This window comes from Novosphingobium sp. BL-S-21 (assembly GCF_055521655.1).
In genome coordinates this window covers 1355019-1469994 of sequence record NZ_CM145495.1, presented here as the reverse complement: position 1 = coordinate 1469994, position 114976 = coordinate 1355019, and the positions used below count along the sequence as shown (strand labels likewise).

Below are 114976 nucleotides of genomic sequence, written 5' to 3'. Positions count from 1 at the left end.
CCGACAGCGCGAAGCTGAGCGGTCGTTCGTCACCCCAGGGGCGGAAGTTCACTTCGGCATTGACCATGGTGAAGCCCGGCGTGGTGGTTTCGAACTCCGAGATGCGCTTCTGCGCCCAGACATGTTCGATTTCGCCGCGCACGTCGACCTTGGGGGTCTGAACCCCGAGGCCACCGAGAACTCGGAGTGGTGGTATGCGCGGGGCGGCGCCGACGTTCACGATGTTGGCGTGGACATAGTCGCCCAGCGCATCGGCCACGATCCGGGTGCTGCCGATCTTCGCCAGCGTCAAGGTGCCCTGCGCCTCGAAGCCGTAGTAGCGTGCATCGGCCTGGCGGAAGGCGTAGACGGGCAGCCCGTCTTCGACATCGCCGGTAAGGTCCTCATAGATGAAGTTCGAGAACCAGGTGTGATAGGCCGAGGCTTCGAACGTGTAGTTCTCGCCGCTGCCGCGCAGGACGGCTTCCACGCCCCATGACTTTTCCAGCCTGAAATCGGGATCGCCCAGTTCGTAGGCCTCGGTGCCGGCATGGGGTCCGTTGGCGAAGAGTTCCTCGGCGGCCGGTGCGCGTTCGGTGCGGGAGAGGTTCAGGCCGATGCGCCAGTCTTGCGTGAGGCCGTAGGAGGCGCCGAGCGAGCCGGAGAAGGCATCGAAATTACGCTTGCCGCCGAAGAACTGGGCCTGATCGCCCACGGGCTGGGCAGACAAGGCGGTGTGCTCGAAGCGGGCGCCGGCCTCGAACTTCAGCGCGCCATAGTCGAGCTGCTGGAGCGTGAAGAGGCCGACTTGCGTGGTCGAGTTCTTCGGCAGGAAAGCCTCTTCGCCGATCACGTTGAAGTCGCGGTTGAACAACTGGATGCCGGTGGCGCCGCGCCAGGCGCCGTGCTGGGCCTGGGTGAATTCCAGGCGGCCTTCCATGCCCTTGTTGTAGAAAGTGGTGCCGACCTCGCCGTCTTCCTCCAGTTCGGCATGGGAATAGTCCGCATAGCCTAGCCGCAGCGAGACCTTGTCCAGGATCTTGCCGTCGCCATCGACTTCCGCGCGCAGGTCCACGCGGTCCTGTTTCATGCTGAGCCGCGGCGCTTCCTGTTCCTGGCCGGCCTCTGTCGCGAAGCGGATCGGAACGCCGTAGAGGCTGTCGTAGTGGCTGTAGGACAGGCCGATGTTACCGCCGTCGCCGATATAGGCGAGCCCGGCACCGGCGGTCCAGGTCTTGGCGCCCGAATTCGGGAGCTTGCCCTTGACGGCGGCGTTGGCTGCGAAATCGATGGGCTCCTCATCGCTCGGATCGGCAGGCAGGAGGCTGGAGGCGAGTGCCTGCCGGCGCAGCGCCGGGGTGAGCGCGTGGCCACCGATGCGCATGTCGTCGCTCTTGAGGTAGCTGCCGTCGACATGGGCAACCCACTGGCTGGAGAGGCGCACGTCGGCGGATCCGGCGGTTGAACGCTCGTCGGCGGCCGATCCGTATGTCGCGATGGCGCCCAGGTGGATCGCCTCGTCGGGGACCGAGGTCGGAATGCGCTTGTCGATCACATTGACGACACCGCCGATGGCTGACGAGCCATAGAGCAGCGACTGCGGCCCGCGCAGCACCTCGATGCGCTCGGCCAGCAGCGGATTGACGACGACGGCGTGATCGACCGAGGTGTTGGAGACGTCGATCGAACCGAGGCCGTTGGTCAGCACGCGCACCCGCTCACCCTGCAGCCCGCGCAGGATCGGACGCGAGGCGCTGGGGCCGAAGGAACTGGCGGAAACGCCCGGTTCGTGCTGGAGCGTTTCGCCGATAGAGGGACGGATCGCCTGGGTAAGTTCCTTGCCTTCCACGACGGCGACGCTCGACAGCATGTCCTGGCGCTTCGTCGGCAGCACGCCGGTCACGACGATGTCGGAGCCGGTGCTGTGATGGTAGCCGTCTGCGTCACCGTTCGTGCTGCGGTCTGCAGGTTCGGCTTGCGCATGTGCGAGCGCGGGGAGCGCGAAGAGGGCGAGGGCGCTGCTGGAAAGCAATCGAAGTCTCATGGCGGGGCCTTTATGCTGTCAATGATATGGTACGGTATAACGTACCATTACACCCGCGGACGGTTCCGTGCCCGGGCGGCCATCGGGTAGCTCCGCTAACGACATGTTACAATATCACATCGAACTGTTGCGGGATTTTGTCCGGAGCGACCCACAGACCGATGCCGATTTGCTACACTTTGGAAGGTCGCCTGCTCTGTGCGAGCCGCCTTGCCGGGGTGCTTTCGGCGTCGCGGGGGCGTGTGTTTGCATGTAGCGCGTAGGATCAGAGGACCTGCCTGCACGCGTATTCTTGCGCCGATGTCCTACGCTGTCGCGGCATATTCCGGTTCGAAGTCAAAGACCTGCGGCCACCCTATGCGGCCGAACACCGCAAGGGGTGGCCGCATCGGGCGGTTTAGAAATAGTAGCCGAAGATCATCATGAAGGCCGCCTTGAACCTGTCGTCGCCGCCCTGGGCTGCACCGGAAATGAACTGGCCGGCGCCGACGTAGGGATCGTTACGACCGAGCAGGAACTCGGAGAAGACCTTGATCCTGCCTTTGTCCTTGGCCGTCCATACGGCGCCGAGATCGAAGCGCTCGCTGTCGCGGAAGCCGGCGGCGTCCTTCATGAAGCGGCCGTAATTGGCGTAGACGAGCAAGTCGAACGGCAACTTACCGGTGTCGATCGTGCGGCCGATCTCGCCGAAGGCGTAAGTGCCTTTGGCGGCGATGTTATAGCTTCCGTCGAAGCCGCCGACCGAGATCATGTCGTTGCGGCCGGGGTTGCGCGGGTCGATATCCTGCCGCGCGACCAGGGCCTTGGCGCTCCACGGGCCGTGGCTGCCCGTCAGGCTGAAGGCGAAGAGGTGCTTGCTGCCCTCCTTATCGGTGTCGAAATTGTAGATGCTGGAAATCCAGGCCGAGGCGGTCGCTTTCAGCGTGGTGTCCTGGTTGTTCACAAGCGCGTACTGGACGTTGCCGATGATCATCTTGCGCTCATCATTGCGCGAACCGTCCGGAACGTAGCTGTCGGCCTTGGCGATGTTCGTGGAATAGCGCGAGGAATCGGTGCTGATGCCCATGCCATTGGGTCCGCTCGACGGGAAGAAGCCCAGTTCCACGCGGTAGTCCGCGGTCTGGCGCTTGAACTTCATGCCAAGGTTGTAGGTTTCTTCCATGCCGTAGACGAAGCCGAGATCGTCGAGGATCGATGAGCCCCAGTAGCGGTCGTCGAAAGGCACGGGCTGTACGCCCACGGTCACGCTGTCCGTGGCGTTGAGCTTGGCGCCGGCATAGGCGTACATCAGGAAGTTCACTTCGCCGACATGGCCGTCGTAGCCGCCGTTCTTGCCGTAGATGAAGCTGCCGCCGTAGACGCGGTACTGGGCCGCGCCGAAGAAGCGTGTGGAATCGTAGTCGGCCGTCAAGGCCAGGGTGTCGAACGACAAGTGGCTGGACGTCCGGCGCTGGCCCGCGCTGCCGACATCGTTGAAGCGCAGGTCATAGCGGCCGCGCAGGGCGGCACCGATCTTGAGCCTGGCCTTGGTTGCGGCGTCAGCCGGAGGTGCGGGTGCCGGGGCGGGCGGCGCCGCCTCGACCTTCGGCGTTTCCGCAGCGGCAACTCCGGGGGCGGGCCCAGGGGCAGGCCCGGGGGTGGCCGAGGAGACGGCGACCTGTGCGGCACAGCTGTCTGCGGATGCAGTGCAGTCGGCAGGCGCATGATCGAGGGTGCCCGGCGCGGATGCGGCCAGGACGACGGGAACGAGAACGGGGAGCATGACTCTTCCTTGGCGACAGGGCGGCCGCAGCGAGGATGACGGGAATGTCGAATATGCGTTTTAGGCGGCGCCTGGGCGCTCCGGCTTCAGAGTCCCGGTTTTATTGGCCGCTCGCCTTCGATGGAGAGGCCGTAGCCCGCCAGCGCCACCGGAGTTCGGTGCGTGTTGGTCAGCAGCGTCATCTTCTCGATGCCGAGGTCCGTCAGGATCATGGCGCCCACGCCGTAGTCGCGCAGTTCGTCCATGTCGGCGGGCGAGAGCGTGCCCGCCTGCGCTTTCAGGGCCATGGTGAAGCGATCGTTGCGCGCCCGGTTGATGGCGATCACCACGCCCGCACCTTCTTCGGCAATCGCCTGCATGGCGCTTTCGAGCACGCCCGATCCGCTGCTCTGCGCGGCGAAGATGTCGGTGAGCGTGGAAATTACATGCATGCGCACGAGCGTCGGCCTGGCTGGGTCGATCCTGCCTTTCACGAGCGCGATCTGTTCCGTGTCGGTGGCGCGGTTGCGGTAGGTGATCGCCTGCCAGTCTCCGCCCCAGCGGCTGTTGAAACTGGCCTGCGCGGTACGCTCCACTAGGGTGTCATGGCGGCGACGATAGGCGATGAGGTCGCGGATCGTTCCGACCTTGAGGCCGTGGAGCCGGGAAAAGGCGATGAGGTCGTCGAGCCGTGCCATCGTGCCGTCCTCTTTCATGATCTCGCAGATCACGCCCGAGGGGTTGAGGCCCGCCAGCCTGGCGACATCGACGGCCGCCTCGGTATGGCCCGCCCGGACCAGCACACCGCCTTCGCGGGCGATGAGGGGGAAGACGTGGCCGGGCGTGACGATTTCGTCGCTGCCCTTGGTCCCGTCGATGGCGACGGCGATGGTCCGCGCGCGGTCCGCCGCCGAAATGCCGGTGGTGACGCCGACGCGGGCCTCGATCGAAGTGGTGAAGGCGGTGCCGTGCTTCGTGCCGTTGCGGGCGCTCATCAGGCCGATGCCGAGCTGGCTGACGCGGCTTTCGGTCATGGCCAGGCAGATCAGTCCCTTGCCGTAGCGCGCCATGAAGTTGATCTTCTCGGGCGTGGCCATCTGCGCGGGGATGACGAGGTCCCCCTCGTTCTCGCGGTCCTCGTCATCGACGAGGATGAACATGCGGCCGTTTCTGGCCTCGTCGATGATTTCCTCCGCAGTCGAGAGGAAGCTCTTGTTCTCATGCTCCAGGGCTATCGTGGCCATGTCGCTCTCCCAGGTGTGCGTGTTCATTCGGCCGGGCAGGGGGCGGCGGCGAGATCCGCCTTCCGTCCCGCGCCGAGTGCCAGGTAGACCGCCGTGGTGACGGCCGGTGCGATCAGCCAGCCCACGTCCACGCCGTCCAGCGCCTTGGCGAAGGGGCCGGTGTAGATGCTGCTCGCCAGGAAGGGCAGCTGCACCGCGATGCCTGCGACGTAGGCCGCGGCCGCCCGCAAGTCGATCAGGCCGTAGATGCCGCCGTCGGCGCGGAAGAACGAGTCGATGTCATAGCGGCCCTTACGGATGAAGTAGAAGTCGACGATGTTGATCGTAGCCCAGGGCGCCAGGACGACCATCAGGCCGATGACGAAGCCGATGAAGCGGGGCACGAAATCGTCCGCAGAAGTCGTCGCCACGGCCAGGCAGCCGGCCAGCACCAGGGTGGACAGCACCACGCGCGCCTTGCGGCCCGGCTGCCAGGAGGCGAAGAACGTCTGCGCCATGGTGATGAGGGACAGTACGGCGCCGTAGATGTTGAGGGCGTTGTGGCTGATGATGTTGAAGACGAACAGCGCCATCAGCACCGGTGCCAGCATGCCGGTGGCGCCGCTGACGATGGCCATCGGGTCGGCGTTCGCCGGCGCACCGGCCACGGCTACCGCGCCCAGGGTGAACGAGGCGCCCGCGCCAAGGGCGGCGCCTGCGAAGCTGGCCAGGAAGGGCGCGCGAATGCCGACGCTGGGCGGCAGGTAGCGCGAATAGTCCGAGGTGTAGCAGGCATAGGAAATGTGCCAGACCGCGGCGAGCGAGAACATCGCCAGCCAGCCGATCGCCGAGCCCTGGCCCTGGGTCCAGAGACCGGCCGGCATGAGGGCCACGAGGTTGACGAAGGCGAAGATCAGGCCGGCCCCCATGAACCACATGCCGACACGGTTGAGCATGTGGATCACGTTGTAGCCCAGGATGCCGATCCCGGCTGCGGCCAGGGCGCAAAGCACGGCGCCGACCGGCAGACCCACCGCGGGCTGCAGCGCATGGACCGACTTTGCGGCCAGCACGATGTTGGAGATGAAGAAGCCGACGTAGAGCAGGGTGGCGAACGTTACCACCAGCAGCGCGCCGTAGCGGCCGAACTGCCCGCGGCTCTGGATCATCTGCGCCAGGCCCATCTGCGGGCCCTGCGCGGAACAGGCACCCAGTACCAGAGCGCCCACGAGGTGGCCCAGCACGATCGCGGAAATGCCCCAGGTCAAGGGCAGGTGATAGACCTGCACCGCCATGGCGCCCGTCACCACCGGCAGCGGCGCGATATTGGTCGTGAACCAAAGCGTGAAGAGATCGCGCACTTTTCCGTGCCGTTCCGCCAGCGGCACGAAGCCGATGCTGTTTTCCTCGATCACCCCGGCCGAGGTATCACCCGCTTTACCCATGCTTCAGTTATCCTCTTGCACCATCGTTTTTGTGGTATACCATCGGACGGTATTCTTGCTTCGAGCGAGTCGCAAGAGAAATTTTAAGCCCCGCCACGAGCGAGGCTGGGAAAAGGATGGATGATGAAGTTCTCGATCTTTCTGCACATGGAGCGTTACGACGCCTCGGTCTCGCACCATAAGCTCTTCGAAGAATTGCTTGAATTGTGCGACATGGCCGAGGCTGGCGGCATGGACAAAGTCTGGATCGGCGAGCACCACGCGATGGAATATACCATCTCGCCGAACCCGATTCCGCTGCTCTCGGCCGTAGCCGGGCGAACCAGCCGCATCCGCCTGGGCGCGGGCACCTTCATCGCGCCGTTCTGGCACCCGATTCGCATGGCCGGCGAAGCCGCCCTGCTGGACGTGATCAGCAACGGCCGTGCCGAAGTGGGACTGGCGCGCGGCGCCTATCAGTTCGAATTCGATCGCATGCTCAACGGCGTATCCGCGACGGACGGCGGCAAGTACCTGCGCGAGATGGTGCCGCTGCTCCAGCCCCTTTGGGAAGGCGATGTCGAGCATGACGGCGAGATCTGGAAGTTCCCCACTTCCACCAGCGTGCCCAAGCCGATCCAGGCCCGCCCGCCGCTGTGGATCGCCGCGCGCGATCCCGATTCGCACAAGTTCGCCGTCGCCAACGGCTGCAACGTGATGGTGACCCCGCTCGCCAAGGGCGATGCCGAAGTGGCCGATCTGATGACCAAGTTCGAGAACGCCATCGAAGCTGCGCCGCAGATCACCGAGCGCCCCCGGATCATGGTGCTGCAGCATGCCCACGTCCATACCGGTGATGATGACTGGCAGGCCGCGGCGGAAGGCATCTCGTTCTTCTTCCGCTCGTTCGGCGCCTGGTTCGGCAACAAGACGCCGCCGGTCAACGGTTTCCAGACTGCCGTTCCGCCGATCAACCCCGAGAAGTTCCCCGAGTACGTGCCCGAGACGCTGCGCAAGAACGTCATGATCGGCAAGCCGGACGAGTTGACCGAGCGCCTGAAGAGCTACGAGGCGATGGGCGTCGACGAGTACAGCATCTGGGTCGATAACAGCCTCTCGTTCGAGGAAAAGCGCGAATCGCTGCGCCTGTTCATCGACCACGTCCTTCCGGCCTTCGCCTGACCGCGATGGCCAAGGCCTACTGGATCGCCCGGGTCAATGTGACGGACCCGCAGGCTTACGCCGGTTACATGGCCCTTGGACCGGCCGCCCTGATCGCCAATGGCGGAAAGCTGTTGTCGCGGGGCGGTCGTTCGGTGGCGCTCGAAGGGCCGGAGCCTTTCGAGCGCACGGTCGTGATAGAGTTTCCCAGCATGGAGGCTGCGCTGGCCTGCCATGCCTCGCCCGAATACAGCGCCGCCCGCGCCGCGCGCGGAGGCGCGGCCGAAGTGGAAATCGTGATCGTGGAAGGACTGGAACAGGATGACCGATAGACCGCAGGACGAAAAGTTCGAACGCGGCCTCGCCACCCGGCGTGAAGTGCTGGGCGATGCCTATGTCGACAAGGCGCTCGACGGCGCGGACGATTTCAACTGGGCCATGCAGGAACTGACGACGAAGTACTGCTGGGACGAAATCTGGAACCGGCCCGGTCTCGACCGCCGCAGCCGCTCGATCCTCAACCTGGGCATGATCGCGGCGCTCAACCGCAGCCACGAGTTCAAGGCGCATATTCGCGGCGCGCTGACCAATGGCCTGACGCGTGAGGAGATTCGCGAAGTGCTGTTGCAGATCGCCGTCTACGTGGGGATCCCGGCCGGGGTGGACAGCTTCCGCCTCGCCCGCGAGGTCTTTGCGGAGATCGATGCGCAAGGCTGACGCACGGCGTTGATGCGCAAAGGCATCCAGTTCAAGATGTCATGATCCGGGAAACGAAAAAACGCCGGCATCCTCATGGATGCCGGCGCTTCTCTGTTGCGACCCAAGGGTCCGTAACGTGGGGGTTAAAGCCCGCCCATCATCACGTATTTCAGTTCGAGATAGTCGGTGATGCCGTGGCGTGAGCCTTCGCGGCCCATGCCTGAGGCCTTGATCCCGCCGAACGGGGCGACTTCGGTGGAGATCGCTGCCTCGTTCAGCCCGACCATGCCGTATTCCAGGGCTCCGGCGACGCGCATGGCGCGTCCGATGTCGCGGGTATAGGCATAGGCGGCCAGACCGAACTCGGTGTCGTTGGCCAGACGGATCGCCTCTTCCTCGGTCTCGAAGCGGATTACGGCTGCGAGCGGCCCGAAGGTTTCCTCCGAGGCGACCAGCGCATCGCGCGGAACGTCGGCGATCAGCGTGGGCGGGAAGAACAGGCCTTCCTGCCGCGTTCCACCCGCCAGCAGACGGCCGCCGCGGGCGACGGCATCCGCCACATGCTGCTCCACTTTCTCGACGGCGCGCGCATTGATGAGCGGACCGATTGTCACGCCCGCATCCGTGCCGCGGCCGAGGACCAGGCCCTCGACCCGCTGCCGAAGCCGCTCGACGAAGGCGTCATGGATGCCGTCTTGCACGAGGAAGCGGTTCACGCAGACGCAGGTTTGCCCGGCATTGCGGTACTTGCCCAGCAATGCCCCTTCCACGGCCGCATCGATATCGGCATCGTCGAACACCAGGAACGGCGCGTTTCCGCCCAGTTCCAGCGAGAGCCGCTTCAACGTGGGCGCGGACTGTTCGTAGAGCTTGCGGCCCACCCCGGTAGAGCCGGTGAAGGAGAGCTTGCGCACGACATCGCTGCTCATGAAAGCCTCGCCGATGGCAGCGGCTTCACCGGTGATGACGCTGAGCAGTCCGGCGGGCAGGCCCGCTTCCTCGGCCAGCGCCGCCAGGGCGAGCGCCGTCAGCGGGGTTTCCGGCGCGGGCTTGACGATGATCGCGCAGCCCGCCGCAAGCGCCGGGGCGACCTTGCGGGTCACCATGGCCGCCGGGAAGTTCCACGGCGTGATCGCGGCGACGACGCCCACCGGCTCGCTCCAGACCAGGATGCGCTGGTTCGAACGGGGCGCGGGGATCACTTCGCCCTCGATCCGCCGCGCTTCTTCCGCGAACCAGCGCACGAAGCTGGCGGCATAGAGCACTTCGCCGCGCGCTTCTACCAGCGGCTTGCCCTGTTCGGCGGTGAGGATGGCCGCGAGTGCTTCCTGGTGCTCTAGGAGCAGCGCATGCCAGCGCAGCAGCAGGTCGGCACGCTCGCCTGCGGGCCGGGCGCGCCATTCGGCTTGCGCCTGCTCCGCCGCCTCGATGGCGGTCCGGGTCTCGGCCGCGCCGAGGTAGGGCACTTGCGCGATGACCTCGCCGGTCGCCGGGTCGGTCACGGGCACCGTATCGAGCGATACGGTCCAGATCCCGCCGACGAAAGCCTGATCGCGGAAGGGGTGAAGATCCCGGATCGTCATGCGCCCGCGACCTCCTTTTCCAGGTGAGCGTGATTGCTCATCTGCCCGCGGTGATAAAGCAGCACGCCGCTTTCGCAGCGGTCTATGCGCAGCACTTCGCCCACGAGAATGGCATGGTCACCGCCTTCGTATTCGCGCCAGAGGCTGCATTCGAGCACGCAGCTGGCGCCCTGGAGCAGCGGGTTGCCGAGATCGCTCAGCGTCCATTCCAGTGCCGCCACTTTGTCCGTGCCCTTCGAGGCGAAGGCCATGGCCAGCGCCTGCTGCTCGGCCGCGAGAATGTGTATCGCGAAACGCCCGCCGCGCACGAGGTGCGGATAAGTGGCGGAAGTCAGGGCCGGGCACACCAGCACCAGCGGCGGGTCCAGCGACAGCGAGGTGAAGGCGCTGGCGGTAAAGCCCACCAGGGCGCCTTGCTCGTCGAGGGCGGTCACGACCGTGACGCCCGATGGGAATTCGGCCATGGCCTTGCGGAATTCGGCCGGATCGATTGCGCTTGTCGTCATGTGGATATTTCCTCTCACCGCATCACGAAGGGGTCGCCCATCGGCTGTTCCGACAGGTTGACCCAGACGGTCTTCAGTTCGGTGTAGTCGAGCACGGCATGGATGCCGCCCTCGCGTCCGTAACCGCTTGCGCCGAAGCCGCCGATCGGCGCCATGGCGGAGACCGCGCGGTAAGTGTTCACCCAGACGATCCCGGCATGGACGTCGCGGGCGAAGCGGTGTGCGCGGCCGATGTCGCGCGTCCAGATGCCCGCGGCCAGGGCGTATTCGGTGCCGTTGGCCAGCGCGAGCGCTTCGGCGTCGTCCGAGAAGCGCATGATCGCGGCGACGGGACCGAACACTTCGTTCTGCACCACGTCGAGCTGGTCGGAGCTGCACGCCAGCAGGGTCGGCTCGTAATACCAGCCCTCGCGGCCGGCGTAGCGCTGGCCGCCGGCCAGCACTTCGGCGCCTTCCTCGCGGGCGCGGCCGACCATGCTCTCCACCACGCCGAGCTGCTGTTCGGTGGCCATGGGGCCCATGTCCGAATCCGGGTCGAGCGGATCGCCGATGCGGATGCGGGCCATCCGCTCGGTCAGCGCGGCAACGAAGCGATCGTAGATGCTGTCCTGTACCAGCAGCCGCGAACCGGCGACGCAGCTCTGGCCCGAAGCGGCATAGACGCCCGCGACGGCGCCGTTCACCGCGCTCTGCAGGTCGGCATCGTCGAACACGATGTTGGCCGACTTGCCGCCCAGTTCCAGCGACAGCTTGGCGAAGTTCTCGGCACTGGCCTTGATGACGTGGCGCGCGGTCGAAGGTCCGCCGGTGAAGGCGATGCGGCGCACGAGCGGGTGCCGGGTGAGGGCGGCGCCCGCGCTGGGGCCAAGGCCGGTCACGACATTGACCACGCCTGCCGGGAACCCGGCCTGCTCGACCAGCGCGGCGAAGCGCAGGATGCTGGCGGAGGCATGTTCCGAAGGCTTGATGACCAGGGTATTCCCGGCGGCGAGCGCAGGGGCCAGCTTGATCGCGGTCAGGTAGAGCGGGCTGTTCCAGGGAATGATCGCGGCAACGACGCCCAGCGGCTCGGGCACCGTGAAGGCGAACATGTCCGTCTTGTCGATCGGCAGGGTGCTGCCTTCCAGCTTGTCGGCCAGACCGGCGCTGTAGTGGAAGAATTCGGGGAGATAGGCCAGTTGGCCACGCGTCTCGCGGATGAGCTTGCCGTTGTCCTGCGTTTCCAGTTCGGCCAGTTCGCCCGCATGCTCGGCGATCAGGTCGCCCAGGCGGCGCAGCAGCTTGCCGCGCGCGGTGGCAGTGAGGGCGCGCCATGCCGCGCTGCGGAACGCGGCATCGGCAGCGCGCACGGCGCGGTCGGCATCGGCTTCGTCGGCATCGGGCAGGACCGACCAGACCTGGCCGGTCGCGGGATTGCGCGATTCATACGTCCGGCCGGAAGCAGCGTCGATCCACGCGCCGTCCACCAGCATCTGGAATTTCCGTGTCGTCATGAAGCCTCTCCGGCAGTTATGGGCGCCTGGGTGATCGTAGCGAGGTAGCCCAGGAGCAGGGCATTGGTTTCTTCCGGCATTTCCACCGGCATCATGTGGCGCGCATGGGCGATGACTTCGGCTTGCGCGCCGGGGATGCGGGCCGCCAGTTTGCGGGTCATCTCGGGCGTGGAGCCGACATCGAACTCCCCGGTGGCGACCAGCGTGGGCACCGCGATCTCGCCGAGGCGGTCGGCGCCGAAGTTGTCCTGGCTGGCGAAAAGGCCATAGGACGTGAGGTAGCCGTGATGGTCGTTGCCCGCCATATGGGCGCGCAAGTGGGCGATATAGCCGGGCTGGGCAGCACGGAACTGCGGCGTGAACCAGCGCTCGATCGCGGCATCGGCATTGGCGGCGGGGCCCGCCTGCCGCACTTCGTCCACCCGGCCCAGGATCGTGGCGCGCACGGCCTCGGACCGGTCGAAGACGCCGTTGAGCAGGATCAGGCCCGAAAGGCGGCCGGGAAAACGAAAGGCGAAGGCGCGTGCCACCAGGGCGCCCATCGAGAACCCGATCAGCACCGCCTTGTCGATGGCCAGATGGTCCATCAGCTCGGCCACCTGGTCGGCATAGTCGTCCAGCCTGGCATCGGCGGCCGGCGCGGCGCTTCCGCCGTGCCCGAGCATGTCCAGCGTGATGACGCGGTAGGCATCCTGAAGCGCGGCCTTCTGCGCGCTCCACATGGCCTGCGACAGTCCGACGCCGTGGATCAGGATCACGGGCGGATTGTCTCCGCCCGTGTCCTCATAGGCCGTCGGGAAAGGGTTCGCGCCCACCGTCAGCCCTGCTGCGCGGCCTTCTCCGCGGCAATGGCTTCCAGGTCGAGGTAGCGATTGCCGATGCGCGGATGCACGCGGCCACCATCGGCAGCGCCGAGCACGATCACGATCTCGTCATCGAGCGGGGCGTCGGAAATGGCGAATTCGGCGGTGATGTAGTGCGAACGCTGGCCTTCGTCGTCCTTGTGCATCATCGGCACCTGGATCGAGGTGTTCTGGCCGCCGCGCTTGTTGGTGAAGCTGAGGTAGGACTTCGCATTCACCGCCTCGCGGTAGTGGTTGCCGAAGCGCAGGGTGTGGATCAGCGCCGAGGCATGCTCGATCTCGCCCGCGCCGCCGACGACGGCCGCCTTGCCATAGGCCTCGATCTTGTCCGCGCCGCCGATGGTCGCGGTCAGCTTCTCGACGATGAGCGCGCCGAGATCGGAGGCATAGGCGCGGATCTCGGGCTGAAGGTCTTCCACGAAGTCACGGCCGGCCCAGGGGTTCTTCACGACAGCGGCCACGAGAACGGTGGTGACGGGACGTGCGGCGTCCTTGCCGCCTTCGATGCGGACTTCCTCGACATAGGACACGAGCTTGCGAATCTTCAGAGCCATCGGGCAACCTCCTTGGAATGTTGTATGGTGGTATACCAGAAGACTAGACACATGCAACGGTTGTTGTCATGAGAGTTTCAAGAGTAACGAAACCCTTTGTGGAGGATGATTTGGAACGGATCGAAGCGCGGCCGCAGACTTTGAGGCTCATCGCGCTGGATCGTGTGCGCGACGCCATCATGCAGGGGCAGATAGCGCCCGGCGAACGGCTGGTGGAACGCAGCCTGGGAGACCGTCTTGGCGTCAGCCGCTCGGTGATCCGGGAAGTCATCCGCAATCTGGAATCCGAAGGACTGGTGGAAAGCACGCCATCCGGTCCGCGCCTTTCCACGATATCGCCGGAACAGGCGCAGCAGATCTACGAGATCCGCATGCAGCTTGAATCCTCGGCGGCGGCCGCCTGCGCGGACCGGTCCTCGGCGGAAACCGTCGCCTTGCTGCGGGAGGCGCTGGCGGCGATCGAAGCGGCGCACAATGACAAGAACGCGATTGCCGCGCTCAATGCCTCCACGCATTTCTATGAGGTGATCTTCACCACCGGCGGGCATGAGATCGCCTGGGAAATCGTGCAGCGCCTCAACAGCCGCATCAGCCAGATGCGCGCGATGACGCTGTCGGTCGTCGGCCGCCAGGCTGCGGGGCTCAAGCGGCTTTCCAAGATCGTCGATGCCATTGCCAACCGCAATGCGGATGCCGCCGCCAAGGCATGCCGCGAACATGTGCACGAGGCGTCGCTGATCGCCATCGAGATGCTGAAGAACAAGTAAGGCCGCTTCGGCGCACAAAAAAAGGCCGGTCCCGAAGGACCGGCCGGAATAGGTTTTGGGAGAGGATGCCTGAAAGGCAGGGGCGATATGTCCCCGCTGCGGCCATCCTGCAATTGCAGATTCTGCACTTTCAATTGCCTTTTTGCGACATTTTCGGGTGCAAGCCGCGCAATCCGGCCAAATCGATCGTTGTGTCCGATCTTTGGCATACCATCCTATAATAAGACTGCCTTCCCGTCCGAGCAGAGGACCTCGATGCCGTCTTGCGCTTTTGCAGCACTGTTCCTGGTTTGCGGTCGGGAGTCTTCCGCGCGGGAGGCGCACTTTCCGTGCCTCGCAGCCGCCGCGGCCTGCCAAGACATTCCTGGAGCTGGAAAATGAGAGACGTGTTCAACCGCATGCATATCGCGGGCAAGCTGATGACGGTCGCCGGACTGGCCATCGCCGTGCTGCTCGTCATCGGCTTTACCGCCGTGGTCTTCGAGACGCAGTCCGCCGTCGGCACGCTGTCGGACCAGTCGGCCATCGCCCAGGCCGATGCCGAGGGTAACCAGGTGAAGACGGATATCGCCACGTTCGAGGCGACCGCCCGCACCCTGGCGGCCACCATGGGCAATCTGCACGCCGGCAATGCGCGAGATCGCGGCACCGCCACGAACGTGCTGAGGACGGACCTTCTCAAGTCGAAAGTCGCGCTTGGCGCCTGGACGATGATCGCGCCCGGCCAGTGGGATGGACCGGACGCGGGCAAGGGCGGCCAGCCCGGATCGAGCAGGGACGGCAACTTCCGCCCCTATTGGGTCAAGACCGACGGCACGCTTGCCCAGATCCCGAACAACGAATTGGAAGGATACGGCAAGCCCTTCTTCCGCCAGTCGTTCGAGAGCGGAGAGGGCGCGATCCTCGACCCCTATACTTTCGACGCGGGCGGCCGGACGGTGCTGATGACGTCGATCACCCAGCCGGTGCGCTCGGGAGACCGGGTGATCGGCGTGGCGGGTCTCGACATGGAACTGGGCAACATTTCCGAACGTCTGTCCAGGCTCAAGCCTTTCGGTACCGGCCGCGTCATGCTGCTTTCCGCGGGCGCGATCTGGGTGGCCAACCCGGATGCCGCCCGCCTTGGCAAGCTCTACGCCGATCCCGGTCTCGACGAGGTGAAGGCAGCCATCGCCAAGGGCGAGACGCGGGTGCTGACGGATATCGAGGTGGACGGTGTGGCGACTCGCCGCGTGGTCCGACCGATCGCGTTCGAAGGCCTGAACACCACCTGGGCGCTGGTTCTGGACGTTCCCGAGGCGACGATTGCCGCGCCTGCACGCAGCATGGCCTGGCAATTGGTGATCGGCGGCCTGGTGATCGTCGCGGCGGTGCTGGCCACGCTGTTCTATGCGGCCGGCGGGATCATCGGCCGTCCGATGGCCAAGCTTTCGGGCGCGGTGGACCGCCTGGCCAAGGGCGAGCACTGCGCCATTCCCGAACTGGGCCGCGAGGACGAGATCGGCACCATGGCCCGCGCCGCCGACGTGTTCCGCCAGGCCGCGGCCGACCGCGCGGAAGCCGACCGCCGCTCGGCCGAGGAGCAGAAGATCGTCACCAGCGCCGTGGGCGACGGGCTCGACGCCCTGCGCCAGGGTGACCTCACGCGCGACATCACCGAGGCCTTCCCGGCCGGCTATGCCGCGCTGAAGGACAATTTCAACGCCGCCCTGGCCGAACTGCGCCGCATGATCGGTGCGGTCGCGGGCAGCGCCAGCGGCATCCAGACCGGCTCGGCGGAAATCGCCCAGGCTTCCGAGGATCTCGCTCGCCGCACCGAGGCCAATGCCGCCAGCCTGGAGGAAACGTCCGCCGCGCTGGTGCAGATCGACCAGCGCCTCAAGGCCTCGGCTTCGGCCTCGACCCGGACGGTGCGCCGTGCCGACGAGGCGCTCTCCACGGTCTCGGGCGGACGTGCCGTGGCCGGTGAGGCGGTGGCGGCGATGGACCGCGTCAGCCAGAGCGCCAAGGGCATCGATTCGGTGATCGAGGGCGTCGACAAGATCGCCTTCCAGACCCGCGTGCTGGCCATGAATGCCGCTGTCGAGGCGGGCCGGGCCGGCGATGCCGGGCGCGGCTTCGCGGTCGTGGCCGATCTCGTCTCGGCGCTGGCCATGCGCTCGGAAGAGGAAGCCAAGCGCGCCCGCGAGCAGCTGACCGCCACCCAGACCGACATCGGCACCGCGGTCGATGCCGTCCAGCGCGTCGATGGCGCTTTCGAGACGATCTCGGAAGGCGTGGGCGAGGTCCATGCCCTGCTCGGCCAGATGGCGCAGGACAACCAGGCGCAGTCCACCGCGATCACCCAGATCAGCGTGGCGGTCTCGACGATGGACCATTCGACGCAGCAGAACGCGGCGATGGTGGAGGAAACTTCCGCCGCCGCCCGCAATCTCACCACCGAAGCCGGATCGCTCAACGACCAGGCCGCCCGCTTCGATACCGGCGCGCGCAGGCAGGAGTTCCGTCTCTCCTCCGTCGCCTGACGGCGTATCGCCCCGAATGCCTGCCCGGTTCGATGATCGGGCAGGCATTTCGATGTGCGCCGGTCAGTCCGGCAGGGCTTCCGTCTGCCGCAGCGCCTCGCCCAGCGCGAGCGCTGCGGAGGTCGCCAGGTTCATGGAGCGGACCTGCGGCCGCATCGGGATGCGCAGCCGGGCGTCGCAGATATCCGAGACATCGACGGGAACGCCCGCGCTCTCCTTGCCGAACAGCAGGATGTCGTCGGGCCTGAACGTGAACGTGTAGGGCGATTGTTCGCTCTTCGTCGTGAAGAGGACCAGCCTGCTCGCGCCGATCGTGCTGCGGAAAGCCTCGAAATCGGCGTGGCGCGTGATGGTGACGTGGTCGATGTAGTCCATGGCAGTGCGCCGCACGCGGCGGTCGTCCCAGGCGAAGCCCATCGGCTCGACAAGGTCCACGGCCGCGCCGAGGCAGGCGCTCAGGCGCAGGATGGCGCCGACGTTTCCAGCGATTTCCGGTTCGAAGAGTGCAATGCGCATCGAGGCTCATTGGCCCCGGTCGATGCACCATGCAAGCCCGCGCATGATGCATGCCGACCGGCGTTTCAGCGAAGCCCCAGGTTGGCGGCGAAAGTCCGGCCTTCGTAGTCTGTGCGGAACACCCCGCGTTTCTGGAGGATCGGCACGACCTCGTCGACGAAGTTCGTGACCGAGGAGGCCATGACCGTGGGCGTGAGGTTGAAACCGTGGCACCCGGTTTCGCGCCAGATCTCCTCGAGCCTGGCAGCGACCTGTTCGGGCGTTCCGACGATCTGCGGCATGCCCACCGCAAGGCCCCACTTGATCGCGACTTCGCGCAAGGTGAAAGGACGATCGCCCAGAACCGAGGTGAAAGCCTTCATCAGGCCCTGCGAAGCCTGCGTCGCCTGTTCCTGCATCGGCTGATCGAGTTCGATGCCGGAAAAATCCACGCCCATCGTCCCGGAGAGGCGGGAGAGGCAACCGTCCAGCGGCAGCCGTTCGATGAGATCGTCCAGGTGTCGCTGCGCTTCTTCCTCGGTGCCGCCGAGGATCGGTTGCACGCCGAACAGCACGCCCGGGGCCTTGCGGCCGAGCCCGGCGGCGGCTTCGTCAAGCTGGCGCATGGTGCGCTGCATGCCGGGCAGGTTGGGCTGGATCGCGAAGACCACGTCGCCATGCTCGATGCCGAAGCGCATCCCGCGCCCGGAGGTGCCGGCCTGGAACAGCACCGGCCGTTTCTGAGGGGAGGGCAGGACCGGCCCGACCGTCTGGCACTTGTGGAACTCGCCCTTGAAGTCGACGAATGCGACTTTGGCAGGATCGGCATAAACGCCCGCGTTCCGGTCGGCGAGCACGGCGCCTTCGCCGATCGAATCCCAGAGGCGGTAGCAGACCTCCATATATTCGTCGGCCGCGTCGTAGCGGCGGTCGTGCTCCAGCTGTTCCAGGCCGAGCGCGCGATGCTCGCCGCGCAAGTGCCCGGTCACGATGTTCCAGCCGACGCGCCCGCCCGAGAGATAGTCGAGTGTGGAAAGCTGCCGCACGATCGTCCAGGGGCGGTAGGAACTCGTGGACATCGTGGTCGCCAGGCCCAGATGCTCGGTGGCGGCGGCGAGGGCGGAGAGCAGGACCACGGGATCGTGATTGGGCCAGCAGATGCCGTACTTCACGGCGTCCTCGTGGCTGTCGCGGTAGCGATCGAACACGCCGGGCGTGTCGGCGAAGAACAGCCCGTCGAACCGGCCGCGCTCCAGCGTGCGGACAAGGTCCTGCCAGGCCTTCAGGTCGGCCATGGCATCAAGCCGGTTGTCGCCGGGGGCCGCCCAGCTGAGCACGGTGTGGTTGATCGGGGAATGGATCTGGAAGCTGACCAGATGCATTCGCCGGTCTGCAGCCTTTGCGGTCATTGGCTCTCTCCTCGCAGCTCAATTATGCCGGTTTCCCGGGGGGCGGTTTGCAGGAAGCACCGAAGCCGACGATCGCCGGCCTCGGCACTCCCTGCAAGACCCTGCCGGACCGCTAGCGGTCCCCTCCCCAGGTGCAGTCGTGAATTTCGATGCCGAGTTCGGCGACGATCCTGTCCATGCCGAGGATCCCGAAAAGCACTTCGCCTTCGCCGATGCGGCGGCGGAATTCGACTTCGGCCGCGGCGCGTGCCTCCGCCCTGTCTACAGTCTGTTCTATCAAGGCGCGCGGGATCACCAGCACCCCGTCGGAATCGCCGACCACGAGGTCTCCGGGCTCCACCCGCACCCCGTCGGCCACCACCGGCACGTTGACGGCGGCAGGCCCGCGTTTCTTCGGGTGCTCCACCGAGACGGCGGTGGACCAGACCGGATAGCCCAGCGCGCGGATGGCATCGACGTCGCGCATGGCGCCATGCACCACGGTCCCGGCCAGGCCCTTGCGCTGCGCATATGTGCAGGCGACATCGCCCCAGAGGGCCCCCTGGTGCCCCCCGCCATTGGTGAGAACCAACACGTCGCCCGCCTCGGCCACCCAGAGGGCGGCGTGGATGGCGAGATTGTCGCCGGGGAAATTCCATGCGGTGACGGCGGGGCCACAGAGTTTCTGTCCGGGCGCGATCGGCGTCATGGCAGGGCTCATCAGCCCCATGCGCCCGGCGATTTCACCCAGGCCCTCGTGCAGGTCGGCCACGCCGAACCGGGCGGCGCGGGCGACCAGGGCGGGATCGGGTCTCGGGATCTGACGATAGATGACGGACTTCAGCGGCGCGGTCATGCAAGGGCCTCCGGATTGAGCAGGGTCTTCGGCCGCTCCCCGCGGCTCAAGTCTTCGACGACTTGCGCGATGTTCAGGGCCATGTCGCGCATGCCCGCCTCGGTCACGCCGGCGACATGCGGAGAGAGCAGGCAGTTCGGCAGAGCGAACAGCGGATTGTCGGGCGCGGGCGGCTCCGCCTCGAAGACGTCGATGCCGGCGCCGGCGATCTGTCCCGCCTTCAAGGCATCGGCCAGTGCCGCCTCGTTGACGATGCCGCCGCGAGAACAGTTCACGAGGATCGCGTGGCGCGCCATCATGCCCAGTTCCACGGTGTCGATCAGGCCGCGCGTGGCTTCGGTCAAAGGCGTGTGGATGGAGATCACGTCGCGGCGCAGGATCTCCTCCAGCGGCAGCGGTTCCGCCCCGGCCCCGCGGATCTCCGTATCCGGCACCATCGGGTCATAGGCCGCGACTTCCGCGCCGAAGCCGGCTGCGCAGATCCTTGCCACGCAGCGGGCAATGCGGCCGAACCCGATGAGGCCCACGCGCGCGCCGGTCAGGTCGCCCAGCCGCACCGTCCATCGTTCGTTCCAGCGACCCTCGCGCACCAGGCCGTCCATGTCACGCGTGCGGCGCAGCAGGGCCAGCATCATGGCCACGGCGCCTTCGGCCACGGCAGTGGAATTGTTGCCGCCGGGGGTATTGGCGACGATGACGCCGCGTGCGGACGCGGCGGCCATGTCGATATTGTCCACCCCGGCGCCGTGCTTCACGATCGCCTTCAGCCGCGGCATCGCCCCGAAAATCTCCGGGCCGAGCGGGCTGGTGCGGATCACGATGACGCTGGTTTCGGCGAGCCGGGCGTCGTCCCGCCAGTTCGCCGGTGCGATGATATCGTGTGCCTGCGACATCCGCTCTACGCCGATGGCATGAATCGGGTCGATGATGCAGACGAGCTCGCGAGAACCCATGGGACCTTCACCTCTCCAGCGATATGTATACGTGTTGTTGCTGTTTGGAAGGGTAGGTCCTAAAAATCAGCCGTCAAGCGGAGGGCGGTCTGTTTAATGTATCCAATAAGTGCAAACCGTCTGGGCGATTTCAGGAGAGGATAGGAAGCATGTTCGCAGCGCCGCCCGCCGTCATGGCGCAAGTTTTCTGCCGCATTCCCGACACGCTGCGCCGGTTCGGCGAAACCACCGAATGGGCGCGCGTGCAGCTTCATGGCGCCGCCGCGCCGGTCTTCCTCGAAGGGCCGGTCTTCGACGCAGAGGGCAACCTCTGGGTGACCGACATTCCCTGGGGCCGATTGTTCCGCATCGATCCCGAGGGCCACTGCGAGGTGGGTTTCGAATACGATGGCCAGCCCAACGGCATGAAGTTCCTGGCGGACGGACGGCTGCTGGTGGCGGATCATCACAAGGGCATGGTGATCTGCGATCTGGCCAGCGGTCAGTCCGAGGTCTGGTTCGATCGCTATCTGCTGGAGCCGTTCCTGGGCTGCAATGACCTGACCATTGCGCGTAACGGCGATATCTATTTCACCGATCAGGGCCAGTCGGGCTGGCAGAACCCCAATGGCCGCCTGTTTCGCGTACGCGCCGGCAGCGGGCGGCTGGAACTTCTGCTCGATGGCATTCCCAGCCCCAATGGCCTCGTGCTCAACAAGGCCGAGACCGCGCTCTTCCTGGCCGTTACGCGCGCGAACGCGGTCTGGCGCTGCCCCTTGATGGAAGACGGCGCGGTGGTGAGCAAAGTCGGAACCTATATCCAGATGTCGGGAGGTTCCGGCCCCGACGGGCTCGCCATCGACGAGGACGACAACCTGGCGGTCTGCCATGTCGGCTTCGGCGCCGTCTGGCTGTTCAGCAACCGGGGAGAGCCGATGCTGCGGATCGACGTCCCGGAAGGGCGCTATACCACTAACGCAGCCTATGGCGGGCCGGACAATCGCTGGCTCTATTTCACGGAATCAAGCACCGGCACCATCTATCGCACCGAGATGCCGGTGCCGGGGCGCCCGATCTTCACTGCAAGCGTCTGAAACGTTAGGACGCCATGACTGCCGGGTGGCAATCATGGCGTCCCGTCGATGGGCTCTGGATCAGAAGCGGAAGCGGACGCTGCCCTGGACGGTGCGCGCCAGAGTGCGGACGCCGAGGGGAAGCAGGTCCTCGCTGCCGTGATAGCGGTAGACATCGCTGCCCAGGATGTTCGAGGCTTCCAGCGACAGCGTCATGAACGATATGGGCGTATAGTTGATCGCCGCATCGAGCCGGTCGGTTGCGCCGTTATAGGGCGAATACCGGGCGCGGTCCGAGCCCTGGCCGTCGAGCCAGAAGCCGATGCGATAGGACGAGCGGTAGTTGTAGGCCACGCGTGCGCTGAAGCTGGGCGTGTCGTAGAACAGGGTCGCGTTGGCCGTCCACTTCGAGGTGTTGGGGGAGTCGAACTCGCCCGGGAAGCTCTCCTCATCGTCGTATTCGACCCGGGCCTTGAGAATGTGCGAGGCGTTCAGGCTGACGCCGAAGTTGCTGAGAATGCCCGGCAGGAAGTCGAAGAACGACTGGACCGTGCCTTCAAGGCCCACGAAAGTACCGTCGCCTGCGTTCCGCTGCTGCTCGACATAGCCGAACGCGGCGCCATAATCTGCGAGGTTGACGCCGTAAGCCGCCATTTCGGCCGCCGATGCCTGTTCGCGGCTATAGAGCAGGAAGCCGGTGGCCTTCTTGTAGTAACTTGCCAGCGAGATCTGGCCGCCGCGACCGAAGTAGTATTCGGCGCTGACGTCGAAGGCCTGGTCGCGTTGCGCCTTGAGGCTTGGATTGCCGGCATAGACGATCGGCGGATTGCTGGTGAGATTAAGCGAATAGAACGGACGCGCGTCGGCAAAGGTCGGGCGTTGGACGTTCGTGGAGTAGGACAGGCGCAGCTGTGCTTTCGGCGTGAAATGGATAACGGCCGAGACGCTGGGCAGGATGTCGGCGTAGTTGCCCTTGCCCTCTGCGGCCTCGACGATATCCTGATTGCCGTTGGAGGCGTCGCCCGGCCGGTAGCTGAAGCTGCTCGACGTGCCCCAGGTGTTGGTGAAACGAGCGCCGATTAGCCCTTCGACGGGAATGGTGCCCATGTCGAAGCCGTAATTGATCTGCGCATAGGCCGCGAAGTTCTTTTCGTTGGAGCTGAAAGTCTGGCCGCGGTCGCTCGGCGGATCGATGGTGGAGAAGCGCGCGGCATTGGCGGGATCGTACTGCTGGATGAAGGCGCGAACGTCGTCGATCTGGCTCAGCACCAGGGAGCCGGGGATGCGGTACCACTGCATCGTCGATCCGCCGATGTCGGGGCCGACCTGGGATGCCATATCGTAGCCGGGGAACAGGCTGAGCGGAGCGGGCGCGCCGTTCACCCGGGGCAGGCCGTCGCGGTAGCCGTAGTAATTGCTCGTACGACGCTGGTTGAAGCGGCCACCGACCTGCAGGCTGCGCAGCAGCGAGGTTTCGCTGAGCTGGATCGTCAGGTCTGCCTGGGCTGCGAATTCCTTGTTCTTGGAGCCGCCGAGATTGTCCTGGAAACGGTCGACGCCGTAGGACGAGACGTCGTTCAGGTCGGCGCCGTTGAGCGTGATCGAAGGCGCGCCCTTGCTGTAGATGTCCGAGGCGAAATCGACGGAGGCGGAGGTCAGGCCCTGAGGCTTGAGAATGCTTTCGACGAAGTAGTTACCGGTCTTCGACCAGTTGTACTGCACGCCGGTATTGATCTGGACCTTGTCCGAATGCCAGTGCGCTTCGAAGTTCGTGGTGTAGAGATCCGAGTGGATCGAGTTGTACAGGGAATCGATGCCGGCATTGACGCCATTGGCGTTGCTGACGGTCAGCGATTTCACGGTTCTGCCGTCGGGCATCAGCACGATGTCGCTGTAGTTGCTGGCGTAAGGCATGTCCTGGACGTAGAGACGCTCCACCGAGCGCTTTTCGCGGGATCCGACGTAGCCGCCTTCCAGCACGAAATCGAGCTTGTCGCTGGCCTTCCACTGCAGAACCGCATTGATCGAAGGGCGCTTCACGTTGCCCTGCTCGATGCCGTACTGCGCGCGATAGGGGATGACGATGGTATTGCCGCCGACGACAGTCTGCGTGGGCGACTCGCTCTCGATGAAGTTCTCGCGGTAGTTGGTCTTGGTCCAGGAACCGTTGAGCAGGAAGCCGATCTCACCGATACCGGTCTCGATACGGTCGGCAATCAAGAGACTGCCGTAAGGACTGACTTTCTCGGACTGATCGTCGTAGGAGCCGCGAATGCTGCCCGCGACCGTAAGGCCCTTCTTGAGATCGAAGGGGCGGCGCAGTTCGACGTTCACGGTGCCCGCGATGCTGCCTTCCACCTGATCGGCCGACCGGGTCTTATAGACGTCTACCTGCTTCAGCAGTTCCGCCGGAACGTCGGAAAGGTCGATCGAGCGGCCAGCACCGAGGTTGGTGTTGTTGCCGTTGATCGTCGTCTGCACCTGGTCGAGGCCGCGGATGGTCACGCTCTGGCCTTGTCCGCGGGCGCGTTCGATCTGCACGCCGGTGACACGCGCGAGGGCTTCGGGGACATTGTTGTCGGGCAGCTTGCCGACGTCTTCCGAGACGACGGAATCGACGATCTGCTTGGAATTCCTCTTCTTGGTGGCGGCGGCTTCAACACTGCCCCGCACGCCGGTAACAAGGATATCTACGGGGGCGGCCTGGCTCTGGTCCGACAATTCGGAAGCGGTGCCCAGCGTGCCCTGTGCCCATGCAGGAGCAGCCATCCCGACCGCGACGATCGAAGTCAGTGCCGTCGAAAGCTTCAAGACTCTCAATGATTTCATCGAAAAACCCCCTGTTTTGATCCGCGGCACCTTCGATCCGATGCCCTTACTTATATCGTATACGTCCTACGATATTCGTAACGAGTCAAGGCGATTGTGACGGTTTGGAAACATTTTTGTCCGACTAGATGGGGTTCGGCGACAGATCTGAAAAGCGGATGGCAAAAGAGGCGCGGGTTTGTAACCCGCGCCTCTCCTGAGCTTTTTGAAGGTTTGCTGACCCGTTCGGTAAGATCAGGAGCAGCTATCCAGTGGCGAATTGTCCGAGCGGACGGCAATGGGCTGAGGTTTCGGAGCCAGGACTTCCCATTCCTGGACGGCCAGTGCGGCATGGGTCTTTCCGTCCGTGGAGGCGTCCATCACCGCGCGGAGGCAGCGGGTCGTGATCGCAGGGAACGAAACATCCTGGAACGCGCCGGGGGTCGTACCGTAGGCGCTGGCCCTGGGAACGGTTTTCCAGCCGCGCTTGCCGGTAGAATTCCAGTATTCGAGATGCCAGCTCGCAGGCGGCGCCACACCCACGCCGGATCCGGCCGGCTGGTCGTTCCAGAACCACAGGCGCGACCCGTCGATCGTCACCGGCTTGTCCCAGCGATATTCGATCCACTGACGCGGCGGGTTGTTCGGTGACCAGCTGCCCCACATGTCGGGCGGGAGCGGTGCTTCCTTGACGGCGCCGTTGTTCAGGGCCTTGATCCAGAACTGCACCGGCACGGGATCGTTCGAGGCGGTGGCCCAGGCCGCGCGCGCAATGTTGCGGCTGGGCGGCAAGGGGGGCTGCGGGCGCAAGGTCGGCACGACGGTGCGAATGCGCGCGGGGACAACGCTGTCGTCCCATTCCATCCTGTCCAGCGCGACGCTGCGGCGGAAGTGTCCCCCGCCTTTTGCATCCGCCGTGTGATAGGCAAGGTACCACTGCCCCTTGAACTCCACCGCGCCCGGATGGGAGGTGGTGGAGGATACGGGATGCAACATGACGCCCCTATAAGTCCACGGTCCCATTGGAGAGGGCGCGCTGCCATAGGCGATGCAGGCATAGTAGACGGCCTGCGTGCAGTCGGATTTCGGGCCGGCGTTGTTGCCGGCGTAGAGCATGTAATAGGTGCCCTTGCGTTTCATGATCCACGGGGCTTCGAAGAAGCCGGTCAGGCCGGTGACGGTCTGCTCGGGTCCCTTGGGCGTGATCATGTCGCGCGCCAGTTCCATCCCGCGAAGCTGGCCGAACGTGCCCCAGTAGATATAGACCCGCTGGTCGTCGTCGACGATCACGGTGGGGTCGATGTTCTGGATCTTGTTGGGGTAGGGCACCTTCTGCGAGATGATCGGACCGGCTGGATGGGCATCGCGCCACGGCCCCAGCGGACTGTCGGCCACGGCCACGCCGATCGCGAACTTGTCCTCGGCATCGCTGTCCCGCTCCAGCACGGGGGCATAGAGGTAATAGCGCTTCCTGCCGTCTGCGGCGCGAGTACCCTCGACGATCTGGCCGGCGTAGGCGCGGGCCTTCTCGGCCCAGGCGAAGACATTCTCCGGCTTGATGATGGCAGGGTAATGCGTCCACTTGCCGGAGGCGGGATCCGCGGTCTTCAGCAGTTGCCATTCGGGCATGATGAAGTCGTTGACGTCGCTGGCCGCCTCGTCGCGACCCGTGAGGATCCAGAGCTGGCCATCGGCGACGAGCGGTGCTGGGTCGGTGGAATAGTAATCGCCGTCGGCGAGAATGGGATTGCCGGGAACCGCAAGCTCGCGGCTGACCGGGGCGGCTTCCTGAGCGCCGACCGCCGCCGGCGAAAGGCCGATTCCAAGGATCGCCGCCCATGCGCAGGCCTGGGTTCGGGCCGAGGCGGCACCGCGGCCGAGGGGAAGGGCAGGGCGCCGGCCAGTTCCACGCCTAGTTGATTGCACGCTGATACTCCTATCGAATATCGTATACAGTGGAGGCGTTCCTGGCTTTCAGTCAATAGGTTCCTGCGCAAGTTCTGGGGTAGCGCTCTCAAACAGCGCATTAAGACAAAACTGATTATATATCGTATATTTTCCTTGATTATCGATTGGCCGGAGGTCATGACACGATGGTCTTCCGAAACAACCGAGCGATTTCAGCCGTGCGTGCTTCGACCTTACCTTTCGCGAAATCGATCAGCCTCGTTGCCCTGGCCTGGGCGGTGCCGATGCTCACGGTCACGGCCGAAGCGCGTGACGCGCGCGGCGCGGTCGCAGCCGTCCCCAGCATCGACGCGCGTTATGCCGATGCCGAGAAATACCTGGGCAGCGCGCTGGGCGACCTCATCGACAATGCCGATGTCGCGCCTCGCTTCGTGGAGGGCGGGTTGTTCTACCGCACCGGCAACCGGCTGGAGCAGCATTACCACTTGCTGGACCTTGCCAGCCAGCAGAGCCGGGAGATCACCTCCACCGCAGCGCTGCTGGCGGCGCTGACCGCTGCCAAAGGCGCTCCGGTCTCGATCGACGATGCCCGGATCGCCGATGTCGACTACGATCCCGCGCAGGGCGAAGTGCGGTTCCGCGCCTTCGACGGTGCGCTCTGGAGCCTGGATGCGGCGGGCAAGGCCCTCCAGGTCGAAGCGGCGGATCATCGCGAGATGGATCTTGCTTCGCCGGACGGCAAGACGAAGATCGTCGCCCGGGATTTCAATCTCTACGCCGTGGATATCGCCAGCGGCCGCGAAGTGGCACTCACCACGGACGGTACGCGGGAGCAGCCCTATGGCCGCTCGATCCCGGAATTGTCCGATATCCTGCGCGAAGGGACCGAGGAACCGGCCATGCCGGTATCGGCGCAGTGGTCATCGGACGGCCGCTACCTGCTGAGCTGGCGGCTCGACACGCGTGCGGTGAAGAAGCTTTCGATCACCCAGCAGAACCCGCCCGGCAGTTTCTACCCGCGCAGCTTCAGCTACGTCTATCCGCTGGCGGGGGCCGAGAAGCTGCCGCAGGCGACGCGCTTCGTGGTGGATGTCAGGCAGGCCCTGCGCAAGGGCAAGGCGCAGATCGTGCCGATCCAGATGCCGGCGGAATCGCTTCTCTACCCCGCGCCGCCGGACATGGGCTGGCTGGATGGCAAAGTCCGCGCGCTCTGGACCGAACGCGGTTACGGGCAGCAGGCCGTCTACCTCGCCGATCCGCAGACCGGCGTGGCCCGGATCGTCGTGCACGAGGCGGTGAAGCCGGTCGTCACCGTGACTTCGAGCATGATCTTCCCCGCGCCCGAACTGGGCGGCGAACTCTCGATCTCCGAGCGGACCGGCTGGGCGCAGCTTTACCTCGTCACACCAGACCTCGGTCCGGATGGCGGGAAGGCGCTGACCACCGGAGCCTGGGAAGTGCTCACCGTCGATAATGTGGCGGAGGACAAGGCGTCGCTGGTCGTCACCGGCGTCGGCCGCGAAGCATCGGGGGAAGGCGCGCGCAATCCCTATTGGCGCGCGCTGTACCGGGTTCCGATCGCGGGCGGCGAACTCACCGAACTCACGCCCGAGCCGCTCGATCACAATGCCCAGGTCTCGCCCGACGGCAAGTGGATCGTCGATCAGATGTCGAGCCCGACAACGCCCACACGTGCGGTGCTGCGCGAAGGCGCGACCGGACGGATCGTCAAGGAACTGGCGCGGGCGGACGACAGCCGCTTGCGCGGCACCGGCTATACCCCGCCCGAACCGTTCAAGGGTGTGGCCGCGGACGGCACGACGCCGATCTACGGCATGATCTATCGCCCGGCGCATTTCGATCCCGGCCGCAGCTATCCGGTGATCGACAACGTCTACACCGGCCCGACCACCACGGATGTGCCTGCCACCTGGAGCGATGCGCGGCGCGTGGCCGGCAACAGCGTGGCGCAGATCGGGGCGATCGTCGTGATGATCGACGGCACCGGCACCTCGCGGCGCGGACAGAAGTTCCGCCTGCCTGCCTTCCAGAACCTCGGTGAGGTGGGGCTGGACGATCACATCGCGCTGATCCGCCAGATGGCCGCGAAATACCCCTATATGGACGTGAACCGCGTGGGCGTGTTCGGGGGTTCGGCCGGGGGCTATGACACCGCACGCTTCGTGCTGCGCCGCCCGGACTTCTTCAAGGTGGGCGTCGCCTCCTCGGGCAACCACGACTTGCGTCTCGACAAGACCTGGTGGCCGGAAGTCTCGATGGGCTATGCCGACGAGGCGACCTGGGAGCGGAATTCGAACATGGCGGTAGCGGGCCAGCTCAAGGGCCACCTGCTGCTTGTCCACGGCGACATCGACGACAACGTGCCCATCACCGAGAGCTACCGGCTCGCCAAGGCGTTGATGGATGCCGGGAGGGACGTCGATCTCATCGTGATGCCCAATGCCACGCACAACGTCTACCGGCCCTTCTTCTGGAAGAAGCTGCGCGACTATTTCACCCAGTACCTGCTCGGCGAAACGCCGCCTGCACTCGGCCCGGTACAGCCGGCCAAGCCCGCCGTCGCCACGGCCGCCCACTAATTACCTTCAAGGATCAGAAATGAAGCGTCTCCTGAAGCCCCTTCCGCTCATTGCCCTGGTGCTCGGCACTCTGCCGGCGGCGTTGCCCACGAGCATCGCTCACGCGGAGGAGGGCGAGGCGCCGAAGCCGAAGAAGGTATTCCCCCCGATCCGCAAGACCGAGATGGAGACGGCAACCTTCGATCTCGCCTTGCGTGCGGATACCCAGACGCTGGCCCATCTCTCGCCCAAGGGTGACACCGCCTTCGACTTCGTGCCGGCCGGCCGCGAGGCCGAACGTGCAAGCGATGGCTACGTCCACATCGGCGACATCCACATCCGCCTCAAGACGGCCGGTTCCGAATGGCAGGACTATTCTTCCGCCCATGCGCGCCAGCAGATCACGGCGCTGCCGGGCGGCAAGGACGTGCTTGCCGCCGCCGACATCACCGCGTCGATGGGCACCTCCGGAAATGGCGGGGCAATGCCGCTGCGCGTCGAGCGCCGCTGGGTGAACGAGGCGGGCGTGCTCGCCATGCGGTTCACTCTGGTCAACACCAGCAGCGCCGCGATCGAGATCGGCGGCCTGGGCATGCCGATGGTGTTCGACAACATCATCCTCGACCGCGACCTGGACCAGGCCCATGCCGAGGCGAGCTTCGTCGATCCCTACATCGGCCGAGACGCGGGCTATCTTCAGGTCACGCGCCTCAACGGACAGGGGCCGGCGCTGCTGGTGCTGCCCGAGAAGGGCACACCGCTCGAAGCCTATCGCCCGATCATCGAGGCGCGCGCCGCCAGGAATGGCGATATCTTCACCGACAAGAGCCAGCGCAGCCAGGTCTCGGAAGGGTTCTACGACTGGACGGTGGCCAGCAAGGGCTTCGCCGAGAAGGAATGGGCCAAGGCCGGCCAGCAGTGGAACGCGCCGACCAGCATCACGCTTGCTCCGGGTGAAAGTCGCACGATCGGCCTCCGCTTCGTGACTGCCCCTGATATCCGCAAGATCGAGGACACGCTGGTGGCGAACAAGCGCCCGGTCGCGGTGGGCATTCCCGGCTATGTCGTGCCGACCGACCAGACCGCCAGCCTGTTCCTCAAGACGCCGAGCAAAGTGGCGAAGATCGAATCCTTCCCCGAAGGCGCGCTCACCGCGATCGCCGGGAAGAGCGGCAGCTACAAGAGCGGGGGGGGATGGTCCCGCTATCAGGTCAAGGCTTCCGGCTGGGGCCAGGCGCGGCTGACCGTGACTTATGCCGATGGCCAGAAGCAGACGGTCAGCTACTACATCACCAAGCCGCTCGAACAGGTGATGGCGGACATCGGCCACTTCACCACCACCGACCAGTGGTTCGAAGGCAAGGGCGATCCCTTCCACCGCAGCCCTGCGATCCTTTCCTACGACCGCGAGGACAACAGGATCCTCACGCAGGATGGCCGTGTCTGGGTGTCCGGAATGAGTGACGAGGGCGGCGCCGGTTCGTGGGTTGCCGCGATGATGAAGCAGCTCGACAATCCCAATGCCGAGGAAGTCGCCAAGCTGGAGCGCCTCGTCAACGAGACCGTGCTCGGCACCCTGCAGGTAGAGGATGGCCCGCAGGCGGGCGCGGTGAAGAAGAGCATCTTCTACTACGATCCGGTCGAGTTCCCGAACTACTACGATCCCAAGATCGACTGGAAGAGCTGGACGGCCTGGTCGAAGAAGGATTCGGACGATCTCGGCCGCTCCTACAACTATCCGCATGTCGCCATCGGCCACTGGGTGCTCTACCGCCTTGCGCGTGACAACCAGGGCCTGGTCAAGCAGCACGATTGGAAGTTCTACCTGGAGTGGGCCTACCGCACGTCCGTGGCGATGATGCGCGATGCGCCGTACTATGCGCAGTTCGGGCAGATGGAGGGCGATGTCTTCATCGACATCCTCAAGGACCTCAAGCGCGAGGGCCTGAGTGCCGAAGCCACGGAAATGGAGGGCCTGATGAAGGGCCGCGCCGACCACTGGCGCACGCTCAAGTTCCCGTTCGGCAGCGAGATGGCCTGGGATTCCACCGGCCAGCCCGAAGTCTACGCCTGGATGCGCTATTTCGGCTATCAGCCCCAGGCGGACGAAACGCGCGAGGTCATCCTCGCCTACGATCCGACCATTCCGAGCTGGGGCTACAACGGCAATGCCCGCCGCTACTGGGACTTCCTCTATGGCGGCAAGGTCTCGCGCATCGAGCGGCAGATCCACCACTACGGTTCCGCGCTGAACGCAGTGCCGCTGTTCGACGCCTATCGCCAGAACCCCACCGACCTGCACCTCCTGCGCGTCGCCTACGGCGGCATGATGGGCGGCGTGACCAATATCGACCAGCAGGGCTTCGGTTCGGCCGCGTTCCACTCCTGGCCCGACATGATGAAGTGGGACGCCATCACCGGCGACTACGGCATGGGCTTCTACGGCCACGCCATCACCTCGGCGACTTACATGGTGGACGATCCGCAGTTCGGCTGGCTGGGCTTCGGCGGCGAACTGACGGCCAAGGGCGCCCGGGTTCATGTCGAACCGAAGGACGGAGCCCGCCGCCGCCTCTTCATCGCCCCGGCAGGCCTCTGGATCACGCTGGAATCGGGCCGCATCAAGAGCGCCGATTATGACGCGAAGACCGGCAAGGTCGTGCTGAAGCTCGATCCGGCCACGGCGATCGCCCCGCGCGCGCGTCTCCTGTTCGAGACGACCACGGCTGGCGGCAAGACTTACGCCGCGGACACCGGCACCGCCGATCGCGGCGGCTATGCGATCGCGCTGGGCGATGCGGAAACCACCGTCACGCTAAGCCCGCGTTGACGATGAAAGTCCTGCTTCAGGCTTCGGTGCTGGCTGTTCTTCTTTCGGGAGGGGCCTTCCCGCCAGCGCCGGTGCTTGCCTCCCCGGTCACCGGCTCCACACCGAGTGCGGCCTGCGTGGCCGGGGACTGGAAGGTGGCGGCTACCGACCCTTCGGACGCGGCGAATTCCGCGCTGCCGCTCCAGATGGAAAGCCCGCATTTCGCGCTTCACTGGAAGGCGGGCACGGTCGACCCCGAAGTGGCCAGGGCTGCCGCGAAGCATCTGGAATATGTCTGGGACTATTTCCTCGGCACCCTGAAATTTCCTGAGCCGCATTGCGGCTCTGCGGGCAAGTTCAAGGTCAACGCCTATATCGGCGTGGGTTACGGCCTTACCGGCGGCGCCGATGAGCTGGGCCACATGGGCATGTGGATCGATCCCGGTGCCCTCAGGGACCGCTTCGGTCTTGCCCATGAACTGACGCATGCGCTTCAGGCCGCCACCGGCCGCCTGATGGATTCGCCCTACACCGGCTGGATGTTCGAGAGCCATGCCAACTGGATGACGGTGCAACTGCCCGAATTCCGCGAGAACACGCATTGCTCGGTGCTGCTCAAGCAATATCCGCACCTCTATTACGGCTCGACCCGCAGCCGTTATTGCAATTGGCAGTTCTTCGAATACCTCAAGGACACATACGGCTTCGAGGCGGTCAACGCGATCTGGCGGACCGCCCCCGGCAAGGACGACCCCGCGCGTCTCACAGCCGATCCCTTCTCCGTCCTCCAGGCGAGCCGGAACTGGACCCAGGCGCAGCTTAACGACGTGTTCGGGAACTGGGCGCTGCGGAACGCCAATTGGGACTACACCAATCCCGATGGCAGCGATCAGGGCGCGGTTTTTCGCCGGAACTACGGGACTTACGAGCAGACGACCGACGCCGGCATTCTTTCCGCGACAGTGCTCGATCCGGTGGACCTGCGCCGCCGCCGCTTCGCCGTGCCGGACATGTGGGCGCCGCAGCGCTGGGGCTACAATGTGGTCAGGCTGCATCCCGATCCCGGCAGTGCGCGGGTGACCGTGACGTTCCGGGGTATCGTCCAGCAAGCCAGCGCGACAAACGCGCTGCCGGGGCTGGCGGACGAGCCGGAAACGATCCCGCCGCCCGCATCCGACTGGCGCTGGGGTGTCGTCGCGGTGGGGGCGGACGGCAAGAGCCGGTACTCCCCCTTGCAGAGCGGCGCAAAGGGCGCGGCTGCGATGGCTGTTCAGGCGGGCGACACCGGCCTCTACCTCGTCGTCATGGCTACCCCTTCGCGGATGCAGAAGATCCGCTGGGACCAGCCTTATTACGCGATCTATCGCTATCCCTGGATGGTCCAGTTCGAGGGCGCGATGCCTGACCGCTGGCAGGCCCGTGCGCCGGAGCCGATCCCGGGCGGCCACCGTCACGCGAACGGCGGCGGCTGGGTCGGCCCCGCCGCCACGGTGGCGCCGGGCGCTTATGTCGGCCCCTATGCCCGCGTGGTTTCCGGCACCGTTTCCGGCAAGGCGCGGATCGAGGATCACGCCGTCGTGCTCGACAAGGCGCAAGTAAGGGACGAGGCGGTGGTTTCGGGCCTCACGGTGCTGCGCGGCGACACCGTGTTGAAGGACAAGGCCCGTGCCGCCACCGCGATGCTGGGCATAGGGGAGTACGAGAAGGGCATCGTTCTTTCGGGAACGGCGCAGAACCTTGGCGATGTCGAGCAGCGCGGCGGTTCAGCCTCCAGCGGGGTGTTCTACGGCTTCGTCGATCCCGAGAGCGTCAAGGATCCAAGGCACGGCGCGAATCTTTCCGCGCCCGTCCCGGAAGTCACCGCAAGACCGCGATACCGCTGGATCCCCTGAAAGGATCGCCCGCGCAGGGCGGCGCGGTCACGATTCCCAGTAGGGTGGATCGCCGAAGCTGCGGCGCAGGCTTTCGGCCAGGGCGCGGATCTTGGGGGCGGCGCCGTGGTCGCGGGGATAGGCAAGGAACAATTCCGCGCCCTCGGCCTGAAGCCCGATGTCGATCTCTTCCAGGGTTCCGCTGCGGACGGCGTCGTGCACGAAGAAGCTGGGCAGCAGGGCGATGCCGAGGCCCGCTGCGGCGGCATCGCGCATGACCAGTCCATTATTGACGCGGAGCCCTGCATTCGGGCGGATCACGGACCATCCCGTCTCCGTGGCAAAGCGCCAGTCGCCTGACCTGTTCGAATAGAGGATGCCGCGGTGGCGCTCCAGTTCCGCCAGCGAGGCGGGCCGGCCCTCCCGCTCGAGATATGCAGGCGAGGCGACCAGCAGGCGCCGGCTGGCGGCCAGGCGGCGGGCGATCAGGCGGCCATCGCCCACCGCACCGTGCCGCAACACGGCATCGAAGCCGTCGCTGGCCGCATCGACGAAGCCGTCATCAAGCTCCAACGAGACCTCGATATCGGGATATTCGCCAAGAAATCGCGCGAGGGCGGGACCCAGATGCAGGATGCCGAAGCCGACCGGGGCGGAAAGCCGGAGCGGGCCGGACAGTCTGCCGCTGCGGGCCGCCAGTTCCGCGGCGGCTTCCTCCGCCTCGCGCAGGATTCGCCGGGCGCGGGGCAGGAAGGTCTGGCCGCTGCTGGTCAGGGAGAGTTTGCGCGTCGAACGTTGGAGGAGCGTCGCGCCCAGCGAGCGCTCCAGTTCGGCCAGCCGCTCGCTCACCACGGACTTGGCCAGGCCAAGCCGCCGCGATGCCGCGCTGATGGATCCTGCGTCGGCCGTGGTGAGGAAAGCCACGATCCCGTCGAACTTCATCATTGTTCGGAAATCCCGTCGTCCAGTTCCGGCATTTACCGGCTAGTTCGAACGATGCCCGCAAGGCATCTACAAGTCCAGAGGGCGGGCCGAACCACCTTGCCGGGATCTTCCCGGGGAGGCGGCCCACCGGCAGGATCTGGTTCCAGAGCCTGAGAGACAACCACGAGAATGGAGACAAGGTCATGAATGAATTCACTGGCAAGAACGTCCTGATCCTCGGCGGCAGCCGCGGAATCGGCGCTGCAATCGTCCGCCGGTTCACCGCAGGTGGCGGCGATGTCGCCTTCACTTACGCCGGTTCGCGCGAAGCGGCCGAGGCCCTGACAGCGGAAACCGGCGCCGTGGCGATCCGCGCCGACAGCGCCGATCGCGGCGAAGTGATCGCTACCGTGGCCGGACGCGGCGCACTGGACGTGCTGGTCGTGAATGCCGGCACGCTGGTGCTGGGCGATCCGCTGGAACTCGATGCCGACGCGGTCGACCGCATGATCGACATCAATGTTCGCGCGCCCTATCACGCCGCCGTGGAAGCGGGACGCCGGATGAACGCCGATGGCCGCATCATCGTCATCGGATCGGTCAATGCAGACCGCATGCCTTTCGCGGGCGGGGCGGCCTATGCCCTGACCAAGGCGGCCATGCAGGGCATGGTGCGCGGCCTGGCACGCGATTTCGGCGACCGGGGCATCACCGTCAACAGCATCCAGCCCGGCCCGACCGACAGCGAAATGAACCCGGCCGAAGGACCCATGGCAGCCACCATGCACAGCTTCATGGCGATCAAGCGCCATGCCCATGCGAGCGAGATCGCCGAACTCGCGGCCTTCGTCGCCGGCCCACACGGGGCGATGATCACCGGCTCCATGCAGACCATCGACGGCGGCTTCGGGGCTTGATCGTCAGTGCGCTGAAAAGGCTTCAGTCACTTTAGCAACAGGGGCCGGGCGAGAGCATTTCCTCGTCCGGTCCGTCTGCGCGTTGCGGCTTTCCCTCATGCGCAAGACCAAATTACCCCTACTCCGATAGCCCAATTGAAACCCTTCCACGAGGCGCGCATTCTTGGTTACGTTGAGGAGACTCGGTAGTGGCAAACGAATGCATTGCGTATCGTGATTCAAAGGGGGGCCTTCACGGCTCGGCGGAAAAGGCCACGCTGGAAGACCTGGCCGGCGTTCTGGGGCGCGTGGGAGACGAAGGCGGCATGACGGCCGGCGTTGCCCGCATGATTTTCGACAAGCGGGCAGAAATCGAGCGGGTCTTTGCCGAGCACGACGCCATCATGGCTTCGGCCGACAGCCGCCGCCCGGAAGATCCGGTGGAACTCATCACCACCCCGGCAGCACAGATCCACGTCGTGAACTAGACTGCGACTAGCGCGCTTTGCCTGGTGCTGGCGACAGCATCCAGGCGTGAGCGCGCTTGAAGTTCGCAGTGCCGCCGTCCGATGCCCATGCGGACATCCTTCGGCGGAGTCTTCAGGCCTTGCGGGCCTTGTGTTCGGCCAGGAGCTTGTCCAGTTCGTCGATCCGCAGCCGCTCGGGCGAGCCCTTCGGAAGGCCTTTCAGGCGGCATTCGGCCCAAAGGCTCCTGCGTTCGGACTCCAGAGCCTTGAGATAGAGGTCAGCCACGGTGTTTATCTCCTGTCGCTGCGGCCACGCCGTTCGGGCACGCCAGCGGTGTTGTTGATGTCTTCGGCGGAGAGCTTGCGCCAGCGTTCCAACCGCTCGGGCTCCAGCGTGCCTGCGGCGAGCGCTGCCTGTATAGCGCAGCCCGGCTCCTTGTGATGCCCGCAATTGGAAAAGCGGCATTGGCTGGCGAGAAGCGTGATGTCGTCGAACACTTCGGCAAGGCCGGTGGCGGCCTCGGCCAGCTTGAATTCGCGCATGCCCGGGGTGTCGAGTAGCCAGCCGCCGCCCGTCAGCCGGTGCATTTCGCGCACGGTCGTGGTGTGGCGGCCCTTGCCGTCATGCTCGCGCACGGCCTGGGTGGCGATGCTGTCGGACCCGCGCAGGCTGTTGACCAGGGTGGACTTGCCGACGCCGGAGGAGCCCATCAGCGCCACCGTCTGCCCGGGGCCGCAGCGAAGAGAGAGATGGGCAACGCTCTCAGGGTCGCGGGCGTTGACGGTTTCTATCTCCAGGTCGGCCTGAAGCCCCAGCGCGGCCTTGCGGAAATGGTCGAGCCGATCCGTCAGGTCGATCTTGGTAAGCACGAGCACGGGCGTGACGCCCACTTCGCGGGCCAGCACCAGATAGCGCTCCAGCCGCGGCACGCTGAAATCCTGGTTGCACGAGGTGACGATGAACAGCGTATCGACATTGGCGGCAATCAGCTGGACCCGGCGGTCGTTGCCGGGCGCGGGGCGCTTGAACAGGTTTTCACGGTCCAGCAGGCGCTGCGCTTCGTGCTTTTCCCGCCCGACGAGCATCCAGTCGCCCACGGCGGGGCGGTCTTCCGGTCCCCGGGAAGCAGGCAGGCGCGACGATATCAGCCCCTCGAACTCGGCGCCGACGACGGTGACGAGGCCGCGATAGACGGCCATGATCCGTACCGGCAAGGTATCGCGTCGTTCGTCTTCGGAGAGCTGGTTGCTGAAGAACGGCCTCCAGCCGAGGTCTGCCAGCGAAGGGAGGGGCGCATCCATGAGCAGCGAAGGGGCTTTCCTGTCGATGTCCGCAAAGCTGCGGGCGGTGCTGAAACGCCGGACGGCAGCCGCGCGGCGGCGTGACGCGGCGAGGTCCCATCGATCGGCGCCGGATCATCACGGCGCATACACATCAACGGGGCCGTTGGATATGCCCAGTTCGCAAAAAGCCGCAGTCCGGCGGCAAGGGGCGTGGCAGCCGCCCCGAACGCGGCGCTATCAGTTGCTGGCCTCGGCACCGCGATGATAGCCGTAGCCCGGTTCGACGCCCCGAATGTCGAACGTGAACCACGCGCTTTCGCCGTAATCGTACAGCTGGACGAAATGGTCAGTGACCTGGGCGGAATAGGCGTGGTCGGCGCCGCGGTCGTGGCCGCGGACCTTGGCACCGTCGATCTCCATGGAAACGAAGGCTTCTGCGCCGGTGTCGTAGATCTCGGGAAGGGTGCCGCCGAACTTCACCGCGCGGTCGCCATCGAAGCCCTGCAACTGGGTGCCCCGGCTCTCTGCGGCGATCTGCAGATCGCGCTTGGCCGAATGATCGAACACTCCGGCGACTTTCTTGCCGGCGACAAAGGCGTAAGCTGCTGCGGCGATCATCGCGCGGGTTTCTGGAAGCATGCCCTTATGTGCCACTCCAGGGGCAGGGAAATCAAGCCTTCTCGGCGAATCGCGCCAGCGTCTGCACTGGGAGCGGGGAGGCTGCCAAGGCGCGGCGCGCAGAGCATGGCTTTCCTGCAGGAATGTGGCAGTCGATCCAAAACCCGCAGGTCCCGGCACGATTAGCGACGATATGCTGTAGACGCGAGCACGACTCCGTATTACTATGATTCCAATTAGTATTACTAAGACGGGTGGAAGAATAATACGAGGGCAGGCGCATGGACGGAGTTCGCGTAGGTAAAAGGCTGATAGGCACTCAGGCACCGGTCACGGTGGGCTGGGAAAACATTCCCCGGGTCGAGGGCGGTCCAATCAAGCAGTTCGTTTTCACCTGGTTCCAGCCCACAGTGCTCTTCGCGCTGATCCTGTTCTGGTACTATGCTCCCAATTCCATCGCCAAGGCATCGACCGCGATCGGCATCGGCATCGGCTTCAAGGTGCTGTTGCTGGCGATGGAATGGAAATTCCCCCGCCACGAAAGCTGGAACCTCACCTGGAAGGAACTGGTGACCGACCTTTTCTACGTCGGGTTAGGCTATACCGCGCTCCGCATGGTCGATGGTTATATCGGCGATGGCGCGATGATCGAGGGCATCCAGCACTTCTTCCACTCGGACAAGTTCACCTGGTTCCTGGGCATGCCGCTGCTGCTGCAGGCTTTCCTGATCGCCTTCATCTTCGACTTCGGGCAATACTGGATGCATCGCGGGATGCACAACTGGTACCCCTTGTGGCTGTCGCACTCGGTGCACCATTATATAACCCAGCTGAACATCAACAAGGGCGCCGTGGGCAACCCCACCGAGCTGTTCCTGATCGGCCTGGGTATCGGCGGTTTCTTCGATTTCCTGCCGCGCGCCGCGCTGCTGGCCGGGGCTTTCGGCATGGCGATCGGGACGTACCAGCATATCAACGTGCGCTTCAACAGCCCGCGCTGGTGGCGCTTCCTGTTCAACACCACCGAGCATCACAGCCTGCACCATTCGCAGGACTTCGAGGCCAGCCGCAGCAATTATTCCAATACCTTCATCTTCATCGATCGCATCTTCGGCACTTGCGTCGATGGCGAGGCGGAGCTGCTCGGCATGGAAGGCGGCCGCCGCATGTCGATCCGCGAGCAGATGACCTATCCCTTCACCGAGGGCTGGAAAACGCTGAAGGAGCGCGTCGCCCGTCCCGAGGCGGTACCGGCCGAGTGAGCGCCAGAGTGAGCGCCTGCCTGCACGGTCGGCCTCCTCGCTCCGCCATGCCTTGCCCGAAGCGGTCGTTCGCGGCCCGGCTTCAGCCCTGCCGCGCGAAGCGGCAGGGCGGGGCTCTCCACAAGGAGATCACATGAACCTGCGTTTCATCGACTGGATCTGGCATGTCCGGGGCAGCCTGGCTCTCGCGCCCGACCAGTCCGGCGACGATGCCTTTGACAGGCTTCGTCCGCTTTTCCGCCAGACCGGCACCAGCCACGAGCGCAACAGCGACCGGCTGGTCTTCCAGAAAAAGGACCAGGCTGCCCAGGACAAGATGTCCGTGTTCGACGGCGGCGTGCTGCGGATCGAGAAGGGGCTGGCCGGATCGGTGCTCCATTACCACCTGACCAGCCGTGCCCTGCTGTTCTGCTTTCTGGCGCCCCTGCTTTTCCTGGCGTTTGCCCAGTTGACCGTCGTTCTCGGCAAGTTCGAGAAGCCCGCCACGGAGACCGAAAGCAAGAGCGCGAAATCGGCCAAGGATGACGCGGCGCTGCCGATGAACTTCATCGACAAGGCGCTGGGCGCCCCTGCTCCCGAAAAGAAGGATCCGAAGAAGCCCAAGGAAAAGGACAAGAAGCACTTGCCCACGCCCGGTTATGTCTTCGCCGGTATCTTCGCGTCGCTCTATGTCGTGGGGCGCATTCTGGAGGACAGGCTCGTCCGGTCCCTGTTCAGGAAGAAGTTGCTGGGATCGTAGCCGGTCGCAAGGCCCGGGCATCGGCCGCGCCGGATGAGATGGACTTGTGCGGGCGCATATGGTTTCTCTTCCTCATGGTTCTGCAAAGCATGACGAGAGCGATGGGTGATTTCCTGTCTTGCTGACGGCCGTTTCGCCCGCGATGCTTGAGCGACAGGCGCGTGCCGCGCTCGCGCAGGGCGATCTGTCGCAGGCTGCCGCGGCGGCGCAGCAACTGGTCGCGGCCGATCCGCTTCGGGCCGAGGGTTACTTCCTGCTGGGCATGGCGGCGGCGGAAGCCGGCCATGTGGCCAAGGCCATTCCCCTGCTCGAGGCCGCTGCCGCGCGGGGCGGGCAGGCCGAGCATCTGGCGCAGCTCGCCAGATTGCTCGTCCTCGTCCGGCGCGAGGGAGAGGCGGGCGCGGCAGCGCGAGGCGCCATGGCGGCGGGGCCGGGCGATCCGCTCACCTTCGATACCATCGGCTGCGTCCTGGCGCGGCTTGGCGACCATGCGGGATCGCTGGCGCCCTTCAGCGCGGCGGTGGATGGCGAGCCCGAAAACCTCGACTACCGTTACAACCTGGCTGCTGCCTGCGGCTTTACCGGCAAGGTCGAAGCGGCGCGGGGCCACTACGAGGCGATCCTGGCGCGCGATCCGGGGCATGGCCGCGCGCATTATGCCCTGGCGATCCTGTCGCGGCAGTCGGTGCAGAGCCACCATGTCCCGCGGCTGGAGGCGGCGCTGGCCTCGGTCCCGCGGCCGGAAGATGCGCTGCGCATCCGTTACGCGCTGTCCCGCGAACTGGAAGACATCGGCGAGAGTGCCGCCTCGCTGGCGCACTTGTCCGCGGCCAATGCCGCGCAGAAACGCGCGCTCCGCTATGACTTCGCGCAGGACGCAGCGATCTTCGACGCGATCGAGGCTCTGTTCGGGGGAAAGCCCGCCGAACTGGCGCGCGGCGCGGGGGATGGCAGCGAAGCGCCGATATTCGTGGTGGGCATGCCGCGTACAGGCACGACCCTGGTGGATCGCATCCTGTCTTCTCATCCGGCCGTGGAGGCTGCGGGCGAACTTCAGGCCATGCCGCTGGCGGTCAAGCAACTGGCGCTGCCACATCTGCCCGGCGCACCTTCGCGGCAGGTCATCGACCCCGAGACCGTGGCGGCCAGCGGCAGGATCGAACCCGCTGCGCTTGGCGCGGCCTATCTGGCGCGCGCGAAAGTTCACCGCATCGGCGAGAAGCCGCGCTTCACGGACAAGCTGCCCGCGAATTTCCTCTACATCGGCCATATCCTGCGCGCCCTGCCGGAAGCGAGAGTGGTCTGCCTGCGCCGTCATCCGCTGGACACGGCGTGGAGCAACTTCAAGAACCTCTTCGCCAGCCAGTCGGCCTACTATGCCTATTCCTACGATCTCATGGATACGGCGCGCTACTATGCGCGGTTCGACCGGCTGCTTGCGCTGTGGGAGGAAATCTGGCCCGGCCGCGTGCTGCAACTGTCCTACGAAGCGCTGGTCACGGACCAGGAAGGGGAAACGCGCAGGCTGCTGGAGCACTGCGGCCTGGACTGGGACGCGGCGTGCCTGTCCTTCCATGAGAACCGCTCGGCCGTCGCCACCCCCAGCGCGGCGCAGGTCCGCCGGCCGATGAACCGGGACGGGATGGGCAAGTGGCGCGCTTACGAGGCGGCGCTGGCCCCCGCGCGCGACTGGCTGCGCACCCAGGGCATCGAGGTCTAGCCTCCCGAAAGAACAAGCGCCGCCGCCTCGGAAGGCGGCGGCGCCTGCGATGATCGGCGCGGGGGGAATGGGGCACCGCGCGGTACCCCATTCCCCCTGCTATCCGACGTTTCTCAGTACTTTATCCGTGCTTCCACGCCGACCGTGCGCGGGTTGACCACGGTCTGGCGGTAGTAGCGCACGGCGACACCGTCGTTGACGCCGATGCGCGAACGGTCCTGACCCACAGAGACGACTGCGTACTTGTCGAAGATGTTGTTCGCGAAGAGGCTGACGGTGTACTTGTCCGTCTCGTAGGACAAGGTCGCGCGGTGCAGGACGTAGCTGGGGATCTTGTCCCCGTAGCCGCGGTCCCAGCCAATGCGCGAGACGACGTTGCCGCGGTAGGTCGCCGTCCAGTTGGCGCTGATGCTGCCTTCGCCCATCGGTACGGTGTAAGTCGCACCCAGGCTGCCCGCGTTCTTGGCCGAGCCGGGAAGCCGGTCGCCCGAAAGCGCGTCGAGCTGCGTGAATTTCGGCCGCCCGTCGTAGTCGTTCGGTGTCGTGCGGATGGTGATGATCCCCGGCACGTCCTCGGTCAGCTTCGCATCGGTGTAGGAATAGCTGCCCTGGATCGCCAGCTGCGGCACCGGCTTGAACTGGAACGAGGTTTCGAAGCCCTGCGACTTGGCCGAACCGCCATTGACGGTGATTCCGGTCACGCCGTAGTACGTGGCGGAGTCGACCTGGATGCCGTCCCACTTGATGTGGAAGACATCGAAGTTGAAGGACAGTTTACGGTCGAACAGTTGCATGCGCACGCCGATTTCCGCATTGCGCGTCTTGTCGGGTCCGTACTGGACTTCGTTCGGCAGGGCGCAGGCGTTCTGCTGGTTGGCCGGAACCGGATCGGGGCATGGCGCCACGCGGTTCGGGCCGCCGATGCGATAGCCCTTGCTGTACGTGCCGTAGACCATGAAGTCAGGCGTGAAGTTGTACGAGGTGTTGAGCTTCCACACCCAGCCGTCCTTCTTGGCCTTGCCGCCGGCGGGATCGACATCGTAGGGGCTGAGCGGGTCGCCCAGCAGAGGCAGCACCAGCGCGCCCTGCACGTCGGAACTGTACTTAAAGTAGCGAGCGCCGCCGGTGATCTGCCATTCCGGCGTGATCTTGAAGGTGCCTTCGCCGAAGACTGCCTTTTCGGTCACCTTCGACTTGGTGTAGCTGACATATTCGAGATCGTCGGGATTGCCGGTGACGCCGTAGAAGTCGGACAGGCCAGGCGTGTGCTCGGCATAGTCGTTATGGTACTTCTGCTGGTTGTAGAAGCCGCCCAGAACCCAGTTGAACGGGCCGCCATGGCGCGAGACCAGTCGAATCTCCTGGTTGAACTGCTTGCGGCGGCCGTCGCTTTCGTTCCAGCTGGAGAAGGCGGGGAACAGTTCGTAGTCGTAGTCGAGATCCAGCAGCAGGTCGGTGTTGTCGGTCTGGCTGCGGGTGCGCACGTTGGTATAGGCGGTGGTGGAGACGAGATCGACGATATCGGCGATGTTCGCGTTGATTTCCATGCTGGCGAGGTGGGCGCGGCGGTTGACCGGCTCCTCGTAGCGGGCGGCGTTCTGGTACTTGCCGGTGCCCAGCACGCCGTTGCTGTTGGACTGGGCGCCGTCCGTGCGGGTGCGCTGGAAGGCGTAAGTGAAGATCGCCTTGAGGTCTTCGGTGGTCTGGATCAGCAACTGGTTGCGGGTGGTGAAGGTCCGCTCGAAGTTCAGGTCCTTGCTGCGGCGCAGATTGGCGGCGAACTCTTCACGGGTGACACCGTCCGTGCCGCCGGGCTGGGGTAGGGAAACGCCGGGCGTCTGCAGCAGCAGCGGATAGTCGATGAAGCCCGGATCGTAGTAGTATCCGGTGGCCGAACGGAAGGCGACATGGTCGCGCACCAGCGGAATGTTGATCATCCCGTCCAGCTGGTAGCCGAAGTTGTCGGAGTGGCTTTTCGTGGTGAGGCGGCCGTGAACCTCGCCTTCGAATTCCTCCACGTTCGGGCGGTTGGGAATATAGCGAATGGCGCCGGCCAGCGTGCCAAGGCCGTAGAGCGTGCCCTGCGGGCCGAGCAGGGTTTCCACGCGCGCGATGTCGAGCAGCTTGAAATCGTAGAAGAGCGGCACTTCGCCCAGGTAGATGCCGAGGGAGTCGTCGTAGTTGGCACCGTTGGAATCGACATCCGAGGCGTTGAGGCCGCGCAGGACGATGGAGCCGGTCGAGCCCGGGCCGGTATCCGAGATCGTCAGGCCGGGGGTGAAGTCCGCCAGGTCGCGCACGTCGTCGATCCGCTGGCGCGAGAGTTCTTCGGCGCCGATCGCGGAGATGTTGATCGGCGTATCCATGATCGTCGTGGCGCGGCGCGTTCCGGTGACGACGATGGCGTCACCTTCCTGGATGGCCGCGGCGGGTGCGTCCTGGGCGTCCTGTGCCATGGCCTGCGTGGCACCGGCGGCGCCCGTGAAGAATGTTGCGGTCAGCAGCGCTGCCCTCAATTTCGCGCGATGTGTCATGTGCTTCCCTGTCCTTGGCTGAGGTTCCCCGGGCTCCGGCCTGCCTGCGCCGAAGGTCTCGGGTACCGCTTTTATTGGCATGACGGGCCGGCCATCTTCGTGGATGTCGCGCCTGCGCGTCTCTGGTTCCCGACATCGCCTTTCGGCGGGTCGAGGGTCTTCGTTTCAGTGCGGCGTTTCACTGCGGCCGGTTCGATCCCGGAGGATCAGCCGGTCGCCCGCACCGAATTGCCGCGCTTCGCTTCCGCTCGGCGCGCCTGGGCACGGTCGAGCAGAGGGCGGAAGGGGAAAACGAACTGTTCCCGGATCGACAGGCGACGGAGGTCGTCCTGTCCGACGACGCTGGCCTCACCCTCGCGGTAAGTGCCGAACAGGCGGTCCAGCAGGATCAGCGAATTGGCGTAGTTGCAGCGCGTGCTCTCGTAATCGGTCGAGTGATGCAGGCTGTGGTGCCGGATCGTCGTGAAGAAGAGCGAATAGAACTTCGGCGGATCCGCGCGCACATTGGCATGGGCGAACGTGGAGACCGCGCCCAGGATGTTCAGCCCGCAGAACACGGCGGCGGCCGACAGGTCGAACAGGGCCAGCACGCTCAGGCCGATCAGGAACAGTTCGATGGGGTTGCCGACGTAGCCCTTCGCGGCGTTGAGCTGGGTGATATGGTGATGCGGTGCATGGGTCAGCCAGAAGGGCGTGAAATTGTGCATCAGGCGGTGCATCCAGTACTGCCCGAACTCGATCACCACGATCACCAGGGCAACCTGCACCAGGAAGGGCAAATGCGCGGCCCATTCGGTGGTGATGCCCAGCGACTGCTTCAGCGCCTTCAGCGGATCTTCCGCCAGATGGGTCGAAACCCAGGAAATGGCAGTCGCGCCCAGCACCACGTAGAACAGGTCGGTAAAGAACTCGCGCCGATTCATGCGCCAGCCGGCGTGGCGCTCGTTCACCCATTCCAGCCCCAGCACGCTGAGCGTGATCAGGGAGGAGGTGACGATCAGCGTCCACGAGTTTTCGATCACCGCCTTGGGCGCGAAGGCCCAGAACGCCGCGATCACCACGAGATAGGCCGGCGGCACCAGGTTGAACAACCACTGCTTCGTGGTGTCTGCGGTCCGGTCGGCGTCGGCCGATCGCTCGTTGTCCGAGAGAACCGTGCAGGAGATTGGCAGTTGTTCCATCGAAAACCCCCCATCCAGGCCAGTGGACCAGCCTGCTGTTACAGATTCTCTCTCCCGGATTTTCATCGCTCTGCCTGGCGACTTGATACACGGTATGGATATTACGTTTCTCGTCAAGCGTATTAATGTCGGTTTGACTTGTTTTGGTACAGTCGGCCTGGAAACGCAGGATTAATGCCGTTTTTCGGCGGCGAGGTAACACTGGCGCATATCGCCGCAATCGTCGGAGCGGTGCTTCCGCTGCGAAATCGGGATGGCGATTCGCCGCGGAAGGTTCAATCGTAGCGATAGGGATTGCGGTCGATGGTGGTCGTCCCGCGCGTCTGGTTGCAGAGGAACACGGTGCCAGTAAAATAAATCCCGGGCTCGGTGATCGTCTGGGCATGGGCATAGGCTTCGCGCAATTGCTGCACGGTCATTTCCACGGGGGCCTCGTCCGACTGGTAGGTCAGGCCATAGGGATAGTCCTGCCCGTCCTTGCTGATCTCGACATGGCATCCCATGACGTGTGCGACCGGATGAGTGTCGCAGAAATCGATCAGGCGTTTCATGCTGTCGAACCAGGGCTGCCAGAAGCTGATGTAGCATCGGCCGCGATAGAACATGTCGCCGGTATAGAGGATCTGCGTGTAGCTGTCGTAATACGTGAACTCGGACACGACATGGCCGGGCGAGCCCCAGATCAGGATCTCGCGGCCGCCGAGGTCCAGGGTCACGCGCTCCTCGGGAAATCGGGTCATGCCCCAGAAGCCGACCATTTCCTCGTGCGTAAGGCCCATGTACCGGGTGTTCGGCCGGTCTGCGAACTGGTTGGTCGCGGCGTAGTGGTCGGCGTGGAGGTGGCTGAACGCGACGAGCAGTTCCAGCGAGGCGGGATCGCGCCCGTTGCGGCGGCACCAGTCGTCGATGCACTGGTCCACCACACCGCGCAGGTCCCAGTCGTTGCGAAGCTGCACGAAGCCTTCGTCCAGCAGGAGCACGCGGTCGTTGCCGAAGTAGAGCGGAGCGAACGGCGCCTCGTAGCTGTAGGCCTTGTTCTGCCGCAGGATGGCCGTATGCGGATTGTACCAATGGACCTGAACGGGCGGGTCGGTATTGTCCATGCAGGACGGCGAACCGCAGATCCAGCGCTTGGGGAAACTGCCGGCGGCAGGAAGGTTGCTCGTGAAATCGATGGGCGCCGGCCGCGCGGCGGCGGCCGCCGTGTCGGAGAGGGCCGCCAGGGACAGCCCGGTCAGCGGGACGGCGGCGACAGCGGCATTGCGCGAAAGGAAAGTGCGGCGATCCATGGAGAGGGTCCTTGGCGTCAGAAGGGGCGCGGCGGGTTGATGTCGGGCACGCCCTCGGGCCAGACCCTGGTCTTCTGGTCGGGGCTGACGCCGTTGAACAGGACGAAGTCCGGCCGGATCAGCATCATGTCCTTGCCCTGGATCGCGCGCGCGTGGGTGAGCGCCTCGTCGATCAGGTCCGGGGTCATTTCCAGCACCCGCTCATAGGGTTTGTAGGTCGCGAAGCGGGGATAGTATTTGCCCGGCACGAACATCATCTCGACGTGGCCGCCCAGCAGCCACTTGACCGGCTGTTGCCGCACGAAGTCCCGCAGCCGCTCCAGCGAGGCGACGAAATCGCGGTCGTTGCCGATGTTGATCTTGCCGGGGAACAGCAGGTCGCCGGTGAACAGGAAATCGCAGTAGGGGTCGTGGAAACTGACCCCGTCCCGGTGCGTGCCCGGCGTCGGGATGACGCCGATGACGCGGCCGCCCAGATCGATCCGGCCCGATCCGGAAGGCCAGCTTGCGTCGAGACCGTAGAAGCGCTTCATGAGGGCAAGCGGCTTGGGCACGATCGTCGTGTCCGGCCGCCCTGCGAACTGGACCAGTCCCTGGTTCTGTGCGGCATCCTCTCCCGAGGTGAGCGCTACCGTCAGGGGCACGGACTTGCGTCCGCGGGCCTGGCACCAGCGGGCAAGGATGGCATCCACCGTCTCGCGCAAGGGATAGGCCTGCGCATTCGCGGTGGCGCCGGTATCGATCAGCAGCGCGCCGGCATTGCCGAACAGGAGGTAAGTGAACGGCGCTTCCCAATGGACGCAGACGTTCTGCCGCAGCACGAACGTGTCCTCGTTGTACTGCACCACCTGCACGCGCGGATCGCGGTTCCGGGCCGCGACGTTGGAGCCGTAAGTCCAGCGAAATGCCAGATTGCCCGGTGCCGGACCCTCGCAGGCGTAGTCATGGACCACGGCCGTCTTGCGGTGCAGCGGCACTGCGCTGTCGGTATGGCGCGCACCGGGCGGGTTGTAGCCCAGCGCCGGGTTGCCGTTGGGATAGGTCCGCGCGGTGGCGGACTGCGGATTGCCCGACAAAGCGGAATTATAGGCTGGATTTTGCGCCACGGAGTTCCCCGATATGTCCGCACGAAGTCCGTCACGTTATCGATATTACCAAACTCTGCAATGGTAATATTTACGGGCTATCCCCGTAACACGGCCGGGTTTCGGGCGCGGACCCTCCGGGCATGAAGCGCGGCACGCTCTTGACACCCGTCCCCCAACCGGCCCAGCGTCGATCGCAAAGGATCGTCCCGCCCTCCGGTTTTCGGGACGAAGCCGCAGATGCAAGGATTATGACGATGGCCCAAGGGGATGCAGCGTGAAGACCGACGCCGCCAGTCTGGCCCGGCTCAGCATGAGCCTTCCCGCCGACCTGTTCCGCCAGCTCGATGCGATGGTCGAGGAACGCGGACTGCCCTCTCGCTCGCAGCTCATCGCCGAGCTGATCCGTCACGCCCTGGCCGAACATGAAGCGCTGACCCGGCCGGAAGAGATGCTGGCGGGCACGATCACCCTGGTCTACCGGGGCGACAAGGGCCGGGTGCGGCATCAACTGGCGCAGAGCCAGGCGGAGTACCTGAAGGAGGTCATCTCCTCGCAGCATGTGTTCCTGGAGGATGACCAGTCGCTCGAAGTGTTGCTGGTGCAAGGTCCCGCCGCGCGGCTGAAGGATCTTTGCGATGCCCTGCGCGCCATTCGCGGCGTGCATCAGCTCCAGCTCGTCACCACGACGGCGCTGCTTCCGCCGCTGCATGAGCAGGACGAGCTGGCGGGGACGGCGGACCGCGCCGCACGCAAGCGGCAATCCGAGGACGAAGTGGCGGCCTGATCTCTCGGGCGCGAGCGGGGCGCGGATCGCGCGTTCCCGCGCACATGCTCCTGAGGCCGCGTCAACCGCTCCCTGTGCCGCGCCGTCACGCGCGGCAGCTGGCGCAAGTATTACAAAACACGCGCAGCGTAATAATTTTCGATGGACAACCTTTCGAATCGCAGCAATGTTGCACTGCGAAAGGGGACCGACTCATGATCGTACCGATCCGTCGCATTGCCAAGGCCACGTTGATGGCGGGCGTGCTTCTCACTGCAGCCTGCTCGCAAGGCCCGAGCGAGGCGCCCAAGCGCACCGAGTTCAATATCGGATGGTCGATTTACGCGGGCTGGATGCCCTGGCCCTATGCCCAGCAGGCGGGCATCGTGAAGAAGTGGGCGGACAAGTACGGCATCAAGATCAACGTCGTGCAAGTGAACGACTACGTTGAATCGGTGAACCAGTACACGGCCGGCAAGCTGGACGGCGTGACCGTCGCGAACATGGACGCGCTGACGATTCCGGCCGCTGGCGGCAAGGACACCAGCGCGATCATCGTCGGTGACTATTCCAACGGCAACGACGGCGTGCTGATGAAAGGCATTTCGAATGCCGGAGGGGGCGATCTGAAGGCGATCAAGGGCCAGACGGTCAATCTGGTCGAGCTTTCGGTTTCGCACTACCTCCTTGCGCGCGGCCTGAATTCGGTGGGCCTGGCGCTGAAGGACGTGAAGACGGTCAATACCGGCGATGCCGATATCGTCGGTGCTTTCGCCAGCCCCGACGTCAAGGTCGCGGTCGCCTGGAATCCTCAGCTCAACGCCATGAAGGCGCAGCCGGGTGCGAAGCTGGTGTTCAGCTCCGCCGACATTCCCGGAGAGATCCTCGACCTGCTCTGCGTGGATACGGCCACGCTCAAGGCCAATCCCAACCTGGGCAAGGCGCTGGCGGGCATCTGGTACGAGACGACGGCGCTGATGATCCGCCAGGATGCCGAAGGCAAGGCCGCCCGCGCGGCCATGGCGAAGCTGGCGGGGGCCACTCCGGAATCCTTCGACTCCCAGCTCGGCACCACGCATCTCTACGCCGATCCCAAGTCCGCCGTGGCCGCAACGGATGCTCCGGCGCTGATCACGACGATGACGCGGGTGCGGGACTTCAGCTTCTCCAAGGGGCTGTTCAAGGGATCCAACTCGGCCGACGCCGTCGGCATGTCCTTCCCGGGCGGCAAGACGCTGGGCGATGCGCAGCACGTCACGCTGCGTTTCGACGACAGCTTCATGAAGATGGCGGCTGACGGAAAGCTCTAGTTCGGCAGGCGGGGTTCGATTGCGGCAGTTTTGCAGTCGACCCGCCACGACGCCAACATCTCGCAAAGTGAGACAACGACAATGCGCTGGGTGAATCGTCACGTCGGGCGAGGGGGGCGGCTGTTCCTGGGAGCCACGCCGATCCTGCTGCTCGTGCTGGTCTATATCGTCATGGCCGCCAGCCGGCATGCGGTAAACCAGGCGGACAAGATCCTGCCGCTGCCGGGGGCCATGGCCGAAAGCATGTCGGCGCTGCTGTTCCAGCCCGACCAGCTCACCGGACAACTGGTGTTCTGGGCGGATACCCTCGCCAGCCTGCAGCGTCTGGGCATCGGCCTTGGCATCTCGACGCTGATGGCGCTGATGGTGGGTCTGGCACTGGGGGTGCTACCGCCGGTACGCGCTACCTTCGGGCCGCTGGTGACCGGCATCGCCGTCATTCCGCCGATCGCTTTGCTGCCGATCCTGTTCATCGCGCTGGGGCTGGGCGAGACGGCCAAAGTCGCGCTGATCGTGGTGGGCATCGCCCCGGTCATGATCCGCGACATCACGGCGCATGTCGCCGCTCTGCCGACCGAGCAGATCATCAAGGCGCAGACCCTGGGCGCGAGCAGTTGGCAGGTGATGATCCGGGTGGCGCTGCCGCAGGCGATGCCGCGGCTGCTCCAGGCGATGCGCCTGGCGCTCGGGCCGGCCTGGGTCTTCCTGATTTCCGCCGAGGCGATCGCCTCCGACGTCGGCCTCGGCTACCGCATTTTCCTCGTTCGCCGCTATCTCTCGATGGACGTGATCCTGCCTTACGTCGCGTGGATCGCCCTGCTGGCGATCCTGATCGACGTGGCCCTCACGTTCCTCAGCCGGCGACTGTTCCCCTGGGCCCATGGAGCAAGCCATTGAGCACTCTGCTGCGCTTCTGCGATGTCTGGGTCGAATACGGCGACCGCATCATCATCGAGAAACTCAACCTCGACATCGAGGAAGGTTCCTTCGTTTCCATCGTCGGCCCCTCGGGAGCGGGCAAGAGCAGCTTCCTGCGGCTGATCCTGGGACAGGAAGGGCCAAGCCAGGGCAAGATCCTGATGGACGGAACGCCGCTCACGCCCGAATGCGGCCCTGACCGCGGCGTGGTGTTCCAGCGCTATTCGGTGTTCCCGCACCTGACGGCGCTCCGCAACACGACCCTCGGCCTGGAGTGCGAGAAGGCGCCCCTGCTCGGACGCCTGTTCGGCGGCGCCCGGCGCGCGGCCGAGGAGGAAGCGACGGCGATGCTGACCGCCGTGGGCCTGGGGCATAGCCTTGACCTCTATCCGGCGCACCTTTCGGGCGGCATGCAGCAGCGTCTGGCGATCGCGCAGGCCTTGGTGAAAAGGCCGCGCATCCTGCTCCTGGACGAGCCCTTCGGCGCACTCGATCCCGGCATCCGTGCGGACATGCACGCGCTGATCCTGCGCCTGTGGCGGGAATATTCACTGACCATCGTGATGGTGACGCACGACATCCGCGAGGCCTTCACGCTGGGAACCCGCGTTCTGGCGCTCGACAAGCGTCGTCACGATCCCCACGCGCCCCACCGTTTCGGCGCCACCGTGGTCTACGACCTGCCGATGCGCGAGCGTGCCGAGCCGGCACCCGAACAGCTCGAAAATATTACTATTGACGTAATTGGTAATAATTGAAAAGAGAGTGGGCATGGGCTCCGAATCCGCAAGCCTGGCGCGGCTCAGCATGAGCCTCCCGGCAGATCTCTTCAGACAGCTGGACATGATGGTGGCCGAACGCGCGCTGCCGTCGCGCTCCCAGCTCATCGCCGAGCTGATCCGCCACGCGCTTGCGGAGCACGGCTCGCTCATGCGCCCGGACGAGATGCTCGCGGGCACGATTACCCTGGTCTATCGGGGCGAGCGGGGCCGGGTGCGGCACCTGCTTTCCCAGACGCAGGCCAGTTACCTGAAGGAAGTGATCTCTTCCCAGCACGTCGTCCTGGAAGACGATCAGTCGCTTGAAGTTCTTCTCGTGCAGGGACCGGCCGTTCGGCTGAAGGAACTGTGCGACGCCATTCGCCGGGTGCGCGGGGTGCAGCAGCTTGAGCTGGTCACCACCACCGCCCTCCTGCCGCCGCTCTACGACCAGCACGGCAATGCATTCAGACAGACCGGAGCGCATTCATGACCCAGACCCTGGCCGATCCGCTCGCCGCGCGGGACCATGCCCGCGCCATGGCAGGGACGATCGTGGAGAGCATGCCCGTGCTCCCGCCCGTTGCCCAAGACTTGCCCGAGGGCGTGGACGGCGCTGACCTCGTGTGGGAGGAAACCATCGCGGCAGGCGGCTATGCCACGCGCCGGCTCACGCGCGGATCGCGCCTGCGGCTGATCGACCTTGCCGGCGACGCCTGCGCCTCGCTGCTGGTGTTCAACGCGGAAATGCCGACCGAGCGCCTGAACGTGGCTGATACCGTCAAGGTTCAGTGGAATGCCTATCTGGGCGCCGGCAAGCTGCTGCTGTCCGACATGGGGCGCGTGCTCATGAGCATCCTCGAAGACGAGGCCGGTACTCACGACACCTTTTGCGGCACCTCGAACGCGGCCACCAATGCGGCGAAGTACGGCGATGGCCGCAACAGCGGCGATTATCCCAACGGCCGTGACCGCTTCCTGCTGGGCGCTGCCAAGCATGGCCTCGGCCGCCGCGACGTGCATCCCTGCGTCACCTTGTTCAAGGGCGCGCGGATCGAGGCGGACGGCGGGATCACGCCCGATGTCGGCCCCTTCGCGCCAGGTCGCAGCCTGGTCCTGCGCGCCGAGATGGACGTGATCGTGGTGATCGCCAACGTGCCTCACGTCCTCGATCCGCGGACAAGCTGGAGCGTGACGCCGCTGCGCGCCTCGGCATGGCGCGGCGCGGTGACGGGCGAGGACGATCCGCTGCGCACTGCCAGCCCCGAAGGCCTGCGCGCCTTCCGGAATGTCGAAGACTATTTCCGTCGTTGAAAGGACAGGTTGCATGACCGCCGACCCCCACCTCGCCGGCCTTTCGGGCGCCGTGATCCACGACGTGACCGTCCCCGCCCGCGCGCCCTGGCTGCACCATGTCCAGGCCGGGCAGACGCTGCGCATCGTCGACCTTGAAGGCAACCAGGCCGTCGACTTCCTGCTCTATGCCGCCGCCGACGATGCCGAGCGCTACAGCGCGCAGGACACCGTGGCCGCGCAGGGCAATCTCTTCCTGCGCGAGGGTACCCGCCTGCTTTCCAACGAGGGCAACGCGCTGATGACCATCGCCGCCACCTCGGTGGAGTACCACGACACCATCGGCGGGGCCTGTTCCTGCGAATCCAACACACTGCGCTACGGCCACCACACCAAGGCCGAGCATGCCTGTGTCGAGAATTTCCTGGAAGCCAACCTCACCGAAGGCCGGGGCAAGCGGGACATCGTCTCCAATATCAACTTCTTCATGAACGTACCGGTAAAGCCGGACGGGTCGCTGGGCATCGTCGACGGAATTTCCGCGCCGGGCCTGACCGTTGACTTGCGGGCGGAAATGGACGTGATCGTGGTCGTGTCCAACTGCCCGCAGGTCAACAACCCCTGCAACGGCTTCAACCCTACGCCCGTTCGCATGATCGTCGCCGCATGAGCTTCGATACGGTCCTGATCGCCAACCGGGGCGCGATCGCCACCCGCATCATCCGCACCCTGCGCGGCATGGGCCTTCGTTCTGTCGCCGTCTACTCGGAAGCGGACGAGGGTTCCAGCCACGTCACCATGGCGGACGAGGCCGTCTGCATCGGCGGGGCCAAGCCCTCGGAAAGCTACCTGAACATCCCGGCGATCCTCGACGCCGCCAGGCGGACCGGGGCAGGGGCGATCCATCCGGGCTACGGCTTCCTGGCGGAGAACGTGGAATTCGCCGAGGCCTGCGCCGCGGCGGGGATCGTGTTCATCGGCCCGACCACGCAGAACATCCGCACTTTCGGCCTCAAGCACAGCGCCCGCGCGCTGGCGGCAGCACACGAAGTGCCGCTGGCACCGGGCACCGGCCTGCTGACGGGCGAGGAAGAGGCCGTGGAGGCTGCTGCGCAGATCGGCTACCCGGTCATGCTCAAGGCCACGGCCGGGGGCGGCGGCATCGGCATGCGCGTCTGCGAGGACGAAGCGGCCCTGCGCGAGGCTTTCGACGCGGTCGCGCGGCAGGGACTCAGCAATTTCGGCGATGCCAGCGTCTTCCTGGAACGCTACATCCGCCGCGCACGCCACATCGAGGTCCAGCTCTTCGGGGACGGGCAGGGGCGCGTCATGGCACTGGGCGAACGCGACTGCTCGTTGCAGCGCCGCAACCAGAAAGTGGTCGAGGAAGCCCCGGCACCGCTGCTACCCCAGCATGTTCGCGCCGAGCTGATCGCCTCGGCCATCCGCCTGGGCGAAGCCGCGGCCTATCGCTCGGCCGGTACCGTGGAATATCTCTACGACGCCGACCGGGAGCAGTTCTTCTTCCTGGAGATGAACACCCGCCTCCAGGTGGAGCACGGCGTGACCGAGGCGGTCATGGGCATCGACCTGGTGGAGTGGATGGTGCGCGGCGCTGGCGGCGACTATGCCTTCCTCGACGCCGGCACGCCGGTGCCGCAGGGCCATGCCGTGCAGATGCGGCTCTATGCCGAGGATCCCTCGCTGGACTATCGGCCCACTTCGGGCACGCTGACGTGTCTTGAGTTTCCCGCCGACATCCGCACCGAGACCTGGTGCACGGCCGGAAGCACGGTCAGCGCCTGGTACGACCCGATGCTGGCCAAGCTGATCGTTCACGCGCCAAGCCGCACCGAGGCGGTGGAAGCCGCGCAGCGGGCGCTGGACGGCAGCCGCGCCGACGGCATGGAAACCAACTTGCGCTGGCTGCGCGAAGTGGTGCGTTCGGCGCCCTTCGTCAGCGGCGAAGTCTCGACCCGTGTGCTCGACACGATCGCCTACCAGCCGCGCGCGTTCCGCGTGGTCAGCGGCGGCACCGCGACCACGGTGCAGGACTGGCCGGGCCGGCAGAAGTTCTGGGCCGTGGGCGTCCCCCCGTCGGGGCCGATGGACGACCAGTCCTTCCGCCTCGGCAACCGGCTGCTCGGCAATCCCGAAGGCACTGCCGGGCTGGAAGCCACGGTCACCGGGCCGACGCTGTCCTTCGTCGCACCGGCCCGCATCTGCCTGACCGGCGCGGATTTCGGCGCCACGCTGGACGGCAAGCCGGTGGCGCGCGGCGTGCCGGTCGATGTGGCCGCGGGCCAGACGCTGGCGCTCGGCCGCGCCTCCACGGCGGGCCTGCGCGGATATATCCTCTTCGCCGGGGGTCTGGACATCGCGCCCTATCTGGGCAGCCGCAGCACGTTCGAGCTTGGCCAGTTCGGCGGCCATGCCGCGCGCCGCCTACTGGCGGGAGACACGCTGCACCTGGGCAGCGACGATGTCGGCGCCGCGCTCCCTTCGGTGCCGCTGCCCGAGATCGGCAGCGAATGGACGCTGCGGGTGCTCTACGGCCCGCACGGCGCGCCGGATTTCTTCACGGGTGAGGACGTCGAAACCTTCCTCGCCGCCGAGTGGAAGGTCCACTACAACTCCAACCGCACCGGCGTGCGCCTGATCGGCCCGAAACCCCGCTGGGCGCGCACCGACGGCGGGGAGGCGGGGCTTCACCCCTCCAACATCCACGACAATCCCTACGCGATCGGCGCGGTGGACTTCACCGGCGACATGCCGATCATCCTCGGTCCGGACGGTCCCTCGCTCGGCGGGTTCGTCTGTCCCTTCGTGGTGATCGCGGCCGACCGCTGGAAGATCGGCCAGCTCGCGCCGGGCGACAAGCTGCGCTTCGCCCCCGTCACCATCGACGATGCGGCGGCGGCGGATGCGATGCAGCGCGACCTCGTGGCGACGGGCGCCGTGCCCGCCGCTTCCCCGGAGCGGCCGGTGGAGACGCTCTCCCCCATCCTCGGCGAGATTCCCGAGGGTCCGGGCCGTCCGCGCACCGTCTATCGCCAGCAGGGCGATCGCAACATCCTGGTCGAATACGGCCCGATCGTGCTCGACATCGAACTGCGCATCCGCGTTCATGCCCTGATGACGGAACTGGAGCGCCTGGCGCTTCCCGGCATCATCGACATCGTGCCGGGCATCCGCTCGCTCCAGCTCCATTTCGACGGTGCCGCGATGGACCAGCGCGCGGCACTCGCCACGCTGATCGCGGCGGAGGAGCGGCTGGGCGACCTGGAGGATTTCACGATCCCCTCGCGCGTCGTCCACCTGCCGCTGAGCTGGCGCGATCCGGCGACGATCGAGACCATCGAGAAGTACATGGCCACCGTGCGCGACGATGCGCCCTGGTGCCCGGACAACATCGAGTTCATCCGCCGCATCAACGGCATGCCCGACCAGGCCTCGGTGGAGAACCTGATCTTCGAGGCCAACTACCTCGTCATGGGGCTGGGAGACGTCTATCTGGGCGCACCCGTCGCCACGCCGGTCGATCCGCGCCACCGGCTGGTCACCACCAAGTACAATCCCGCCCGGACCTGGACGCCGCCCAACGTGGTGGGCATCGGCGGCGCCTACATGTGCATCTACGGCATGGAGGGGCCGGGCGGCTACCAGCTGTTCGGACGCACCACCCAGGTCTGGAACACCTACCGCCAGACCGATGCCTTCACCGAGGGCAAGCCCTGGCTGCTGCGCTTCTTCGACCAGATCCGCTTCTATCCCGTCAGCGCCGAGGAACTCGCCGAATGGCGCCGCGAGTTTCCTGCCGGGCGCCGGTCGATCACGATCGAGCCTTCCGAGTTCCGGCTGGCCGACTACCGCGCCTTCCTGGCGGACAATGCGGAAGGGATCGCCGAATTCGAGGCCCGCAGGCAGGCCGCCTTCGACGATGAGCGCGAGGACTGGCAGCGCCGGGGTGAATTCGACCAGGCGGAAGCGGCCGCCGAAGTGGAAGTTCCGGTGGAAGCCGCGATCGTCCCGCCCGACGGCGCGGACCTCGTGGAGGCGCCTTACGGCGGCAGCGTCACCCGGCTGCTCGTGGCAGCGGGTGACAGAGTTGAGGCAGGCGACAGGATCGCCGTGATCGAGGCGATGAAAATGGAATGTCCGGTCGAAAGCCCCGGCGCGGGAACGGTGGCGGCACTCTACATGCGCGAAGGGCAGTCGCTTCAGCCCGGCGCGCCGATGCTGGCCTTGAGGCGCAGCGCATGAGCGGGCCCGCCATCACCGCCGCAACCGCGACCGCAGCCGCAACCGCAGCCGGCCGTCTCGGCGTGCAGGACATCGCCGCCGCCGTTCGGGGCGGGGCGACCTCGGCGCTCGCCGTGGCGCAGGATGCCTTGGCGCGCATAGAGGCCTACGACGCGGTGCAGCCGCAGATCTGGATCAGCCGGGCCAGCCGTGAGGATGTCCTGGCTGCCGCCCGCGCCGTGGATGCCCGCGTCACGGCCGGGGAAGACCTGCCGCTGGCGGGCGTCCCCTTCGCGGTGAAGGACAATATCGACGTTTCCGGGCTGGAGACGACGGCGGCCTGTCCCGCTTTCGCCTACGAGCCCGAGAGCGATGCCGATGTGGTCGCGCGCCTGCTGGCGGCCGGGGCGATCTGCCTGGGCAAGACCAACCTCGACCAGTTCGCCACCGGCCTCAATGGAACGCGCAGCCCTTACGGCATTCCGCGCAATGCCTCGAACCTAGCCTATGTCAGCGGCGGATCGAGTTCCGGTTCCTCGATCGCGGTGGCGGCGGGACTGGTCGCCTTCGCGCTCGGCACCGATACGGCCGGGTCCGGCCGCGTGCCGGCCGCCTTCAACCACCTGATCGGCTTCAAGCCCACCAAGGGCCGCTGGAGCACGCGCGGGCTGGTGCCCGCCTGCCGTTCCATCGACTGCATCACCGTCTTCACTGACAGCACGGCCGATGCGCGGCTGGTGGACGGGGTGGTGGCAGGCTTCGACCCGGCCGATCCTTACTCCAAGCCACTGGCCGACCGCCCGCTCGCCCTGCGCCGCATCGGCGTTCCGCGGCGCGAGCAGCGCGTGTGGTTCGGCGACGGCGAATCCGAGTATCTCTACGACCAGGCCCTGGCCCACCTCGCCGCGCTGGGCGAAATCGTCGAGATCGACCTCGCGCCCTTGCTGGAGGCAGCGCAACTCCTTTACGGCGGCCCCTGGGTTGCCGAGCGCACGGCGGCCATGGCCGGGATCCTGGCCTCCAACCCGCTCGCCGTGGACCCCACCGTCCGCACGGTGGTGGAGCCGGGTGCGGCTATCGCCGCTACCGAGCTGTGGAACGGGATCTACCGCATGGCCGATCTCAAGCGCCATGCCGATCTCCTGTGGAACCAGCTGGACATGCTGGCCTTCCCCACCACCGGCACCACGTACCGCGTGGCCGAGATGCTGGCGGCGCCGGTGGCGCTCAACAGCAACCTCGGGCTCTACACCAATTTCGTGAACCTGCTGGACATGGCCGCGCTGGCCGTGCCCGCCGGGATCCGCGCCAATGCCACCGGCTTCGGGATCACCCTGATCGGCCCTGCCGACAGCGACCGTGCCCTGTTCGATGCTGCCGATGCCTATCTTTCGGCCGCCGCGCTTCCGTCAACGCCACCACTCGATCTGGAGGGAAAGATGCAGACCGTTAAGCTTGCCGTCGTCGGCGCCCATCTCAAGGACATGCCGCTGCACTGGCAGCTCACCTCGCGCGATGCCGAATTCGTGGGGGCTTTCGAGACCGCGCCCAACTACCGGCTCTACGCCATGGCGGACAGCGTGCCGCCCAAGCCCGCGCTCGTCCACAGCGCGGATGGCGCACCGATCAAGGTGGAAGTCTACGAACTGGGTGTCGCCGAATTCGGGAGCTTCGTCGTCGACGTCCCGGCGCCGCTGGCCATCGGCACCGTTACCCTGGCCGACGGCAGCAGCGTGAAGGGCTTCGTGGCCGAGCCCCGCGCCCTGGACGGCGCCGAGGACATCACCAGCCTGGGCGGCTGGCGCGCCTTCGTGGCACGCGCTGCCTGAGCGGGCGGCTCGACACAAGCCGGTACGAGCAAGCACCGGTACGAGCAAACACCGGTACGAGCAAATGGGGGGGTAGCATGCGCAAGTGGATTTCGATGGCGGCTCTGACCGGCGCTGCCGTGGCCGGTGCCGCGGTGGCAGGCATTGGCCAGGCCCATGCGGAGCAGGTCATCGCCGTGCCGGGCTTCGCGGACTTCCTGGCGGTGGACGGCAAGACGGTCTGGACCACCAACCGCACCAGAGTGGAGCAGTGGTCCCGCAAGGGCAAGCTCGCGGAAGTGCCGGTGAGCCGCGCCTGCGGGGCGATGACGGTGGCTTATGGCTCGCTCTGGCTGGCGGACTGCCAGGAACTGGCCGTTAAGCGCATCGATATCCGTTCGGCCAAAGTGCTCGCGACGATCCCCACGGGCATCGCCAATCCGCAGGGCGAGCTGAACGTCGTTGCCGGCGCCGGCTCGATCTGGGTGGCCAGCGATGATAAGGGCGCCGTCTCGCGCATCGATCCGGCGACCAATCAGGTCATTGCCTCGGTTAAGGTCGATCGCGGGACCTGGTACCTTGCGTTCGGCTTCGATGCGGTCTGGGCGGTCAGCGCGGCAGAGCGCTCGGTCCAGCGCATCGATCCGGCCACAAACACCGTCACCGGGCGCGCTCCGCTCGGTGCGGAACCGGGCTTCCTGGTTGCGGGCGAGGGGGCGGTCTGGGTCCAGGAACAAGGCGATGGCACGCTGGCCCGCATCGATCCCCAGACCGTGACGGTCACCGGCCGCACGAAAGTCGGGGAGAACCTCAAGTGGGGCGATATCGACGCTGGCAGCGGCAGGATCTGGCTGCGCACCACGGACGACCAGGTGTTTGCGACCATCGATGCCGGCACCGGCGCCGTGGAATCGCGCTTTGGCAAGCCGGCCGGCAGCGGCGCGCTGCGCTTTACGCAGTCAGGCGTGTGGACGACAGCGCATGACGAGCATACGCTGACCTGGTGGCCGAAGTCGGAATTGAAGAAGAACAGATAGATAGCGTCGGGAGCGGCCGGACTGCGTTCGCTTCCGCTTCCGGTTGGCCGATCCGTCCGGTTCTGTTCGATCGCTGCGGTACCGGCGCCGATGGGACAGATGACGCATGAGCGAACCTACGCCGTTGACTGACAGGAAGTTCGCCAGCCGGGTGGACTGGAACCTGATGCGCACTTTCGTCGATATCGTGCGGGCAGGGGGAATCGGCGCGGCGGCGCGGCAGCTTGGCAAGCAGCAGCCCAGCGTCAGCGCGGCGCTCAAGCGGCTGGAAGACCATGTCGGCGCCACCTTGCTGCATCGCTCCGCCAATGGCGTGGAGATGACCGCCGCCGGCAAGGCGATGATGATCCTGTGCGAGGACATGCTCGAATCGGCGCGGATGATGCCGCACCAGGTGGCCCAGGCCACCAGGCGGGTCGAGGGGGTGGTGCGGATCCAGATCGTGTCCGCCATCGTCTCTCCCGAATTCGACGAAGCGATCGCGAGCTTCCACCGGCGCAATCCGGACATCCGCATCGAAATCCGCGTCTCCGCCTGGCGGCAGGTGCTGGAGGCGCTGGAGGCGGGTGAGGTGGAAGTGGGCATCGGCTACGACAACAGCGTGCGCGGCAGCCTGGTCTACGAGCCGCTGTTCGTCGAACGCCAGCAACTCTATTGCGCCCGCAATCATCCGCTGTTCGGTTACCGCATCACTCAGCCGCGCGAACTGGAGCACGAGGCTTTCGTGCTCATGGGCAGTGACGAGATCGAAGTCATCACGCATCTGCGCCGCCGCTACAGGCTGGGCACGCGGGTGACCGGCCTGGCCGACGACATGAACGAGGCGCGGCGACTGATCCTGTGCGGGGTGGGCATGGGTTTCCTGCCGATGCCTGCCGTGCGCGCGGAAGTGGAGCGGGGCGCGCTCTGGCCGCTGCTCCATGCGGATATCGAACCGGCTTACGACATCTTCCTGCTCGCCCGCTCCGAGCCGGAACGCGACACGGCGACCCAGTTGTTCATCGACGAAGTGTTTCGCCGTCTGCGCGCCCAGCCTCGATCATAGATCCGATCTATGGGCGGCATCGGGATTTTACCCCTGCCGTGATGACCTCCGGCACTGCAGTCTTTTCACCAGACACAAGGTGAAGGCGGTAGATGAGCGTCAGGAACGATCTTCCCAGCAAGCACTCCCGGCAGGCAGGCCCGCTGCGCATCGCCGCTTCGGCGGTCCTGCGGTTCCTTCGCGAAGGCATGGAGGCGCGGGCCGGGGCGATCCGGGGCGCTGCAGGCGGTAACGCGCAGCGCCGGACCAGCCGATGAGGCGGCGTTTTCCCCATCGCGCCGCAGAGGTTCGGGCCGGGCGGCGCAGGCCTCTCGGCGGACTGGCTCTCGGGGTTCTGGCTCCCGGGGTTCTGGCGGCCGCCATGACTTGCGCGCCTTCGGCTCAGGCTGCCCAGCACCCCGGCGCGAAACTGGTTTCCTGCGCGGATGCGGACTGCCTGCTCGTCTCGGGCGCACGCAGCGATCCGCAGGCGCAAGTCCTGATCAACGGGCATCCGGTAGAGGCGGAAGGCCGGCGCTCGTGGAAAGTGCTGCTTCCGGTCGAGACGGTGCGGGCCTGGTCGGCGCCCGGTGCGCGGAACATTGCCGTCACCACCCTCGGGGCGGAAAGGGACGGCAGGGATACCCGGCAGGTTAAACTGCCGATCGGAATGCTTGGAAGTATTACTGAACTAGCAGTGCTAGTAATACGCTGAACAAATTTCGCCGGTTGGAGTGAATAAATGAGCTGATCGATTGTCATTTCTTTGATCGGGCGCTATGAGTGCGGTGGTCGCCACCGTGTGACTCCTTGTGTCTGCTTGGGAGAAGATGATGAAGATTGGCGTTCTTGCGCTGGCGTCGCTGGCTTTTGCCACGTCGGCCACTGCAGCTACCGGCGAAAATCCGTTCGCGAAGGACCAGACGGTTCTCGAAATCAAGGGTCTCGATCTCGCCACGGCAGACGGGCAGCAGCGCCTTGCCATTCGCATGGACCAGGCCGCGCGCACGGTATGCGGTGAAAAGATGGCCAGCGTTCACCTCGCCGCCGAGCGCAAGGCTCAGGACTGCCGCGCCGCCGTCGTGGCCGACATTCGCAGCCAGATCGAAACCCGCCGCGCGGATGCATCGACTGCGCCTGCCGCCAAGCTGGCCCTGGCCGACTGACGCAGCACCGGCGCTATCCGGTTTGACCTGAGTGCCTGGCCGGCCCCGCGGGCTGGCCATTGGCACGGCAGGTATACGCCGCGGCATTCAGATGCCTTGGCGGTGAATGCCCCAGCCGATTGGGCGCAGCGTGTTCCGCAGCCCCTCTGGCTATCAATCTCCGTTCCGCGCATCATGGATGGCGCGAAATCCTTTCAGGCAGGCCTCGCCCGAGGGGATGAAGCGGGATTCCAGCCCGATCGACGCCAGCGCGGCCGCGTAGAGACGCGACAGCGGGCCGTTGCCGATCAAGGGGATCTGTGCCTTGCCGAAGTCCGCGCTGACATCCAGCGCGTCCGCCAACTCCGAGCCGATCAGCAGTCCGCGCAAGTAGGACGCGCTCTCGCTGCGCTGGAGGTCGCCGCGAACCACTTTTGCGCGCACGCCGAAAAGTTGGGTGGCAAGACCGGGGCTCCGCGACTTTCCGGCCGCAACGCCCGCGTGGAAGGCATCGCCTTCCACCGCCTCGCCCTCGACGACCGAGGCGAGCAGGCCCTGGAGAGTGAGGCGGTCGAAGATTTCCCCCGACATGGCGGTGAAGAAGTCCGCGATGCGGCCGTCCTCGATCCGCACCCACTTGGTATGGGTGCCGGGCAGGGCGGCGATCCCCTGCGCCTGCCCCATGGCGAGAAGTCCCAGAAGCTCCACTTCCTCGCCGCGCATCACGTCGGGCGCGTCGTCGAAGGCCCGGCGACAGGCAATGCCGGGAACGATCCGCAGCGGCGTGCCGCCGATCTCGACCGGCACGCAGGCGGAAGCGACTTCGCCCAGTCCGGCAGGTGCCAGTGCGTAAGGGGCCTCGGCCCAGCCGATGTTGGATCCGATCATCCCGGATGCATAGATCGGCCCATGGTCCGGCCAGCGCGCCACCAGCCCGGCCACGGCCTCCACCATGCCGTCACGGCCCAGCGCGGCGACGCCGGTGGGCGCGGCATATTCGTCGATCGCGGAACCATCCGGCGCGATGCGATAGGCGCGGAAGTTGGTGCTTCCCCAGTTTATGCCGACGATATCGGCTTCGGATTCGGTCTTAGCGGCGTGTGACACCGGCGCCTCCATCGATGGGGTGTATGGCGCCGGTGATCCATCCGGCGCGGTCGGAGGCCAGGAACAGGGCCAGTTCGGCCACGTCCTCGGCCATGCCCAGCCGCCCGAGCGGGTGGCGCAAAACATTGTCTTCGCGCGCCCGGATCGGGTCCGTCTGGCTTTCGAACGAACTGCGCAGGAGCGGGGTGTCGATCGAGGCCGGGGCAATGGCGTTGACGCGGATGCCTTCGGGCGCAAGCTCCAGCGCGACTGTGCGCGTGAGGCTTTCGAGTGCGGCCTTGGATGCGGCATAAGCGGCAAGGCTGGGCGTGGCGAAGCGCGCGTTGATCGAGGAAAGCAGGAGCACCGATCCCTTGCGCCGGTCGCGCATGCCGGGAACGACACCGCGCAGCAGCCGCACGGCGCCGATGACGTTGACGTCGTAGATATCGGCATAAGCGGCAGGATCGGTATCCAGGGCGCCGCCCGGAACCAATGCCGCAGCCGCGTGAACGAGGATATCCGCCCGGCCGAGCTGCTCCTCCATGCGCTGCACGGCCGCTGCCACGGCCGCATCGGAGCGCAAGTCCGCCAGCAGCGGCAGGTCGGCCTCTTTCGCGGGTTGCAGGTCCATCCCCGCAACCCTGGCTCCCGCGGCGCGGAACCGCCGGGCAATCGCCGCGCCGATCCCGCTGGCCGCGCCGGTGACGAGCGCTACCCGGCCGTTCAGTTCGCTTTCTTCCACTCCGCTTCCCTTCCGGCCGTTCGCGTCCGTCAGAACTTCATGCTGACGCTGGCCTTGTACATACGCCCGAAGAACAGGTTGGTGCGCAAGGCGTCCTGCGTGCCGTCATACGTGCGCTGGTGCTCGTTGAGGATGTTGTTGGCCTCCAGGTTGAGCGAGACGCTGGGCGTGATGTCGTACCGGAACGTCGCCGAAAGGTCGGTGTAATTGTCGTTGTAGATGCCGGTTCCGGCAGCCGAGAGGCTGACGAGGTAGGCATCGCGCCAGTTGTAGGCGACGCGCAGGCTGACCGGCCCCTTCTCGTAATAGCCCACGAGATTGACGTTGTTCTTGGAAAGTCCCGGGAAGGCCAGGGTGCGCCCCACCACGTCGCGGATCGGTGTGGTGGAGTCGATGTAGGAGTACGTCGCCATCAGGCCGAAGCCGTCGAACGGATCCGGCAGGAAGTAGAACGGCAACTGCACCAGTGCCTCCAGTCCCTTCACTTTGGCGCCGTCGCCGTTGACGCGGCGGTTGATGAGGTAGTTCACGCCGCCGTAGACTTCCGCGCTCTGTTCCGAGACGATGAAGGTCGAGACGTCCTTGTAGAACAGACCTAGCGAGGCCATCGCCTGGCGGCCGAAGTAGTATTCCAGCGATCCGTCGAACTGGTAGGCCTTGTAGGGATCGAGGTCCGGCGCGCCGCCGTTGCCGGTGCCGGGCGTGATCTGCACCCCGTCCACGAAGACCGCCGTGTTGAACAGGGTCAGGCCGTTGTTGAGGTCCGCGGTATTGGGGAAGGCCAGGACTTTGGCTGCGCCCAGGCGCAGCACCAGCCCGTCGGCGATGTCGGCCTTCACGGTTGCGGAAGGCAGCCATTCGTTGTCGCTGCGGCGGAACGTGGTGGGCGTGGCCGCGCCGGTGCTGCTGATCAGGTTGCCGATCGAGGTCAGCCCCCGATGCAGATAGCGCAGGCCGATGTTGCCGCTCAGGCTGAATCCGCCCTGGGTGGCGAATTCCAGCTTGCCGTAGCCTTCGTAGAAGTTCTCCTTGATCTCGTAAGTCCCGGCCTGCGACGTCGTCGTGGCGGTCGGGTTGAGGCAGGCGGCGGCCTGGGAGACTTGCGGGAAGTCCGTCCAGCTGCTGCATCCGCCCGTGATGAGGTCGGTGGCGACGAGATAGGATCGCGGCAGGCCGGCGAAGTCGCCGCTGGCAAAGTCCGGATTGGAGCGCAGGCGGACGTAATCGCCCAGCTGGGTCGCCGGGATGCCGCCGGCCGGGCGAATGTCTGCCAGCGAAGGGTTGGCGCGGGTGTCGAGCCGCTGGTAGCGCGCGCCGACGCGCAGCTTGTCGAGGAAGCCGTCGCCCAGCTTGAAGTCCCAGTCGTTGCGCAGCGCCGTGGCCTCGGTGCGGGCGCGGTAGAGGTTGTCGAACAGGATCGTGAAGCGAAGCTGGGCAGGATCGGTCAGGTCGATGCCGTTGATCGAATAGGCGCCCAGGTCGCCGCTGGAGAGATCGAAGTCGATCGTCGGCGTGATCCCGGCAACCGGCTGCAGGCGCAAGTAGCTCTGGTCGTAGCTGGAGGTGGAGCGGTTGTACGAGACTTCGGCGCTGGTGTGGATCGTGTCCGTCACCTCGAAGTCGCCGTGCAGCGCGGTGGACCAGGTATCGGCCTTGGTCTTGGCATATTCGGTGTTGGTCAGGACCGGCGCGGTGGACCGGCCGGAGATCAGCACGTTGTCCGGCGAATACGTCGCATTGGTGAGGCCCACCAACGGGTTGAACGAGAGCCAGTAGCGTTCGCGGTCGGAAACCAGCTTGGAATAGAAGCTGTCCAGCGTCAGTTCGATGCCCGGCGAGGGGCGCCACTGGATCACGCCGTCGAGGCCGAACTTGCTGCGCGTCTCGTCGATTTCCTCGGGCCGCGCATCGGAAAGCCCGAAGTGCGTGGCGCCGGCTGCATCGGTGAAGCGGGTATAGCCTGCAAACGTGTCGAGGCCCTGCTGCGAAAGGCGGCGGCGGCCGTAGGAGGCGGAGACGAGGACGCCCAGCGTGTCGTCCGCGAACTTGTGCGAGGCCAGGCCGAACATCTCGTAGCTCGGCTTTTCGGTGAGGTCGTCGTAGCTGATGCCGCCGCGGGCGGCGATCTGGTTCGGCCCGTCCAGCGGCATGCGCGTCTCGATATCGACAATACCGCCCAGCGCGCCGGCGATCTCGTCCGAGCCGGCCAGCTTGGTGACTTGCAGGCGGGAGATCAGTTCGGAAGGCACCAGCGCGAGCAGGCCGTAAGTGGAGCTGCCCAGCTGGTCCAGCCCGGTGCCGCCGCGGCCGGTGGCGTCGAAGATCTCGCGGCCGTTGAACAGATAGACGTTCTGGCGCAGGCCGCGCACGGAAATGTTGGAGCCTTCGCCGATGCCCCGGTCCACCTGGACGCCGGAGACGCGGGCCAGCGATTCCGCCACGTTGCGGTCGGGCAGCTTGCCGATGTCGTCGGCCACGATGGCATCGACGAACTGCATGGAATCGCGCTTGAGATCGCGCGCTGCGCCCAGGCTCTGGCGAATGCCGGTAACGATGATTTCCTGCGCAGCCTCGTCGGAAATCGGCGGATTGGAACCGGTGGCCGGTGCGGCGGCTTCACCGCTCGTTTGCGCCTGCGCGAATGCCGGTGTGCAGCAGGCTGCCGAAACCAGCGCGCTCGACGCCAGCAGGCTGCGAATCACATGCTCCTTCATCGTTCACCCCTCCATTTTCTTCGTTGTCGGCAGGTTTTCGGTCGTGTGACCGCCCTGTCTCTGGAATCGCTAATAAAGCAACATTACTAGTCGTGCAAGCGCATTGACATCTATAAATGAGTGGGTGTACCGCACATATAGCAACAGAAACATCGGGAGGGTTATGTGATCGAACTGAAGGGGGTCCTGCCGATCCTGCCGACGATCTTCACGGAAAGCGGCGCCATCGACGAGGCCGGCACACGCCGCGTGCTCGACTATATCGTCGAAGCCGGTGCGCAGGGCGTGGTCTTCCCCGGCCTTGCCAGCGAATACGACATGCTGGACCGTGACGAACGCCTGCACCTGACAGCGCGGATCGGCGAATGGCTGGATGGCCGCATTCCCTTCGTGGTGGGGGGCAGCACTGAAAATACGGACGAGGCGATCGCTTATGCCGAAGCCGGCGCCCGGGCCGGCGCGCAGGCGGCCATGATCCTGACGCCCAAGGCCTACGCTGCCGATTTTGAAGGGATGAAGCGCTTCTTCGAGGCGGCCCATGCGGGTTCGGGAATTGCGATCATGGTGCAGAACGCGCCGCCGCCAATGGGGATAGGCATGCCGCTGGAGCAAGTCGCGCAACTGGCGCACGAGGTTCCGGGCATCCGCTATGTCAAGGAAGAGGCCGCGCCTTCGGGGCAGCGCATCACCCGCCTCAGCGAACTGGCCGGCGGCTCGCTAGACGCCGTGTTCGGCGGTGCCGGTGCGCGCTACGTGATCGACGAACTCGTGCGCGGCGCGCGCGGGACGATGCCCGCCTGCGAAGTGACCGAACTCCACGTTCGCATGCTGGCCGCGTTCGACGAAGGGCGCGAGCAGGACGCGCGCGATCTGTTCGAGCGGACCTTGCCCCTGCTCAGCATGCAGGCGAATTTCCGCTGGCGTCTGACAAAGGCGGTACTCCAGCGCCGCGGTCTGATCGACAGTACTTACGTTCGCGCGCCCGGCCCGGAACTCGATCGCTACGACCGCCTGGAACTCGATGCCTTGCTGGCGCGCCTTGGCGATCTGCTGCCGCCCGGCATGGTGCAAGGAGCAGCGTGACGATGCGGATCGCGGCGGTCGACACCTTCATCGTCACGGTCCCCCGCGACACGCCCTATCTCGGGCCACTGGGACCGGGGGAGCGGGTCAACGCGCGCGGCTACCTGGTGCGGAAGGGCAATGGGACGATCTACCCGACGGTGGATCGCTCCATCGTCGTGCGCGTGACAGACGACGAAGGCAATGTGGGCTGGGGGGAAACCTACGGCATCTGCGCGCCGCGCGCGACATGCGAGATCGTCAACGATCTGCTTGCACCCGTGCTCATGGACGGCGTGGTTTCAGACCCGGCCGAAACGTGGGATCGCCTCTACGATCTCATGCGCGTGCGCGGATGCACGGGCGGTTTTCACGGCGACGCGCTGGCGGCGATCGACATTGCCTTGTGGGATCTGACCGGCAAGCGCCGCGGACTTTCCGTGCGCGAACTGATCGGGCCGGCCGTGCATGGCGCGATCCCCAGCTACCTTTCGGGCCTGCCCGCCGCCACGCTGGACGAGCGGGTCGCCCTGGCCCGCGACTGGCAATCGCGGGGAATGACGGCGTTCAAATTCGCCGCCGTCGTCAGCCACGAAGGCGTGGTCGAGGAAATGGCCGCCCTGCGCGGCGCGCTCGGCCCCGATGCGGAAGTGCTGATCGACCTGCACTGGAAATTCTCGCCCGAAGAGGTGCGCGCCCTGATCGCCCGGCTCGCACCGCTGCGCCCGGGCTTCGTGGAGGCTCCGCTCAAGCCCGAGGACATGCCGGGGCTGGCGCGGCTGGCGGCGGAGAGCCCGGTTCCGGTGGCGGCCGGCGAGGAGTGGTACACCGCCTATGAATTCGCCAATCGCCTAGCGTTCGGCCCGATCGCCTATGTCCAGCCGGAGATGGGGCACACCGGCCTGACGCAGTTCCTGCGCATCGCTGCCTTGGCCGAGGCCCACGGCGTGGCGGTGGCGCCTCATGCCACCATCGGTGCCGGCATTTTCCTGGCGGCCAGCCTCCATGCCTCCGCCACCCTGCCGGGCTTGTGGAAGCATGAATGGCAGCACTCCGTTTTCGAACGGAACCTGGCGGTGCTCGATACCGATATGGCCCATGGACCGGATGGTTATCGCCTGCCGACCGGGCCGGGCCTTGGCGTGCGGCCCAATGCGAAATTCCATGAGCTGGCGGAGCACGTCGCGTGACGGCGCTCCGATTGGCAACGATCGAACCTTGGTGCATAGGACCATGTTGTGCGCGCTAAACTCAATGCCCAGCCGAACCAGAGCCTGATCGATGGCATTGCCACGCTCCAGGCGCTTGCGACATCGCCGGAGCCGGTCGGTTGCCGCGAACTGGCGCGGCGGCTGGATGCCGATCCCACCAAGATCAATCGCCTGCTCAAGACGCTGGCCTACCTGGGCATCGCGCGGCAGACCGCCAATCGCAAATATACCGCCGGTGCGGGCATGCACGTCCTGGCGGCGCAGAGCCTCTTCGCCTCCGGCCTGATCCGCCGCGCACTGCCGGTCCTGGAGGGGCTGCGCCGCTTCGGCCACACCGTGGCGCTGGGCGTGCTGTGGGGAGACAGCGTGAGCTATCTGTTCCACGCGCCGCCGGGCATCGAGGCCTCGGCGGGGCTGGGGCGCATCGGCCTGCTGCCCGCGACGACCAGCGGCATCGGCATCGTTCTCCTGTCCGAGCACGACGACGACGAAGTGCGCGATATCTACCGGGACCGCGAGATTCCGATGTTCCCGGATGGGATCGAGCAATTGATCGCCAAGCTCGCCGAAGTGCGCGAGCTGGGCTACGCCCGCGTTCACGTTGCCGACGAGCGCGATCATCATGTCGTGGCGGTTTCCACCGGCGATCCGGCCCATGCGGGCCTGGCTTTGTCGGGGTGGATTCCGGAAGCCGCTACCGAGCCGCTCGTCGCGGCGCTTCGCGAGGCCGCGCCCGAGATCGGAGGCTGACATGGCCTCACCCGTTCAGGCCGCCTCCGCTTCGGCCGCGCCCGCGCCGAGCGCGGGGGCCGAGACCGCTGCCCCCGCCGCGCCCGGCCGCATGCGCTGGGCGATACTGGCGCTGCTCTTCGCTTCCACGGTTCTCAACTACGTGGACCGACAGACGCTCTCGATCCTTGCGCCGATGGTTCAGAAAGACCTTGGCATGGACGATATCGGCTATGCCCAGGTCGTCCAGTTCTTCCTGATCGCCTATACCATCGCCTACCTGCTTGCGGGCTGGCTCACCGACCGACTGGGGACGCGGCTGGCACTGGCGCTGTTCGTGGGCTGGTGGTCGCTGGCCAACATGGCGACGGGTCTGGTCCGCAGCGCCGGAGCGCTGGGCGGCGCGCGCGCCATGCTGGGGCTTGGCGAGGCGGGCAACTACACCGCCGGGCCGAAAGCGATTTCCGAGCACTTTCCGCCGCAGGAGCGGGGCTTCGCCTTCGGTACCTATACTGCCGGCGCCATGGTCGGCGCGACGATCGCCCCGCCGCTGATCGGCTGGCTGGCCCTGACCCAGGGCTGGCGCGCGGCTTTCGTGGTGACGGGGGCGCTGGGCTTCGTGTGGCTCGCGGCCTGGCTGGCGATCTATCCGCGCGGCAAGGCCGGCCCCACCGAGACCGCCGAGCCGACGCCCTGGCGCGCGATCCTGCGCGAACGTCCGCTCTGGGGATTTGCGCTGTCGCGGATGCTGGCCGATCCGGTATGGTACTTCTACTTGTTCTGGTTCCCGAAATACCTGTCCGACGAGCGCGGGCTGAACCTGGCCACGATCGCCGCGACGGCCTGGATCGTCTATCTGGCGGCAGACCTTGGCAGCATCGGCGGCGGTGTCTTCTCCGGCAGGCTGATCCGGCGCGGGATCGACCCGGCACGCAGCCGGCTCATCGGCCTGGCGGTGGCGGCGGTGCTGGCGCCGGTGGGCATGGCGATCTCGACCGGGCCGGCCATCCCGCTGACTTTCGCAATCGCCGCGGCCGTCGCTTTCGCGCACCTCGTGTTCCAGATCAACCTGAGCACCCTGGTGGTCGATCTGTACCCCACGCGCGTCGTGGCCACGGTGTTCGGCATCGTCGCGGCGGGCAGCGGACTGGGCGGCATCTTCTCGACCCAGCTCGTCGGACGGCTGGCGCAGTCAGGGCACTATGACCAGGTGTTTCTGCTCATGGGCATGCTGCACCCGCTGGCGGCACTGGTGGCCTGGCTTTCGCTGCGCAGCCAGCCGCGCTCGGAACTGCGCTCCCCCGATCGGGCGGACTGAACGGGGCGGCTCAGGAAAGGCCGTTCCGAACCTGCCACTGGCGTGCGAGATCGGGCCAGCGGGCAATCGGCCAGGATGGGTCTGCGCGCAGGCCCAGGCCATGGGCGCCGTCCTCGAACAAGTGCATGTCGATCGCCCCGCCCGATGCGCGCACGGACGCGAACAGCGCGAGCGCGTGATCGACCGGCACCACGCGGTCATGCACGGCATGGACCAGGAAGATCGGCGGCGTGATCCCCGGCAGCTTGCCGTCGAACGACCACTGGGCAATGTCCTCGGGCGAAGGGTCCGGGCCGAGCAGGGCGAGCCGCGAGCCGACATGGGTGCCGGCCCCGAGCGTGACCACGGGATAGAGCAGGATCGCCCCATCCGGCCGGGTGAGCAGGTGGTCGGCCTCGTCCAGCACCGGGTAGGTGCGGTCGTAGACCTTGACGCAGAGGCTGAGCGCGAGGTGCCCGCCCGCGGAGCCGCCCATCACGGTGACCCGCCTGGGATCGATGCTCCACCGCCCGGGACCGCCCGCGCGGATCAGCCGCATGGCGCGCTGCGCGTCCTGAAGCGCCACCAGCGCCTTGCCGCCCCAGCGGTCCGCTGGAAGCCGGTAACGCAGCACGAATGCCGCCACGCCCTGCGCATTCATCCAGCGCGCGGATTCGTACCCTTCGCGGTCGATACCGACGCGGGAATAGCCGCCGCCCGGCACGATCAGCACGGCCGCTCCGGTCGGGTTGGCGGCGGCGAAATAGGACAGGGTGGGCCGGGTGACATGCTCGGCCACGCGGTAGCGAAGGCCGGCGTTGTCCCACTGGTCGTCCACGGATTCCGTCACTTGCGGCACCGGGCCTCCGGGCATCCGGCGTTCCGACCAGAGGGGAAGGACGAGATCGGGTTCGCGGGTGTCCTTCGAGAAGCCGAGGATCTCGGTTGCCGAACTGGCCGCCTGGGCAAGCGCGCGCGGCGCTGCGAGCGCGCCTGACAGAAGGGTGGCGCCCGCCAGCAGATCGCGGCGGGACGGCTTCGGCAGGTCTGTCATTTGCGGCGTATTCCTCCCTCTCCCCGGGCCTCTTGGCTCCATGCGAAGAGTGCGGCTTTGTGGCGTAGTTAGCAATATGAATTTGCGGACAATTCGATAAATGCGCCAATGATCCGATTATACGGTCATAATCGTGGCTATATATGCAACGGTGGTCCGCGCCGTTCCGGGCACCGCCGCCCGTCACCCTTACCCCGAAAAGACGAAGTTTACCGTCAGGGATAGGTGATATTCTCCGCGCATAAGCCGAGGATCGGCCCGACCGTGGAGAGCTGGGATGCAGGAGGACAATAGCGCGAAGCCGCAGAATGCGAACAAGGCCCTGTGGGAGAAAGGCGATTTCACCCGTCTTGCCGCAACCATGCGGGAAAGCGGCGAGGAACTGGTCGACTGGATCGCGCCCCAGCCGGGCATGGAGGTGCTCGATCTTGGCTGCGGCGACGGCACGACGGCGGTTCCGGCGGCGCGGCGCGGCGCGCATGTGCTGGGCGTGGACATTGCCTCCAACCTCGTTGCCGCTGGAAATGCCCGCGCGCGCGCGGAGGGGCTGGCGAACTTGCGCTTCGAGGAGGGCGACGCCAGCGCGCTGACCGGGCTGGGCGATGCCGGTTTCGATCTGGTCGTCAGCATCTTCGGCGCGATGTTCGCGCCGCGTCCGCACGATGTCGCCGCCGAGATGGTTCGCGTTTGCCGGCCCGGCGGAAGGATCGTCATGGGCAACTGGATACCCGGCGATCCGACGCTGGTTGCCATGGTGCTGAAGACATGCGCCGCTTTCATGCCGGCGCCGCCCGAGGGCTTCGTCAGCCCGGTGAGCTGGGGCCAGGAAGACCTCGTGCGCGAACGCTTCGGTGCCGCGGGCATCGCACCGGAGCGGATCGCCTGCGAACGGGCGACTTATACCTTTCGCTATCCCGGAACGGCTGCGGCGTTCCTCGCCGTCTTCCGCGACTACTACGGACCGACCATGAACGCTTTCGATGCGGCGGGGCGAGACGGCCGGCGGGACGCGTTGCAGGCGGAGCTGGAGGCGCTCTTCGAGGCCGAAAACCGGGGCACGGCCGGGCAGACGGTGATACCTGCGACATATCTGCGCGTGACCGTCGAAAGGTAAGGCTCCAGACGTGGCTCACGGCGCGGCGGGGGCGGCGGCCGGGGTGCCGCTTTCGAGTGTGAACAGGGCGACGAGACCCGATGCCACTGCAAGAACGGCTGCGACGATTGCGGCGGCCTGGAATGCCGCAGTGAGTTCCGCCGCGGAGACGGCGATGACCGCGCCGGCCACTGCGGTGGCGACGAGCCCGCCGGTGCGGGCAATCGCGCTGTTGAAGCCCGAGGCGGTGCCGGTATGGCGCTCGTCCACCGAGGAAAGCACGGCAGTGGTCAGCGGTGCCACCGCGCCGGCCATGCCCAGCGCAATCACGGCGATGCCGGGCAGGATGCTGGTCCAGTAACTGGCCGTGGGATCTGCGCGCATCATCAGGGCGAAGCCGGCGCCGGTGACGATGGGGCCAAGAGTGAGCGGCCAGCGCGGGCCGATGCGCTCGGTCAGGCGCCCGGCAAGGCGCGAGACCGTGCCGATCACTATCGAGAACGGCAGAAGCGCGAAGCCTGCCTCGGTCGGGCTATAGTGTCCGCCGACGATCAGCAGGTAGGGCAGCAGCATCAGCAAGCCGCCCAGCGCGCCGTAGAGCAGCAGGGTCAGCAGGGTCAGGCCCACGAAGGGGCGGGAGGCGAACAGGGCCAGCGGCATCATCGCGCGCTCGCCCAGGCGGCGTTCCGTCATGATGAACAGGGCCAGCAGCAGGATACCCGCCCCCAGCCCGATCCAGGTTCCGGTCGATGCCGCGTGATGGCTGGACCACAAGGTCAGCGCCCAGGTGATCGCGCCGAGGGCGGCGGTCGCCAGCAATGCGCCCGTCCAGTCGAGCGGTTCCCGGCCTTTTTCGCTCTCCTCCACATAGCGCCAGGCCACCAGGATCGCCGCGGCGGCCACTGGTATGTTGAGGTAGAAGATCGCGCGCCAGCCGACGCTGTCCACCAGCCAGCCGCCGAGCGGCGGGCCGACGGCGCTGGCGATGGCGCCTGCCGCTGCCCAAGTGCCGACGGCGCGCCCCCGGGCCTCGCCCTCGAACGAACTGCCCAGGATGCCGAGGCTGTTTGGCATGAGGATGGCCGCACCGATGCCCTGCGCCGCGCGCGCGGCCAGCAGCATCGCCAGGTCCTGGGCAAGGGCACAAGCGATCGAGGCAAGCGTGAACAGCACGATGCCCGTCACCAGGGCGCGCTTGCGCCCGAAATGATCGCCCGCGGCGCCGCCCAGCAGCAGCAGCGCCGAGAGCGGCAGGAGATAGGCGTTGATGACCCAGGGCAGGCTGGCGGCGTCTCCGCTGAGTTCCTCGCCGATGGCGGGCAGGGCGACATTGGTCACCGAGCCGTCGATGAAGGCCAGGCTGGATGCCAGCATCGTCGCCGCAATCGTCCAGCGCGGATGGGCGACGGTCTTGCCTTTGCGCGCCACGGCCTGGCCGCTGTCGCAATCGGTGGTGGGCAGGGCGGTCATGATGCCTCGGGCAAATTCAGCAAGGGCGAGGGCGGCAGGGCGGGCGGGGCAAGGCTGCCATGTCCGTCAGAGGTGCCGGGTTTCGGCAGGGGGATGCTGCCAGTCGTCATGCAGGCCGTCCATGTAGGCAAGGGGGGCGGAGACCAGGTCCCCGACCGGCAGATCATCCAGCGCGGCAAGATGCACGGTGACGAAGTCTCCGCCCATCGCCTCGATACGGCCGTGACCGTGGGTCGCGATCCCGCAGACCGAGCAGAAGCGGTGATGACCTTCGCCCCAGTCGCCCGACTTGCCGTAGTCCGCCAGTTTCCCGTCTCCGCTCAGCAGGCGGAAATCGCCGGGGGCGAGATGGCCGGCGTTCCACATGCGCTGTTTCCAGCAAAACGTGCAGTTGCACTTGCCCGTCCCCAGGTCGAGATCGATGTCCGCTTCGAAAGTGACCGCCTTGCAGTGGCAGCTGCCATGATAGGTTTTCTTCATGATCCCGAGCGCTCCTCCGGCCCTGCAAACCCGCCGTCCCGGCCGGTCGTGCCGAAGGAACAACTCGGCGGCTCCGCATTGGTGCCGGACCATTTGCGGCGGTCTGCCGCGCAAAACGCCGCATTGGTCTCGCCCCGGGTGCGGCCCGGCTGTTTTTCGCGGTTTTCCTCAAGTCATGCACTTGGCGGCGGGCACCAATCGACCGGGATCGAGTTGATCTGAAAGCGCGGTCTTCCCGCGCCTCAAAAAATGCTGCCCCTCGAGAGGCCGATCACCATGACGATACTTGTAAACGGCGCTGCCCTGGACGCTCCGCACGATGCGCGGGTATCTCTGCTGGACTTCCTGCGCGAGACTTGCGGGCTTTCCGGCACCAAGAAAGGCTGCGACCAGGGTGCCTGCGGAGCCTGCACCGTGCTGGCCGACGGGGAGCGGATACTCTCGTGCCTCTCTCTGGCCGTGCAATATGAGGGGCGCTCGATCACGACGATCGAGGGGCTGGGCCAGCCCGGCCGGTTGCACCCCCTGCAGCAGGCCTTCGTGGAACATGACGGCTTTCAGTGCGGCTACTGCACGCCCGGCCAGATCTGCTCCGCCGTGGGCATGGCTGCCGAGATTGCGCGCGGCGTGCCAAGCCATGTCACGGTCGATCTGGGGGGCGAGGACATCCTGCTCAGCCACGAGGAACTGCGCGAACGCATGAGCGGCAACTTGTGCCGTTGCGGCGCCTACAACGGCATCGTCGAGGCCATCGCCGAGACTTACGGGGCGGAAACGATGGCGGAGGCTGCGGAATGACCCCGTTCACGTATATGCGGGCCAGCGATGCGGCGTCGGCGGTTCTCAAGGGCGGCGCGGCGGGTGCCCGGTATCTCGGCGGCGGCACCAACCTCGTCGACCTGATGCGCGAGAACATCGAGACGCCCGAAAGCCTCGTCGACGTGACCGGGCTGCTGGGTGGGATCGATGAGCTGCCCGGTGGCGGGCTGCTGATCGGTGCTGCCGTGCGTAACACGGCGCTGGCCGAGAACCGGGCGGTCCGTCTGCGCTACCCGATGCTGGCGCGCGCCATCCTGGCCGGCGCGAGCGGGCAGATCCGCAACATGGCGACTGTCGGGGGCAACATCCTGCAGCGTACCCGCTGTTCCTATTTCTACGACGAGCCCGGATCGCGCTGCAACAAGCGCCATCCGGGAGAAGGCTGCGACGCGGTGGGCGGCTTCAACCGCAATCACGCCATTCTGGGCGCCTCGTCCGCTTGCGTCGCCGTCCACCCTTCCGACATGTGCGTCGCACTGGCGGCGCTCGACGCCGTGGTCCATATGCGCGGAAACGGCGGCGAACGGCGCCTTGCCTTCACGGCTTTGCACCGTCTCCCGGGCGAGTTGCCGGACGTCGATACCATGCTCCAGCCGGGCGAACTCATCACCGCAGTCGAGATACCGGCGATGCCATTCGCCGCGCGCTCCACTTACCGCAAGGTGCGGGACCGTTCGAGCTATGCCTTCGCGCTGGTTTCCGTGGCGGCGGCGCTCGATGTCGAGGGCGGGCAAGTGCGCGACGTGCGCATCGCACTGGGCGGGGTGGCGCACAAACCGTGGCGGGCCGAGCGAGCCGAGGCCCTGCTGCGCGGCGGTCCGCTGTCGGCCACCAGTTTCGCTGCCGCTGCCGAGGCGGAACTGGCTTCCGCGCAGGCGCTTTCGGGCAATGGCTTCAAGATCGATCTGGCACGGCGCACGCTCGTCGCCGTGCTCGAAGACCTTTCAGGAGAGATCGCATGAGCATCGCGAGCGACGCCAAGCAGGCGCTGCAGGGCGCGGTTCAGGGCGTCATGGCGAAAGCGGTCGCCCTCGCGCCGGACAGCTGGATCCCCGGAGGCGAGCCCGATCCTCTGATCCGCGAGCGTTACGGCCATGTCGGCAAGCCGCTGTCGCGTATCGACGGCCCCCTCAAGGTGGCCGGTCGGGCCACGTTCGCGGCGGAGTTTCCGCTGGAGGACATGGTCTACGCCTCACTGGTGTTCAGCACGATCGCCAAGGGGCGTATTGCGGCGATGGACACTTCCCACGCAGAGACGGCGCCCGGCGTAGTGGCGGTGATGGACCACCGCAATGCCCCGCGCCTTGCTCCGCCCCCTGTCTTCATGTCGGCGCCGAAGGCCGCCAATGGCGACAATCTGCCGATCATGCAGGAAAGCGAGGTCAACTGGAACGGCGAGCCGGTCGCCGTCGTGCTGGCGGAAACGCAGGAGCAGGCCGACCACGCCGCATCGCTGGTCCGCGTGACCTTCGAGGCGGCTCCGGCCCTGACCTCGCTGGACGAGGCGCGCGAACAGGGCACCAAGCCGGCCCTGTTCATGGGCCAACCGCTTCATGACGAGCGCGGCGATGCCGAAGCGGCGCTTGCCGCGGCCGAAGTGAAGGTGGACGCGCTCTACACGACGCCGCGCCACAACCACAATGCCATCGAACTGCACGGGGTGACCGTGGCCTGGCAGGGCGATGTGCTGCGTATTCATGACGCTTCGCAGCTGGTCGCCCATACCGCCTGGTCCATCGGCCAGATGTTCGACATGCCGGAGGACAAGGTCATCGTCACCTCGCCTTTCGTGGGCGGCGGCTTCGGGGGCAAGTGTCTCTGGCAGCACCAGGTGCTGGCCGCGCTCGCCGCGAAGCTGTGCCGTCGTCCGGTACGCCTCGTCCTCTCGCGCGAGGGCGTGTACCGGGTGGTGGGCGGGCGCTCGCCGACGGAGCAACGGGTGGCGCTCGGCGCGGATCGCGAGGGTCACCTCAAGGCGCTTGTCCATACCGGCGTGACCGTCAAAACTGCCAGCAACGCCATGCCAGAACCCTTCATCCTGCCCACCCGCAGCGCCTATGCTTCCGAGACGCTCAAGCTGGACGTGCAGGTGGTGGAACTCGACATGCTCGCCAACACCTTCATGCGAGCGCCCGGGGAGTCGGTGGGAACGTTCGCCCTGGAGAGCGCCATGGACGAACTGGCCGAGGCGCTGAACATCGATCCTGTGGAACTGCGCATCCGCAACGAGCCCGAAAAAGACCCGAGTTCCGGCTTGCCGTTCTCCTCGCGCCATATCGTCGAGGCCTGGCGCACGGGCGCGGAGCGCTTCGGCTGGGATCGCCGCGACCCGCGCCCCGGCATGCGCCGCGAGGGAGAGTGGCTGGTCGGCATGGGATGCGCCACCGGGACTTACCCCTATTACCGCATGGGCGGCGGCGCGGCCCGGATCACCCTGATGCAGGACGGGCAGGCGGTGGTCGATATCGCCGCGCACGAGATGGGCATGGGTACCGCCACGGCGCAGACCCAGGTCGCCGCCGAAAGGCTGGGCCTGCCTATCGAGGCCGTGCGCTTCAACTATGGCGATTCCACTCTGCCGGGCGTGGTGCTGGCGGGCGGATCGCAGCAGACCGCCGCTATCGGCGCCTCCGTGGGTGCCGCTCATCGCGAACTCGTGAAGCAACTGCTCAAGCTGGCGGGCAATGATTCCCCTCTCGCCGGTCTCAAGCCGGACGATGTGATCAGCCGCGACCTGGGGCTGTGCAAGGCCGATGAGACCGCGCGGCAGGAGAGCTATGCCTCGATCCTGTCACGCGCGCAGCAGCCGTCGGTAAGCGTGGAGGCCGAAGGGCCGCCGCCGCTGGAGACCATGCACTGGTCGATGCACAGCCACGCGGCGATGTTCTGCGAGGTTCGCGTCAACACGGTCACCGGCGAGCCGCGCGTCAGCCGGTTCCTGGGCTCGTTCGATTGTGGGCGCATCCTCAATCCGAAGACGGCCACCAGCCAGTTCCGCGGCGGCATCATCATGGGGCTGGGGCTGGCCCTGATGGAAGAAGCGCAATTCGATGAGCGCAAGGGCCGGGTGATGAACCCCAGCCTCTCCGAGTATCATGTGCCCGTGCACATGGACGTGCCCGAGATCGACGTGATCTGGACCGACATTCCGGACCCCCATGCGCCGATGGGCGCTCGGGGCATCGGCGAGATCGGGATCACCGGCACGGCGGCGGCAGTGGCGAATGCTGTCTACAACGCCACCGGCAAGCGCGTGCGCGACTTGCCGCTGACGCTGGACAAACTGCTTTAGGGCGCTGGATCGGCGGGGCGGCTCGGGCCAACGCCGCTTTCGTTCCGATGAACCGGTCTATGGCGCACGATCCGGTTCAGTTCGGAGGCAGGCGGCGGATGCGATAGGGACCGGTCCGGGCCGATAACGGACGGCCTTTCCAGCTTAATCCCACGCGTCCTTCCAGCAGCAGGCAATCGACGGCGGCATGAACCTCGGGCATGGCCTCCCGCCAGGTGTCGCCGGGTGCTATCGCGCGGGCGACTTCGCTTGGGCATACCGTGGCCCCCGGTTCGCGGGATGCGAGCAAGGCCAGAGCCGCCGCGCGCGCGTCGCCCATCATTTCCCCCGCGGTTTGCCGCGTGGAGTGCGGCCGGACGTCATCGGATCGGGCCGGGGCGGCGGTTTCCAGCCGGCGGGCGGCGTGCTGCGTTGCTGGTTGGTTCCGAGCCCCATCGCGCCGGGGCGCTGGCGTTGCAATCCCGACAGATCGGCGCGCTCGACCTCTTCCGCGCCGGCGCCGCCGCGCAGGAGGCTGATCTTGTCCCGGCAGCGCTTCGCTTCCTCGAAGTCCAGGGCGCTGGCCGCTTCCTCCATCTTGCGCTGCAGGTTTTCGATCGTCTCGGTCATGGATGCTGAACGCGCGGCGACCCTTTCGGTGCCTGCAGGTGGGGATGAACGCGTGGACCGCCTCGTTCCGGACCGAACTTCACCAGGAGTTCGGCTGGAATCGCGGCCAGTATCTCGTCATTCCTGCAGGTTGTCGCTTCACCGGAATGCGTAATCCGGTCGCTGCCGCGCAGCATCGATAACCTTTCGTCACATTCCATTGGCTGCGTTTCGATCGGATTATTGGAATTATCACCTTGCACTTCGGTGATTGTGCGATGCAAGATTGTCCCGCATCATCTTCATGTAATCTCGGTCTGTTTTACGGACTGCCATTCCTATTACCTTGTCAGCACCTTGATCGCGGCAGCCAGCGGCAGGATCGCCAGGGTTTCGAAAAGGGGACAGCATGAACGGGTCCGTCGCCAATCCCTCTAGCCCTGTGGCCGAGGCCCCGTGGTATGCCCTGGACGGCCGGCAAGTGCTGGACGAACTCGGCGCCGCGCCAGGGGGTCTTTCGCACGAACAGGCGGCAGCGCGTCTGCGGCAGTATGGACCCAATAGCCTCCCCGAAACCGCGCGCGTGCATCCCTTGCGGCGCTTCCTCATGCAGTTTCACAATCCTCTGATCTATTTCCTGATTGCGGCAGGGCTGGCGGCGTTCCTGCTGGGGCATCCGGTGGACGCATCGGTCATCATGCTGGTGGTGGTGGTCAATGCCATCGTCGGCTTCGTGCAGGAGGGCCGGGCGGAGGAATCGCTGAACGGCATGCGCGCGTTGCTCTCTCCCCACGCCGTCGTGCTGCGAGGGGGAGAGCGAACCTCGGTCGATGTGGCGGATATCGTGCCGGGAGACATCGTGCTGCTGGAGCCGGGAGACCGCGTCCCTGCCGACTTGCGCCTGCTCAAGGCGCGAGGTCTCGCCATCGAGGAAGCCGCGCTCACCGGCGAATCCGTCGCGGCGGAAAAAGGCGAGGGGGCCGTTCCCGTCGACGCGCCGCTGGGCGACCGCGCCTCGATGGCCTTTTCCGGTACGCTGGTGGCCAAGGGGCAGGCCACTGGCCTGGTCGTCGGCACGGGCAGCGCGACCGAGATCGGGCGTATCAGCGGCATGCTCCAGGCGGTGCCGGTGCTGGTGACGCCGCTGATCCGGCAGATCAACCGCTTCTCGCATCAGCTTACTTTCACCATCCTGGGCGCTTCGGTACTGCTGTTCATCTTCGCGGTCCTGGTGCGCGGCTTCGCCTGGGACGATGCGCTGATCTCGATCGTGGCGGTGGCCGCCGGAGCCATTCCCGAAGGTCTGCCTGCCGTCATCACCATCACCCTGGCCATCGGCGTGCGGCGGATGGCCGCGCGCAAGGCGGTGATCCGCAAGTTGCCCGCCGTGGAAACGCTGGGCGCCACCTCGGTCATCTGCACCGACAAGACCGGCACCCTCACGCGCAACGAGATGACCGTGCGCCACGTCTTCACCGCTTCGAGTGCACTGGAGGTGTCCGGTTCCGGCTATGCGCCGCAGGGCATGATCGCGGCCGATCCGCTGGACGCTCCCGCTGGCGGGCAAGTCGATGGCGGCGATGCGGCGGCGATCATCCGCTGCGGCATGTTGTGCAACGATGCCAGCCTGCGCGAGGAGTCCGGCGTGTGGAGCGTGGCGGGCGATCCGATGGAAGGCGCATTGCTCGCGCTGGGGATGAAAGGGGGGATGGACCCTGCCCGGGTGGCCGCCGAATGGCCCCGGCTGGACGAGATCCCCTTCGATGCCGACTATCGCTACATGGCGACGCTTCACCGCGGGCCGGGCGACGATCATGTGGTCTTCGTCAAGGGCGCGCCCGAGGCTGTGCTGGCTCTGGCGGGCGGGCAGGCCGATCCGTCCCGATGGGACCGGCTGGCCGCCCGCGCGGCGGCCCAGGGCGAGCGCTTGCTGGGCTTCGCCATGCTGACTTTGCCGACCGCCCGGGACCGGCTGCGCTTCGAGGATCTTCAGGGGCTGACGATGCTCGGGCTCATGGGCTTCATCGATCCGCCGCGCGAAGAGGCGCGCCGCGCGATCGCCGAGTGCCGCAGCGCCGGCATTGCGGTGAAGATGATCACCGGAGACCATGTCGAGACCGCGCGCGCCATCGCCCGCCAGCTCGATCTCGCGGACGATCCGGTGGCGATGTCCGGCGCGGAACTGGAGCGGCTGAGCGACGCCGAACTCATGGAGGTGGTGGGCGGCGTCAGCGTCTTCGCGCGGGCCAGCCCGGAGCACAAGCTGCGCATCGTGCGGGCGCTGCAGGCGCGAGGCGCCATCGTGGCGATGACCGGGGACGGCGTGAACGATGCGCCGTCGCTCAAACAGGCCGATGTCGGCACCGCCATGGGCCTCACCGGCACCGAAGCCGCGCGCGAGGCGTCGCAGATGGTCCTGCTGGACGACAATTTCGCCTCCATCGTCGCGGCCGTGAACGAGGGGCGCACGGTCTACGACAATTTGCGCAAGGTCATCGCCTGGACCCTGCCGACGAACGGCGGTGAGGCCATGCTGATGGTGCTGGCGATCCTGGCCGGCTTCACCCTGCCGATGACGGCGACGCAGATCCTCTGGATCAACCTTGTCACGACGATCACGCTGGGCCTCGTGCTTGCCTTCGAGCCGCCTGAAACCGAAGTGATGCAGCGCCCGCCGCGCCGGGCCGACGCCTCCCTGCTCTCACCGTTCCTGCTGTGGCGGATCGTGTTCGTCTCCCTGCTGTTCACCGGCCTGATGCTGCTGGTGTTCTTTGGCGCCCTGGCCCGGGGCGAGGATGTCGAGACGGCGCGCACGCTGGTGGTCAACATGCTGGTGGTGGGGGAGATCTTCTACCTCTTCAACGTGCGCTACCTGCACATGCGGTCGCTGACCCTGCGCGGCGCGCTGGGAACGCCGTCCGTGCTGTTGTCGGTCGGCGCGGTGGTGCTGGCGCAGTTCGCCTTTACCTATCTGCCGGTAATGCACGAGGTGTTCGATACGCGGTCCGTGTCGCTGTTCGACGGCGTGATCATCGTCCTGCTCGGGGTGCTGCTTTTCGCCGTACTGGAAGCGGAGAAGTGGATCATGAAGCGGTTGGACTGGTTCGAAGACCTCCATTCCTGATCCAGGCGGCGCCCTGCGGGCCTCCCGCGCGGCCCGCAGGGCGTGCCGATAGGCGCGGGCGCGCACTGCCTGTTGCCGTCCTTCCGCCAGACTACGTCCCGCCTGACGGTCTTCCCGCCGCAGAGCATGAGCCTTGGCAGCGAAACTGCCCTAGCCGCGTTTTCCCTTTGGACATCAAGGAGAAATACATGCGGATTCCGAAGTTATCCCTCGCCGTGGCACTGATTGCAGGGAGCCTTGGCCTGGCTTCGCCGGCGAGCGCTCAGCATCATTACGACCGTCACGCCCGTGTCGAACACCATCACGATGCCCGCCGCGACCATGCCCGCCGCGACCATGCCCGCCGCGACGACCGCCGCTATCGTCCTGCGCCGCGCCGTCATGACGTCCGCCGCCGCCATTCGTATCGTCACTCCTATCGCCACGCCAGCCATTGCCGCACCGTATGGCGCCATCATCGCCGCGTGCGCGTCTGCCGCTAGGAGGTGAAAGCCCCCGGCCCGGTGCCGGGGGCTTCAGCCGACCATTCCCGCCGATGGCCCGATCGCGCGCTTGCCGGACAGGGTGGCCGGAGACATACTCCCAGGCATGACCAAGTACCTCATCTCCTTCCCGAGCGAGGCCATGGTGCTGACGCCGGACGAACTCGCGGTGGCCGCCAGGGAATCCCATGCGGTCATCGCCGCGGCCAAGGCTGCGGGAGTCTATGTTTTCGGCGGCGGAATAGAGGAGGGCGTTCCCCCCGTGCTGGTTTTCGGCGAGGGAGACGTGTCTTCGCGGATCTATCCCGGCAGCCGGTTGGACGGCGGGTTTACCGTCCTGGAATTGCCCAGCCGCGAGGAGGCTGAGCGATGGGCGGCCAGGATCGCTGCCGCCTGCCGCTGCGCGCAGGAACTGCGTGAATTCATGTACGATCCGGAAAGTTAGGCCGGAAAGCTAGGCCGGAAAGCTGGGCCGAAGAGAAACGCCGGCAGCCGGGCGCTCGCTCAGGCGGGCACGATCTCGATATTGGGATGGTCGGCGAACACTTCCATCACGATGTCGAAGTAAGTCGTGCCGCGGCCTTGCTCCAGGGCCGTCAACTGCCCGGCTATGGTTGAGCCATTGAACATCGTTCGCTGGCCGAGCCTTCCGCTCAGGAAGGCATGGGTGCATTCCGGCCCGAGGGCCGCGCGTGTCGCTGCCATGTCCTTCCAGTGCAAGGTGACTTTTTCGGCCCCCTGCATCGCGCCGTAGCCGCCGTAGAGCAGGTCGTTCAGGGCATCGAGGCTGTCTGCCAGTCGCCAGGATTCCCCGGCCATGAAGACCCTGTTGATCTCGGCATAGAACGCGGGAATGTCCGTGATGACGCTTCCGTCGATCTCGAACTGTCGCGCTTCCATCGGATCGTTCTCAGGCGGCGCGCTGGAGGAACCGCTGGGAGAGCCCGTGATAGAGCTTTTCCTTGCAGACGAACTGGGCGGCGAAATCGCCGATCAGCGCAGAGGCGAGAAGCGGCATCATCAGGCCGCGGCTGGCAGTCGTTTCCGAGATGATGATCACGGCCGTGAGCGGCGCGCGCACGACACCGGTGAAATAGGCGACCATGCCCAGCAGGACGATCGCGCCCGGCGAATAACCCGGAAAGATTCCGCGCAGAAGCTCGCCGATCCCGGCACCGATGGAGAGGGAAGGCGCGAAGATGCCGCCCGGCACGCCGGAGACGGCCGTCGCCAGTGTCGTCACGAACTTGGCCGCCCCGAACCAGACGGGCACGTCTTGGCCGGCGATGATGCCGTTTGCAGTATCGTAGCCGGTGCCCCAGGTCAGGCCGGTCGACACGCCGAGCGCGGCGACGATGGCGCCGCAGATCGCGGCGAACAGCACCGGACGTGCGCGCAGCCAGCCCATCGGGCGCATGGTCGTGGTTCCTGCTCCCAGCATCAGCCGGGAGAACACGCCGCCGGCGATCCCGCCCAGGATGCCCGCGACCGGGGTGGCGATCAGCGCCTGCTGGAAGCCCAGCGTCTGGCGCATGGCGCCGAAGTAGATGTAGTCTCCCGCCAGCCCCAGGCTGACCATGCCCGCGATCAGCACGGCGGCCATGACCAGCAGCGTCATGCGCTGCTCGTAAGCTGCGGCCAGTTCCTCGATGGCGAAGGCCACACCGGCCAGCGGCGTGTTGAAGGCAGCGGCAACGCCCGCCGCGCCGCCTGCGATATAGACCGAAGACCGCAAGGGCACGCGCAGCATGCGGTGCATCCTGCCCATGATGGCTGCGGCGATCTGCACGGTCGGACCCTCGCGGCCGACCGAGGCGCCCACGAGAAGCGCGCCCACGGTCAGGAAGAACTTGGCAATGGCGGCGCGGGCGGACACCAGGGTGGACAGCGCCGCCTCCGGGTTCTTGGTCGCGGCCATCACCTGGGGAATGCCGGAGCCCTTGGCCAGAGGCGCGAAACGCAGCGTGATCCAGGCGATGGCGGCAAAGCCTGCAGGCGTCGCCAGCAGGGGCCCCCACCACCAGCGGGCTGCAAACATGTGGAACAAGGCGTTGGCTTTGTCCGCCATGTCCGCGAAGACCAGCGCCACCAGACCGACGAGCACGGCCCCGCCCACGATCGCCACGCGCCTGCGCCAGACCAGCGCTTCCGGACCGTGACGGCGCAGGACCACGCGAAGTCGGCGAGGCAGCAGGCGGCTCGGTTTGATCACGGTGCGAGACTCTCTGATGAGCGAATGGGAGAGGGCGGGGAGCCCGGCCCTATTGAAGCGCTTCGCCCGGCCTGTCCACCCATGCAGGGCATTCGTTCCTGTCAATCGCAGCCTGGGTACGGCGTAACAGGCAGGAAGCACTGTGCTGGTCGCAGCCTTTCGTATTGGGGGCGCGCTTTCCTTTCCCATCGCGCCCGGCTGCTTTTCGCACGCCCGAGCATAAACGCCTGCTCCAGCCGGACCATTGCCGGCTGGAGCGTTCGGCGGCGTCAATACTTGTAGGCGAAGCTCAGGAAGAAGCTGCGGCCGGGTTCGGGGAAGCCATCTGTAAGCACGTAGTAATCGTCGAACAGGTTGCGCGCGCCGGCGCCGATCACGACACCGCGGTAGACCTCGTAGTTCACGGAAATATTGGCCTGGAAATAGGCGCCCGTGCGGTAATAGCGCGTGCCGGCGGTGTTCACCGTCCAGCGGTCCGAGGCGATATCGGCATTGGGCAGGATGTGCAGGCCGTCCAGAGGCGCCCAGTCGGCCCAGATGAATGCCTTGTGCGTAGGCACGCCGGTGGGCTGGAAGGCGGTGTTCGTCGGATCGTCGATATCGCGGTGCGTGTACGTGTAGTTGCCGCCGAGGCTGAGGGTGTCGCCCAGCGTCGCGGTCAGCGCGATCTCGCCGCCGTAATAGTTGCCGCTGCCGAGGTTGCGGCTCTGGGTTACGGGCTGCTGGTTGAAGATGGTCGGGAAGGCTACGATCACATCGCTCAGGTGCGAGTAGAATACAGCGGCCTCGGCGTGGAGCGGGCCGAAGTCGCGTGCTCCGCCGATCTCGTAATTGGTGGCGCGCTCGGCCTTGAGGTCGGGGCTGGAGGTGGCTCCGCCGAAGCGCGAACTGAAGCGCTCGAAAATCGTCGGGAAGCGGGCGCGCGAGGAAATGCCGGCATGGAGGCTGGTGGCCGGGTCCGGTGTCCATACCAGCTGTGCCTGCCCATTGAGCGCCTGGCCGTTGTGCAGCGGATATTCGATCAGCGCGTTGCTGGCGTAGTCTTCCGCCCGGGTAAGATTGCGCCAGTCGAAGCTGACGCCGGCGGTGAGGGCCAGCGCGGGGTTGAAGGCAAGGCGGTTTTCGGCCGCGATGCTGTAGGTTTCCTCGATGCTGGTCTGCTTCGGCTCGGTCGTGCCGATACCGTTGGCGAAGCTCTCCTGCCATTCGACATGCTTGTCGCGGCGGTAATGCGCGGCCACGCTGAAGCGGTCGGCCTCGCTCACGTCCACATCGAGCTGCGCCGATCCGCCCCAGGCTTTGTCGGCGTAATAGCTGTTGAAGGCGCGCGGGCGCGTCTGGGTGGTCTGGCTGGCATCGTCGAAAGCGCGCAGCAGGTTGTCGAAGCTGTTGCGGTAGACGCGTGTCTTCAGCGTCGCCAGATCGCCCAGCGCCGTGGTGGAGAGGAAGTAGATGCTGTCGATGTTCCAGTAGGGCCACGACCAGTTGCGCTGGGATGCGGAACTGTCGGTGATGTGCAGCGGCGCGTTCTTGGCGCCTTCCTGACGGGTATAGCTCAGCGAATATTCGTCCGTGGCATTGGGCGTGAAGCCCAGCTTGGCATTGACGCGCCAATCCTCAGTGCGCGAGAAATCGCGGTGGCCGCCGTCTTCCGCCGATCCGGCGCTGGGCTCATAGCTGCCGGGCAGGTCCCAGTGGTCGGTGAAGTTGCGGGTGTAGCTGGCCTGTGCGTACCACTTGTCCTGCCGCGTGCCGAGCAGGGCGAACACATTGTAGCCTGCATATTCGGCCTCGCGCCCCAGGTTCAGCGTGCCGCGTGCCTCGGCCTCGATCGGCTGAGAGGGCTTTCGCGTCACCAGGTTGATCGCCCCGCCCATCGCGCCGGGTCCGTCCAGAACGGAAGCATAGCCCTTGGCCACCTGCACTTGCGCAATGTCGCCGGTGAGGAAACGTCCATAGTCGAGCCTGCCGTCCGCCGGCAGGTAGACGCGGATGCCGTCGATGGAGAGCGGCACCTGGTAGCGGTCGAAACCGCGCACGTTGATCAGGCGCTCATTGCGCGATCCGCCGCTGTTCGTCGAGGACACGCCGGGCATGAGGTTGACCGCATCGTCCAGGCTGTTGCGCTGGAACAGCCGCATGGCATCGGCGTCAAGCGTGGTGGAGGATATCGTCGGCGTCGATTCCGTTGGCGCGGTGACGATGATCTGGCCCAGCGTAAAGGCATCGTCCCGACCTGAAGTCGTGCTCGTCTGCGCCAGAACAGGCGCAGAGACCGACAAGGAAAGAGCGCAGGAAAAAGTTACCGCAAGCGCGGAAGCGGAACGTATCAAGGAAACCCCCATTTTTTTGACCTGTCGCCGTCCCGGCGATTCGCTATATCCGGTCGTATATAGCTTTGCCGCGCCGTAAAGCATAATGACGCCGGGGTTAGACAATGAGGATTGGCGATCGCGGCATGCGAAGGGGGAATGGACATCGGACCGAATTTCATGACTTGCGCATCCTGTCCGTCACCCGTCGCTCGCCCGTCCTGAGGTCGCGATGCGATACGGGCTGATCGGCCTCCTGCTGCTGGCCACGGCCGTTTCGGGCGCCCTGGCCGGGGAGCGCGGCGCGTGGAATTGGGGCGCGGACGCACCCCCGATCCCCGCTGACAATCCGATGAGCGCGGTCAAAGTCGAACTGGGGCGGCGCCTGTTCTACGATGCCGACCTTTCGATCAACGGCACGATGTCCTGCGCGACCTGTCACGAGCAGCACCACGCATTCGCGGACGGAAATCGCACTCACGCTGGAGCGCTGGACGATCCGGGGCGGCGCAATGTTCCCGCGCTCCAGAACCTCGCCTGGCTTTCGCCGCTGACCTGGGCCGATCCGCGGCAGGCCACGCTGGAGGCGCAGGCCTCGGTGCCGATCCTGGGCGAGCACCCGGTCGAGATGGCGATGAAGGGGCAGGAAGCGGAACTGTCCCGGCGGCTCGGCCGCGATCCCTGCTATCGCAGCTTGTTCCGCAAGGCCTTTCCGCAATCCCGGGGGCGGATCGACTATGCCGACGTGGTGAGGGCGCTGGCCGCTTTCGAACGAACGCTGGTTTCCCGAGGCAGCGCCTGGGATCGTTTCGAGAGCGGGGAGAAAGACGCGCTTTCAAGCCAGGCGCGGCAGGGGCTGACCACTTTCAGGCGCGACTGCGCGGGATGCCACGCGGGGGGCGATCTCACGGACGCGAGGTTCCACAGGATCGGTCCGGTCGGCGCCGATCCCGGGCTTGCGGAGATATCCGCCTCTCCGGACGACCTGGGCCGCTTCCGCACGCCCGGTCTGCGCAATGTTGCCGTGACGGCTCCTTACCTGCACGACGGTTCGGCGGCGACGCTGGCCGATGCGATCGCAGCGCACGGACAAGCCGTCCAGAGCGCGGACATGCCGCCGCTCATCGCCTTCCTGGAAAGCCTTACCGACCACAGCTTCCTGGCCAATCCGCAGTTTTCGCTGCCGATGGAGGCTTGCGGCAAGCCTTTGTGATCCCCGGCGTGGGCGCTAAAGCGTGACGCCGCGTTTCCAGATGCCGATGGCCCGCTCGTCGTTGCTTTCGTTGCGCGCAGGTTCGCCGCTGGCCACCGCGAGGATCCGGTCGAGCAGGACCTCTGCCGCCGTTTCCATGCCCTGTTCCAGAGCGATGCCGGCGTCGAAATCGATCCAGCCGGGCTTGCGCGCGGCAAGATCGTGGTTGGAGGCAATCTTCATCGTCGGCACCGGGCTGCCCAGCGGTGTACCCCGGCCGGTCGAGAACAGCGTGATCGTTGCGCCCGCCGCCGCCAGCGCAGTGGTGGACACGGCGTCGTTGCCCGGACCTTCCAGCACCGTCAGGCCGCCTTGCGCCCGCAGCGGCGAGATACGCTCGCCATAACCGATCACGTCACGCACGGGGGCGAGGCCGCCCTTCTGCACGGCGCCCAGCGACTTTTCCTCCAGCGTGGTAATCCCGCCGGCGATATTGCCGGGGCTGGGGTTTTCCGAGACCGGTTCGCCGTGATCGAGGAAGTAGCGCTTGAACCCGTTCACCAGGGCGGAGAGGCTGTCGAACACTTCCTGGCTGGTGGCGCGTTCCAGCAGCAGGTTCTCGGCGCCGAAGACTTCGGGAATCTCCGTCAGGATCGCGGCGCCGCCGGCCTGGGTGACGGCATCGGCCATCAGGCCGATCAGCGGGTTGGCGGTCAAACCGCTCATGGCATCGGAACCGCCGCATTTCACGCCCAGGCGCAGCGCCGATAGGGGCACGTCTTCACGGCTGTCGCCTGCCATCTCGGCCAGAAGCTCGGCAATCAGGGCCTGGCCGGCGGAGAACTCGTCCGTTTCGGACTGGGCGCGCAGGACCCGCAAGCGCGAACGGCGCGCTTCGGGAATGCGTTCCAGCAGTGCATCGAGCTGGTTCGATTCGCAGCCCAGCCCCAGCAGCAGCACGCCGCCGGCATTGGGGTTGAGCGCCAGCGAGGCGAGGATCGCGGCAGTGCCGTCCAGGTCCGCGCCAAGCTGCGAGCAGCCGAAAGGATGGTTGAAGGCGTGGACGCCCTCTGCCCCCTCCGGGCCCGCTACCATTCCGGCATTGGCCTGCGCGGCCAGTCGCTCGCCCAGCCGGCCGACGCAGCCCACCGTGGGCAGGATCCAGAGTTCGTTGCGCGTGCCGACGCTGCCGTCGGCACGCCGATAGCCGCGGAAGGTGCGCTCCGCGTTCGTGCTTGCGCCTGCCGCGGCAGCGCCGGGGCCGGCAAAGGCATAGGCTTTCTCACCTGCCAGAGCCGTGCTCAGATTGTGCGAGTGGACGTGCTCTCCCACCGCGATGTCGCGCGTGGCCAGGCCGATCGGGGCGCGGTAACGGTGGACGGCCGCGCCGGCGGCGATCGGCGCGACGGCGAACTTGTGGCCCGCGGGAATGGGATCGCGCAAGGTGACATGAAGGCCCGGCAGGCGGATTTCCCGGCCCGCATCGAGCGGGTGCAGGGCGACGGCGACATCGTCTTCCTGAGCAATTCGAACGGCATCGACGGAGGGGGCAAGAGTCTCGATCATAGGCCGACGATACGCCATTGCCAGCGCTGGCACAACTCGATATTCGGACGGCAGCCAAGGAGATTCCGGATGCCGCAGCTTTCGCTTCACCCCGACCGCCTGTTCCCCGCCGATCCCGACACGCGGGCCATCGCGCGCGAACTCTATGCGCAAGTGGCGGGGTTGCCGATCGTCAGCCCGCACGGGCACACCGATCCCGCGTGGTTCGCTTCCGATGCCGCCTGGACCAATGCGACCGAGCTTCTGCTGGCCCCCGACCACTACCTGTTCCGCATGCTCTATTCGCAGGGGATCGACCTCGATGCGCTGGCCGTGCCGCGCAAGGGCGGGCTGCTGCCCGATACCGATCCGCGCGAGGCCTGGCGCCTCTTCGCAGCGAACTGGCACTTGTTCCGAGGGACGCCCTCCAGCATGTGGCTGGACCATGTCTTCGCCGAAGTCTTCGGCATCGCGGTCACGCTGGATGCCGGTTCGGCGGACCATTACTACGACACGATAGCAGAGGCGCTGGCCTCGCCCGCATTCCGCCCGCGCGCGCTGTTCGAGCGGTTCAACATCGAACTGCTCGCCACCACCGAAGGCGCGGGCGACGATCTGAAGCACCACAAGGCGATCCGCGCTTCGGGCTGGAAGGGCAATGTGGTCACTACCTATCGCCCGGATTCGGTGATCGATCCCGAGCACGATTCCTTCGCGCGCGACCTTGCCCGGTTCGCACAGCTCTCGGGCGAGGACGTGGGGAGCTGGCAGGGCTACCTCGCCGCACACCGCAAGCGCCGCGCCGATTTCCAGGAGATGGGCGCCACGGCGACGGACCACGGTTTCCTCAGCGCGCGCACCGCCGACCTCTCCACTGCGGCGTGCGAGGCGCTGTTCGCCAAAGTCATGGGCGGCAAGGCCGATGCCGCGGAAGCCGAGCTGTTCCGGGCGCAGATGCTCACCGAGATGGCGCGGATGAGCCTGGAGGACGGCATGACCATGCAGATCCACCCCGGCGCCACACGCAACCACAACGCGCGTCTCTTCGCCAGCCACGGCCGAGACAAGGGGGCGGACATTCCGCGCGGCACCGAATATGTCGAGGCGCTGCGCCCGATGCTCGACCTGTTCGGCAACGAGCCGGGCCTTACCGTCATTCTCTTCACCCTGGACGAGACGACTTACGCGCGGGAACTGGCGCCGCTCGCGGGCCATTACCCCGCCTTGCGCCTTGGCCCGGCCTGGTGGTTCCACGATAGCCCGGAGGGCATGCGCCGCTTCCGTGAAATGACCACGGAGACCGCAGGCTTCTACAATACGGTAGGGTTCAATGACGATACCCGCGCGTTCCTGTCGATCCCGGCACGGCACGACGTGGCGCGCCGCATCGACTGCGGCTTCCTGGCGCGGCTCGTCGCGGAGCATCGCCTGGCGGATTGGGAAGCGGCAGAGTTGGCGCAGGAACTGACCCTGGGTCTCGTGCGCAAGGCCTATGGCCTAAAGGCTCCGGCGTCGCGCGTGGTGGAGCTGGCGTGACACGCCTTTCGCAAGCCTCGCTGGCCGCGCTTCCGGGCTCGGTCGCGGCGCCGCGGTACGACCGCGCGGCCGTGCGGCCGGGCGTCGTCCACTTCGGGCCGGGCGCCTTCCACCGCGCCCATCAGGCGGCTGCATTCGATACGCTGCTGGCTCAAGACCCTCGCTGGGGACTGACCGGGGTCAGCCTCCATTCGCGCGGCGTTGCCGATGCGCTGAACCCGCAGGATGGGCTCTACACCCTGGCGCGCCTTGATGCGGAGACCGACTACCGCGTGATCGGCGCGATCGGCCGGGTGCTCACGCGCGAAGATCCCGCTGCGATCCTGGCGGCCCTGGTCCATGCCGATACGCGCATCGTCAGCGCGACCGTGACCGAGAAGGGCTACTGCCTCGCCGCGGACGGCACGCTCGATTTCGCCAACCCTGCCATCGCCGCGGACCTCGACGCCGCGCGGTCCGCAGACTGGATGCCGTCATCCTTCACCGGCTGGCTGGTGCGCGGGCTTCAGGGCCGCCGTCTCGCAGGGCTGCCCGGCGTGACCGTGCTCTGCTGCGACAATCTCTCGGACAATGGCCGCAAGCTGGAAGCCGCGACCCTGGCGCTGGCGGAGGTGGTCGACCCCAAGACCGCGCGCTGGATCGCCGATCATGCGGCGTTCCCGAATGCCATGGTCGATTCCATCACGCCCGCCACTGACGACGCCCTGCGCGCCCGTGTCGCCGCAGCGATAGGGCAGGAGGACGCCTGGCCCATCCAGCGCGAGCGCTTCACGCAGTGGGTGATCGAGGACGGTTTCGCCGGGGAGCGCCCCGCGCTCGACCTGGCGGGGGTGACCTTCACCGGAGACGTTCGCCCCTTCGAAACCGCCAAGTTGCGCCTGCTTAACGGCGCCCATTCCTCGCTGGCCTATATCGGCCTGGGGCGCGGGCTGGAAACGGTGGCCGAAGCCATGGCCGACCGGGAACTCGCCGCATTTGCCGAGCGCCTGATGCGCGAAGATATCGCGCCATCGGTCTCCGCCCCGGCAGGGCTGGACCTGCAGGCCTATATCTCGGACATTCTGGCCCGCTTCGCCAATCCCGCGATCCGCCACCTGCTTTCCCAGATCGCCTGGGACGGATCGCAGAAGCTGCCCTATCGCCTGCTGGACACGGTGCGCGCCGCTCTTGCAGCGGGCCGCCCGGTCGCGCGGCTGGCGCTGCCCATCGCCGCCTGGCTGCGCTTCCTGGCCGCCGCCGCGCGTGAGGGCCGGACGATCACCGATCCGTTGTCGGGTCCGCTGCTCCAGCGCGCCGAAGACTGGCGGGCAGTGCTGGCGATGCGCGAGGTTTTCGGCGAACTCGGCGCGGACCCCCGCTTCGTCGGCGCGGTGGAGGCCGGCCTCGCAGGATTGGCGGCGGGACGTCTCGACCCTGCTTGCGTCCACTGAAAGGGGCGGCCCTTTCGGCGTCAGGCCGGGGCGGGCCCCGTGGACTCGGCGGGCACGAGTTCCAGCGCATGGGGCATGGTCGGCGCTGCCGTCTTGCCCTCGATCCGCGCGATCAGTTGCCCGGCGGCGCCGGCGGCCATTTCACCGAAAGGGCGCAGGACCGAGGTGAGGGCAGGGGTCAGCATGCGCGTGAGGATGCTGCCGTCGAAACCGACGATGGAGAGCTGGCCGGGCACCGCGATCCGGCGCGTCGCGGCCACTTTCATGACCCCTGCGGCCATGATGTCGTTGGCCGCGAAGATGGCGGTGGGGCGCGGCTCCCGGCTCAGCAGATCTTCCGCCGCGAGGACGCCCGAGGCGAAGCTGTAGTCTCCCGAGGTTTCCGCCAGCGAGATCCCCGCCTGGTTCGCGATTTCGCCCAGGAAGCCCGTGCGCCTCTCCTGCGCGGAGGCGACCCCTTCCGGCCCGTTGACGAGGCCCAGGGCGCGGTGGCCCAGGCCGAGCAGATGGCGCGCCACTTCGGCACCGGCCTGTCGTTCCTCGCTGAGGACGACGCCTGCAAATCCCTCGATCGGGATGGATGACAGCGCGACGGCAGTGACGGGGCAGGTATCCAGCGCTTCGGGCAGGCCCGGTACGCCCGAGACCGGCGGCAAGAGGATGATGCCGTCAACTCTCGACCTGTCGATGAAGGCCAGGACGTCGTCGATGACGGCGTCATCCTGATCGGGGCAGGCGTGGACCACCAGTTCGTAGCCGTTCGGCGATGCCACTCTGGCGATCCCGCGCTGGATGGAATCGAGCACCAGCGCGTTCTGGTCGTTATGCACCAGCCCGATCAGGAACGAGCGGCGCATGGCCAATGCCCTGGCGCCCCGGCTCGGCTTGAAGTTGAGCCGGTCGATGATGTCCTCGATCGTCTTGCGGGTGTTCTCGTTGACCTTGGGCGACTTGTTGAGGACGCGGGACACCGTGCGGATCGAAACGCCCGCGGCGGCGGCGACATCGTCGATAGTGGGCTCGCCGCCTGGGGATCGCGCTTCCGGTGCTTTCATCGCCTGTCGTGTAATGGCCTGCGGGCGGCGATCAAGGGCTTTCCCAAGTCGGCACCGGCACCTGCGCCCGCACCTGCGAACAGACATGGTCGTTTTTCGACCGCGCTGACGACGCTCGGGAAGTTTTACTGATTTATTTCCGCATTGTAGCGAAACCGTCACCAATCCGTGAAATAGGCCCGCTCCGGAAAGTTGCCGGCGCCGTGAACTCGTCGCGGCGCTTTCGCATCCAAGGGGGGTATAAGTGTTGAACAAGTCCGTTGTCACGTTGGCGGTTGCTGCCGGCTTTACAGTATTCGCGCCCGGAATGGCCCAGGCGCAGGATACCGCACCCAGTGACGCGGATGGCAGCGAATTCGGCGATATCGTCGTGATCGGCAGCGGCCAGACCCGCTCGGTCTCGACCCTGCTGCCCTCCAATCTCGAAGCCCTGCCGCCGGGTACCAGCGTGCAGAAGGCGCTGAACTTCCTGCCGGGCGTGAGCGCGCAGTCGATCGACGCGCTGGGCGTCAACGAGCAGTCCCTTTCGCTGCAGGTGCGCGGTTTCAGCACCACCCACCTCGGCTATACGCTGGACGGCATGCCGCTGGGCGACGGCGCCTACAACAACTACAACGGCCTTTCGATCAGCCGCGCGTTGATTTCCGAGAACCTCGGCCGGGCCGACCTGGCGACGGGCATCGCCGGCCTTGGCATCCCTTCGACCAGCAACCTTGGCGGCGCGCTGACCTATTTCAGCAGCGATCCGCACCAGGACATCGGCCTGACGGTCAGCCAGACGGTCGGTAGCGAAGATACCCTGCGCACTTTCGCGCGCTTCGACACCGGCGAGCATGGCGGGTTTTCGGCCTATGTCTCCGGCCACTACAGCGAACAGGACCTGTTCGTGAACCAGCGCGCCTATAACAAGTCGACCGGCAAGCAGTTCAACGGCAAGGCGAAGTACGCCTTCACCGGCGGCACGATCACTGCCTTTGCCGACATTTCGCGCACCAACCAGGCCGACGATGCCTATCTCTCCAAGGAAATGCAGGGGCGGCTCGGCTGGGACTGGGGCGGCTATGCGCCTGACTGGCAGTCGTACCTCGACCGCGCCTACTGCTCGGTGACGGGACCGACCGCGCCCACCAAGTGCGTTGCCGCACCTTCACCGCAGAAGAACTCGGACGTGACCTTCACTAACGGTCAGATCCTGCGCAATGACAACTTGTTCTACCTCGCCGGCGATTTCGACATCACCAAGGCGATCAAGGCCCGCGTTCAGGTCTATCACCATACCGACAAGGGCGCCGGCAATAACTGGATCGTCGGCTGGTCCAAGCAGGGCACGGCAACCACTGCCGATGACGTGCCGGTGCAGATCCGCGACACGCGCTATACCATCAACCGTACCGGCGGGCTCGGCAGCCTGAGCTGGGACGTGGGCTTCAACCAGTTCCAGGCCGGCTTCTGGATCGAGGAAAACAAGAGCAGCGCCGCGCGCTACATCTGGACCAACGTGACCGGCCCGTTCGACATCGGGCAGTTCCTGGAGGGCCAGCCAGATACGGCGCAGTGGGTGCAGGAAACGAAGTGGAAGACCCGCCAGTTCTACGTGCAGGACACGATCAAGCTGCTGGATGACGCGCTCACCGTCGACTTCGGCTTCAAGGGGACGTACTCCCGCTCGGACGCCGAGGCGCAGGACGGCATCGCCAAGACCCCGCCGCCGGCCTCCAGCCAGTTCGCCACCGGCTCGCTGACGGCCAAGGACTTCTTCCTGCCCGAAATCGGCCTGCACTGGCAGGTCGCCCCGCAGCACGAACTCTTCGCCAGCTATGCCGAGAACATGGCCATGTTCCAGGGCGGCTTCAAGCTGGGCCCGCAGTCCGTCTCGCAGACCGTGTGGAACGCGCAGGGCAAGACCCTGAAGCCCGAGACCTCGAAGAGCGTCGAAGGCGGCTACCGCTTCGTCAGCAGCCAGTTGCAGGTCGCGCTCAGCGGCTATTGGGTGAAGTTCGACAACCGCCTGCTCCAGTACAATCCCTGCCCGACCAACCAGCAGCAGAATCCGGGTTGCGGCAACTCGTTCCACAATGCCGGCAGTGTCACCAGCAAGGGCGTGGAACTGGGCGTGCTGTGGAAGCCGCTGCCCTGGCTGAACTGGTACAACTCGGCCTCGTACAACAAGTCCACGTATGACGACGATCTGAACTGGTGCACCGGCGCGACTTGCGTCATCAAGGCAACCGCGGGCAAGCAGCAGGTCGATACGCCCAAGGAAATGCTGGCGAGTGTCCTGTCGGTGAAGCAGGACGGTTTCTCCGCTTCGGTACAGGGCAAGTATACCGGTCGCCGGTACTATACCTATACCAACGACCAGAGCTTCGGTGGCTATGTCACCGTGGACCTCGGCCTTGGCTACGACTTTGGTGACTTCGGACCGCTGAAGGGCGGAAAGCTCTCGCTGAACGTGACCAATCTGACCAACAAGCGCTATGCGTCGAACTTCGACAACAGCGTCTTCGCACCGGACGATGTCAACGGAACCATCCTCGTGTTCCACTCCTCGGCACCGCGCCAGGTCTTCGGTACGCTGGGCGTCAGCTTCTGATGCGATAGGAGCCCTTTCGGGCGGATTTCAACGGCCTTTCCCGCCATGGCGGGGGAGGCCGTTTTCGCATGTGGCCGGGGGCGCCTTGCCATCAGTCGGCGGCGGAGATCACCTCGATACGCAGGGGAGCGCCGCCCGCGGCGATGTCGAGCAGGAGGTCGACATTCGGATGGGCGCCGGGCCGGCTGCGCGCGTCGGGGGTGTGTTCGGCGAAAATAGCCAGGCCATGCTCGGCCGCAGCCGCATCGAGCGTACCGAAGGACTGCTTCAGGTAGTTGTAGACGGCCAGGGAGCCTTGCTTGCCCGGCTGGTTCTCGATGCCGGCGACGACCGCGCCGGTTTTGTCGAGCAGGTCGATGCGCAGGATGCCGTCGATCGGCGGCAGTTGCTGGAGATTGTCCTTGAAGGCGGCGGCGGGTTGGATCGTCAAAGCCGTGTCTTTCGTGTTCCCGGGTGAATGGCGCGGGCCTCTAACACCTTCCCCATCCGCCCGCCAAGGCGGCAGTAGATGCTGGCGCGGCATACGCATCGGAAATCGACTTGAGGTAGGCGGCAGGACTAGCCCCTTCGTTCGGTCCGGTTGGCCAATTCACGCAAACAGGTTTCCCATTCGCGAACCGCGAACGGGAAAAGCGGCTGAAAAGCGAAGGATTTGCAAGAGGTTCGACCCGCTAACGCAATCGTTCTTGCCAGCGAATCGCCATTTGCGAAGCCTCTGCCACGCCATGCTCGAAAACGCGGGCACAATTCATGACGATCATGAGGCAGGCGCAACCACCGCGCCGACTGGAGAATGAAACGATGGCTGTCGCATCACGCGTGTTGCTGCTGGGCAGCGCGATATTCCTCATCGCTGCCGATGCCGCAGCAGAGCCGCAAAATCCCGATCCCATCGGCCGGGTCGATCTGGCCACCGTTCCTTTTGGCCAGGGCGAGCAGCTGATTTCGGCGACGTACACGCCCTCCGGCAAAGTCCTCGTCGCCTATCAAAGCCATGCCGGCGGCGACGAGCGGGACCTGACGCTGGCGACAATGAACGACGACGGCAGCGCCCTTCGGCCGTTTTTCGCGGGACGGATCCCCGAACGCCCGAAGGACAACGGCCTTCGCTTCATGGTCTTTCCCGACGATCGCCGGATATTCCTCGGCGACTTCGTGATCGAATGCGCGACCCCGCTGGAAACTTGCGAAAAAGCCGGATTGATCCCGGTGCTCTACCCGTCCGAAGTCGCGGACGGCGATCATATCGCCCATCGCTGGTCGGAAATGGTGATCGCTCCAGACAACCGGCACGTCGCCTGGACGACGCTCTTCGCGAATTTCTCCGCGGCCGTGTTCACGGGGACCTTGCAGCGGCAAGGCGACAGCTACCGGATCACCGCGCCGCGCATCGTCAGCACGCGTGAACCTTTCGCCGCGGACCCGCGCCATGCCGATGGGGTGATCCCGCAGCCTGTCCGCGGCGGCGAAGTGAAGCAGTTCGTGCGCGGTGGCACGGCGCTCTCGCTGGTGGGGGCGATCAGGCGCGACTTGCCGGACTCGGTCACGCTGGACCTGGCGAACGGCGGCCTTCAGGCCGTCACCGATACGCCTGGCTATACCGAAACCACCATCTTCTCGCCCGACGAACGCCTGGGGTTGACGATGACGACGCGGTTTTCGGCGCAGACCGACCCGGCCATCCTGGGCCTGATGCCGCGCCCCTATCCCGCCGCGCTCAACATGGGGCTGAGCATGTTCGCCTATACTTATGCCGTTACCGGCGTGCGCAGTTCGCGTGAGGGCAGCGTAGGTCCGGCGCTCATCGATATCGCCGCCTCGCAGCGACAGGACGGCTACCTCGGCAAGGACCTGGGCACCGAGGCGGGCTGGGTGTTCAACTCGCCGCTGTCCTGGAATCCGGATGGCAAAAGGGGAATGTGGATCGAGAACCGCAGGGGCAGTTCCACGAAGCGCATCCGCATGGTGCGGCTGCCCGATTACCGGCCCGGCCCCGCGGTGAAGGCGCGCGCGACGCCCGAACGGATGGCCTATGCGTCTTCCGATATGACCGAAGTTCCGAAACTGGCCGATCAGGCGAAGGCGGTGAACGTGAAGGTCTATGGCCGGACCTCCGGGTACATCGCCTATGAACGGACAGCGGCGACGATCTCCAAGACCTATGTCGATTTCAGCGACGATGGCGCCGCCGTCTACAACGGCCGTGAGACCACGCATGTCCATCCCGCCGGTGCATCGACCTATGAGGCCGACATCGTTCTGGCCGGTCCGAAGCCCGGTGAGATGAAGCTGAAAGTGACTTTCGGGCCGCTTTCGGGCGCGCGGCCCAGCGCGATCGACTTCTCGCGCGACGGGCAGGGCCAGCCGCGCAGTGGCGGCTTCGCCAGCTATGCCGGCCAGCGGCTGGAGGTGACCAGCCTCGTGCCATGAGCAGGACCGACGCCCTGCGACGAAACAAAACGGCATACCGGGCATTTGCAGGAGCGATACTTATCCCTTCCCATCGGGAGATCCACCTTGCTCAGTGCGCAGCCGGCCGTCCGGCCTATCCGTCCGCTTCGCCGGTCGCTTCATCCGCTTCACGCGCTGTTGATGGCCTTTCCAGTCGCGCTGTTTCCCAGCGCGCTGCTGTCCGACGTGACTTACGTGAAGACCGCGCAGATCCAGTGGACCAACTTCTCCGCCTGGCTGATTACCGGCGCGCTGCTGTTCGGCGGGTTTGCACTGCTCTGGAGCGCCATCGCCACCTGGGCCGCGCGGGAGCGGGTGGAGCGGCGCCATGACGGCGTGGTGACGGTGCTGCTGGCGCTCGCGTGGATCGCGGGGCTGTTCAACGCCTTCCAGCACAGCCATGACGGTTGGGCTTCGGTGGGAACGATGGGTGTGGTGCTCTCGGTTCTGAGCACGATCCTCGCGCTGGCCGCGGGCTGGGTGGGCCATTCGCAAGGCCGCGTTCTGGCAGTGGAGGCAGGCCGATGATCTTTCGCCATATCGCCATCGGCGCATCGGCGCTGGCGCTCGCGGCTTGCGGCAGCAGCAATCCCGACCTCGACCAGACCGGCGCGCAGCCGGACCTGCCGAAGCAGCGGCAGACCCTGTTGCCGCCCATGAACATCGCCACTCCGGCGGGCTGGAACGGTGAAGCGCCCAGGGCGCCGGCAGGCTTTGCCGTCACCGCCATCGCCACCGGGCTCAAGGTGCCGCGCCAGATCCTGGTGCTGCCCAATGGCGACATCCTCGTGGCGGAAGGCATGGGCGGCCAGGACGCGCCGACCGTGCGGCCCAAGGACGTGATCGCCGGCTACATCAAGTCCATGGGCAAGACCTCGGTGAAGGGCGGCAACCGCGTGACCTTGCTGCGCGACACCAATGGCGACGGCAAGCCGGACTTGCGCACCGAATTCGCGACCGGGCTCAACGCGCCCTACGGCCTCGCCTATGCCGACGGAAACATCTACGTGGCGGATCAGGATGCGGTGATCCGCTTCCCCTATCGCGACGGCATGACCCGCGCGGAAGGTCCGGGCGTGGAACTCGTGAAGCTGCCTTCGCGCATCAACCATCACTGGACCAAGGCGATGACGGCCTCTGCCGATGGCTCGAAGCTCTATGTCGGCATCGGCTCCAACAGCAATATCGGCGAGCGCGGCCTCGACGTGGAGCAGGATCGGGCGCAGATCTGGGAAATCGACCGGCAGACGGGCGCGCACCGGACTTATGCTTCCGGCGTGCGCAATCCCACGGCGATGGCCATCAATCCCGCCAATGCCCAGCTCTGGACAGTGGCCAACGAGCGCGACGAACTGGGCCCGCAACTGGTGCCGGACTATCTCACTTCCGTGCGCGACGGGGGCTTCTACGGCTGGCCCTATAGCTACTGGGGGCAGAACGTGGACCCCCGCGTCCATCCGCAGAAGCCTGCCATGGTGCGTGCGGCGATCCGTCCCGACTATGCGCTGGGATCCCATGTCGCCGCGCTGGGGCTGTCCTTCGTCACGGGAACGGGCCTCGGCGGCAACTTCGCGCAAGGGGCCTTCGTCGGCGAGCACGGCAGCTGGAACCGGCAGGACCTCTCCGGCTACAAGGTGGTCTGGGTGCCCTTCGCCAATGGCCGCCCCTCCGGCAAGCCGCAGGACTTCCTGACCGGCTTCATCAAGGACGGCCATGCCCGCGGCCGGCCGGTGGGCGTCGCCTACGATCCGGTGGGCGGAGCACTGCTGGTGGCCGACGATCTTTCGAACACCGTCTGGCGCGTGGCGCCTGTCCGGCCCTGACGCTTCCTGGCCGCCGCCTGCGCTGGATTGAAACCATCGCACGCGGCGGCTCGGCCTTCGGAACGGGTGGCTCTGGTTCAGGGCGCTGAAATGAAGTCGTTTTCCGCTGCGCTCACAGAACCTCACGCCAATTAACAAGCCGGATCGGCGCGGCCCGTTTATGACCTCCTGACAGACAAGGAGGTCGTCATGCTCAACGAAACGCCCATTCTTACCCCTTCCCGGCGGCGCGAATTCATCGCCGGCGCCGCGGCGCTGGCATCGGCCATGGTGGCTGGTCTCGGGCCGAAAAGCGCCATGGCGGCCGCGCCCGTGCGGCAGGCATCCATTGCTTTTGAGCCGGTGCGGCAGATCGCTGCCGGCACGCTCGACATCGGCTACGTGGAAATGGGCCCGTCTTCCGGGCAGCCTGTGCTGCTGTTCCACGGTTGGCCATACGACATCCACAGCTTCGCCCAGGTCGCGCCGATCCTGGCCGCGCAGGGGCACCGCGTCATCGTTCCCCACTTGCGCGGCTTCGGCACGACCACCTTCCGGTCGGCGACCAGCCCGCGCAATGGCCAGCAGGCCGCGCTGGCGGCAGACGGCATTGCCTTGATGGATGCGCTCGGCATTCGGCAGGCCATCGTCGCCGGGTTCGACTGGGGCGCCCGCACGGCGGACATCATGGCGGCGCTCTGGCCGCAGCGGTGCAAGGCGGTGGTGTCGGTCAGCGGCTACCTGATCGGCAGCCAGGCGGGGAATGCCAAGCCCTTGCCGCCCAAGGCCGAACTGCAATGGTGGTATCAGTTCTACTTCGCCACCGAGCGCGGCCGCGCCGGCTATGCGGCCGACACCAAAGCCTTCAACCGTCTCATCTGGCAGCAGGCCTCGCCCCGCTGGGCTTTTGACGACGAGACGTACGACCGCTCGGCCGCGTCCTTCGCCAATCCGGACCACGTCGATATCGTCATTCACAACTACCGGTGGCGGCTCGGCCTGGTGCAGGGCGAGGCGCAGTACGACGCTGCCGAGGCGCAGCTTGCATCGGCGCCTGCGATCACCGTTCCCGCGATCACCATGGAAGGCGATGCCAATGGCGCGCCGCACCCGGAACCTGGCGCTTACCGCGCGAAGTTCTCCGGCCCCTACGAGCATCGCCTCATCACCGGTGGGATCGGCCATAACCTGCCGCAGGAGGCGCCTGAGGCCTTCGCCAAGGCCGTGCTCGATGCGGGGAAGCTGGCATGACGCTGCGTCCCGGCGCCTGCTGCCTCGCGCTGGCTGCAGCGGTCCTGGGCCTGTCCACCATGGTGGCGGCCCAGGACCGGCAGACAGAAGCGGCTCCTGTCTACGGCGTGAGGTTGCCGGAGGGCTACCGCGACTGGAAGCTCATCAGCGTCGCGCACGAGGCGGGCAAGAACAACGACATCCGTGCGATCCTGGGCAACGAGATCGCCTTGCGTGCCTATCGCGCGGGAACGCGGCCGTTCCCCGATGGCGCGGTGATCGTGCGCCTGGCCTGGCGCTTCGAATCGTCGCCCCGGAATGATGCGGTGTTTCCCGCTCCGCAGTCCTTCGTGGCGGGGGAGGCCACTAACGTCCAGGTCAGCGTCAAGGATGCGCGGCGCTATGCGGCCAGCGGCGGATGGGGCTACGGCCAGTTCGAGGACGGAAAGCCTGACCCCGACGAGGCACTGACACGCTCCTGCGCGGCCTGCCATGCCAGGCTTGACGCGGGCGAACCGGGTGCGGACCGGGTCTTCACCGACTACGCACGCTGAAGCGGGCGACATCGATCGCCCGCTTGCCGCCAGTCGCTGGCCATGACGCCGGTGCGGGACGCTATCGCCCGCACCGGCGTCCCTGTCTTATTTGGCCATGGCGGCCCGCTCGATCAGCGCCGCGACTTCGGCCGGGTGCGACACCATGACGACATGCGAGCCGCCCTTCACGACCACCGTCTGCCGCGACTGCGCGCGCTCGGCCATGTAGTGCAGGGCGGCCGGCGGAATGTTCCGGTCGGCATCGCCATAGACGAACCACGAAGGCACATGCTTCCAGGCCGGCGCGGTCGAGGGTTCGGAGAGCGCGGCCTCGGTCACCGGGCGCTGTCCGGCCGCCATCAGGCGTGCCTCCGCCGCTGGCACGTCGGCCGCGAACTGGTCGTGGAAACGGGCCTGAAGGATGTAGAGATCCTGGCCGCCGCCCGCGATCGGGACGGGCGGCGCCAGTGCCGGAGCGAGCGTACTGCCGGGAAACTTGCCGGTCAGACCCAATGCGGTCTCGCCCGCGTCCGGCGCGAAGGCGGAGACGTAGACCAGCCCCTTGACGCTCTGCAGTCCATCCGCCGCCTCGGAGATGACCGACCCTCCGTAGGAATGGCCCACCAGCACGACGGGTCCGGCAATGCTTTTCACCACGTCCGAAACGACAGCGGCGTCCGCACGGACCCCGCGCAAGTTGTCAGGCGCGGCGACCACGGCATATCCGTCGTGCTGGAGCACGGAAATGACGCCGTTCCAGCTGGAGGAATCCGCAAAGGCGCCGTGGACCAGCACGATCGTCGGTTTCGGTGTCAGCGTGCGCGTCTGCGCCTCAGCCGCGGCATAGGGAACGAGCGCGCCTGCAGCCAGGGCCAGCGCGCCGGCAAGGACAGTCTTCATGATGGAAATCTCCGTTACAGGGTCAGGCCAGGGCCACGACGGTGTCGATGTTGCCCTTCACCGCCTTGGAGTAAGGGCAAGTGCGATGCGCCGCTTCGATGATCTGGCGCGCGAGGTCCGGTTCGAGCCCGGGCACATGGACGTCGAGCCTTGCTGCCAGCGCATAGCCGTCCGGGCCGTGGCGGAGTTCGACATGCGCATCGATGGACAGGTCGCTCGGGAGCGTCACGCCCCTGGTTGCGGCGGCGATGCCCATCGCGCCCTCGAAACAGGCCGACCAGCCGGCGGCAAAGAGCTGCTCCGGATTGGTGCCCTGGCCTGCCGTGCCGGGGGTGGACAGCGCGATGTCGAGGCGCCCGTCGGAACTGCGGGCCTTGCCTTCGCGGCCGCCGGTGACATGGACTTCGGCGGTATAGAGCGTCTTGATGTCGGACATGGGTATTCTCCTTTTATTTGAGGGGTTCGTCAGCGCAGGGGGCGGAAGGCGGCGCGCAGTTCCCGGGCGAAGAGCGCGGGCTGCTCCCAGGCGGCGAAATGGCCGCCGGTTTCTGTCTCGTTGAAGTAGAACAGGTTGCGGTAGCAGCGCTCGGCCCAGCTTTTGGGCGCGCGAAAGATCTCGCCCGGGAAGACGCTGACGGCCACGGGCAGGTCGATGATGCCGCGCGCGTTGAAGTTGTTCGAATGGTCTTCCCAATAGATCCGCGCGGCCGAGGCCCCGGTTTCGGTGAGCCAGTAGAGCGAGATGTCGTCGAGTATCGCCTCGCGGCCCAGGACGCGCTCCGGCTGCCCGCCGCTGTCGGTCCACTGGGCGATCTTCTCGTACATCCAGGCGGCCATGCCCACGGGCGAATCCACCAGCGAATAGCCGATGGTCTGCGGCCGGGTGTTCATCATCGCAGCATAGGCCGAGTTATCGCGATAGAAGGCCTGGAGCTGCTCGAAAGCCCGGCGTTCCTTGGCCGAGAGCTGGCCGGGTGCGGGATCTCCCGCTGCCAGGGTCCGGGCGATGTCGGCCGGGACCACGGCGGGCATGTTGAGATGGATGCCCAGCAGGCCCGGCACATGCTGAAGCGCCATGCGCTGAGAGATCACCGAACCGCAATCGCCGCCCTGGCTGACATAGCGGTCGTAGCCGAGCCGCAGCATCAGCGTGGACCAGGCGCGGCCGATCCGGTCCGATCCCCAACCCGGCGTGGTCGGCCTGGCCGAAAACCCGAAGCCCGGGATCGAGGGGATGACGAGGTGAAAGGCATCCTCGGCCGTGCCGCCGTGGGCGGTCGGGTCGGTCAACGGAGCGATGACGTTCAGGAATTCCAGGACGGAGCCGGGCCAGCCATGGGTGAGGATCATCGGCATGGCGTTCTCATGGCGGGAGCGCACATGGATGAAGTGGATGTCCAGCCCGTCGATCTCGGTCATGAACATCGGCAGGGCATTGAGGCGGGCCTCCACCTGCCGCCAGTCGTAGGCGCCGCCCCAGTAGGCCATGAGTGGCTGCAACGCCTGGCGGCGCGCGCCCTGGCTGTCGTCCTCCACGGGCTGGGGATCGGCCCAGCGGGTTTCGGCGATACGGCGCTTCATGGCCGCGATCCGCTCCGCAGGCACCGTGACCCGGAACGGACGGACGCTACCGGCCTTTCCGGGCATGGCGGCCGCCCCGAGCGCATCGTCCGCTGCCAGCGCGCGGGCCGTGCCGGGCAGGGCGGCCAAGGCCACCGCGGCCGTTCCCGCCCCGGCCACGAAATTCCGGCGCGATGTCAGATTGTCTGCGATCATCTCTTTTCTCCTTGGCCGGTCTCCGGGCCGTGTGGCGAACAAAGTAGAGGGATCGTCGCGGGATGCCCGTTAGCTGCGGTGATGCCGCGTTAGCGCCTGTTGTGCGCCGCCGCCCCGGGCGAAACTGCGCGCAGCTAACGCAAGCTGGCGTGCAGGACTGCCTTCCCGGCGCCTAGAACGCGGGCTCCATCCAAGGGAGCCATCCGCCATGACAACGAACCGCTCGCTGGGCTTCATCGCCGCCGCCCTCATGACCGCTGGAAGCACGACGGCGCTCTGCTGCCGCGAGGCGCTGGCCCGCCCGCTGCAGGACGGCGACGCCGTCGCCGCAGCCACTCCCTCCCGCATCGGGCCGATCGACCTGCTGGAACGGGCGCGGCCATGGCTGGCGCCGCAGGGCGCTCCGACGCTGCGCGGCAAAGTGGTGCTGGTGAATTTCTGGACTTACTCCTGCATCAACTCGCTCCGGGCGCTGCCTTATCTGCGTGCCTGGAGCGATCGCTATGGAGACAAGGGATTGCAGGTGGTCGGCGTCCATGCGCCGGAGTTCGGCTTCGAGCACGATCCCGCCAAAGTCCGCAGCGCCGTTGCCGCGCTGGGCATCGGCTATTCCAACCTTCAGGACAATGACTATGCGATCTGGAGCGCCTTTGCGAACGAGGGCTGGCCGGGCTTCTATTTCATCGACGCGAAAGGCCAGGTCCGTGCCTATCGCGTGGGAGAAGGCGGTTACGACCAGGCCGAGCAACTGCTGCGCAAGCTCCTGACCGAGGCCGGCCATGACGTTTCGGGCGTGCCGCTGGCCTCGATCACGGGGCAAGGCATCGAAGCCGAAGCCGACTGGCGCAACCTGAAATCGCCCGAAGCCTATCTCGGCTATGCCAAGGCGGCCGCCTTCGCTTCGCCCGGCGGGTTCGAGCGCGATGCCGCACATCGTTATGCACCCGCGCGGGCGCTGCCCTTGAACCGCTGGGACTTGTCCGGCGACTGGAGCGTGGGGCCGGAATTCGCCGTGTCGGGCGGTTCGGACGGCTCCATTGGCTTTCGGTTCCATGCCCGCGATGCCCACTTCGTGCTCGGCGCGCCTGCCGGTGGAAAGCCCGTGCGTTTCCGGGTGACCATCGACGGCGCGGCCCCCGGCGCCGATCATGGCGCGGATACCGACGCGGCCGGCTGGGGCGAGTTGCGGCAGGACCGGCTCTACCAGATCGTCCGCCAGCACGGCGCCGTCACCGACCGCACGGTTCGCATCGAATTCTCGCAGCCGGGCGTCCGCGCCTATTCGGTTACATTTGGATAATCCCGCCCTCCTTTGCGCACCGTGTCTTGATCTGGGAAGGAAACTGCTGAAAACGCCTAGTCAGGTTTGTGTGATCCCGTCGACACATAGCAGCAGGCGGGGTTCCAGAGGACAGGCGATATCGTGGCGGATCAGGACAACCCGGCGTTCGGCGAGCAGATGGTGTTCGGGCCGTTCTGCCTCTCTCCCGGCGCGCGTCTGCTGACGCGTGACGGACAGCCGGTGGAGATCGGCGGGCGTTCGTTCGACTTGCTCGTTGCCCTGGCCGAACAGCCCGGCCGCGTCCTGTCCAAGCGCGAACTGCTTCGGCGCGTATGGCCCGATGTTGTGGTGGAAGACGGCAGCCTGCGCTTCCACATGGCGGGTCTGCGCAAGATTCTGGGCGAAGGCGGTAAAGCAGGCGACGGTGGCGGGGCAGGCGAGGGCGATCAGGGTGGCGGCGCGCGCTACATCGCCACGCAAGTCGGCGTCGGGTACGCCTTCGTCGCCCCGGTCGAGAGGCCGGCGGAGGCCGGATCCCCGCCGGACGTCACGACACCGAAGGTGGCCGAAGGCTTCACGACCAATATCCCGCCGCCGCTGCCGCACCTCATCGGCCGTGAGCGCGATGTGGAACTCCTGCTGAACCGCGTGGTCGATACCCCGATATTCACCATCGCCGGCCCGGCCGGCGTGGGGAAGACGTCGCTCATGGTCGAGATCGGCCACCGGCTGACGGCGCGTTTCGCGGGCGATGCCGCCTTCGTCGACTTCGGCATGCTGGAGAACCCCTCGCTCGTGCCGCCGATGATCGCCGGGGCCATGGGCATATCCGTGCATAGCGGCGATCCGGCAGCGGTGATCCTGGGCCACTTGCGCGACCGGCCTTTCCTGCTGCTGCTCGACAATTGCGAGCATGTCGTGGAGCAGGCGGCAGAGATCGTCGAGCGGATCACCGAAGCCGCGCCGCAAGTGCGGATCGTCACGACCTCGCGGGAGCCGTTGCGGGTGAGGGGGGAGCATGTCCACCGCCTCGACGCGCTGGACTATCCCGAGGATCCGGAGGGCATGACGCGGGCGCAATTGCTGTCCTATCCCGCCGTGCAGCTGTTCTGCGAAAGGGCGCGGGCGGCCGACAGCGCGCTGGAAATCGACGCGGAGGATGCCCGCCTCATCGCCGGGATGTGCCTCCGGCTGGACGGCATGGCCCTGCCTATCGAACTCGCGGCCGTGCGCGTCGCCGCTCACGGGGTGGCGGCCACGGCCCGCCAGATCGGCGAGCGTTTCAGCCTTGCATGGGCAGGGCGGCGCACCGCGCAGCCGCGCCAGCAGACCCTTCGCGCCGCGCTGGCCTGGAGTTACGACTTGCTCTCCCCGGCCGAACGAACCGTGCTGGACCGGCTCTCCGTCTTCGTCGGCCCTTTCTCGATCGATGCCGCCATCTATGTGGTGAGCGATGCCGCGCTCGGTTCGGACGAAGTGGCGGCCTCGTTCGACGAACTCACGGCCAAGTCGCTCATTTCGCCCAATCGCCTGCGTGGCACGGGGACTTATCGCCTGCTGGAGATGACCCGCGCCTATGCCAAGGAAAAGCTTGCCGGGCGCGGGCCGGAGGAGCTTCGGGCCACCACCCGGCGTCATGCGGCGTTCTTCCTGACGGAACTGGAAGCGATCGCGGCGCAGGATGCCGCCGCCTTCCAGGACCCGCGCTCGTTTCGGCCGCAGCTGGGCAATATCCGCAGCGCCCTGGACTGGAGCTTCGGGCCGGAGGGAGACCTGAAGCTCGCCGTGCGTCTGGCCGCCGCCAGCCTGCGGGTCTTCCTCAATCTGTCGCACCTCGTGGAGTGCCGCACCTGGGCGGCCCGCGCCATCGCGGCGCTGGAGCCGGAGCAGCGCGGCAGCGCGATGGAACTGGAATTGCAGAGCGCGCTGGGCATCGCGCTGATGTTCACCCGCGGCAACAGTCCCGAAGCAGGGGCGGCGCTCACCCGCGCGCTGGACATCGGCACTGCGCTGGACGATCGCTGGGGGCAGCTCTGCACGCTGGCCCGCCTGCACATCTTCCACGAGCGCATCGGCGAATACGAAGTCGCCATGCGCCATGCCGAACGAGCGGTGGAGATTGCCGAGGCGATCGGAGAACCCGAGGCCCTGGCGGTGGCCTATTCGCTTTCGGGCATTTCCCATCACCTGGCAGGCGACCAGACCCGCGCCCGGCACGACCTGGAACGCGCGCTGGCGGCCAGTCCGCCTTCCGAGCGCAGCCGGACGATCGCTTTCGGGTTCGATCATCGCAATCGGTCCACCATTGCCCTCGCGCGGACCCTGTGGCTCTCCGGCGAACCCATGGCCGCGCGCGCTCTGGCAGAACAGGCGGTGCGCGAAGCGGCGGGGCTGGATCACCCGGTTACGCATTGCATCGCGCTCATATGGGCTTTCTCGGTCTATTTGTGGATGGGCGAGATGGCGCTGGTGGACCAGACGCTGGCGGCTTTCACCGATAGCGCCCAAGTCAACGCGCTCGGCCCCTATATCGCGGCCGCCGGTGGTTTCCGGGGCGAAGTGGCCGTGGAGCGGGGCGATCATGCCGCGGCCGTTCTGGCGCTGCAGGAGAGCCTCTCGCTTCTGCGCGCCGCGCGCTACGATCTGTTGACGACGCCGTTCTCGATCGCCCTGGCACGCGGATTGGCCGCGGAGGGCCGGCTGCAGGATGCGCGGCAGGTCGTCGATGCCACCATTGCCCGCTGCACCGCCAATGAAGAGCGCATCGCCTTGCCGGAACTGCTGCGGATCAAGGCCGCGATAGTCGGTGCGGCCAGCGCCGATGCGGCAGGCGCGGCGCGGGCATTGCTGGAGGAAGCGCGCAGTCTAGCCCGCGATCAGGGCGCCCGTGCGTGGGAACTGCGCGCCGCGCTCGATCTGGCGGCGACGCTGGTCCAGGAGGGCAAGGCCCATGAGGCCAGGGCGCTTGTCGAGCAGGCCCGGCACGATATGTCACGGCCCGCCCAGGATCGCGATCTTGGGCGGGCCGAAACGCTGCTCGCTTCCCTGTCGTAGGGCGGCGTCGCAAGGCGGAGCCCTGCGAAGCAGGCGGCTCAGGCCATGATGGCCTTGGCCTCCAGCAGGGCTTCGATGCCGAAGGCGCCGTTGTCCCGGCCGAGCCCCGAGTGCTTGAAACCGCCGAACGGGGCAGTCATTTCCATCGGCGCGCCGTTGATGATGACGCGGCCCGCCAGGATGCGCTCGGCCACGGCGCGCGCCCTTTGCGGGTCGCCGCCGGCGACATAGGCGTGAAGGCCGTAGTCGGTGTCATTGGCGATGGCGACGGCCTCTTCGTCGCCCTCGTAGGGAATGATCGAAAGGACGGGGCCGAAGATTTCCTCGCGGGCAATGGTCATGTAGTTGCGCACGCCGGTGAAGATCGTCGGCTTCACGAACCAGCCCTCGGCCACGCCTTCGGGACGGCCTTCGCCGCCGGCCAGCAGGACCGCGCCTTCTTCCTGCCCCTTGCGAATGTAGGACTGCACGCGGTCCCACTGGCGCTGGCTGACCATCGGCCCGATCGTCGTTGCCGGATCGCGCGGATCACCTGACCGGACATGGGCCACGGCTTCCCGGATGCCGGTCTCGAACGCCTTCAGCCTGTGCGCCGGGACGAGAATGCGCGTGCCCGCGATGCAGGCCTGGCCGCTATTGTTGAAGCCGGCGGCGAGCGCGAAGGGAATGGCAGCGTCGAAATCGGCATCGTCGAGCACGACCATCGGCGACTTGCCACCCAGTTCCAGCGTGACTCGCTTGAAGGTCTCGGCCGCGGTGCGCAGGATCGCCCGGCCGGTGACCGTGGAGCCGGTGAAGGAGACTTTCGCGATATCGGGGTGGCCGCTGAGTTCCGCACCGACCACGTCGCCCCGGCCATTGACGATGTTGAAGACGCCCGCCGGGATTCGTGCCTCATGCAAGGCTTCGGTGACGATCTGGGTCTGCAGCGCGCTCATTTCGCTGGGCTTGATCACGCATGTCGCCCCGGCCGCGATCACCATGGCCAACCGGGCAGCGATGAACCCGGGATTGGCATTCCAGGGCGTGATGATGGCGGCTACGCCCAGCGGTTCCATCGTTACCGTGGCGGTGCCCATCTGGCGCACGAAAGCATAGTCTTCCAGCGCCTTGGCCGCCTCGCGAAAGGAACCCACGGCGTAGTCCACCATCCAGGCGGAGCGTGAGACCGGCGCGCCGTATTCTTCGATCACGGCATCGAGCAATTCGGCGCGGCGGGTCTCCAGGGCTGCGGCCAGGCGTTCCAGCATGGCGGACCGTTCGGCCTTGCTCGTCCGCGCCATAGCCGGGAAAGCGCGCCGTGCCGCAGCAACCGCCTTGCGGGCGTCGATCGCGTCGCCGAGCCGAACTTGCCCGATCACGCCTGCGGTGGCCGGATTGTGGAGATCGAACAGCTCCGTGCCGTGCGGGGTCACGAACTGCCCGTCGATGTAGATGGTGTCGATGTAGATCGTGTCGATGGTCTTCATGTCACTGGGGTCCTTTCCTGGGAACCCGGCTGATGTAGTTCTGTGGAATTATCTGGATAAGCAGGATAGAACGGGATGGGTTGTTGAAGGAATAAGGATAATGAAAAGCGGCCTGGCCGAATTCGAAGGCGTGGTCATGATCGCGCGTCTCGGCAGTTTTCGTGCTGCCGCCGAGGAATTGGGCCTGTCGACGTCGGCGCTCAGCCACGGCGTTGCGGCGCTGGAGCGGCGGCTGGGGGTGCGGCTGTTCAACCGAACGACCCGCAGCGTCTCGCCCACGGATGCCGGGGCGCAATTCATTGCCCGCATCGCCCCTGCGCTCGTGGAAATCGGCAGCGCCATCGAGGATGTGAACAGCCACCGCGACACGCCCGCCGGCACGCTGCGCATCAACACATCCGCCGGGGCTGGCCGCATGACCCTGACTCCGATCTTCCTCGAATACCTGGCGCGTTTTCCGGACATGAACCTGGTGCTGGCGACGGAAGGCCGGCTGGTGGACATCGTGCAGCAAGGGTTCGACGCCGGCATCCGGCTGATGGAACATGTGCCGCAGGACATGATCGCCGTGCCCATCGGCGGTCCGGTGCGGATGATCGTCGTCGCCACGCCGGGTTACCTCGCGCAATGGGGAACGCCGCAAGTGCCCGCCGACCTGCTGCATCACCGCTGCATCCGCGCGCGGCTGGCCACCGGCGCGATCTGGAAATGGGAGTTCGAGCGGCGGGGAGAGGCGGTGGAAGTCGACGTTCCCGGCGCCCTCGTCCTGGACGAGATGACGCTGATGCAGGAAGCGGTCCTGGCCGGTATCGGGCTGGCCTATCTCAACGAATGGTCGGTCAGGGAGCATGTCGCGCAGGGCCGGCTGGTGGCGGTGCTGGAGGATTGGAGCCCGCCCTATCCGGGCCTCACGCTCTATTATCCGGGCAACCGCCATACCCCGGCCGGTCTGCGGGCCCTGGTCCAGCTGATCCGGGAGCGAAACCTGGCAGAGGCCGGCTAGCGATCCGTTCAGGGGCTTGCTGGGGAAAAAAATTCGTGCCCGCCGGTTACCTTGGCTGCCCGAGATGGTTATGCCTCCCGTCATGCAGCAGCAAGCCCTCGTCTTCGCGCTGATCGGCTTCCTCGGTATCGGCGCGCAATGGATCGCGTGGCGTACCGGTTGGCCGGCCATTGCCCTCATGCTCGCCGCCGGTGTCCTTGCAGGTCCCGTCACCGGCCTCGTCGTTCCCGAACACACTTTCGGTGACCTGCTGGAACCGATGATCTCGGTCGCGGTGGCGCTGATCCTGTTCGAAGGCGGCCTCAGCCTCAATTTCCGCGAACTCAGAAAGACCGAAGGCGCGGTGACGCGCCTGATGATGATAGGTATTCCCGTGGGCTGGGTGCTTGGCGCCGTGGCCTGCTACTACGTCGCGGGGCTGGTCTGGCCCGTCGCGATCCTGTTCGCAGGCATTCTGGTGGTGACCGGACCCACCGTGGTCATTCCCCTGCTGCGCCAGAGCAACATCGCGCCGCGGCCGCGCGCGATCCTGAAATGGGAAGCGATCGTCAACGATCCCTTCGGCGCGCTCTGCGCCGTCATCACTTACGAATACCTGCGGCGGGCGGGAGAAGGCGGCACGCTGCTTTCGGTGCTGGCCGCCCTCCTGGCTGCCGCGCTCGTGGCGGGGCTCATCGGCTATGCCGTGGCCCGCGCCATCGCCTGGGCCTTCCCGCGCGGACATGTGCCGGAATATCTCAAGGCGCCCGTCCTGCTGGTGGCGGTGATCGGCACGTTCGTCCTCTCCAACATGATCCAGCAGGAAACCGGTCTGCTCGCCGTCACGGTGATGGGCGTGGCCATCGCCAACATGCGGCTGGATTCCCTGCGCGACATTCACCCCTTCAAGGAGAACGTCACCGTTCTCCTTATCTCGGGCGTCTTCGTGCTGCTGTCCGCCTCGCTCGACTTTGGAGTGCTGCGCCAGTTCGAGTGGCGCTTCATCGCCTATCTGCTGGCGCTGCTGTTCGTGGTTCGCCCGGCAACGGTGCTGCTGAGCCTGGCTTTCAGCAAGATCCCCTGGAACGAGCGGCTGTTGGTGGCATGGATCGCGCCGCGCGGCGTGGTCGCCGTGGCGATGTCCGGCCTTTTCGCGCTCCGGCTCGACCAGCTTGGTTACGGCGACGGCAGCATCCTGGTGACGCTGTCGTTCTCGGTGGTCGTGGCCACTATCCTCGCGCATGGTTTCAGCATCCGCTACGTGGCGCGCTGGCTGAAGGTGACGGGCGCGCGCAAGAAGGGCCTGCTGATCGTGGGCAGCACTTCGTGGAGCCTCTCGCTGGCCAACCAGCTGCGTCAGCTCGACGTTCCGGTGATGATCGTGGACACCAGCTGGCAGCGCCTTTCCGTCGCCCGGCAGGCGGGCATTGCCACTTACCACGGAGAAATTCTGGCGGAATCGACCGACGAGCGCCTCGACCTCACCCAGTTCCAGGTCCTGGCCGCGACGACCGACAACGAAGCCTACAATGCGCTCGTCTGCAGCGAGTTCGCCCCGGACATCGGCCGGGACTCGGTCTATCAGCTCGGCGGGATGGGCGATGACGAGGACCACCGCAGCTTGCCCGAAGCCTTGCGCGGCCGCGCCATGTTCGCCTCCGGGATCGGCGTGGCGGAAATCGCCGAGCACGAACGCGCCGGCTGGGCCTTCCGCAAGACCCGCATCAGCGAGCAGTTCGACTTTGCCGATGCGCAGGCTGCGCTGCCGGAAGATGCGAACATGCTGTTCCTGCTGCGCAAGGACGGCAGGATCCTGTTCTTCACGCACGCCTCGCGGCCCACGCCGCAACCGGGCGACACGATCATTTCCTATGGCCCGTCGCGCCACGGCGAGCCCGAAAACACCCGCGACACGATTGAAAACAAGGAGGCGACAGCATGAAAAGCGCGCCCATGATCGCATCCGCGATCCTGCTGGCGGCCCTCGGCGGCTGCCAGCAGGGCACCGGAAGCGAGGGAGAGAGTACCGATAGCGCCACGCAGGGGGCAGCGCCCGATGCGGTCGTTCCCGACAGCGCCCTTCCTGACGCGGACGCCAGCGCCGCACCCGATCCTGCGGCGGACGAACCGAAGAAATCGATCATCCGCGCTGATGTCGATGTGGGGCCGACCCAGGCACCGCCGGTCGAGACGGTCCACCTCGTCGTGCCCTATCCGGCAAAGGGCGCCAGGCCCGACGAGGCCGGGCGTGCGCTGCTGGACGGGTTGCTGACCACGCCCGCTTTCGCGGCCGGCGGGGCGATCACGATCTGGGGGCACAGCGACTCCCGCGGCTCTGATGCCGACAACCTGGCCGCCTCGCGCAGGCGGGCGGAAGCAGCGCGCGACTATCTCGAAAGCAAGGGAGTCGCGAAAGCGCGCATTTCGGTCGTCGCGCTGGGAGAGGCGCGGCCCATCGCGCCCAATCGCAAGCTCGATGGCAGCGACGACCAGGAAGGGCGCGCCAGGAACCGCCGGGTCGAGGTGGAGATCGCCGCTCCGCAGCCCTCCGCGCCGGCCTCGCCGACACCCTGAGGCAACGACGGGGCGGTTTCTCCGTTTGCATGGTGCAGGCCGAACGCGCAGGGTTGCCGTCTCTTTCGAGACGGGGCTTCGCCTTCGGCCCCATGCCCTAAGGAGGAACACGTTATCATGACCCCCATCGAGCGAGCCGCACGCGCCGTGGTGCAGCAACAGTCCGCACCCGCGCGCTGGGAGGATCTGGCGGAGGCGGATCAGGACCGGCTGAAAGC

Annotated in this window: 95 protein-coding genes (2 of these 95 only partly in view); 54 read left to right on the top strand and 41 right to left on the bottom strand. The window is 66.3% G+C overall.

Features of this window, described 5'->3' with window-relative positions:
- From ACZ1J6_RS05830 to ACZ1J6_RS05815, 4 genes are all read right to left on the bottom strand, one after another.
- Positions 1 to 2023: the 5' portion of a TonB-dependent receptor gene (locus ACZ1J6_RS05830; protein ID WP_431567557.1), read on the bottom strand. The gene continues 107 nt to the left of window position 1, outside the view; 2023 of the gene's 2130 nt are visible here — the first part of the coding sequence; it begins with the start codon at positions 2021 to 2023; its stop codon lies off the left edge, out of view.
- 397 nt (positions 2024 to 2420) lie between these two features.
- Positions 2421 to 3785, bottom strand: a complete 1365-nt coding sequence (locus ACZ1J6_RS05825; RefSeq protein ID WP_431567558.1) for a hypothetical protein — start codon at positions 3783 to 3785, stop codon at positions 2421 to 2423.
- An 86-nt stretch (positions 3786 to 3871) separates the two neighbouring features.
- A complete protein-coding gene (gene ribB / locus ACZ1J6_RS05820; RefSeq protein WP_431567559.1) occupies positions 3872 to 5008 on the bottom strand; it encodes a 3,4-dihydroxy-2-butanone-4-phosphate synthase in 1137 nt (378 codons plus the stop codon).
- A 23-nt stretch (positions 5009 to 5031) separates the two neighbouring features.
- Complete coding sequence (locus ACZ1J6_RS05815; protein WP_132266125.1) at positions 5032 to 6432, bottom strand: purine-cytosine permease family protein; 1401 nt, start codon at positions 6430 to 6432, stop codon at positions 5032 to 5034.
- 123 nt (positions 6433 to 6555) lie between these two features.
- Here ACZ1J6_RS05815 and ACZ1J6_RS05810 point away from each other — a divergent pair, with 123 nt between their 5' ends.
- From ACZ1J6_RS05810 to ACZ1J6_RS05800, 3 genes are read left to right on the top strand one after another with little or no spacing between them, the layout of a single operon-like run.
- Entirely contained in the window at positions 6556 to 7593 is a 1038-nt protein-coding gene (locus ACZ1J6_RS05810; RefSeq protein ID WP_431567560.1) for an LLM class flavin-dependent oxidoreductase, read from the top strand.
- Positions 7594 to 7598: 5 nt separating this feature from the next.
- Positions 7599 to 7904, top strand: coding sequence for a DUF1330 domain-containing protein (locus ACZ1J6_RS05805; protein ID WP_431567561.1), 306 nt, complete (start codon positions 7599 to 7601; stop codon positions 7902 to 7904).
- Positions 7894 to 8289 carry a carboxymuconolactone decarboxylase family protein gene (locus tag ACZ1J6_RS05800; RefSeq protein ID WP_132266121.1) on the top strand — a complete coding sequence of 132 codons (396 nt, stop codon included), beginning with the start codon at positions 7894 to 7896 and terminating at the stop codon, positions 8287 to 8289. Before ACZ1J6_RS05805 ends, ACZ1J6_RS05800 begins: the two co-directional genes overlap by 11 nt.
- A 125-nt stretch (positions 8290 to 8414) precedes the next feature.
- Here ACZ1J6_RS05800 and ACZ1J6_RS05795 read toward each other — a convergent pair whose 3' ends face one another.
- The 5 genes from ACZ1J6_RS05795 to ACZ1J6_RS05775 are packed head-to-tail and all read right to left on the bottom strand — an operon-like array spanning position 8415 to position 13270.
- Positions 8415 to 9854: an NAD-dependent succinate-semialdehyde dehydrogenase gene (locus tag ACZ1J6_RS05795; protein ID WP_431567562.1), complete on the bottom strand. Its 1440-nt coding sequence runs from the start codon at positions 9852 to 9854 to the stop codon at positions 8415 to 8417.
- Entirely contained in the window at positions 9851 to 10360 is a 510-nt protein-coding gene (locus tag ACZ1J6_RS05790; protein ID WP_132266112.1) for a flavin reductase family protein, read from the bottom strand. Before ACZ1J6_RS05790 ends, ACZ1J6_RS05795 begins: the two co-directional genes overlap by 4 nt.
- Positions 10361 to 10374: 14 nt before the next feature.
- Positions 10375 to 11853 (bottom strand): aldehyde dehydrogenase, encoded by a 1479-nt coding sequence (locus ACZ1J6_RS05785; RefSeq protein ID WP_431567563.1) that lies wholly within the window; start codon positions 11851 to 11853, stop codon positions 10375 to 10377.
- Positions 11850 to 12668: an alpha/beta fold hydrolase gene (locus tag ACZ1J6_RS05780; RefSeq protein ID WP_431567564.1), complete on the bottom strand. Its 819-nt coding sequence runs from the start codon at positions 12666 to 12668 to the stop codon at positions 11850 to 11852. Before ACZ1J6_RS05780 ends, ACZ1J6_RS05785 begins: the two co-directional genes overlap by 4 nt.
- A 2-nt stretch (positions 12669 to 12670) precedes the next feature.
- Entirely contained in the window at positions 12671 to 13270 is a 600-nt protein-coding gene (locus tag ACZ1J6_RS05775) for an amino acid synthesis family protein (protein ID WP_132266109.1), read from the bottom strand.
- 110 nt (positions 13271 to 13380) lie between these two features.
- Between ACZ1J6_RS05775 and ACZ1J6_RS05770 the strand changes: the two genes are divergently transcribed.
- Entirely contained in the window at positions 13381 to 14037 is a 657-nt protein-coding gene (locus ACZ1J6_RS05770) for a GntR family transcriptional regulator (protein ID WP_243654236.1), read from the top strand.
- Between the two features lie 377 nt (positions 14038 to 14414).
- Positions 14415 to 16562: a methyl-accepting chemotaxis protein gene (locus tag ACZ1J6_RS05765; RefSeq protein WP_465127075.1), complete on the top strand. Its 2148-nt coding sequence runs from the start codon at positions 14415 to 14417 to the stop codon at positions 16560 to 16562.
- A gap of 63 nt (positions 16563 to 16625) precedes the next feature.
- Here ACZ1J6_RS05765 and ACZ1J6_RS05760 read toward each other — a convergent pair whose 3' ends face one another.
- The 4 genes from ACZ1J6_RS05760 to ACZ1J6_RS05745 all read right to left on the bottom strand — a co-directional run bounded on the left by ACZ1J6_RS05760 (position 16626) and on the right by ACZ1J6_RS05745 (position 20254).
- Complete coding sequence (locus ACZ1J6_RS05760; protein WP_431567128.1) at positions 16626 to 17078, bottom strand: tRNA (cytidine(34)-2'-O)-methyltransferase; 453 nt, start codon at positions 17076 to 17078, stop codon at positions 16626 to 16628.
- 65 nt (positions 17079 to 17143) lie between these two features.
- Complete coding sequence (locus tag ACZ1J6_RS05755; RefSeq protein ID WP_431567129.1) at positions 17144 to 18466, bottom strand: NtaA/DmoA family FMN-dependent monooxygenase; 1323 nt, start codon at positions 18464 to 18466, stop codon at positions 17144 to 17146.
- A gap of 112 nt (positions 18467 to 18578) precedes the next feature.
- A complete protein-coding gene (locus ACZ1J6_RS05750; protein ID WP_134095709.1) occupies positions 18579 to 19301 on the bottom strand; it encodes a 4-carboxy-4-hydroxy-2-oxoadipate aldolase/oxaloacetate decarboxylase in 723 nt (240 codons plus the stop codon).
- Positions 19298 to 20254 (bottom strand): hydroxyacid dehydrogenase, encoded by a 957-nt coding sequence (locus tag ACZ1J6_RS05745; RefSeq protein ID WP_431567130.1) that lies wholly within the window; start codon positions 20252 to 20254, stop codon positions 19298 to 19300. Before ACZ1J6_RS05745 ends, ACZ1J6_RS05750 begins: the two co-directional genes overlap by 4 nt.
- A gap of 149 nt (positions 20255 to 20403) precedes the next feature.
- Here ACZ1J6_RS05745 and ACZ1J6_RS05740 point away from each other — a divergent pair, with 149 nt between their 5' ends.
- On the top strand, positions 20404 to 21327 hold the full coding sequence (locus ACZ1J6_RS05740; protein WP_431567131.1) for an SMP-30/gluconolactonase/LRE family protein: 924 nt from the start codon (positions 20404 to 20406) through the stop codon (positions 21325 to 21327).
- Between the two features lie 60 nt (positions 21328 to 21387).
- Here the strand turns inward: ACZ1J6_RS05740 and ACZ1J6_RS05735 are convergent, their stop codons facing one another.
- Together ACZ1J6_RS05735 and ACZ1J6_RS05730 are read right to left on the bottom strand one after the other, a co-directional pair.
- Positions 21388 to 24117 carry a TonB-dependent receptor gene (locus ACZ1J6_RS05735; protein WP_465127074.1) on the bottom strand — a complete coding sequence of 910 codons (2730 nt, stop codon included), beginning with the start codon at positions 24115 to 24117 and terminating at the stop codon, positions 21388 to 21390.
- 252 nt (positions 24118 to 24369) lie between these two features.
- Positions 24370 to 26040: a family 43 glycosylhydrolase gene (locus ACZ1J6_RS05730; RefSeq protein WP_431567133.1), complete on the bottom strand. Its 1671-nt coding sequence runs from the start codon at positions 26038 to 26040 to the stop codon at positions 24370 to 24372.
- Positions 26041 to 26240: 200 nt separating this feature from the next.
- Between ACZ1J6_RS05730 and ACZ1J6_RS05725 the strand changes: the two genes are divergently transcribed.
- Genes ACZ1J6_RS05725 through ACZ1J6_RS05715 form a run of 3 tightly spaced genes read left to right on the top strand, consistent with a single transcriptional unit; the run spans position 26241 to position 33302 of the window.
- The gene (locus tag ACZ1J6_RS05725) at positions 26241 to 28622 is read left to right on the top strand and encodes a S9 family peptidase (RefSeq protein WP_465127073.1); all 2382 of its coding nucleotides are present in this window, start codon (positions 26241 to 26243) and stop codon (positions 28620 to 28622) included.
- 19 nt (positions 28623 to 28641) lie between these two features.
- On the top strand, positions 28642 to 31431 hold the full coding sequence (locus ACZ1J6_RS05720; RefSeq protein WP_431567135.1) for a DUF5695 domain-containing protein: 2790 nt from the start codon (positions 28642 to 28644) through the stop codon (positions 31429 to 31431).
- A gap of 2 nt (positions 31432 to 31433) precedes the next feature.
- Positions 31434 to 33302 carry an Svx/AvrXca family virulence/avirulence protein gene (locus tag ACZ1J6_RS05715; protein ID WP_431567136.1) on the top strand — a complete coding sequence of 623 codons (1869 nt, stop codon included), beginning with the start codon at positions 31434 to 31436 and terminating at the stop codon, positions 33300 to 33302.
- A gap of 27 nt (positions 33303 to 33329) precedes the next feature.
- Here the strand turns inward: ACZ1J6_RS05715 and ACZ1J6_RS05710 are convergent, their stop codons facing one another.
- Complete coding sequence (locus tag ACZ1J6_RS05710) at positions 33330 to 34226, bottom strand: LysR family transcriptional regulator (RefSeq protein ID WP_132266091.1); 897 nt, start codon at positions 34224 to 34226, stop codon at positions 33330 to 33332.
- A 182-nt stretch (positions 34227 to 34408) separates the two neighbouring features.
- Between ACZ1J6_RS05710 and bdcA the strand changes: the two genes are divergently transcribed.
- Positions 34409 to 35122 carry an SDR family oxidoreductase gene (gene bdcA, locus ACZ1J6_RS05705; protein ID WP_431567137.1) on the top strand — a complete coding sequence of 238 codons (714 nt, stop codon included), beginning with the start codon at positions 34409 to 34411 and terminating at the stop codon, positions 35120 to 35122.
- A 188-nt stretch (positions 35123 to 35310) separates the two neighbouring features.
- On the top strand, positions 35311 to 35589 hold the full coding sequence (locus ACZ1J6_RS05700) for a hypothetical protein (protein ID WP_243654233.1): 279 nt from the start codon (positions 35311 to 35313) through the stop codon (positions 35587 to 35589).
- A gap of 112 nt (positions 35590 to 35701) precedes the next feature.
- Here the strand turns inward: ACZ1J6_RS05700 and ACZ1J6_RS05695 are convergent, their stop codons facing one another.
- From ACZ1J6_RS05695 to ACZ1J6_RS05685, 3 genes are all read right to left on the bottom strand, one after another.
- A complete protein-coding gene (locus tag ACZ1J6_RS05695) occupies positions 35702 to 35854 on the bottom strand; it encodes a hypothetical protein (RefSeq protein WP_165921400.1) in 153 nt (50 codons plus the stop codon).
- Between the two features lie 5 nt (positions 35855 to 35859).
- The gene (rsgA, locus tag ACZ1J6_RS05690; RefSeq protein WP_431567138.1) at positions 35860 to 36870 is read right to left on the bottom strand and encodes a ribosome small subunit-dependent GTPase A; all 1011 of its coding nucleotides are present in this window, start codon (positions 36868 to 36870) and stop codon (positions 35860 to 35862) included.
- A gap of 219 nt (positions 36871 to 37089) precedes the next feature.
- The gene (locus ACZ1J6_RS05685) at positions 37090 to 37491 is read right to left on the bottom strand and encodes a hypothetical protein (RefSeq protein ID WP_431567139.1); all 402 of its coding nucleotides are present in this window, start codon (positions 37489 to 37491) and stop codon (positions 37090 to 37092) included.
- A 260-nt stretch (positions 37492 to 37751) separates the two neighbouring features.
- Between ACZ1J6_RS05685 and ACZ1J6_RS05680 the strand changes: the two genes are divergently transcribed.
- The 3 genes from ACZ1J6_RS05680 to ACZ1J6_RS05670 all read left to right on the top strand — a co-directional run bounded on the left by ACZ1J6_RS05680 (position 37752) and on the right by ACZ1J6_RS05670 (position 41191).
- On the top strand, positions 37752 to 38732 hold the full coding sequence (locus tag ACZ1J6_RS05680) for a sterol desaturase family protein (protein ID WP_431567140.1): 981 nt from the start codon (positions 37752 to 37754) through the stop codon (positions 38730 to 38732).
- A gap of 133 nt (positions 38733 to 38865) precedes the next feature.
- The gene (locus tag ACZ1J6_RS05675) at positions 38866 to 39471 is read left to right on the top strand and encodes a hypothetical protein (protein ID WP_431567141.1); all 606 of its coding nucleotides are present in this window, start codon (positions 38866 to 38868) and stop codon (positions 39469 to 39471) included.
- A gap of 118 nt (positions 39472 to 39589) precedes the next feature.
- Entirely contained in the window at positions 39590 to 41191 is a 1602-nt protein-coding gene (locus ACZ1J6_RS05670; RefSeq protein WP_465127072.1) for a tetratricopeptide repeat-containing sulfotransferase family protein, read from the top strand.
- A gap of 113 nt (positions 41192 to 41304) precedes the next feature.
- Here the strand turns inward: ACZ1J6_RS05670 and ACZ1J6_RS05665 are convergent, their stop codons facing one another.
- From ACZ1J6_RS05665 to ACZ1J6_RS05650, 4 genes are all read right to left on the bottom strand, one after another.
- Entirely contained in the window at positions 41305 to 43725 is a 2421-nt protein-coding gene (locus tag ACZ1J6_RS05665; protein ID WP_132266080.1) for a TonB-dependent receptor, read from the bottom strand.
- A gap of 206 nt (positions 43726 to 43931) precedes the next feature.
- Positions 43932 to 44906 carry a sterol desaturase family protein gene (locus ACZ1J6_RS05660; protein ID WP_431567143.1) on the bottom strand — a complete coding sequence of 325 codons (975 nt, stop codon included), beginning with the start codon at positions 44904 to 44906 and terminating at the stop codon, positions 43932 to 43934.
- A 275-nt stretch (positions 44907 to 45181) separates the two neighbouring features.
- Entirely contained in the window at positions 45182 to 46195 is a 1014-nt protein-coding gene (locus ACZ1J6_RS05655) for an MBL fold metallo-hydrolase (RefSeq protein WP_431567144.1), read from the bottom strand.
- Between the two features lie 17 nt (positions 46196 to 46212).
- Complete coding sequence (locus tag ACZ1J6_RS05650; protein WP_431567145.1) at positions 46213 to 47301, bottom strand: MBL fold metallo-hydrolase; 1089 nt, start codon at positions 47299 to 47301, stop codon at positions 46213 to 46215.
- Positions 47302 to 47593: 292 nt separating this feature from the next.
- Here ACZ1J6_RS05650 and ACZ1J6_RS05645 point away from each other — a divergent pair, with 292 nt between their 5' ends.
- The 14 genes from ACZ1J6_RS05645 (at position 47594) to ACZ1J6_RS05580 (ending at position 61602) form a co-directional block, all read left to right on the top strand.
- Positions 47594 to 48067: a CopG family ribbon-helix-helix protein gene (locus tag ACZ1J6_RS05645; protein WP_132266307.1), complete on the top strand. Its 474-nt coding sequence runs from the start codon at positions 47594 to 47596 to the stop codon at positions 48065 to 48067.
- A 194-nt stretch (positions 48068 to 48261) separates the two neighbouring features.
- Entirely contained in the window at positions 48262 to 49356 is a 1095-nt protein-coding gene (locus tag ACZ1J6_RS05640) for a putative urea ABC transporter substrate-binding protein (protein ID WP_132266073.1), read from the top strand.
- Between the two features lie 81 nt (positions 49357 to 49437).
- Entirely contained in the window at positions 49438 to 50253 is an 816-nt protein-coding gene (locus tag ACZ1J6_RS05635; RefSeq protein WP_431567146.1) for an ABC transporter permease, read from the top strand.
- Positions 50250 to 51032 carry an ATP-binding cassette domain-containing protein gene (locus tag ACZ1J6_RS05630; protein ID WP_314466664.1) on the top strand — a complete coding sequence of 261 codons (783 nt, stop codon included), beginning with the start codon at positions 50250 to 50252 and terminating at the stop codon, positions 51030 to 51032. The genes ACZ1J6_RS05635 and ACZ1J6_RS05630 overlap by 4 nt, the downstream gene beginning before the upstream one ends.
- 13 nt (positions 51033 to 51045) lie before the next feature.
- Positions 51046 to 51525, top strand: a complete 480-nt coding sequence (locus ACZ1J6_RS05625; RefSeq protein WP_132266068.1) for a CopG family ribbon-helix-helix protein — start codon at positions 51046 to 51048, stop codon at positions 51523 to 51525.
- On the top strand, positions 51522 to 52346 hold the full coding sequence (locus ACZ1J6_RS05620; protein WP_314466663.1) for an urea amidolyase associated protein UAAP1: 825 nt from the start codon (positions 51522 to 51524) through the stop codon (positions 52344 to 52346). Before ACZ1J6_RS05625 ends, ACZ1J6_RS05620 begins: the two co-directional genes overlap by 4 nt.
- Before the next feature lie 13 nt (positions 52347 to 52359).
- Positions 52360 to 52995 (top strand): urea amidolyase associated protein UAAP2, encoded by a 636-nt coding sequence (locus ACZ1J6_RS05615; protein WP_465127071.1) that lies wholly within the window; start codon positions 52360 to 52362, stop codon positions 52993 to 52995.
- Positions 52992 to 56588, top strand: a complete 3597-nt coding sequence (uca, locus tag ACZ1J6_RS05610; RefSeq protein ID WP_431567148.1) for an urea carboxylase — start codon at positions 52992 to 52994, stop codon at positions 56586 to 56588. Before ACZ1J6_RS05615 ends, uca begins: the two co-directional genes overlap by 4 nt.
- On the top strand, positions 56585 to 58396 hold the full coding sequence (gene atzF / locus ACZ1J6_RS05605) for an allophanate hydrolase (protein ID WP_431567149.1): 1812 nt from the start codon (positions 56585 to 56587) through the stop codon (positions 58394 to 58396). The genes uca and atzF overlap by 4 nt, the downstream gene beginning before the upstream one ends.
- 77 nt (positions 58397 to 58473) lie before the next feature.
- Entirely contained in the window at positions 58474 to 59412 is a 939-nt protein-coding gene (locus tag ACZ1J6_RS05600; RefSeq protein WP_431567150.1) for a Vgb family protein, read from the top strand.
- Positions 59413 to 59518: 106 nt separating this feature from the next.
- Positions 59519 to 60457 carry a LysR family transcriptional regulator gene (locus ACZ1J6_RS05595; protein ID WP_132266057.1) on the top strand — a complete coding sequence of 313 codons (939 nt, stop codon included), beginning with the start codon at positions 59519 to 59521 and terminating at the stop codon, positions 60455 to 60457.
- 92 nt (positions 60458 to 60549) lie between these two features.
- Positions 60550 to 60714: a hypothetical protein gene (locus ACZ1J6_RS05590; protein WP_166675341.1), complete on the top strand. Its 165-nt coding sequence runs from the start codon at positions 60550 to 60552 to the stop codon at positions 60712 to 60714.
- Positions 60715 to 60818: 104 nt separating this feature from the next.
- Complete coding sequence (locus tag ACZ1J6_RS05585) at positions 60819 to 61151, top strand: hypothetical protein (protein ID WP_431567151.1); 333 nt, start codon at positions 60819 to 60821, stop codon at positions 61149 to 61151.
- Between the two features lie 118 nt (positions 61152 to 61269).
- Positions 61270 to 61602 (top strand): UrcA family protein, encoded by a 333-nt coding sequence (locus ACZ1J6_RS05580; RefSeq protein ID WP_132266055.1) that lies wholly within the window; start codon positions 61270 to 61272, stop codon positions 61600 to 61602.
- Between the two features lie 153 nt (positions 61603 to 61755).
- Here ACZ1J6_RS05580 and ACZ1J6_RS05575 read toward each other — a convergent pair whose 3' ends face one another.
- Genes ACZ1J6_RS05575 through ACZ1J6_RS05565 form a run of 3 tightly spaced genes read right to left on the bottom strand, consistent with a single transcriptional unit; the run spans position 61756 to position 66126 of the window.
- Positions 61756 to 62688 (bottom strand): 2-dehydro-3-deoxygalactonokinase, encoded by a 933-nt coding sequence (locus ACZ1J6_RS05575; RefSeq protein ID WP_465127070.1) that lies wholly within the window; start codon positions 62686 to 62688, stop codon positions 61756 to 61758.
- Positions 62672 to 63412, bottom strand: coding sequence for an SDR family NAD(P)-dependent oxidoreductase (locus tag ACZ1J6_RS05570; protein ID WP_431567153.1), 741 nt, complete (start codon positions 63410 to 63412; stop codon positions 62672 to 62674). The genes ACZ1J6_RS05575 and ACZ1J6_RS05570 overlap by 17 nt, the downstream gene beginning before the upstream one ends.
- 29 nt (positions 63413 to 63441) lie before the next feature.
- A complete protein-coding gene (locus ACZ1J6_RS05565) occupies positions 63442 to 66126 on the bottom strand; it encodes a TonB-dependent receptor (RefSeq protein WP_431567154.1) in 2685 nt (894 codons plus the stop codon).
- Positions 66127 to 66291: 165 nt separating this feature from the next.
- Between ACZ1J6_RS05565 and ACZ1J6_RS05560 the strand changes: the two genes are divergently transcribed.
- From ACZ1J6_RS05560 to ACZ1J6_RS05545, 4 genes are read left to right on the top strand one after another with little or no spacing between them, the layout of a single operon-like run.
- On the top strand, positions 66292 to 67209 hold the full coding sequence (locus ACZ1J6_RS05560; protein WP_431567155.1) for a dihydrodipicolinate synthase family protein: 918 nt from the start codon (positions 66292 to 66294) through the stop codon (positions 67207 to 67209).
- A gap of 2 nt (positions 67210 to 67211) precedes the next feature.
- Positions 67212 to 68378 (top strand): mandelate racemase/muconate lactonizing enzyme family protein, encoded by a 1167-nt coding sequence (locus tag ACZ1J6_RS05555; protein ID WP_431567203.1) that lies wholly within the window; start codon positions 67212 to 67214, stop codon positions 68376 to 68378.
- Between the two features lie 48 nt (positions 68379 to 68426).
- Positions 68427 to 69149 (top strand): IclR family transcriptional regulator, encoded by a 723-nt coding sequence (locus ACZ1J6_RS05550; RefSeq protein ID WP_134095688.1) that lies wholly within the window; start codon positions 68427 to 68429, stop codon positions 69147 to 69149.
- A 1-nt stretch (position 69150) separates the two neighbouring features.
- Positions 69151 to 70446 (top strand): MFS transporter, encoded by a 1296-nt coding sequence (locus ACZ1J6_RS05545; protein WP_431567156.1) that lies wholly within the window; start codon positions 69151 to 69153, stop codon positions 70444 to 70446.
- Between the two features lie 10 nt (positions 70447 to 70456).
- Here the strand turns inward: ACZ1J6_RS05545 and ACZ1J6_RS05540 are convergent, their stop codons facing one another.
- The gene (locus ACZ1J6_RS05540) at positions 70457 to 71479 is read right to left on the bottom strand and encodes an alpha/beta hydrolase (protein ID WP_431567157.1); all 1023 of its coding nucleotides are present in this window, start codon (positions 71477 to 71479) and stop codon (positions 70457 to 70459) included.
- 277 nt (positions 71480 to 71756) lie between these two features.
- Here ACZ1J6_RS05540 and ACZ1J6_RS05535 point away from each other — a divergent pair, with 277 nt between their 5' ends.
- Positions 71757 to 72593: a class I SAM-dependent methyltransferase gene (locus ACZ1J6_RS05535; protein ID WP_431567158.1), complete on the top strand. Its 837-nt coding sequence runs from the start codon at positions 71757 to 71759 to the stop codon at positions 72591 to 72593.
- Positions 72594 to 72608: 15 nt separating this feature from the next.
- Here the strand turns inward: ACZ1J6_RS05535 and ACZ1J6_RS05530 are convergent, their stop codons facing one another.
- Positions 72609 to 74042, bottom strand: a complete 1434-nt coding sequence (locus ACZ1J6_RS05530) for an MFS transporter (protein ID WP_431567159.1) — start codon at positions 74040 to 74042, stop codon at positions 72609 to 72611.
- A 66-nt stretch (positions 74043 to 74108) separates the two neighbouring features.
- Complete coding sequence (locus tag ACZ1J6_RS05525) at positions 74109 to 74522, bottom strand: GFA family protein (protein WP_431567160.1); 414 nt, start codon at positions 74520 to 74522, stop codon at positions 74109 to 74111.
- A 276-nt stretch (positions 74523 to 74798) separates the two neighbouring features.
- Here ACZ1J6_RS05525 and ACZ1J6_RS05520 point away from each other — a divergent pair, with 276 nt between their 5' ends.
- From ACZ1J6_RS05520 to ACZ1J6_RS05510, 3 genes are read left to right on the top strand one after another with little or no spacing between them, the layout of a single operon-like run.
- Positions 74799 to 75320 carry a 2Fe-2S iron-sulfur cluster-binding protein gene (locus tag ACZ1J6_RS05520; RefSeq protein ID WP_431567161.1) on the top strand — a complete coding sequence of 174 codons (522 nt, stop codon included), beginning with the start codon at positions 74799 to 74801 and terminating at the stop codon, positions 75318 to 75320.
- A complete protein-coding gene (locus ACZ1J6_RS05515; RefSeq protein ID WP_431567162.1) occupies positions 75317 to 76303 on the top strand; it encodes an FAD binding domain-containing protein in 987 nt (328 codons plus the stop codon). Before ACZ1J6_RS05520 ends, ACZ1J6_RS05515 begins: the two co-directional genes overlap by 4 nt.
- A complete protein-coding gene (locus ACZ1J6_RS05510; protein WP_431567163.1) occupies positions 76300 to 78633 on the top strand; it encodes a xanthine dehydrogenase family protein molybdopterin-binding subunit in 2334 nt (777 codons plus the stop codon). Before ACZ1J6_RS05515 ends, ACZ1J6_RS05510 begins: the two co-directional genes overlap by 4 nt.
- A 76-nt stretch (positions 78634 to 78709) precedes the next feature.
- Here ACZ1J6_RS05510 and ACZ1J6_RS05505 read toward each other — a convergent pair whose 3' ends face one another.
- Complete coding sequence (locus tag ACZ1J6_RS05505; RefSeq protein ID WP_132266030.1) at positions 78710 to 78952, bottom strand: DUF3253 domain-containing protein; 243 nt, start codon at positions 78950 to 78952, stop codon at positions 78710 to 78712.
- Complete coding sequence (locus ACZ1J6_RS05500; protein ID WP_132266028.1) at positions 78952 to 79242, bottom strand: UvrB/UvrC motif-containing protein; 291 nt, start codon at positions 79240 to 79242, stop codon at positions 78952 to 78954. The genes ACZ1J6_RS05505 and ACZ1J6_RS05500 overlap by 1 nt, the downstream gene beginning before the upstream one ends.
- 388 nt (positions 79243 to 79630) lie before the next feature.
- Between ACZ1J6_RS05500 and ACZ1J6_RS05495 the strand changes: the two genes are divergently transcribed.
- The 3 genes from ACZ1J6_RS05495 (at position 79631) to ACZ1J6_RS05485 (ending at position 83272) form a co-directional block, all read left to right on the top strand.
- Positions 79631 to 82345, top strand: coding sequence for a cation-transporting P-type ATPase (locus ACZ1J6_RS05495; RefSeq protein ID WP_431567165.1), 2715 nt, complete (start codon positions 79631 to 79633; stop codon positions 82343 to 82345).
- A gap of 188 nt (positions 82346 to 82533) precedes the next feature.
- Entirely contained in the window at positions 82534 to 82827 is a 294-nt protein-coding gene (locus ACZ1J6_RS05490) for a hypothetical protein (protein WP_431567166.1), read from the top strand.
- A 106-nt stretch (positions 82828 to 82933) separates the two neighbouring features.
- Positions 82934 to 83272, top strand: coding sequence for a transcription initiation protein (locus ACZ1J6_RS05485; protein WP_431567167.1), 339 nt, complete (start codon positions 82934 to 82936; stop codon positions 83270 to 83272).
- Between the two features lie 59 nt (positions 83273 to 83331).
- Here ACZ1J6_RS05485 and ACZ1J6_RS05480 read toward each other — a convergent pair whose 3' ends face one another.
- From ACZ1J6_RS05480 to ACZ1J6_RS05470, 3 genes are all read right to left on the bottom strand, one after another.
- On the bottom strand, positions 83332 to 83727 hold the full coding sequence (locus ACZ1J6_RS05480; RefSeq protein WP_431567168.1) for a barstar family protein: 396 nt from the start codon (positions 83725 to 83727) through the stop codon (positions 83332 to 83334).
- A gap of 10 nt (positions 83728 to 83737) precedes the next feature.
- Positions 83738 to 85039 (bottom strand): chloride channel protein, encoded by a 1302-nt coding sequence (locus ACZ1J6_RS05475; RefSeq protein ID WP_431567169.1) that lies wholly within the window; start codon positions 85037 to 85039, stop codon positions 83738 to 83740.
- A gap of 269 nt (positions 85040 to 85308) precedes the next feature.
- Positions 85309 to 87321: a TonB-dependent receptor plug domain-containing protein gene (locus ACZ1J6_RS05470; RefSeq protein ID WP_431567170.1), complete on the bottom strand. Its 2013-nt coding sequence runs from the start codon at positions 87319 to 87321 to the stop codon at positions 85309 to 85311.
- Between the two features lie 262 nt (positions 87322 to 87583).
- On the opposite strand from ACZ1J6_RS05470, the gene ACZ1J6_RS05465 reads away from it, so the two are divergent.
- Positions 87584 to 88564: a cytochrome c peroxidase gene (locus ACZ1J6_RS05465; protein WP_431567171.1), complete on the top strand. Its 981-nt coding sequence runs from the start codon at positions 87584 to 87586 to the stop codon at positions 88562 to 88564.
- A gap of 15 nt (positions 88565 to 88579) precedes the next feature.
- Here the strand turns inward: ACZ1J6_RS05465 and ACZ1J6_RS05460 are convergent, their stop codons facing one another.
- Positions 88580 to 90109, bottom strand: a complete 1530-nt coding sequence (locus ACZ1J6_RS05460; protein ID WP_431567172.1) for a UxaA family hydrolase — start codon at positions 90107 to 90109, stop codon at positions 88580 to 88582.
- 69 nt (positions 90110 to 90178) lie between these two features.
- On the opposite strand from ACZ1J6_RS05460, the gene uxaC reads away from it, so the two are divergent.
- Together uxaC and ACZ1J6_RS05450 are read left to right on the top strand one after the other, a co-directional pair.
- Positions 90179 to 91624 carry a glucuronate isomerase gene (uxaC, locus tag ACZ1J6_RS05455; protein WP_431567173.1) on the top strand — a complete coding sequence of 482 codons (1446 nt, stop codon included), beginning with the start codon at positions 90179 to 90181 and terminating at the stop codon, positions 91622 to 91624.
- Positions 91621 to 93054 (top strand): mannitol dehydrogenase family protein, encoded by a 1434-nt coding sequence (locus ACZ1J6_RS05450; protein WP_465127069.1) that lies wholly within the window; start codon positions 91621 to 91623, stop codon positions 93052 to 93054. The genes uxaC and ACZ1J6_RS05450 overlap by 4 nt, the downstream gene beginning before the upstream one ends.
- Positions 93055 to 93074: 20 nt before the next feature.
- Here the strand turns inward: ACZ1J6_RS05450 and ACZ1J6_RS05445 are convergent, their stop codons facing one another.
- Positions 93075 to 94109, bottom strand: coding sequence for a LacI family DNA-binding transcriptional regulator (locus ACZ1J6_RS05445; RefSeq protein WP_431567175.1), 1035 nt, complete (start codon positions 94107 to 94109; stop codon positions 93075 to 93077).
- Positions 94110 to 94353: 244 nt separating this feature from the next.
- Here ACZ1J6_RS05445 and ACZ1J6_RS05440 point away from each other — a divergent pair, with 244 nt between their 5' ends.
- Positions 94354 to 96702, top strand: a complete 2349-nt coding sequence (locus tag ACZ1J6_RS05440; RefSeq protein ID WP_431567176.1) for a TonB-dependent receptor — start codon at positions 94354 to 94356, stop codon at positions 96700 to 96702.
- Positions 96703 to 96793: 91 nt separating this feature from the next.
- On the opposite strand, the gene ACZ1J6_RS05435 is transcribed toward ACZ1J6_RS05440, so the two are convergent.
- Positions 96794 to 97132 carry a DUF2322 family protein gene (locus ACZ1J6_RS05435; protein WP_431567177.1) on the bottom strand — a complete coding sequence of 113 codons (339 nt, stop codon included), beginning with the start codon at positions 97130 to 97132 and terminating at the stop codon, positions 96794 to 96796.
- A 371-nt stretch (positions 97133 to 97503) separates the two neighbouring features.
- Between ACZ1J6_RS05435 and ACZ1J6_RS05430 the strand changes: the two genes are divergently transcribed.
- From ACZ1J6_RS05430 to ACZ1J6_RS05410, 5 genes are all read left to right on the top strand, one after another.
- Positions 97504 to 99132 (top strand): hypothetical protein, encoded by a 1629-nt coding sequence (locus ACZ1J6_RS05430; RefSeq protein WP_431567178.1) that lies wholly within the window; start codon positions 97504 to 97506, stop codon positions 99130 to 99132.
- Between the two features lie 162 nt (positions 99133 to 99294).
- Positions 99295 to 99681: a DUF2231 domain-containing protein gene (locus tag ACZ1J6_RS05425; protein WP_431567179.1), complete on the top strand. Its 387-nt coding sequence runs from the start codon at positions 99295 to 99297 to the stop codon at positions 99679 to 99681.
- Positions 99678 to 100976: a PQQ-dependent sugar dehydrogenase gene (locus tag ACZ1J6_RS05420; protein ID WP_431567180.1), complete on the top strand. Its 1299-nt coding sequence runs from the start codon at positions 99678 to 99680 to the stop codon at positions 100974 to 100976. Before ACZ1J6_RS05425 ends, ACZ1J6_RS05420 begins: the two co-directional genes overlap by 4 nt.
- A 189-nt stretch (positions 100977 to 101165) precedes the next feature.
- Positions 101166 to 102206, top strand: coding sequence for an alpha/beta fold hydrolase (locus tag ACZ1J6_RS05415; RefSeq protein WP_431567181.1), 1041 nt, complete (start codon positions 101166 to 101168; stop codon positions 102204 to 102206).
- Positions 102203 to 102739 carry a cytochrome P460 family protein gene (locus tag ACZ1J6_RS05410; RefSeq protein ID WP_431567182.1) on the top strand — a complete coding sequence of 179 codons (537 nt, stop codon included), beginning with the start codon at positions 102203 to 102205 and terminating at the stop codon, positions 102737 to 102739. Before ACZ1J6_RS05415 ends, ACZ1J6_RS05410 begins: the two co-directional genes overlap by 4 nt.
- Positions 102740 to 102826: 87 nt before the next feature.
- On the opposite strand, the gene ACZ1J6_RS05405 is transcribed toward ACZ1J6_RS05410, so the two are convergent.
- The 3 genes from ACZ1J6_RS05405 to ACZ1J6_RS05395 are packed head-to-tail and all read right to left on the bottom strand — an operon-like array spanning position 102827 to position 105397.
- On the bottom strand, positions 102827 to 103621 hold the full coding sequence (locus ACZ1J6_RS05405) for an alpha/beta fold hydrolase (protein ID WP_431567183.1): 795 nt from the start codon (positions 103619 to 103621) through the stop codon (positions 102827 to 102829).
- A 22-nt stretch (positions 103622 to 103643) separates the two neighbouring features.
- Positions 103644 to 104057 carry an organic hydroperoxide resistance protein gene (locus ACZ1J6_RS05400; RefSeq protein WP_132265994.1) on the bottom strand — a complete coding sequence of 138 codons (414 nt, stop codon included), beginning with the start codon at positions 104055 to 104057 and terminating at the stop codon, positions 103644 to 103646.
- Positions 104058 to 104086: 29 nt separating this feature from the next.
- Positions 104087 to 105397 (bottom strand): epoxide hydrolase family protein, encoded by a 1311-nt coding sequence (locus ACZ1J6_RS05395; RefSeq protein WP_431567184.1) that lies wholly within the window; start codon positions 105395 to 105397, stop codon positions 104087 to 104089.
- A 208-nt stretch (positions 105398 to 105605) separates the two neighbouring features.
- Here ACZ1J6_RS05395 and ACZ1J6_RS05390 point away from each other — a divergent pair, with 208 nt between their 5' ends.
- Both ACZ1J6_RS05390 and ACZ1J6_RS05385 read left to right on the top strand, forming a co-directional pair.
- On the top strand, positions 105606 to 106697 hold the full coding sequence (locus tag ACZ1J6_RS05390; protein ID WP_431567185.1) for a redoxin domain-containing protein: 1092 nt from the start codon (positions 105606 to 105608) through the stop codon (positions 106695 to 106697).
- A 123-nt stretch (positions 106698 to 106820) separates the two neighbouring features.
- Positions 106821 to 109733 (top strand): ATP-binding protein, encoded by a 2913-nt coding sequence (locus tag ACZ1J6_RS05385; protein ID WP_431567186.1) that lies wholly within the window; start codon positions 106821 to 106823, stop codon positions 109731 to 109733.
- A gap of 38 nt (positions 109734 to 109771) precedes the next feature.
- Here the strand turns inward: ACZ1J6_RS05385 and ACZ1J6_RS05380 are convergent, their stop codons facing one another.
- Positions 109772 to 111202, bottom strand: coding sequence for an aldehyde dehydrogenase family protein (locus ACZ1J6_RS05380; RefSeq protein WP_431567187.1), 1431 nt, complete (start codon positions 111200 to 111202; stop codon positions 109772 to 109774).
- A gap of 100 nt (positions 111203 to 111302) precedes the next feature.
- Between ACZ1J6_RS05380 and ACZ1J6_RS05375 the strand changes: the two genes are divergently transcribed.
- The 4 genes from ACZ1J6_RS05375 to ACZ1J6_RS05360 form a co-directional block, all read left to right on the top strand.
- Positions 111303 to 112205 carry a LysR family transcriptional regulator gene (locus tag ACZ1J6_RS05375; protein ID WP_431567188.1) on the top strand — a complete coding sequence of 301 codons (903 nt, stop codon included), beginning with the start codon at positions 111303 to 111305 and terminating at the stop codon, positions 112203 to 112205.
- 82 nt (positions 112206 to 112287) lie between these two features.
- The gene (locus ACZ1J6_RS05370) at positions 112288 to 114126 is read left to right on the top strand and encodes a cation:proton antiporter (RefSeq protein WP_132265984.1); all 1839 of its coding nucleotides are present in this window, start codon (positions 112288 to 112290) and stop codon (positions 114124 to 114126) included.
- The gene (locus ACZ1J6_RS05365; protein WP_243841188.1) at positions 114123 to 114758 is read left to right on the top strand and encodes an OmpA family protein; all 636 of its coding nucleotides are present in this window, start codon (positions 114123 to 114125) and stop codon (positions 114756 to 114758) included. Before ACZ1J6_RS05370 ends, ACZ1J6_RS05365 begins: the two co-directional genes overlap by 4 nt.
- Before the next feature lie 117 nt (positions 114759 to 114875).
- Positions 114876 to 114976, top strand: partial view of a hypothetical protein gene (locus tag ACZ1J6_RS05360; protein ID WP_431567189.1) — the start only. 175 nt of this gene lie beyond the right edge of the window; the window shows 101 of its 276 coding nt (coding positions 1-101); it begins with the start codon at positions 114876 to 114878; its stop codon lies beyond the right edge, outside the window.

Bases quoted from the DNA above. Each gene is read 5' to 3' on its own strand.
- ribB (WP_431567559.1), bottom strand. From the start codon at position 5,008: ATGGCCACGATAGCCCTGGAGCATGAGAACAAGAGCTTCCTCTCGACT.
- ACZ1J6_RS05465 (WP_431567171.1), top strand. From the start codon at position 87,584: ATGCGATACGGGCTGATCGGCCTCCTGCTGCTGGCCACGGCCGTTTCG.
- rsgA (WP_431567138.1), bottom strand. From the start codon at position 36,870: ATGGATGCGCCCCTCCCTTCGCTGGCAGACCTCGGCTGGAGGCCGTTC.
- ACZ1J6_RS05745 (WP_431567130.1), bottom strand. From the start codon at position 20,254: ATGGGTTCTCGCGAGCTCGTCTGCATCATCGACCCGATTCATGCCATC.
- ACZ1J6_RS05545 (WP_431567156.1), top strand. From the start codon at position 69,151: ATGGCCTCACCCGTTCAGGCCGCCTCCGCTTCGGCCGCGCCCGCGCCG.
- ACZ1J6_RS05800 (WP_132266121.1), top strand. From the start codon at position 7,894: ATGACCGATAGACCGCAGGACGAAAAGTTCGAACGCGGCCTCGCCACC.
- ACZ1J6_RS05425 (WP_431567179.1), top strand. From the start codon at position 99,295: ATGGCCTTTCCAGTCGCGCTGTTTCCCAGCGCGCTGCTGTCCGACGTG.
- ACZ1J6_RS05485 (WP_431567167.1), top strand. From the start codon at position 82,934: ATGACCAAGTACCTCATCTCCTTCCCGAGCGAGGCCATGGTGCTGACG.
- ACZ1J6_RS05825 (WP_431567558.1), bottom strand. From the start codon at position 3,785: ATGCTCCCCGTTCTCGTTCCCGTCGTCCTGGCCGCATCCGCGCCGGGC.
- ACZ1J6_RS05615 (WP_465127071.1), top strand. From the start codon at position 52,360: ATGACCGCCGACCCCCACCTCGCCGGCCTTTCGGGCGCCGTGATCCAC.
- ACZ1J6_RS05460 (WP_431567172.1), bottom strand. From the start codon at position 90,109: ATGATCGAGACTCTTGCCCCCTCCGTCGATGCCGTTCGAATTGCTCAG.
- ACZ1J6_RS05525 (WP_431567160.1), bottom strand. From the start codon at position 74,522: ATGAAGAAAACCTATCATGGCAGCTGCCACTGCAAGGCGGTCACTTTC.
- ACZ1J6_RS05420 (WP_431567180.1), top strand. From the start codon at position 99,678: ATGATCTTTCGCCATATCGCCATCGGCGCATCGGCGCTGGCGCTCGCG.
- ACZ1J6_RS05760 (WP_431567128.1), bottom strand. From the start codon at position 17,078: ATGCGCATTGCACTCTTCGAACCGGAAATCGCTGGAAACGTCGGCGCC.
- ACZ1J6_RS05390 (WP_431567185.1), top strand. From the start codon at position 105,606: ATGACAACGAACCGCTCGCTGGGCTTCATCGCCGCCGCCCTCATGACC.
- ACZ1J6_RS05720 (WP_431567135.1), top strand. From the start codon at position 28,642: ATGAAGCGTCTCCTGAAGCCCCTTCCGCTCATTGCCCTGGTGCTCGGC.
- ACZ1J6_RS05370 (WP_132265984.1), top strand. From the start codon at position 112,288: ATGCAGCAGCAAGCCCTCGTCTTCGCGCTGATCGGCTTCCTCGGTATC.
- ACZ1J6_RS05365 (WP_243841188.1), top strand. From the start codon at position 114,123: ATGAAAAGCGCGCCCATGATCGCATCCGCGATCCTGCTGGCGGCCCTC.
- ACZ1J6_RS05645 (WP_132266307.1), top strand. From the start codon at position 47,594: ATGAGCCTTCCCGCCGACCTGTTCCGCCAGCTCGATGCGATGGTCGAG.
- ACZ1J6_RS05755 (WP_431567129.1), bottom strand. From the start codon at position 18,466: ATGACCGCAAAGGCTGCAGACCGGCGAATGCATCTGGTCAGCTTCCAG.
- ACZ1J6_RS05810 (WP_431567560.1), top strand. From the start codon at position 6,556: ATGAAGTTCTCGATCTTTCTGCACATGGAGCGTTACGACGCCTCGGTC.
- ACZ1J6_RS05740 (WP_431567131.1), top strand. From the start codon at position 20,404: ATGTTCGCAGCGCCGCCCGCCGTCATGGCGCAAGTTTTCTGCCGCATT.
- ACZ1J6_RS05495 (WP_431567165.1), top strand. From the start codon at position 79,631: ATGAACGGGTCCGTCGCCAATCCCTCTAGCCCTGTGGCCGAGGCCCCG.
- ACZ1J6_RS05395 (WP_431567184.1), bottom strand. From the start codon at position 105,397: ATGATCGCAGACAATCTGACATCGCGCCGGAATTTCGTGGCCGGGGCG.
- ACZ1J6_RS05555 (WP_431567203.1), top strand. From the start codon at position 67,212: ATGCGGATCGCGGCGGTCGACACCTTCATCGTCACGGTCCCCCGCGAC.
- ACZ1J6_RS05535 (WP_431567158.1), top strand. From the start codon at position 71,757: ATGCAGGAGGACAATAGCGCGAAGCCGCAGAATGCGAACAAGGCCCTG.
- ACZ1J6_RS05565 (WP_431567154.1), bottom strand. From the start codon at position 66,126: ATGAAGGAGCATGTGATTCGCAGCCTGCTGGCGTCGAGCGCGCTGGTT.
- ACZ1J6_RS05490 (WP_431567166.1), top strand. From the start codon at position 82,534: ATGCGGATTCCGAAGTTATCCCTCGCCGTGGCACTGATTGCAGGGAGC.
- ACZ1J6_RS05430 (WP_431567178.1), top strand. From the start codon at position 97,504: ATGGCTGTCGCATCACGCGTGTTGCTGCTGGGCAGCGCGATATTCCTC.
- ACZ1J6_RS05400 (WP_132265994.1), bottom strand. From the start codon at position 104,057: ATGTCCGACATCAAGACGCTCTATACCGCCGAAGTCCATGTCACCGGC.
- ACZ1J6_RS05480 (WP_431567168.1), bottom strand. From the start codon at position 83,727: ATGGAAGCGCGACAGTTCGAGATCGACGGAAGCGTCATCACGGACATT.
- ACZ1J6_RS05405 (WP_431567183.1), bottom strand. From the start codon at position 103,621: ATGAAGACTGTCCTTGCCGGCGCGCTGGCCCTGGCTGCAGGCGCGCTC.
- ACZ1J6_RS05625 (WP_132266068.1), top strand. From the start codon at position 51,046: ATGGGCTCCGAATCCGCAAGCCTGGCGCGGCTCAGCATGAGCCTCCCG.
- ACZ1J6_RS05685 (WP_431567139.1), bottom strand. From the start codon at position 37,491: ATGCTTCCAGAAACCCGCGCGATGATCGCCGCAGCAGCTTACGCCTTT.
- ACZ1J6_RS05500 (WP_132266028.1), bottom strand. From the start codon at position 79,242: ATGACCGAGACGATCGAAAACCTGCAGCGCAAGATGGAGGAAGCGGCC.
- ACZ1J6_RS05815 (WP_132266125.1), bottom strand. From the start codon at position 6,432: ATGGGTAAAGCGGGTGATACCTCGGCCGGGGTGATCGAGGAAAACAGC.
- ACZ1J6_RS05600 (WP_431567150.1), top strand. From the start codon at position 58,474: ATGCGCAAGTGGATTTCGATGGCGGCTCTGACCGGCGCTGCCGTGGCC.
- ACZ1J6_RS05675 (WP_431567141.1), top strand. From the start codon at position 38,866: ATGAACCTGCGTTTCATCGACTGGATCTGGCATGTCCGGGGCAGCCTG.
- ACZ1J6_RS05585 (WP_431567151.1), top strand. From the start codon at position 60,819: ATGACTTGCGCGCCTTCGGCTCAGGCTGCCCAGCACCCCGGCGCGAAA.
- uxaC (WP_431567173.1), top strand. From the start codon at position 90,179: ATGCCGCAGCTTTCGCTTCACCCCGACCGCCTGTTCCCCGCCGATCCC.
- ACZ1J6_RS05375 (WP_431567188.1), top strand. From the start codon at position 111,303: ATGAAAAGCGGCCTGGCCGAATTCGAAGGCGTGGTCATGATCGCGCGT.
- ACZ1J6_RS05660 (WP_431567143.1), bottom strand. From the start codon at position 44,906: ATGGAACAACTGCCAATCTCCTGCACGGTTCTCTCGGACAACGAGCGA.
- ACZ1J6_RS05580 (WP_132266055.1), top strand. From the start codon at position 61,270: ATGAAGATTGGCGTTCTTGCGCTGGCGTCGCTGGCTTTTGCCACGTCG.
- ACZ1J6_RS05795 (WP_431567562.1), bottom strand. From the start codon at position 9,854: ATGACGATCCGGGATCTTCACCCCTTCCGCGATCAGGCTTTCGTCGGC.
- ACZ1J6_RS05805 (WP_431567561.1), top strand. From the start codon at position 7,599: ATGGCCAAGGCCTACTGGATCGCCCGGGTCAATGTGACGGACCCGCAG.
- ACZ1J6_RS05415 (WP_431567181.1), top strand. From the start codon at position 101,166: ATGCTCAACGAAACGCCCATTCTTACCCCTTCCCGGCGGCGCGAATTC.
- ACZ1J6_RS05765 (WP_465127075.1), top strand. From the start codon at position 14,415: ATGAGAGACGTGTTCAACCGCATGCATATCGCGGGCAAGCTGATGACG.
- ACZ1J6_RS05785 (WP_431567563.1), bottom strand. From the start codon at position 11,853: ATGACGACACGGAAATTCCAGATGCTGGTGGACGGCGCGTGGATCGAC.
- ACZ1J6_RS05445 (WP_431567175.1), bottom strand. From the start codon at position 94,109: ATGAAAGCACCGGAAGCGCGATCCCCAGGCGGCGAGCCCACTATCGAC.
- ACZ1J6_RS05680 (WP_431567140.1), top strand. From the start codon at position 37,752: ATGGACGGAGTTCGCGTAGGTAAAAGGCTGATAGGCACTCAGGCACCG.
- ACZ1J6_RS05515 (WP_431567162.1), top strand. From the start codon at position 75,317: ATGACCCCGTTCACGTATATGCGGGCCAGCGATGCGGCGTCGGCGGTT.
- ACZ1J6_RS05710 (WP_132266091.1), bottom strand. From the start codon at position 34,226: ATGATGAAGTTCGACGGGATCGTGGCTTTCCTCACCACGGCCGACGCA.
- ACZ1J6_RS05715 (WP_431567136.1), top strand. From the start codon at position 31,434: ATGAAAGTCCTGCTTCAGGCTTCGGTGCTGGCTGTTCTTCTTTCGGGA.
- atzF (WP_431567149.1), top strand. From the start codon at position 56,585: ATGAGCGGGCCCGCCATCACCGCCGCAACCGCGACCGCAGCCGCAACC.
- ACZ1J6_RS05595 (WP_132266057.1), top strand. From the start codon at position 59,519: ATGAGCGAACCTACGCCGTTGACTGACAGGAAGTTCGCCAGCCGGGTG.
- ACZ1J6_RS05520 (WP_431567161.1), top strand. From the start codon at position 74,799: ATGACGATACTTGTAAACGGCGCTGCCCTGGACGCTCCGCACGATGCG.
- ACZ1J6_RS05640 (WP_132266073.1), top strand. From the start codon at position 48,262: ATGATCGTACCGATCCGTCGCATTGCCAAGGCCACGTTGATGGCGGGC.
- ACZ1J6_RS05510 (WP_431567163.1), top strand. From the start codon at position 76,300: ATGAGCATCGCGAGCGACGCCAAGCAGGCGCTGCAGGGCGCGGTTCAG.
- uca (WP_431567148.1), top strand. From the start codon at position 52,992: ATGAGCTTCGATACGGTCCTGATCGCCAACCGGGGCGCGATCGCCACC.
- ACZ1J6_RS05380 (WP_431567187.1), bottom strand. From the start codon at position 111,202: ATGAAGACCATCGACACGATCTACATCGACACCATCTACATCGACGGG.
- ACZ1J6_RS05410 (WP_431567182.1), top strand. From the start codon at position 102,203: ATGACGCTGCGTCCCGGCGCCTGCTGCCTCGCGCTGGCTGCAGCGGTC.
- ACZ1J6_RS05635 (WP_431567146.1), top strand. From the start codon at position 49,438: ATGCGCTGGGTGAATCGTCACGTCGGGCGAGGGGGGCGGCTGTTCCTG.
- ACZ1J6_RS05655 (WP_431567144.1), bottom strand. From the start codon at position 46,195: ATGGATCGCCGCACTTTCCTTTCGCGCAATGCCGCTGTCGCCGCCGTC.
- ACZ1J6_RS05750 (WP_134095709.1), bottom strand. From the start codon at position 19,301: ATGACCGCGCCGCTGAAGTCCGTCATCTATCGTCAGATCCCGAGACCC.
- bdcA (WP_431567137.1), top strand. From the start codon at position 34,409: ATGAATGAATTCACTGGCAAGAACGTCCTGATCCTCGGCGGCAGCCGC.
- ACZ1J6_RS05540 (WP_431567157.1), bottom strand. From the start codon at position 71,479: ATGACAGACCTGCCGAAGCCGTCCCGCCGCGATCTGCTGGCGGGCGCC.
- ACZ1J6_RS05590 (WP_166675341.1), top strand. From the start codon at position 60,550: ATGAGCGTCAGGAACGATCTTCCCAGCAAGCACTCCCGGCAGGCAGGC.
- ACZ1J6_RS05620 (WP_314466663.1), top strand. From the start codon at position 51,522: ATGACCCAGACCCTGGCCGATCCGCTCGCCGCGCGGGACCATGCCCGC.
- ACZ1J6_RS05665 (WP_132266080.1), bottom strand. From the start codon at position 43,725: ATGACACATCGCGCGAAATTGAGGGCAGCGCTGCTGACCGCAACATTC.
- ACZ1J6_RS05530 (WP_431567159.1), bottom strand. From the start codon at position 74,042: ATGACCGCCCTGCCCACCACCGATTGCGACAGCGGCCAGGCCGTGGCG.
- ACZ1J6_RS05505 (WP_132266030.1), bottom strand. From the start codon at position 78,952: ATGGGCGACGCGCGCGCGGCGGCTCTGGCCTTGCTCGCATCCCGCGAA.
- ACZ1J6_RS05775 (WP_132266109.1), bottom strand. From the start codon at position 13,270: ATGGCTCTGAAGATTCGCAAGCTCGTGTCCTATGTCGAGGAAGTCCGC.
- ACZ1J6_RS05790 (WP_132266112.1), bottom strand. From the start codon at position 10,360: ATGACGACAAGCGCAATCGATCCGGCCGAATTCCGCAAGGCCATGGCC.